This window comes from Paracoccus marinus (assembly GCF_007018965.1).
Classification (GTDB): domain Bacteria; phylum Pseudomonadota; class Alphaproteobacteria; order Rhodobacterales; family Rhodobacteraceae; genus Paracoccus; species Paracoccus marinus.
This window is the reverse complement of record NZ_VJYZ01000013.1, coordinates 7,501-117,802: the sequence shown is the minus strand read 5'-3', so window position 1 is coordinate 117,802 and position 110,302 is coordinate 7,501. Positions and strand designations below refer to the sequence as shown.

Here is a 110,302-nt window from a genome sequence, read left to right as displayed (position 1 = left end):
CGCGCGGCTGCGCAGCTTCGCCATCGCGGCCGAGGTGATGAGGTGACGAAACGCCTCGTCGCCATCGGTCACGGCTATTCCGCCGGGTTCCTGACCCGGCGGCTGGTGCCCGAGGGGTGGACCGTCACCGGAACGACCCGCGACGGCGCGGCCAAGGTCGCGGCGGCCGGGGCGGACCCGCTGGTCTGGCCCGGTGACGATGCCCGCCTGCGCGCCGAACTTGCGCGCGCGGGCGCGGTCCTTCTCAGCGTGCCGCCGGGGCCGGACGGCGATCCGGTGCTGCGTGCGCTGGCGGACGCCATCGCCGCAAGCCCGGCCGCGTGGATCGGTTACCTGTCCACCACCGGCGTCTATGGCGACCGCGCGGGTGGCTGGGTGGACGAAACCTCACCCCTTGTCCCCACCACCGAACGCGGTCGCCAGCGTGTCGCGGCCGAGGCCGGGTGGCAGGCGCTCGCGCAGGCGCGCGGCCTGCCGCTGCACATCTTCCGCCTTGCCGGTATCTACGGCCCCGGCAGCGGCCCGTTCCAGAAGATCCGCAACGGCACCGCCCGCCGCATCGTGAAGCCGGGCCAAGTCTTTTCCCGCATCCACGCCGAGGACATAGCGCAGGTTCTGGCCGCGTCCATCGCGCGGCCGCATCCCGGCGCGGTCTACAACGTCTGCGACGATGACCCCGCCCCGCCGCAGGACGTGATCGCGCATGCCGCCACGCTGATCGGCGCGCCGGTTCCGCCCGCGCAGGACTACGACGAGGCAGCGATGACGCCGATGGCGCGCAGCTTCTATGCCGAAAGCAAGCGGGTGCGGAACGACCGCATCAAGGACGAGCTTGGCGTGCGCCTGCTTTACCCCGACTACCGCGCCGGACTGGCTGCGATCCTGGCGGCCGAGGCGGCCTAGTCGCCGATCCGGCAGCAGCCCGTCAGCATCTGCGACTGCTGCCGCGTCCCGTCGAAGATAACCGTCGCGGTCAGCCCGTAGGCGCGGTCCGACATGCCGTCGCTGCAGGTCTGCGGCTGGATCACCGCCGTCATCCGACCCGCATCGTCGCCCGCGATCACGCCCCGCAGCGGGCTCCGCGGCACCCCGTCATCCATGACCGACCGCAGGGCCATCACCCGTTCGCCCTTGTCGGCCGAGGAAAACACGACCTCGCCACCCCGCGCCTCGATCCCCCAGAACGGCTCGGTCCCGGTGCAGCGCAGCGTCTGCGGCAACTCGCCGTCGGCCCACACATCGGTGCGGTATCGAAGAAAGCGCGAGTTGACCCAGCCCCGCCGCCCGGCCGTGTTGACCTGCGCCCAGCCCGACCGCTCGGCCACGACCTCGACGCCCGTCGCATCGGGGGCAAGGGTGCCGATCACCGCGGCCGAGGCATCTGGCCTTTCGCGGATCTTCAGCGTGTCGCCCGCCGCGACGCCGGTCACGTCTAACAGCGTGGGCAGCGTGTATACGGGCGTCGCGAGCGCGGGGCCGGCGATCAGGGCCAGCACGGCCGCGAAAAGACCTGCGCGCATGGGCGGAACTCCTCAGGCAGCGATCCCGAAAATATGCCCGATTCCCGACGTGATTGCCATCGCCGCGCTGCCCCAGACCAGCACCCGGACGATCCCGCGCCCGACCTTCGCGCCACCGGCGATGGCGCCGATCGCGCCAAGGGCGGCCAGCGCCACCAGCGTCACGACCCACACCACCCGCGCGGTGCTGCCCGGCGCGGCCAGCAGCGCCGCCGCCATCGGAACCGCGCCCGCCGCGCTGAACGTCAGCGCCGAGGCGAGCGCCGCCTGCATCGGCTTGGCCGCCATGACCTCGGTCAGGCCCAGCTCGTCGCGGACATGGGCGCCCAGCGCATCGTGTTCCGTCAGCTCGACCGCGACCAGCCGCGCGGTGTCGGGGGCCAGGCCCCGCGCCTCGTAGATGCGGACCAGTTCCTCCAGTTCAATGTCGGGCTGGCTGCGCAGCGCCCGTTTTTCGCGCCGGATGTCGGCCTTTTCAATGTCCATCTGCGAACTAACACTGACATATTCCCCCGCCGCCATCGACAGCGCCCCGGCCGCAAGCCCGGCGACCCCGGCCACGACGACCGCGCGCGGATCGCTGCTCGCGTTCGTCACCCCGACGATCAGCGAGGCGATCGACACGATCCCGTCATTCGCGCCCAGCACGGCCGCGCGAAGCCAGCCCGACCGGGTGATCCGGTGCGGGTCGTGCGGGTGGGCGAGCGGGTGGGTGTGGATGCTCAAGTCAGGCTCCATCGGCGGGACGCAGGCGGTGCAGGGCGCGACCCATGCACCGCAGGCGCCGGTTTTGCAATCCGCAGACGGCCCTTGCGCCCTGGTCAGGCCCGCCGCGCGACCGCCACGCCCAGCACTTCCAGCACCTTCGCCTCGATCTGCGGGGCGTCCATCGCGGCGGCGCGGTACATCGCCTCGGGCGAGGCGTGGTCGATGAAGGTGTCGGGCAGGACCATGCTGCGGAAGCGCAGGCCGTGGTCGAACACGCCCTCGTCCGCAAGCAGCTGCGCCACGTGGCTGCCGAAGCCGCCGACCGCGCCTTCCTCGATCGTGATGAGCGCCTCGTGGTGGCGGGCGAGTTGCAGGATCAGGTCGCGGTCCAGGGGCTTGGCGAAGCGCGCGTCCGCCACCGTAGGGGCGATGCCGCGGGCGGCCAGCGCCTCGTGCGCGCGCATGACCTCGGACAGGCGGGTGCCGAAGGACAGGATCGCGACCCGCCCGCCTTCGGCGATGATGCGGCCGCGGCCGATTTCCAGCGGCGTGCCGCGTTCCGGCATCTCGACCCCGGTGCCCTCTCCGCGCGGAAAGCGGAAGGCGGACGGGCGGTCGTCCAGCGCGGCGGCGGTCGCGACCATGTGGACCAGCTCCGCCTCATCGGCGGCGGCCATGACCACGAAGCCGGGCAGGTTGGCGAGGAATCCCACGTCATAGGCGCCCGCATGGGTCGCCCCGTCCGCGCCCACAAGCCCTGCGCGGTCGATCGCAAAGCGGACCGGCAGCCGCTGGATCGCCACGTCGTGGACGACCTGGTCGTAGCCGCGCTGCAGGAACGTGGAATAGAGCGCGCAGAACGGCTTCATCCCGCCCGCCGCAAGGCCCGCCGAGAACGTGACCGCGTGCTGTTCCGCGATCCCCACGTCGAAGCAGCGGCGCGGGAAGCGCTCGGCGAACAGGTTCAGGCCGGTCCCGTCCGGCATCGCGGCGGTGATGGCGACGATCTTGTCGTCGGCCTCCGCCAGCTTCACCAGCGACTTGGCGAACACGCCGGTATAGCTCGGCGCGTTGGATTTCGCCTTTGCCTGCTCGCCCGTGACCACGTCGAACTTGGCGCGCGCGTGGCCCCGGTCGGCCGCGTTCTCGGCCGGGGCGTAGCCCTTGCCCTTTTTCGTGACTGCGTGGATCAGCACCGGCCCGGTCGCCCGCGACTTGACCGTGCGAAGCAGCGGCAGCAGCTGGTCCATGTCGTGCCCGTCCACCGGGCCGATATAGGAAAATCCCAGCTCCTCGAACAGCGTGCCGCCGACGGTCATGCCCTTCAGCATTTCCTTGGCCCGCCGCGCGCCTTCCTGCACGGGGGGCGGCAGCAGCCCGACCGCGCCCTTGGCGGCGGCCTTGAGTTCCTGGAACGGCCCCTGCGTGTAAAGCCGGGTGAGATAGCTCGACAGCGCCCCGGTGGGCGGTGCGATCGACATTTCGTTGTCGTTCAGCACCACGATCATGCGCGTGCCCAGGTGGCCTGCGTTGTTCAACGCCTCGAACGCCATCCCCGCGCTCATCGCGCCGTCGCCGATCACCGCGACCGCGTCGCCCGGATCACCGCCAAGATCGCGCGCGACCGCGAACCCCAGCGCCGCGCTGATCGAGGTGCTGGAATGTCCTGCCCCGAACGGGTCATAGGCGGATTCGGCGCGCTTGGTGAAGCCCGACAGCCCGCCCTCGGTCCGCAGCGTGCGGATGCGGTCGCGGCGGCCGGTCAGGATCTTGTGCGGATAGCACTGGTGGCCAACGTCCCAGATGATCTTGTCGCGCGGCGCGGCAAAGACCGCATGCAGCGCCACGGTCAGTTCCACGACGCCCAGCCCCGCACCAAGATGCCCGCCGGTCACGCTGACGGCGCTGATCGTCTCGGCCCGCAGCTCGTCGGCCAGCTGCCGCAGCTCGCGGTCGGACAGCGACTTGAGGTCCGAGGGCAGCGACACGCGGTCGAGGACCGGGGTCGCCGGTCGGTCGGGCATGGGCTGGATGGTGTTGTCGGTCATGTGGCGTCCCCTTTTCGGGTGGCTTCATCCCGCGAGGGTCGCGCCGTCACGTCTGGCGGTGGATAACGAAACGGGCCAGCTGCCGCAAGTTTTCGGCGGCCTGCGGGGCACCCGGATGAACGTCGAGCACGGCTTCTGCCCGGTCCACCATCGCCTGCGCCTCGGCCCGCGCGCGGTCAAGGCCGAGCAGCGACAGGAACGTGGCCTTGCCGGCGGCCGCGTCCTTGCCCACCCGCTTGCCGGTGGTTTCCTGCGTCCCGGTCACGTCGAGGATGTCGTCGGCGATCTGGAAGGCGAGGCCAAGGTTGCGCGCATAGTCGCCCAAGGGTGCGGGATCGGCGCCCGCGATCACCGCGCCGGCGGTCGCGGCAAAGCCGATCAGCGCGCCCGTCTTGCCCTGCTGCAAGGCGACGATCTGGTCCAGGTTCAGCGGCGAGGTCGCGGTTTCGGCCGCGATGTCCTGCATCTGCCCCCACACCATCCCCTGCGCGCCGACCGCCTGCGCGAACCGGCGCACGAGGTCGATCCGCGCCTCGGCGCTGCCGATGGCGGGGTCGGCCAGCCGCTCGAAGGCGAGCGATTGCAGCGCGTCGCCGGCAAGGATCGCGGTCGCCTCGGAAAACCTGACGTGGCAGGTGGGCTGCCCGCGCCGCAGGTCGTCGTCGTCGATGGCGGGCAGGTCGTCGTGGATCAGGCTGTAGGCGTGAAGAAGCTCGGCTGCGACCGCCACCGGCAGCGCGGCGGCGTCGTCCACCCCGTGCAGGCGCGCGGATTCCATGACCAGAAAGGCCCGGATCCGCTTGCCGCCGCTGGCGGCATAACGCATCGCGTCGGTCAGCTCGCCCGCGGGCTGCGCGTCGAGCGCCGCGTCGATCGCGGCCGCCACGCGGTCGCGGACCTGCGTCATGCGGGCGGTCAGGGATGCGGGCAGGCCGGTGTCCATCGGCGGCTTCCTTGTGTCGAAGCTCAAAGCCCCTCGACCGGAACGGTTCCCTGCGGCTCGCCATCGGCGGCCATCGTGATCTTTTCCACCCGCTCCTCGGCCTGGCGAAGGCGGCTGTCGCAATGTGCCCGCAGCTTCGCGCCGCGTTCGTAAAGCGCGATCGACTCCTCCAGCGTGGCGTCGCCGTGTTCCAGCTTGCCGACCGTCGCCTCAAGCTCCTTCATGGCGTCCTCGAACGACATCGCCTCGATTTCGGGATCGGTCATGGTCGGGGATTCCTGTGGCTCTGGCCTGTCGGGCGTGGGTCAGGTTCCGATCATAGCCATCTTCGGCAAACGATGCCACTGCGGGCGGGCGGTGGTCGTCCGCTAGCCGTCGCGCCGGGCCGGACCTGCGTCCCCGGCCGCCAGCACGGCGTCGAGCAGTCCCGGAAAGCGGCGGTCGAGGTCGTCGCGGCGCAGTTCGTTCATGTGGGACGGGCCTTCGTGACGGGTCCGCACCAGCCCCGATTCGCGCAGGACGCGGAAATGGTGCGACATGCTCGATTTCGGGCGTCCGCCGTCCAGAACGGAACAGCTCGCCTCGCCGTCGCGCGCCAGCGTCCGCACGACATCCAGCCGCACCGGATCGCTCAGCGCGTACAGCACCTGCGACAGGGCCACGTCGTCGATGTCGGGAAGGATCATCTTGCGCATGGGGAAAACATAGCACGGGTTGCCGCAAGATCAATGTTCGATTATTATCGAACTATCAAACGACGCCTAAACGACGGGGCCTGTGCCGCGTCCGCGAAAGGAATACGACATGCCGAACCTGTTCACGCCCTATCAGCTGAAGGATGTCACGCTGCGCAACCGCATCGTGGTGTCGCCGATGTGCCAGTACGTGGCCGATGACGGGCTCATCAACGACTGGCACCGCAGCCATCTTGCCGGGCTTGCCCGTGGCGGCGCGGGGCTGGTGATCGCCGAGGCGACGGCCGTCTCGCCCGAGGGCCGGATCACGCCGGGCTGCACGGGGATCTGGTCGGACGCGCAGGCAGAGGCGTGGAAGGACGCGGTGCGGCTTATCAAGGACGGCGGCGCGGTGCCGGGCATCCAGATCGCCCATGCCGGCCGCAAGGCCAGCGCCAACCGCCCGTGGGAAGGCGACGACCACATGGCCGACGACGACCCGCGCGGCTGGGACACCATCGCGCCTTCGGCCGTGCCGCACGGGGCGAACCTGCCCAAGGTTCCCCTTGCCATGACCATCGCCGACATCAAGCGGGTGCAGGCCGACTTCGTGGCCGCCGCCCGCCGCGCCCGCGACGCGGGGTTCGAGTGGCTGGAACTGCACCTGGCCCACGGCTACCTCGGCCAAAGCTTCTTTTCGACCTGGTCCAACAAGCGCGACGACGAATACGGCGGCGACTTCGACGGGCGCGCGCGGTTCCTGCTGGAAACGATCGCCGCCGTCCGCGAGGTCTGGCCCGACAACCTGCCGCTGACCGCCCGCTTCGGCGTGACCGAGTTCGACGGATCGGACGACCTGGACGACGGCATCCGCATGGTCGGCCTGATGAAGGACTCGGGCCTTGACCTGATCGACGTCAGCATCGGCTTCACCACCCCCACGGCCGAGATCCCGTGGGGCCCCGCGCTGCTTGCCCCGGCGGCCGAGCGGGTGCGGCGCGAGGTGGACATTCCCACCACCACCAGCTGGTTCATCAGCGAGCCGCAGCAGGCGGACGCGCTGATCGCCGACGGCAAGGCGGACCTTGTGACGCTGGGCCGTCCGCTGCTGGCGAACCCGCACTGGCCCTATCGCGCGGCAAAGGAACTGGGCGTCGACAAGCCCGCCTTCGCGACCCTGCCCGCGCCCTACGCCCACTGGCTGGAGCGCTATCGCAGCTGACGCATTTGGGGGCGGCCGGATGTCTGTCCGGCCGCCCCGCTTCGTTCGCGCCCCCGCGCGCTCACATACCCTGCGCGTAGAACGCGTCGCGGTCCCGGTAGGGGCTGACGACTTCGCTGCCCGCGTCCTGCCCGGCCGAGGGTTGCAGGTTGAATGCGCGGTCATACGAGGACCCGTCCCGCTTCGGGCGGTAGATCGGGTCGTGTTCCCCGTGATCGTCGCGGCCACGGCTGTCGTGCCCGCCCTGTCCGCCCGCGTCGTTCCAGGCGATGCGCGGCATCGCCTCGCCGCCCGTCGGCCGGAAGATCGTGCGGCTTTGCCCGGCAGGCTTCGGCATCGCGCCGCTCCATTCGCTCAGCGCGCTCAGCGCCGCGTCCTGTCCCAGCGGCGCCTGCGCCATCGAGGCGCTGGCCAGAAGCGCCGCAAGAATGCCGGTGGCGAAGGTCGTCTTGAAGGTGGTGGTCATCTCTCTCTCCGTTGCTTGGCGGCTCGCCGGAGGGATGACGCGGTTGTCGCGCCCGACCGGCGGGTCGATGCGCGTGTTCTGACGGGTCCCCGTGGGCAGGGCCGTTGCAAGGATCGTGGAAAGGCCGGGTGACGAAGCGTGGTTTCAGGGGCGGCGCGCGCGAAAGATCGCGGAAGATCCGCCGCTCAGGCGGTCAGGCGCGTCCCGTCGTGGCCGGTGATCGTCACGTCCAGCAGCGATCCTTCGGGCATGTCGCGGTCGAACGCGACTTCGGTGAACTGCGCGGTGCGCCCCAGCCGCGGCCCTTCGGTCAGCACGGCATGGCGCGCGCCGACCTGCGCCTGCAGATGCGCGTGCAGCGCGTCCCGCCCCACCGCCCGCAGCCGCGCCGCGCGGTCCTTGATCGCGGGGCCCGGCACGCGCGGCATCCGGGCCGCGGGCGTCCCTTGCCGTGCGCTGTAGGGGAACACGTGCAGGAACGTCAGCCCGCAATCCCGGACGAGCCGTACCGAGTTCTCGAAATGCGCCTCGGTCTCGGTCGGGAAGCCCGCGATGATGTCGGCGCCGAAGACGATGTCGGGGCGCAGGCGTCGCGCATCCTCGCAGAACCGGATCGCGTCGTCCCGCAGGTGGCGGCGCTTCATCCGCTTCAGGATCAGGTCGTCGCCGTGCTGAAGGCTCAGGTGCAGATGCGGCATCAACCGGGGCTCGGTCGCGATCGCCTCCATCAGGTCGGGATCGGCCTCGATGCTGTCGATGGAACTGATCCGCAAGCGCGGCAGGTCCGGCACCATGCCGAGAATGCGGCGGACGAGGTTGCCCAGGCGCGGCGCGCCCGGCAGGTCGGCGCCCCAACTGGTCAGGTCCACCCCGGTCAGCACGACCTCGTTGAAGCCGCGATCGCGCAGGCGCTTGATCTGGTCCACCACCACCCCGGCCGGAACGCTGCGCGAGTTGCCGCGCCCGAACGGGATGATGCAGAAGGTGCAGCGGTGGTCGCAGCCGTTCTGCACCTGCACATAGGCGCGATGGCGGCCGAACCCGTCGATCAGGTGGCCGGCGGTTTCGCGCACCGACATGATGTCGTCCACCATCACCCGTTCGGTCCCGTAGTCGGGCGCGGCGAGCGAGGACCAGGTGGCGGGCTGCATCTTTTCGTGGTTGCCGACGACGCGGGCGACCTCGGGCATGGCGGCGAAGGTCTCGGGTTCCGTCTGCGCGGCGCAGCCGGTGACGATGATCGGCGCGCCGGGGTTTTCGCGGGCGAGGCGGCGGATTTCCTGCCGCGCCTTGCGAACCGCCTCGGCCGTCACGGCGCAGGTATTGACGATGACCGCGCCCGACAGCCCGGCGGCCTGCGCCATTTCCGCCATCGCCTCGGATTCGTAGGCGTTCAGGCGGCACCCGAGGGTGGCGAAAACCGGGGTCGCAAAGACGGGCGGTTGCGCGGTCACGGCCGGTCGTCCGCCGCCGCGATCCAGTCCGCGCGCAGCACGCCGTCCGCCACATGGGCCGTCGGCCCCTGCATCCAGACGCCGTCTTCGCGCCAGTCGATCAGCAATTCGCCGCCCGCCAGCAGCACGCGCACGCGCCGCCCCGTCAGCCCGCGCCGCGCCGCCGCCACCGCCGCCGCGCAGGAACACGACCCCGAGGCGAGCGTCCGCCCGACGCCCCGTTCCCAGATCCGCAGGTGCAGCGTATCGGCGGCCACGACCTGCGCCACCTCGACATTGGTGCGTTCGGGATAAAGCGGGTGAACCTCGTGCCGCGCGCCGAATGCGCGCACGTCCGCGACATCGGCTTGGTCGGCGACGAAGAACGTCATGTGGGGGTTGCCCATGCCGGTCGCCACGGGATCGCCCTCGATCGGCAGGTGCAGTGTGTCCACGTTCTGCGCCAGCGGGATTGAGCGCCAGTCCGTGACCGGCTGGCCCATGTTGACGCGGGTCAGCCCGCCGCCCGCATCCTCGGCCGTCAGCACCGCATGATCGGTCCGCAGCCGCAGCGACCCCTTGCCGGTCTCGTCCAGCAGAAACCGCGCGATGCAGCGGGTGGCGTTCCCGCACGCGGCCGAGATCGAGCCGTCCGCATTGAAGAACGTCAGCTTCGCATCGGCATCCGCATCCGGCTGGATCGTCGCCAGCTGGTCGAAGCCCACGCCGAAATTGCGATCCGCGATCCGCCGCACCAGCGCAGGCTCGGGCAGCGCCCCGCCGGACGGGCCGCCCGCGCGCAGGTCGATGACGACGAAATCGTTGCCCAGCCCATGCATCTTCATGAAGGGCAGGCCGGAAGCTGACCGGTTATCCATCGCGGCGATATACGCGCGCGGACGCGATTCCGCCAGCCCTGCTGCACTTTTCCGCTTGACCCCCCCGCGGCCCGCCACTAAGGAAGCCGCCTGTGATGGGCCCATAGCTCAGTTGGTAGAGCAACTGACTTTTAATCAGTGGGTCACAGGTTCGAATCCTGTTGGGCTCACCACTGAAATCCCGTTCGACCATTCGCCGCTGCAGCCACCTTCCCCCGAGGGTCGGTCCTGCTGCAAGGTTCCGGCGCACCCCCCCGCACGTGCCGGACCGCCGATGACCAGAACCGAGCGCCTGTTTGCCATATTGCAGATGCTGCGCGAACAGCGCCAGCCCGTAACCGCCGCGACGATCGGCGAGCGGTTCGGCATCAGCGAACGCACCGCCTACCGCGACATCGCAACGCTGACGAGCCGGGGGGCGACGATCGTAGGCGAGGCCGGGGTCGGTTTCGTGCTGCGCGACGACTTCTTCATCCCGCCGCTGTCGTTCGATGCCGACGAGGCGGCGGCGCTGATGCTGGGCCTGCGCTTCGTGCTGCGGCGGGGCGACGCGGACCTGTCCAACGCCGCGACCCGGGCGCGCGCGAAGCTTGCGGCGGTGCTGCCCGCGCGGTTCGACGACAGCGCGGCGGCGCGGTCCCCGCTCGTCGTCGCCCCGCCGGGGGACGGACGGTCCGCGACGCTGGGCACCGTGCGGGCGGCGCTCGACCGCCGGAAGAAGCTACAGCTACGCTATCGGGATCAGGCGGGCAGTTGCCGCGACCGTGTCGTTTGGCCGGTCATGCTCGGCTGGTTCGACGATGTCGAGATGCTTGCGGCATGGTGCGAGCTGCGTCAGGCGTTCCGCCATTTCCGCATCGACCGGGTAATGCAGGCCGAGGTTCTAGGCGACAGTCCCGGCCGGCCGCACGGCGTGCTGCTTGCGGAATATCGCGCGCTGGAACCGGACGTCGTTCTGTAGGGGTCAGCAAACGGCACCCTCGGCCAACGCTCCTGACACAACTTGTCAGACCGGGGTGCTAGGGTCGTCGTGCAAAGAGGAGATGCCGATGTTTGTAGTCATGGGGGCCGCCGGCCATGTGGGTTCGGCGGTCGTGAGGACCTTGGTGGAGCGTGGCAAGAAGGTGACGGTCGTGACGCACGACGACGCGCAGTCCGGGCCCGACCGCGCGCGCTGGCGCGACCAGGGGATCGAGGTCGCCGTCGCCGACGTGAACGATCCGGCGTCGCTGCGGCGCGCCTTTGATCGCGGGCGGCGCGCGTTCCTGCTGAACCCGCCCGCCGACACCACGACGGATACCGACAAGGTCGAGCAGGCCGGGGTCGCCGGGATCCTTGCCGCGCTGAAGGGGTCGGGCCTTGAAAAGGTCGTGGCCGAGTCCACGGCGGGCGCCGAACCGGGCGAGCGGATCGGCGACGCGTCGGTGCTGTGGGAGCTTGAACAGGGGCTGAACGCGCTGCCGATCCCGGCCGCGATCAACCGCGCGCCTTTCTACATGAGCAACTGGGACGAGCTTCTCGAACCGGCGGGCCGGACGGGCAAGCTGCCGACGATGCTGCCCGCCGACCTCAAGCTGCCGATGGCCGCGCCGGACGACTTGGGCCGGATCGCGGCCGACCGGCTGATGTCCGGCCTCGACGACGTGGGCGTCCGCTACGTCGAGGGCCCGGCGCGCTATTCGCCCGCCGACGTCGCGGCTGCGTTCGCCCGGGTGCTCGGGAAGCCGGTCGAGGTCGAGGTCACGCCGCGCGAGGGTTGGCGGGCCGCCTTTCGCGCCACGGGCTTTTCGGAACCGGCGGCGGACGCCTATGCCCGCATGACCGAGGCCGCGGTGGATCGTGGCTTCGATCACATGACCGACCCCATTCGCGGGAACATCACGCTGGACGCCTATCTCGCCTCGCGCGCGCAACGCGGGGCGTGACCAGATCAAACAGGGCCAGGCACGCGGGCCTCACGCCGCCTTCACGTAATCGCCCAGCGCCTCGGCCAGGTGGTCCAGCGTGGCGCGCACGCGCGGCACATGCCGCAGGTCGCGGTGGGTGACGAGCCAAAGCGGCAGGTGGCCTAGCACGAGGTCGGGAAGCACGGGTCCCCCTGCTCGGCGCCGTCGCTGAACTGCTTTCAGGCTGCATAGACTGGGGATTCTGCCGAAGGCCGTGGCGGCACCCACCTTGAACGGCGCTTGAACGCACGGAACCCGTCCGAACCTTGCGGCCGAGGATCAAGGGGTGGGGTCACGCCTTCTTGCCGACGCCAAAGGTCACGGAACGGCCCTCGCCCCCATCACGTCGCGTCGTGGAAGATGATCCCGACCGAGTGGCGCTTGCCGCTGCGAAGGCGGCTGACGCCGTGGCGCAGGTTCACGCGATAGCTGCCCCGCTTGCCCTGCACGGGCCGGTTGTGGACCGCGAAGACGACGGCGTCGCCCTGCGCCAGCGGCACGACCTCGGCCCGGCTCTGCATCCGCGGGCGCTGTTCGGTCAGCACGAACTCCCCGCCCGTGAAGTCGCGGCCCGGTTCCGACAACAGGAACGCCACCTGCAGCGGAAAGGCGAGATCGCCGTAGAGATCCTGGTGCAGGCAGTTGAAGTCGCCTTCGACATACTGAAGCAGCAGCGGCGTGGGGCGGGTCTGCCCGGCCGCGTGGCATTGGCGCAGGAACTCGGCGTGATCGGCCGGGTAGCGCAGGGCGATGCCCATGCGGTCGTTCCAGCCGTTGGCGATCCCCGCGAGGCGCGGCCACAGCGCCGTCCTCAGCCCGCCCACGAGGTCCGGCAGGGGATAGCTGAAGTAGCGGTATTCGCCGCGGCCGAACCCGTGCCGCGCCATGTGGACGTGGCTGCGGAAATGCCGCTCGTCGGGGTAAAGCGCCGCGAGGTCGCGGCATTCATCCGGCGTAAGGACGCCCTGCAGGGTGGCGCAGCCGAAGCTGTCAATGCCGGCCCCGACGCGGTCCCAGTCAAGCGCGGCCAGCCGCCGTTCGGCGGCGCCGACCGCCTCGACGCTGGAAACGAACCCGGCAACGGGCGCGGAAGCGGGCCGGGAAACGGGCTTGGCGGCGGCGCTCATGCCACAGCCTCCCTGTCCAGAAGCGCGCGCTTGCGCCCGATGCCCCAGCGATATCCCGACAGTGCCCCGTCGCTTCGAACCACGCGGTGGCAGGGGATCGCCACGGCGATGCTGTTCGACGCGCAGGCCTGCGCGACGGCGCGGACCGACTTCGGCGCGCCGATCCGGGCGGCGACATCCGCGTAGCTGGCGGTCTGGCCCGCCGGAATGCTGCGCAGCGCCTGCCACACCCTTTGCTGGAACGCGGTGCCGCGAATGTCGAGCGGCAGGTCCAGCCCGATCCGCGGCGCCTCGACAAAGGCGATCACGCGGGCCACCCGCGCCTCGAACGCGGCGTCGCCGCCGATCAGGTTGGCGCGCGGAAACCTGTCCTCTAGCTCGTGGACCAGCGTTTCGGGATCGTCGCCCATCTGGATCGCGCAGATGCCCTTGTCGCTTTCGGCCACCAGGATCGCGCCAAGGGCGCTCGCCGCCACCGCAAAGCGGATGTCGGTGTCCTTTCCGCCCGCGCGGAACGCGGTTGGCGTCATGCCCAGCACCTCGTTCGAGGTCTCGTAGAAGCGGCTGTTGGCGTTGAAGCCTGCATCGTAGATTGCTTCGGTCACGGTCGTCTCCTTGTCCTGCAGCTCGGCGCGGACCTTGCGCGCGCGGTACGCCACGCCCCATTCGCGGGGCGTCAGGCCGGTGATCGCCTTGAACTGGCGGTGAAAGTAATGGGCGCTGAACCCCACCCGGCGGGCGAGGTCGTCCAGCCGGGGCAGGTCGTCCGACGCCTCGATGATGCGGCAGGCTTCGGCGACGATCAGGGCGTTCGCCTGCGATGCCGTCATTCCCGTGGGATTGCAGCGCAGGCAAGGGCGATAACCCTGCGCCTCGGCCGCGGCGGGCGTGTCGAAGAACGCCACGTTGGCCGCCCGCGCCCTGCGCGAGGGGCAGGACGGCCGGCAATAAACGCCGGTCGTGCGGACGGCAAAGACGAAGCGTCCATCGGCATCCGCATCGCGGTCCACGACGCTTTGCCAGCGCGGATCGCGTTCCGTCAGGGTCTGGGTCTTGTCCATGGCGGTGCCTCGTCCTTGCCGGTAGAGCCGTCAATATAGCGCGCCCGCGCCCCGGCTCACCCCGCAGCTTGCTTTCGAATCCGGCTCAACACCCGCGGGCCCGCGCGCCAGGCCACGTTGACCCGCCCGCCAATTTGCTGGACAATTGGCCAAATACCTTAAGCATTTCGGCAGGCCGTCATCCCCACCCCCTCGACATACCGAGAGATCAAGGCCGATATCCTCGGCCGGATCCAGGCACAGGAATGGCCGCCCGGCGGTCGGCTGCCGGCCGAAACCGAGCTTGCCGTGCATTACGGGGCGGCCCGCGCGACCGTCAGCCGCGCCATGCGCGAGCTTGCCGACGACGGCATCGTCGAGCGGCGGCGCAAGACCGGCACGCGGGTCAGGCTGTCGCCGATCCGGCAGGCGCGCTTCGGCATTCCCGTCGTCAAGACCGAGATCGAGGAAGCGGGGGCCGCCTATCGCTACGCGCTCGTGCGGTCCGAGATCGTGCCGCCGCCCGATTTCCTGCGCGCGCGGATGAGCCTGCCCGCAGGCGCCGATGTCCGCCACCTCATCTGCATGCATTTTTCCGACGGCAGCCCGTACCAGTTCGAGGATCGCTGGATCAATCTCGACGCCGTCCCCGACGCGCGTGAAGCGGATTTCGCGGCCGAGGGGCCCAACGAATGGCTGGTGCGGCAGGTGCCCTTCACCCGCGCCGAGATCAGCTTTTCGGCGACCGACGCGACCTTGCAGCAGGCCCAGCATCTCGACTGCAACCCGGGCGACGCGCTTTTCAGCATCGAGCGGCAGACGGAATGGGAAGGCCGGGCCGTGACCTTCGTCAAGCTGGTCTATCGCCGCGGCCACCGCATGACGACGCGCTACTAGGCGCGCCGTTGCGGCCGCGCGGGTGTCAGGCCGACGCGCGCAGGTCCCTCACGGCCGCGCGGTAGCCGGCGGCGATCGCGTCGCGCGCGACGTGGCGGCCGCCCGTCACCACATGCCGCCCGCCCGTCCACACGTCCGCCACCATCTCGTTGCCGCCGGCAAAGACGAAGCTGTCCAGGATGGTGTCGCCGCCCAGCCCTTCCAGGTCGGGGTGGCTCATGTCCAGCGCCAGCAGGTCGGCGGGCTGGCCGGCCTCGATCGCGCCGGTGCCGCGCCCGGCCGCCTGCGCGCCGCCCCGCGCCACGCCGTCGAAAACGCGGCGGCCGGTCGACAGTTCGACGGTCGCGAGCGCCGCGCGGCTGTGGTCGCGCAGCCGCTGGCTGGTATCCAGCTGGCGCAGTTCCTCGGCCAGCGAGATGCGGATGTTGCTGTCGGACCCGACCGAGATCGCGCCGCCGCCTTCCATCCAGCGCACGCCGTCGAAGATGCCGTCGCCCAGCGACGCCTCGGTCAGCGGGCACAGCCCCGCGACCGCGCCGGTGCGGGCGAGCGCGTCAGTCTCGTGCGGCAGCATCTGGGTCAGGTGGATCAGGCACCAGCGCGCCGACAGGTCGATGTTCGCCAGCGCCCATTCGACCGGGCGGGCGCCGTATGCCGCCTGAACCTCGGCCACCTCGGGCAGCTGTTCGGCCAGGTGCAAGTGCATCGGCCCGTCCGTCAGCGCCGCCAGGGCTGCGAAGTCGCCCGGCGCGACCGCGCGCAGCGAATGGGGCGCGATGCCCAGCCGCCCGTCCGGCAGCGCCGCGACGGCCCTGCCCGCGCCTTCGACCAGCCGCGCGAACCGGTCCATGTCGTTGCCGAACCGCAGCTGGCCGCCGCCCAGCGGCCGCCCGTCGCAGCCGCCGAACTGGTACATCACCGGCAGCAGCGTCAGCCCGATCCCGCTTTGCGCGGCGGCGGCGGCGATCCGGTCCGACATCTCGGACAGGTTGGCATAGGACTGCCCGCCGGGCGCGTGGTGCAGATAGTGGAACTCGACATTGGTGCCGTACCCGGCCTCGAGCATCTCCATCTGCACAAAGGCGGCGATCGCCTGCGCCTGATCCGGCGTGATGGTGCCGACGAACCGGTACATCAGCTCGCGCCAGGTCCAGAAGCTGTCCGATCCCGCCCCGCGCCGCTCGGTCAGGCCGGCGATGGCGCGCTGGAACGCGTGGCTGTGGGTGTTGGCGGGCGCGGGCAGCAGGACGCCTACGCGGGTCGCGTCCGTCGCGGTGCCGGCGGGGGCATCACCCGGGGCGACCGAGGCGATGCGCCCGTCGCCGCCCACCGTGACCACCACGTCGCGCGCCCACCCGCCCGGAAGCAGCGCCTGTTCGGCCCGGATCGTCGCCAGGCCGCCCACCATGTCGCCCACCATGTCATCACCCGCTTGACAGCTATATGAGCAATCATAATGATGTGAATGCATCTGCTTTTGCAAGCCCACAGAAGGACGCCCCGATGATTCTGACCGACGCGGTCATCGCCACGGCTCACGATGGGGCGTTCAGCGTCACGCGCGACGCCGCCATCGTCATCGACGGCGATCGGATCGCCTGGGCGGGCAAACGGGCCGATCTGCCGGCGGCGCAGGCGGCGCACGACACCCGCAGCCTTGGCGGGCGGTTGGTCACGCCGGGGCTGATCGACTGCCACACCCACCTGGTCTTCGGCGGCGACCGCGCGCAGGAGTTCGACATGCGCCTGAACGGCGCGTCGTACGAGGAAATCGCCCGCGCCGGCGGCGGCATCCTGTCCACCGTCCACGCCACCCGGCAGGCCAGCGACGACCAGCTGCTCGCATCGGCCCTGGCCCGCGCCGACCACCTGATCGCCGAGGGGGTGACGACGATCGAGATCAAGTCCGGCTACGGGCTGGACGTGCAGACCGAGATGCGGATGCTGCGGGTCGCGCGCGCCGTGGGCCGCGAACGTCCGCTGCGGGTCGTGACGACATGGCTTGCCGCCCATGCCCTGCCGCCCGAGTTCGCAAGCGACCGCGCGGGCTATATCGACCGCGTGGTGCTGGGCGGGATGAAGGCCGCTCACGCCGAAGGGCTGGTCGATACCGTGGATGGGTTCTGCGAGGGAATCGCATTCAGCGCGGCCGAGATGGCGCGGATCTTCGATCATGCAAGGACGCTTGGTCTGCCGGTCAAGCTGCATGCCGAACAGTTGTCCGATCTTGGCGGCGCGGCGATGGCGGCGCGGCACGGGGCGATCTCGGCCGATCACCTGGAATGGCTGGGCGACGACGGCATCGCCGCGATGGCGCAGGCGGGCACGGTCGCCGTCATGCTGCCCGGCGCGTTCTACACCCTGCGCGAGACGAAGCTGCCGCCGATCGAGGGTCTGCGGGCGGCGGGCGTGCCGATGGCGCTGGCGACCGACTGCAATCCCGGCACCTCGCCGCTGACCTCGCTGCTCATGACGATGAACATGGGCGCGACGCTGTTTCGCATGACGCCGGCCGAGTGCCTGGCGGGCGTCACCCACAACGCCGCCCGCGCGCTGGGCCTGTCCGACCGGGGCGCGATCTCGCCCGGCATGCTTGCCGACCTGGCGGTCTGGGACGCGGCGCACCCGGCGGAACTGTCCTACCGCATCGGCTTCAACCCCCTTCATGCCCGCGTCTTCGGAGGTGAAATTGCCTGAACTCATCCTCACCCCCGGCGCCGTCACGCTGGACGACCTGGAACACGTCTGGCGGCAGGGGCTTGCCGTGCGGCTGGACGACAGCGCGCGCGCGGGCATCGCGGCAAGCGCCGAACGGGTGGCCGCCGCCGCTGCCGGCGACGCGCCGGTCTATGGCGTGAACACGGGCTTCGGAAAGCTTGCCTCGGTGCGGATCGCGCCGGCCGATACGGCGACGCTGCAGCGCAACCTGATCCTGTCGCATTGCTGCGGCGTGGGCGAGCCGATCGAAGAACCGACCGTCCGCCTTGTCATGGCGCTGAAGCTTCTGAGCCTCGGGCGCGGGGCGTCGGGCGTCCGCCCGGTGCTTGTCGAACTGATCGAGGCGATGCTGGCGCGCCGCGTGACCCCGGTGATCCCGGCGCAGGGGTCGGTCGGCGCGTCGGGCGACCTTGCGCCACTGGCGCACATGGCCGCTGTGATGCTGGGCGAGGGGCGCGCCACGCACGAGGGCCGCGAGATGTCGGGGGCCGAGGCGCTGGCGGCCGCCGGGCTCACGCCCCTGACGCTGGCAGCGAAAGAGGGGCTCGCGCTCATCAACGGGACGCAGGTGTCCACCGCCTTCGCGCTGGTCGGCCTGTTCGACGGCTTCCGCGCCGCCCGCGCGGCGCTGGTCGCGTCGGCCATGTCCACCGACGCGATCATGGGATCGACGGCCCCGTTCCTTGACGAGATCCACACGCTGCGCGGCCATCGCGGCCAGATCGTCGCCGCCCGCACCATCCGCGCGCTGATGGACGGGTCGGCGATCCGCGAAAGCCACCGCCAGGGCGACACGCGCGTGCAGGACCCCTATTGCATCCGCTGCCAGCCGCAGGTGACGGGCGCGTGCCTCGACCTTCTGTGGCAGGCCGCCGCGACCCTGCGGATCGAAGCGAACGCCGCCACCGACAACCCGCTGGTCCTGACCGAGGCCGACGTAATCGTGTCGGGCGGCAACTTCCACGCCGAACCGGTGGCCTTTGCCGCCGACCAGATCGCGCTGGCGCTGTCGGAAATCGGCGCGATCAGCCAGCGCCGGATCGCCATGATGGTGGACCCGGTGATGAGCTTCGGCCTGCCGCCGTTCCTGACCCCCGATCCCGGCCTGAACTCCGGCCTGATGATCGCCGAGGTCACGAGCGCCGCGCTGATGAGCGAGAACAAGCACCTCGCGAACCCCTGTTCGACCGATTCCACGCCCACCAGCGCCAACCAGGAGGACCACGTCAGCATGGCCGCCCACGGCGCGCGGCGGTTGAAGCGGATGAACGCGAACCTCGCCCATATCGTCGGGATCGAGGCGATCTGCGCCGCAACCGGGATCGAGGCGCGCGCGCCGCTGCCCACCTCGGCGCCCCTGCAGGCGGCGGTCGCGCGGCTGCGGCAGGAGGTGGCGCCGCTGGGGCAGGACCGCTATCTCGCGCCCGATCTGGTCGCGGCGGCCGGGCTGGTCGCGGCGGACGCGCTGGCGCAGGCGGCGGGCGGGCTGCTGGACGAGGTGCGGGCATGACCGGCGCGCCCCACCCCGTCGAGGTCGCGCAGGGCGACGGCCCGGTCATCCTTGGCCTGCCGCACACCGGGACGCATCTGCCCGACGATATCTTCGCCGCGCTGAACGATCGCGGCCGGGTGCTGGCCGACACCGACTGGCACATCCACGAACTTTACGCGGACCTTCTGCCCGGCGCGACGACCGTGCGCGCGACGTTCCACCGCTACGTCATCGACGCGAACCGGGGGCCGGAGGATGAGAGCCTGTATCCCGGCCAGAACACCACGGGCCTCGTTCCGGTGACGGATTTCGACGGCGAGCCGATCTGGCAGACCCTGCCCACCCCGGAAGCCGTCGCCGACCGCCTGTCGCGCTTTCACGCCCTCTATCACGCCGCCTTGGCGGCCGAGATCGAGCGGGTCAGGGCGCGGCACGGGGTCGCGATCCTTTACGACTGCCACTCGATCCGCTCGGTCATCCCGTTCCTGTTCGACGGCGTCCTGCCCGACTTCAACATCGGCACCGCGAACGGAACTTCCTGCGCCCCGGCCATCGAGGCCGCCGCGCAAGAGGTCGCAGCCGCGACCGGCCGCACCCACGTCGTCAACGGCCGCTTCAAGGGCGGCTGGACCACCCGCCACTACGGACGCCCGCAGGACGGCGTCCATGCGATCCAGATGGAGCTGGCGCAGTCCACCCACCTGGCGACCGAAACCCCGCCCTTCCACCTCGACCCCGCAAAGGCCGACCGGATGCGCCGCCCCTTGGGCGAGATCCTGCAGCGCCTCGCCGACCTCGCCCCCACTCTGAAGGCTTGATCCATGAACAACCCCGGCAACAACCCCCGTCACAACACCCGCGACGTCTTCCCCGCGACCGGCACCGAGATCACCGCGAAAAGCTGGATGACCGAAGCGCCCTTGCGGATGCTGATGAACAACCTGCATCCCGACGTGGCCGAGAACCCGCACGAGCTGGTCGTTTATGGCGGCATCGGCCGCGCCGCCCGCACGTGGGAGGATTTCGACCGCATCGTGGACAGCCTGCGCGCGCTGAACGACGACGAGACGCTGCTGGTCCAGTCCGGCAAGCCCGTGGGCGTGTTCCGCACCCACAAGGACGCGCCGCGGGTGCTGATCGCGAACTCGAACCTGGTGCCGCACTGGGCGACCTGGGACCATTTCAACGAACTCGATAAGCGCGGGCTCGCGATGTACGGGCAGATGACCGCGGGGTCCTGGATCTACATCGGCACGCAGGGGATCGTGCAGGGCACCTACGAGACGTTCGTGGAGGCCGGCCGCCAGCACTACGATGGCGACCTGAAGGGCAAGTGGATCCTGACCGCGGGCCTGGGCGGCATGGGCGGGGCGCAGCCGCTGGCCGCCGTCATGGCCGGGGCGTGCTGCCTTGCCGTGGAATGCGACGAGACGCGGGCCGATTTCCGCATCCGCACCCGCTATTGCGACGCCAAGGCGCATGACCTCGACGAGGCGCTGGCGATGATTGCCGACTGGACCGCCAGGGGCGAGGCGAAGTCCGTGGCCCTGATCGGCAACGCCGCCGAGGTGTTCCCGGAACTGGTGCGCCGCATGAAGGACGGCGGGCCGCGACCCGACATCGTCACCGACCAGACCAGCGCCCACGACCCGATCCACGGCTACCTGCCCTTGGGCTGGACCGTCGCCGAATGGCGCGCCAGGCAGGAATCCGACCCCAAGGCCGTCGAAACCGCTGCCCGCGCCAGCATGAAGTCGCACGTCGCCGCGATGGTCGATTTCTGGAACGCGGGCGTCCCCACGCTCGACTACGGCAACAACATCCGCCAGGTCGCGCTTGAGGAAGGGTTGGAGAACGCCTTCGCCTTCCCCGGCTTCGTTCCCGCCTATATCCGCCCGCTGTTCTGCCGCGGCGTGGGTCCGTTCCGCTGGGCCGCGCTGTCGGGCGACCCCGAGGACATCTACAAGACCGACGCGAAGATGAAGGAGCTGTTCCCCGAGAACGCGCATCTTCACCGCTGGCTCGACATGGCGCGCGAGCGGATCGCGTTCCAAGGCCTGCCGGCGCGGATCATGTGGATCGGCCTTGGCGACCGTCACCGCGCGGGGCTGGCGATCAACGAGATGGTGCGGAACGGCGAGCTGAAGGCGCCGGTGGTGATCGGCCGCGACCACCTGGACTCCGGTTCCGTGGCCTCGCCCAACCGCGAGACGGAAGCCATGAAGGACGGCTCGGACGCCGTGTCCGACTGGCCGCTGCTGAACGCGCTGCTGAACACCGCATCGGGCGCAACCTGGGTGTCGCTGCACCACGGCGGCGGCGTGGGTATGGGGTTCAGCCAGCACTCCGGCATGGTGATCTGCTGCGACGGGTCCGAGGATGCGGACCGGCGGATCGAGCGCGTGCTGTGGAATGACCCGGCCACCGGCGTCATGCGCCACGCCGACGCGGGCTACGACATCGCGCTGGACTGCGCGAAGGAACACGGGCTGAACCTGCCCGGCATCCTCGGATGAACCCCGGCTTCCAGGTCGTCCGCCGGGGAGAGGCGACCGCCACCCGCTGGAAGAACGGCGGCGGCGTCACGCATCAGCTTGCGACCTGGCCGCCCGGCGCGGGCATGGACGGCTTCGACGCCCGGCTGAGCATGGCCGAGGTCGCCGCGGACGGGCCGTTCTCGACCTTTCCGGGCATCGACCGGACGCTGGGGGTGATCGAGGGCGGGCCGATGGTCCTGTCCTTCGGCGCGGGCAGCCCGGATGTGACGCTGGCGGCGGATGGCCCGCCGCTGCCGTTCCCGGGCGAGGCGCCGGTCCATGCGCGGCTGACGGGCGGGGCGGTGCTGGATCTCAACATCATGACCCGGCGCGGGGTCATGGCGCACCGCATGGTCGCGATGTCGGCGGGCGAGGCGCTGCCCGCGGGCACCGTCGCCGCCGTCGCGCGCGGGCCAGCGACGGTTTGCGGGACGGCCCTGCGGACGGGCGACGCCATACTGGGGGGCGACGCGCTGGCGGGCACGGTCGAGGACGGCTTCGTTCTGGCTGTCGTGCTCGACTGGCTGCCGAAATGACAGGTGCGGCCCGCATGACAGTTTCGCGTCATCTCGCCTATGCTGTGACTTGCCGCGCGCAAGCCGGATCGGTCACGGTGGCGTGCCACGACATTCCGGGCGGCCAGGGCCGGACCGCCCGGCAAACAACGGCCCGACAACAGGAGAGAAAGATGACCCTTCGCACCACCCTGCGCGCCGCTCTGTTCGGGGCGACCGCGCTGGCGCTGACCGCGACCGGCGCGCTGGCCGACATGCTTGCCGACATCAAGTCCGCAGGCAAGATCGTGACCGCCACCGAAATGCACTACGCGCCCTTCGACATGCTGGAAAACGGCCAGTACGCGGGCTTCGGCAAGGAGCTGTTCGACGAGGTCGCCAAGGAATTGGGCGTGACCGCCGAATACCAGGACCTGCCCTGGGCCTCGATCCTGCCGGGGCTGGAGGTCAGCAAGTTCGACTTCGTGAACGCGCCCGTGACGATCACGCCCGAGCGGATGGAACGCTACGCCTTCACCCTGCCGATCAGCGACGCGACCGTGGCGCTGGTCCAGCCCAAGGGCGGGGACCTGACCAAGCCCGAGGACGTGAAGGGCAAGACGGTCGGCATCCAGAAAGGCACGGCGCAGGAAAAGCAGCTTGAAGCCTATGCCGAAAAGCTGGGCGGGTTCGACATCAAGGGCTACGGCTCGCCGGACGAAGCCTATGCCGACCTTGCCGCCGGGCGGCTGGACGCGGTCGCGGGATCGGCCCCGAACCTCGCCTATCTCGCCAAGACCCGCCCCGACGCGTTCGAGACGGTGCAGCCGCCCTTCGGCGAGCCCAAGTACTTCGCCTGGGTCACGCGCAAGGAAGGGTCGGAATCGCTGATCGCGGCGATCGACGCGGCGCTGGTGAAGATCCAGGACGACGGCCGGCTGGCCGCGATGCAGCAGAAATGGTTCGGCGTGACGACCGCGCTGCCCAAGGAAATGCCTGCGATGTGACGACCGGGCGGGCGGGCCGCATTTGGCCCGCCCGCGCAAGCTTGCAAGGGCGCGCGCATGTTTTCGTTCCAGACCATCATTGACAACCTGCCGGTGCTGATCGCCTCGGCCCGGTACACGCTGCTGATTTCCGGTTTGGGCTGCCTGCTGGGCCTGATCTTCGGCGCGGTCGTGTGCATGGGCGCGGTGTCGCGCAGCGTCGCCGCCCGGCGCGTCGCCGGCGTCTATGTCAGCTTCTTTCGCGGCGTCCCGCTGCTGATCCAGCTGCTGCTGGCGTTCTACCTGTTGCCGCTGGTGGGCGTGAACGTGCCCGCGCTGGTCGCCGCGATCCTGACCGTGGGCCTGTGCGCCGCCGCCTATATCAGCGAGATCCTTCGCGGCGCCCTGAACGCGATCCCCAAGGGGCAGGCCGAGGCGGCGATCGCCGTGGGCCTGCCGCCACGCGACATCTGGACCCGGATCCTGCTGCCGCAGGCGCTCAAGATTTCCATGCCGTCGCTGGTCAACGAATTGATCCTGCTGGTGAAAGCCTCGTCGCTGGTCACGGTCGTCGGCATCGTCGAGATCACGCGGATGAGCCAGTCGATCGCGTCCGCGACGTACCGCCCGCTGGAAATCTACCTTGCGGCGGCCTTCATCTACCTAGCCATCAACCTGGTGATCGCGGGCATCGGCCGGACCCTGGAACAAAGGTTCGCGCTGTGATCGACCTGTCGCTTTTCCAGCAATACGGCCCGGCGCTGCTGCGCGGGCTTGGCATGACGATCTTCTGCTGGCTCGTCGGCACGGTGTTCGCCATGGCGCTGGGCTTCGTGATGGCGCTGGTCCAGCGCAGCGTGAAGGCGTGGCCGGTCCAGTGGCTGCTGCGCGCCTATGTCGAGTTCATCCGCGGCACCCCGTTCCTCGTCCAGCTGTTCGTCCTTTACTATGGCGGCCCGATGCTGGGGCTGCGGCTGGACGCGCTGCCGGCCGGCCTGCTGGGCCTGACCATCTACGGCAGCCCCTATTTCGCGGAAATCTTCCGCGCCGGCCTGAACGCGGTCCCGGTGGGCCAGATCGAGGCGGCGCGGGCGATGGGCTTTCCGCCCGGCGCGATCATGCGGCGGGTGATGATCCCGGTGATGCTGGTGTCGGCGCTGCCGGCGCTGGTCAACTTTTCCATCATCCTGACCAAGGAAACCGTGATCCTGTCGATGATCACGGTGCCCGAGATCATGTTCGAGACCCAGACCATGATGGCCGAAACCTTCGCCTTCGCCGAGGCGACGCTGGTCCTCGCGCTGTTCTTCTGGATCTTCGTCGAGGCGATCAGCCGGATCGGCCGCAGGCTGGAACGCCGCGCCACCCACTATCTTCTGGAACGGAGCTGACGATGGCCCTTACCACGACCACCAACGCGGCCTCTGCCCGGCTGGAGAACGTGTCGAAGTTCTATGGCGAGTTCCAGGCGCTGAAGGACGTGTCGCTGGCAATCCCGCCCGGCAAGGTCACCTGCCTGATCGGCCCGTCCGGGTCGGGCAAATCGACGCTGCTGCGCTGCATCAACTTTCTCGAGGAATACGATCGAGGCGGGATCTGGATCGACGACCGGCTGATCGGCTACGACGCCGTGGGCGGCCGCAAGATGGCGCCCGGCCGCCTGCGCGAGATGCGGCGCGACATCGGAATGGTATTCCAGCAGTTCAACCTGTGGCCGCACATGACCGCGCTGCAGAACGTGGCCGAGGGGCTGGAACGGGTGAAGCGCCTGCCCCGCGCGCAGGCGCAGCGGATCGCGGCCGAGGCGCTGGCCAAGGTCGGCCTGGGCGACAAGACCGGCAACCACCCCAGCCGCCTGTCGGGCGGGCAGCAGCAGCGCGTGGCGATCGCCCGCGCCATCGCCATGCAGCCACGCATCATGCTGTTCGACGAACCGACCAGCGCGCTTGACCCCGAGCTGGTGGGCGAGGTGCTGGCGGTGATGAAGCAGCTGGCGGCCGAGGGAATGACGATGGTCGTCGTCACCCACGAGATGGGCTTTGCCGCCCATGTCGCGGACCGCGTGGCGTTCATGGAACGGGGCGAGCTGGTGGCGGCGGGAACGCCCGCGGAAATCTTCGGCAATCCGGCGGATGCCCGGGTCCGGGCGTTCCTGCAAAGCTACAACGACCGCAACGCCTTCGACGTGAAGGCGGGCTGAGGTCAGGCGCCGCGGTCGCGTTCCTCGTTGGCCCACAGGAACGCGACGAACGCGCCCTTGACCAGCCGCAGCAGCACCAGCGTGATGATGGTGGTGACCGCGCAGAGCGACAGCATCAGCATCAGCGGATCGTCGGGAAAGATCGTCCAGCCGATCCAGATCACCGGGATCAGAAGCAACAGCACGATGGTCATCGTGAAGAACGCGGGCCCGTCGGCGGCCCGGTACAGCCCCAGCTTTTCACCGCAGCTCGCGCATTCCGGCACGACCTGAAGATAGCCGCGGAACATCCGCCCCTCGCCGCAGTTCGGGCATTTGCCGAACGTGCCGCGCAGCACCGCCTGCTGCTGGTCGCGTTCGGGGTGGGTCATCGGGGTAACCATCAGCGCGGCGCGTTGTAGTTCGCCTTGGGTCCCGCGAAATACCACGCGATCAGCCCGGCGAAAGGCAGCGCCGCGACCACGATGATCCAAATCAGCTTCGCGCGGCCGGTCGCGTTCGAGTTGAAGATCGACGCGATCGCCCAGACGTCTAGGACGAACAGGATCAAGCCAAGCAGGCCCTTGAACATGTGGTGTGCCTTTCGCAGCGGGGTGTCAGCAAGCACAACCGGCGGCGGCGCAGGATGTTCCGCCGCCGGCCGCGTCGCGGTCCCTAAAGGACGTAGCGCGACAGATCGGCGGACCGCGACAGCTCGCCCAGTTCCCGCTCGACAAAGGCCGCGTCCACCCGCACCTCGTCGCCGCCCTTGTCGGGCGCGGCGAAGGACAGGTCCTCGAACACGCGCTCCATCACCGTGTACAGGCGACGGGCGCCGATGTTCTCGACCGTGCCGTTGACCTCGGCCGCGATGCGGGCGAGCGCGGCGATGCCGTCGTCGGTGAAGCTGACGGTCACGCCCTCGGTCCCCATCAGCGCGGTGTATTGCCGCGTGAGCGCGTTGTCGGGTTCCGACAGGATGCGGACGAAGTCGCCCTCGGTCAGCGCCTTGAGTTCGACCCGGATCGGCAGGCGGCCCTGAAGTTCCGGCAAGAGGTCGCTGGGCTTGGCGACGTGGAACGCACCCGAGGCGATGAACAGCACGTGGTCGGTGCGGACGGGGCCGTACTTGGTGCTGACGGTCGTGCCCTCGATCAGCGGCAGCAGGTCGCGCTGCACCCCCTCGCGGCTGATCTCGCCGCCGCGGCTGTCCGAGCGGGCGCAGACCTTGTCGATCTCGTCGATGAACACGATGCCCGATTGTTCGACGGCGGCGATGGCGGCGGTCTTGATCGCCTCGTCGTCCAGAAGCTTGTCGGCTTCCTCGGCCAGCAGCAGGTCGTGGCTTTCGGCGACCGTCATCTTGCGGCGCGTCTTGCGGCCGCCGAACGCCTTCATCAGCCCCGACAGGTCCATCATGTTGCCAAGCCCCGGCTGGCCCGGCACCTCCATCCCCAAGGGGTTCGAGGTGTCCGTCACCTCGATCTCGATCTGGGTGTCGTCAAGTTCGCCGCGCTTCAGCTTGGCGCGGAACATTTCGCGCGTCTGGTCGCGCGCCTGGTCGCCCGCAAGGGCCGCAATCACCCGGTCCTCGGCGGCGGCACGGGCGCGGGCGCGCACCTCGTCCCGCATCCGCTCGCGCGTGTCCACCAGCGCGGTGTCCACCAGGTCGCGGATGATCTGTTCCACGTCGCGGCCGACATAGCCGACCTCGGTGAACTTCGTCGCCTCGACCTTCACGAACGGCGCCTGGGCGAGCCTGGCGAGGCGGCGGCTGATCTCGGTCTTGCCGACGCCGGTGGGGCCGACCATCAGGATGTTCTTGGGATAGACCTCGTCGCGAATGTCGTCGGCCAGACGCTGCCGGCGCCAGCGGTTGCGCATGGCGACCGCGACGGCGCGCTTGGCGTCGTCCTGGCCGATGATGAAGCGGTCGAGTTCCGCCACGATTTCGCGGGGGGTGAGGTCGGTCATGTGCGTCTCCTTAGTTCCTAAGGAAATAAGCCGAGCAGCAGGGCCCTTGAAGGGGTGGAACTGCAGACTTACAGTTGGTATATACAACTTCATGAGTCGCGCAGGACGTGCGCTCGTTCTCCGGCAAAGATGGGAACAGCAATGTCCGAAGACGATGTCAGATACGAGTGGAACGAAGCCAAGCGGCTTGCCACGATCGAGAAGCACGGGATCGATTTCGTGCGTGCGCCGGGGTTCTTCGCTGGGCCACATGTCGTTGTGACTGCGCGCAGCGAGGCCGAGGCACGTGAGATTGCGATCGGACTTCTGGATGACGTGGCAGTCGTGTTCGTGTTTACCAGGCGCGGCTCGGCGATCCGCGTTATCACTGCTCGGAGGGCCCGGCGAAATGAGCGAGTCAAGCTACAAGACATATACGCTCGACGAAATCCAGCAGATGACGGACCAGACTGATCTGGACCGCCTTCGCCGTGAAGGCGAGTTTGAGGGAGAGGATGAAGATGATTTCGAGATTGATTGGGACAGCGCCGTTCTAGTGCTTCCCCAAGCGAAGAAGGCGATCTCGCTGCGGGTAGATCCCGATGTGTTGGATTTTTTCCGGGCCGAGGGTAAGGGCTATCAGACCCGAATGAACGCGGTCTTGCGGGCCTACATGCAAGCCCGCAAGGCCGGTTAGGCCCCGATCACCTCGACCGTGAGATTGCCGTTGGTGTAGACGCAGATGTCGGCCGCGATCGCCATCGCGCGGCGGGCGACCGTCTCACCGTCAAGGTCGGTTTCCATCAGGCCGCGCGCGGCGGCCAGCGCGAAGTTGCCGCCCGAGCCGATCGCGGCCACGTCGTGTTCGGGTTCCAGCACGTCGCCGGCTCCGGTCACGACGTAAAGCTGCGCGCCGTCGGTCACGATCAGCATCGCTTCCAGGTTCCGCAGGTACTTGTCGGTGCGCCAGTCCTTGGCCAGCTCGACGCAGGCGCGCTGCAACTGGCCCGGCGCGGCCTCGAGCTTCTTTTCCAGCCGCTCCAGCAGAGTAAAGGCGTCGGCGGTCGATCCGGCGAAGCCCACCACCACGTCGCGCCCGCCCGGCGACAGGCGGCGGACCTTGCGCGCCGTGCCCTTCATCACCGTCTGCCCGACGCTTACCTGCCCGTCGCCCGCGACCACCACCCGCCCGCCGCGCCGGACCGCGAGAATGGTGGTGCCATGCCAGCCGGGGAACCTGTCGTCAGCCATCGAAAACCTCCGTCGTTGGGCGTGCAGATAGGTGCGGGGGTGCCCTTCCGCAACCGCGTGGCCGGGGCTAGCCTTGGCGGCATGGCGGCGACGATCCTGCATATCTACCTTGAAGATCCGATGCTTGCGGATGCGCGGGCGGGTCGGTTCAACTTCCTGAACGTGCTGTCGCGGGCGGTCCGCGACGCGGGCTGGAGTGTCGAGTTCGCGCCGACCGGCCCCGCGGCCCGCGCCGCCGCGCCGTCCCGCGACGGCTACGCCTTGTTTCACATGGAGCAGCCGACCCACGACCGCGCGCTGACCTTCCGCCGGGCCTATCACTACCCCTTCTGGTCGATCGAACCGGTGGCCGAGCGCTGGCGCTTTTCGGTCGCGCGGTCGCGGTTCGACCCGGGCACGGTCGATCCCCAGCGCGCCGCGACCTTCGCCGCCCGCCTGCGCGATCGCGTCCTGCCGGGGCCTGCGCCGCGGCGGGGCGATACCGTGCTGGTGCCGCTGCAAGGCCACATCCGCCGCTGCCGGTCGTTCCAGACGATGAGCCCGGTCGAGATGCTGGACCGCGTCTGCGACACGGGACGCCCGGTGGCGGCGACCCTGCACCCGCGCGAGCCGCTGGACGACGCCGACCGCGCGGCGCTGGACGCGATTGCCGCGCGCCACCCGAACCTGACCGTCGGCGGCGACACCGCCGCGATCCTGCGCGACTGCGCCTTTGTCGCCACGCAAAACAGCGCCGTCGCGCTCGACGGCTACCTGCTGGGCAAGCCCGCGGTGCTGTTCGCGCAGATCGACTTTCACCACATCGCGCTGAACGTGGCCGACATGGGCGCGGAACGTGCGCTCGCCGCCGCGCCGACCCACGTGCCCGACTTCGACGCCTATCTGTTCTGGTTCCTGCACCGCCGTGCGATCAACGCGACCGCCCCCGACGCGGGCGCGCGCATCCTTGCGGCCATGAGAAAGGGCGGCTGGCCCATCCGGCCGCCGCCCCAGTTCCCGACCGCGTGAGGCAGGATCAGACGTTCTCGTCGATCCAGGCCTTGAGCGAGGCCTTCGGCGCCGCCCCGATCTTGTTCGACACAACCTGCCCGTCCTTGAACAGGAACAGCGCCGGGATGCCGCGAACGCCCAGCTGGGCGGGCGAGTCCGGGTTCTCGTCGACGTTGACCTTCACGATCTTGACCTTGCCGCCGTATTCCGCGGCGAGTTCCTCCAGCGCCGGGCCGATCTGGCGGCAGGGGCCGCACCATTCGGCCCAGAAATCGACGACGACGGGGGTGTCGGACTGGCGCACGACGCTGTCGAAATCGGCGTCGGTGGCGTGTTGGGTAGCCATGGAATGCTCCTCGGTGACCGGGATGGGGTTGGCTTACAGCTAGGAAGGCGGGGGCGTCCGGTCAAGGCCGGGGATGGGCGGTTGAACAACCGCGCTTCACGGCCGGACGAACGCTTCCCGCACGCTCAGTCTGTTGACAACCCACCCTCACGGAAAAACCTGTCCAGAGCCTCCACGTCACCTGCGTCGAGGACGCCCGGAAACTTCCGGTCAGTTACGAAGACGCCTTCAAAAGCAGAAACCCAATTTTTGCCCCGGAAGAACTGCTGATCCATAGACATGTCCGCGCCGGCTTCGTGAAGCTTGGCGATCTGAACCTCCAGCGAATGGATCATTTCTGATTTCGTCAGTCGTGGAGGAACATTTGCGTAAGCAGGCGCCGTTGCTGCATCGGACAAATTGTCCACATCGTGCCGCCTCGCGTCGACGCTGTCCTTGAACCCCGGCAAGTTGTTCTCAAGTCGAAAGCGCTCGACTTCCTCCAGCATCTTCTCTGGCGAGTCCTTACCCGGCTCGGGCCAGAAAAGGATCCTGTTCCTGCGCGGATCGGGATAGACCAGCTTGTCGAAGTGAGTAACCCAGCGGTCGTTTTCGGCTTCTGTCTTTCCGGGTGCGGTCCCGATGAACTTTATGAAGTCAAGAAACTCACCGCGCGTAAAGTCGGATATGGTGCGCTTCTCAAGGTAGTCATTCCGACGAAACCTCTTCATTTCTTCACTGCCTTCTTTCTCGTTATCAATACAGTTCCTTTGCACCTTGACGGAAATACTTGTTCAATGCCTCCACGTCCCCTGCGTCGAGGACGCCCGGAAACTGCCGTTCCGTCACGAAGACGAATTCGAAAGCAGAAACCCAATTTCCGACCCGGAAGCATCTCTGTTCCACGGACATATCGGCGCCGGCTTTGTGAAGCTTGGCGATTTGAACCTCTAGCAAATGGATCATTTCGGATTTAGTCAGTCGTGGAGGAACAGTGACGTAAGCAGACACTGTTGCTGCATCGGGCAGGTTGTTTCCATCATGCCGCCTCGCGTCGACGCTGTCCTTGAATCCCGGCAGATTGTTTTCACGACGAAAGCGTTCGACCTCTTCAAGCATTTTTTCCGGCGAATCGGTGCCGGGTTCGGGCCAGAAAATTATGTCACATCCCCGAGGATCAGGCTTTACCAGCTCACTGAAATGGAACTTGTACTTGTTGTTCTCTGCTTGTGTTTTGCCCGGGACGGATGCGATGAAACAAATGAAGTCCAGAAACTCCTGACGGGTGAACTCTACAACACTGCTTTTTGCGAGAAAAACGGTCATAGACAAAGGCCCTGTGTCACGCGTTGGACTTTAGTGTGCACAAGGCAACTCAATCCAGGTCCGACATATCCTCATCAAAATAGTCGTTCAGCGCCTGCATATCGCACGCGACAAGGATGCCCGGATGCTTCCGGTTCAGCACGTACACGCCTTCATACGCGAGGAGCCATTCGCCGACCCTCAAGAACTCTGCCGTTTGCCGTACATTGGCCCCGGCTAATGCGAGCTTTGTGATCTGCTTTTCCAGCAAATCGAGCATTTCGGGATCGGTCATTTCCCGACCAGCGGCAGGCGCGGTGCCGCACGGAACATCCTGCATGAAAATACCCTAACCCAATACGCCGCTTACGCTGGCATCGCTTCGCGTCAGTTCCGTGACACTACCAGCCGCGGGCGCTTTTCCGCCGCGCCCCGCATCCGCCTACCGCCGCGCCAGCGCCGCCTCCAGCACCTCGTCCGGCAGGTCCATCAGCGACCGCGCGGTGGTCCACAGCACCGCCGCATCGATCCGCCTGCCGGGGTAGATCAGCGTCAGCGCGGCGCGGTAGGCGGCCATCTGGCGCAGGATGCCGTCCGGCACGTCGCGGGGCGTGGCTGGCACCTCGGCGTTGGACTTGTAGTCGATGGCGACGACGCGGTCGGGCAGGACCAGAAGCCGGTCGATCGTGCCCGACAGGGGGCCCAGGCCGGGGATGTCGGCGGCCAGCGGCACCTCGCGCAGGACAGTCGCGCCGGCGGGGGTAAAGGCGGGGGCCAGCGCCTCGGCGCCGATCACCGCTGCCGCCTCGTCGATGAGCGCGGCGAGGGTCGGGTCGTCGGGCAGGCCGCCTTCGGCCCCGGACAGGGCCGCGCGGGCCAGCGCGGGCCACCGCGCGGGGTCGCGGCCGGGCAGTTCCTCCAGCAGCAGGTGCAGGCGGGTGCCGGCCAGCATCGCCTCGGCCCGCGCGGCCTCGGCGTCGATCCCGCGATCGCCCGACGCGATCGCCTTGGCCCCGCCGAGCGCCGTCGCGGCGATCCGCGGGGCCTTTCGCGCGGGTGCGGGCGGGATGGCAAGCGCCCACGCGGGCAGCACCGTGGGGTCCGCAGGTGCAACGTCGGCATCGGCCGCCGCCTGCGCGGGCCATGCGCCGAACGACAGGCGGCGGGCGGGGCCGACGCCTTCGATCTCGGTCTCGGCTTCGTCCAGCCCCGTGGCCCGGTCCATCCCGGCCGCGACCATGGCGTGCCAGCTGTCCTCGCCCGCGCCGGTCTTGCCCGCCGCGGCCACGATCAGCCAACTTTCCGCCCGCGTCATCGCGACGTAGAGAAGCCGGCGGTTTTCCTCTTCCCGCCGCTCCGCCTCGCGCGTGGCCCAGGCGGCGATGGTGGCGGGGCGTTCGGCCTTGCGGCCGCGCCAGACCGCAGGTGGCCCCTCGGGCGGGGTGATCGTGGGGGCGTCGTGGCTGGCGCCGCGCACGGCGGTGTCGGGCAGGATCACGATCGGGCTTTCCAGCCCCTTGGCGCCGTGGACCGTCATCACCCGGATCAGCCCCTCGCCTTCGCCCGCGGCGCCCGGCTGGCGGCGGATCTCGGCGTCGTCCTCGGCCAGCCAGACGAGGAACCCGGTCAGCGACGGAGGTTCCGCCGCCTCGTAGGTCAGCGCCTGCGACAGCAGCGCGTCGATCCCGTCCTCGGCCTCGTGGCCCAGCCGGCCGACCAGCCGTTCGCGCCCGCCGTGGCGCACCAGCAGGCGGGCGATCAGGTCGTGGGGGCGGATGAAGTCGGCCTGTTCCTGCAGGTCGGCCAGCAGGTCCACCACCCCGCGATGGGCGGCATCGTTCCTCAGCGCGGGCCACAGCCGGCCCTTGCGCGGCGCGGCAAGGCGGTAAAGCTGGTCCTCGCTCAGCCCGAACAGCGGCGAGCGGAGCGCGGTGGCAAGCGCCAGGTCGTCCTCGGGCGTGGCCAGGAACGACAGCACGGCGCGGATGTCGCGCACCGCCATTTCGGCGGCGAGCTTCAGGCGGTCGGCGCCCGCCACCGGCAGGCCCCTCGCCTTGAGCGCGCGGATGAGTTCGGGAAACAGCGCGCTGCGCCGCTGGACGAGGATCAGGATGTCGCCCGCCCGGACCGGGCGCACGGCCCCGCCACGCGCGGGCAGGATCGGCTGGCCGCGCATGGCGGCGATCTGGCGGGCGATCGCGTCGGCCAGCACGGTTTCGGCGGAATCGGGCGTGGGCGCGTCCACCGGGGCGGCCCAGTCGGCGGGCTCGGCGCGGTCGGGCTTCGGCACGGCGGGCCACAGATCGACGCGGCCGGGCATCGCGGTGCGGAACGGAATGTGGTGGGGCGGCACGCCCAGGCCGCGCGCGGCGTCGCCTGCAAAGACCGCGTCCACCACCGACAGGATCGCGGGCGAGGACCGGAACGAATGTTCCAGCGCCGCGTGCTGCATCGGCGGATCGAGGACCGAGAAGGCGGCCGTGAAGCCGGTGCGCCGCTGCTCGAACACGGCGATGTCGGCCCCCTGGAAGGAATAGATCGACTGCTTCGGGTCACCCACCACGAACAGCGTCCGCTGGCCCGACCCAGGGCCGCCGCCGCCATCCCCCCGCGCGCCCGCGCCGGCGGTGAATTCGTCGGTCAGCCGTTCGATCACCTGCCACTGGCCGGGCGAGGTGTCCTGCGCCTCGTCCACCAGGATGTGGTCGATCCCGCCGTCCAGCCGGAACAGCACCCACTGCGCCATCGCGCCGTCCGACAACAGCCGCGCCGTGCGGCTGATGAGGTCGTCGAAATCCAGCCAGCCCTGCGCCTGCTTCGCCGCCGTGTAGCGCGCGCAGAAATCGTGCCCAAAGGCCTGCAGCGCCAGCGTCCGCTCGGCATGGGCGAGCGCCAGCCTGCGTCCCCGTGCGCCCTCGACCCGCCCCATGAGGTGGATCAGGTCGTCCATCAGCGCCGCGCACGGTCCCTTGGCCAGCCCTTGGGTCGGGAACTTGCCGATCTTGGCGCCGAAGGGGCTTGCCGCCTTGTCGCCGTACAGCAGCACGTCCTCCAGCAGCGCCAGCTCGGCCATGGTCGGCGCGTCCCAGCGGCCCACGGCCAGCGTCCGCCCGGCCTTGCCGTCGTTCGTTCCGCTGGCCAGCAGATGCGGGATCATCGCCGCGATCACCAGGCAATCGCCGCCCGGAAACACCTCGGCCAGCAGGCTGCCTTGCGAATAGCCGGGCGAAAGCTCCGCCTGCGACCAGATGCGGTCGGCGCAGGGCGGCAGGTCGTGATCGCGAAGCCCGGCCAGGAATGCGTCCAGCCGGTCCTCGCTCAGCAGCATCGCGATGCCGTTCAGGCTTGCCACCCCGTCCAGCGCCATGGATTCGAGGATCTCGGCCCGCAGGTTCGCGGCCGAGCGGTCGTCGAGTTCTGAAAACCCGTGCGGCACCCCGGCTTCCAGCGGAAAGCGGCGCAGGACGGCGGCGCAGAAGCTGTGGATCGTCTGGACCTTCAACCCGCCCGGCGTCTCGATCGCCTGCGCGAACAGGCGCCGCGCGGCCCGCAGGTCGGGGGCGCCCGCGATCCCCAGATGGGCAAGCTCGGCCCGCAGCGCCTCGTCGGGCAGCATCGCCCAGCCGCCCAGCCGCGCCAGCAGGCGGTTCTGCATCTCGGACGCGGCGGCCTTGGTGTAGGTCAGGCACAGGATGCGTTCGGGCCGGGTCCCGCCCAGCAGAAGCCGCGCCACGCGGTCGGTCAGGACGCGGGTCTTGCCCGAGCCCGCGTTGGCGGTAAGCCAGGTGGACCGCCCCGGATCGGCCGCCGTCCGCTGCGCGCGGGTGGCGTCGTCCAGCGGCGCATCACCACCATCTACCGTCCCGGTCGCGGGCATCCGTTCATCCATGATGGCCCACCTTTCCCGGCACGGCCATGTCGGCCAGCGTCCATTCCCCGAACCGCGAGATCCCGTCGAAGTCGCCGCGTTCGTTCACCGTCATCGGCGCGGCGCGCGCGGTAAAGCCCGCGGCCCCCGTGACATAGGCGGTGACCAGCGCCACGAACTTGTCCCACGTCTCGTCGATGAAGTCGGGCGGGCAGTCGCGGTCCATCGTCTCGCCGTCGCCGCCCAGCCGGATGTAGCTGGTGCCCGACACGCAGCGCCGCTCGCCCAGCCAGCCGCGCTGGATCATCGCGGCCTCCAGCGGCAACTGCTTTTCAAAGGCGCGGATCTGCGGGTCGGTGGGCGGGCTGCCCGACTTGTAGTCATAGACGTGGGCGGTCCCGTCGTGCAGGTGGTCGATCCGGTCGGGCCGCGCGGTCAGCGTGAAGTCCGCGCCGCCGATCGGGTGGGTCACGGCGTGGCGTTCCTCGATCACGGCGGGGCGGCCCAGTTGCAGCCGCGCGTGTTCGTCGGCGGCCAGCCGGTCGGCGATTCGGGCGATCCGCGCGCGCCAGAACAGCCGCATCGCGGGCCACGGCACGTCGCGGGCAAGGACCCGGTCGGTCGCCGCCATCAGCCGGTCGCGCAGGACTGCGGGGCCGTCGGTCGGCGCGGGCGGCGGGGTCAGGAAGTCGCGGACGATGTCGTGCAGCACGTTGCCGCGTTCGGCCGCGTCGGGCCGGGGCCGCATCGGATCCAGCGGGTTCAGCCGCAGCACCTTGCGCGCATAGATCGCGTAAGGATCGCGGATCAGGGTCGAGACGCCGGTCACCGACAGGTCGCGCAACGAGCCGGGCGGCGGGATCGGCGAGGGCCGGGGTTCCGGCGGCGTGGCTTGCGCGGGCGTCCGCAGCGTCGCGGCCATGTCGAGCCACGCCTGCCCGCGCGCCCGCATCGCCCGCAGCGCCTGCGGGCCGTTCTGGTCGCCCCCCAGCCCCTGCACGAGGTTCGCAAGCCGGTTCAGCCAGCGCGAGGGCACCGTTTCGGCCTCGGCGTTGCGCCGGGCGCGGGTCAGGATCACCCGCCTTGCCGACAGGCCGATCTGGAAGTCGTGGGCGGACAGCCCGATCCGCCGCTCGGGCGAGGTCAGCCCCGCCTGCCGCCGCATCTGGCGGCTGAGCCAGGGGTCGGGCGCGGGGGGCTGCGGCCACGCGCCCTCGTTCAGACCGGCGAGGATCACGAGGCCCCGCGCCTCGGTCCGGGCCTCGCGCGGGCCGCGGAACCGGACCAGCGGATGCGCGGCCACGTCCTGCCGCACGGCCTGCGCCTGCAGTTGCGAGGTCAGCAGGTCGGTCATGTCGCCGGGCGTGGCGGCCGGGCCGTCGCCCGCGTGCAGGGCCATGTGGTCCATCACCGCGCGGGCGAGTTCCCCGGGACGCGCGTCCCACAGCCGCGATGCCAGCGCGTCGCCGTCCGGGCCCGCCGCCCACGCCTCGGCCAGCGCGCGCAGGTCGGACAGGCGCGCGGCCAGCGGGCGCGGCCCCCGGTCCAGCGCCAGCGGCTGCATCCGGTCCAGCATCGCCCCGACCCAGCCCGCCCAGGCCAGCCGGTCCGGGTCGGGCGTGTCGCTGCCGGGGCGCTTGCGCGCGCCCCATGCGTCCAGCGCCGCGCGGTCGGGAAAGGCGGGGCCGTGGCGGCGCAGATGCAGTTCCAGGTCGCGGGTGTGCAGCAGGTGCAGGTTGCGCGGCACGGCGTCGCTGCCGGTCGCCGTCAGCGGGTGCTTCAGGATCACCAGCAGCCGGTCGATGGTCAGCGGCTGGCCGAACAGCCGCGCGACGTGGCGCAGGAACAGCCCGGCGGCGGTCAGGGGCAGCGGCTGCCCGGCGCTGTCGTCCGCGATCAGCCGCCAGCGGTCCAGCGCCGCCTGCACCCGCCGCGTGGCGGTGCGGTCCGCGGCGATCAGCGTGACGGCCTCGCCGCGCTCCATTGCCTCGCGGATCGCCAGTGCGATCGCGTCGGCCTCGGCCGCGGGATGTTCGGCCTCGATCAGGGTCAGGTTCCGGGTCGCGTGGACCAGATCGCCAAGGGCGGGCCCCTCGGCGATCCACTGATCCGTCACCGGCGCGGGCCTGAGCGCCAGCGAGATCAGCCGGCCCCGCGCGGGATCGGGGGCGGGCGCGCCGGTCCACGGCCGCGGCGCGCCGAAGCGGCGGACAAGGGGCGCGAACCGCGCCTGCGGATGGTCGTCGGGCGCGTCGCCGTCCTGGTCGAGATGGTCCCAGACGGATTGCGGCGTGTCGAAGTCGAAGCCCGGCAGCACCACCGCGCCGTCGGGCAGCGCCGCGACGGCCTGCATGAACAGGCGCGTGCCGCCATGCGACCCCGTCGATCCGGCGACGATCACCGGCGCGTCGGGCAGGTTGCGGCCCGCCGCCCAGTCCGCCGCCAGCCGCTCGGCGGCGCGGCGCTGGCGCGCCTCGCGGTCCACGGGCGGGCCGGACAGGTGGAACCCGGCCGCGATCCGCAGGAAGGCCAGCGCGCGCTGCCAGTGGGCCGCGTGTTCGGCGGCCTCGATCCGGTCCAGCGCGTCCGCGCCAAGCCCTTCGGACTGCATCTCGGCCATCAGCTCGGACAGGGTCGCGGCCAGTTCCGGCACGCTTTGGCCCGGGCGGGCGTCGGGCGGGATCGCCTCGATCAGCCGCGCCAGCTGCATCCGGCGGGCAAGGGGCGCGGCCAGCGGCGTATCCGCCCCCTCGGCGCCCAGGTCCGCGAGCAGCCGCAGGCGCGGCAGCAGCAGCGGCCCCCGCGTCTCGAAGGCGGCGCGAAGTGCGGTCAGGGTCCGGCCCGAGTTCGCGTGGATCGTGACCTGCGCCAGCGCCTCGGGCGGGCGGGCGGCCATGCGGGCGATCAGCCCGTCCGCAAAGGCCGCGGCGAAATCGACGCCCGCAGGCAGCGCGTAAAGGCCGGACAGGTCAGCCATCGGTCAGCATCGCCTCGGCCAGCATTGCCTCGGCCAGCGGGATGCAGTCGGGCCGGCCCACGTCGCACCAGCGCCCGCGGTGGACGACGCCAAAGGCGCGCCCGTCGGCGATCAGCATGTCCCACAGCCGGTTGAGCGAGAACACCTGCTCGCCGATCTCGGCCAGCCGGTCGGTGCGGATGATCTGCGCGCCGCCATAGACCAGATCGCCCTGCCGCGCGATCCGCCCGTCGGCGGCGATGGCGAAGTCGCCGCCGCCCTGCCGCCCCTCGGCCCGGCCCACGGGCACCAGCATCAACAGCGCGTCCATCCGGCCCGCGTCCCACGCCGCGCGCAGCGCCGCCACCGGGTTCGGCCCGGTCCAGACCACGTCCGGGTTCATCGTGATGACGGGATCGGTGCCCAGCAGGTGCAGCGCGCGGCGCAGGCCCCCGCCGGTTTCCAGCAGCAGGTCGGATTCGTCCGACACCGCGACCTCGCTGCCGTCCAGGTGCTTCACGATCTGGTCGCCAAGGTGGTGGGTGTTGACCACGATCCGCCGCGCGCCGCCGTCGCGCGCCACGTCCAGCGCGCGGTCCAGCAGCGTGCGGCCCGCGACCGGGATCAGCGGCTTCGGCGTGGTGTCGGTCAGCGGCGCCATGCGGGTGCCGCGGCCGGCGGCGAACAGCATCAGGGTGTCGGGCTGGCGCATCGGGCGCGGATCCTTTCGATGACGCTTGCATCCGGGGCGGCGATCCCGTCCAGCGCGGCGGCCAGCGGGGCAAGGTCCGGGTGCGCCACGTCGCGCCGGATCGCGGTCCAGACGCGGGGCATGAACGCAAGGTATCGCGGCTTGCCGTCGCGGATGCAAAGGCGGGTGAAGATCCCCATGATCCTCAGGCTGCGTTGCGCGCCCAGCAGCGCGTAGGCCGCGCCGAACCGCGCGGGGTCCGCGCCGGTCGCGGCGACGTAGCGGGCGACGCAGGCGGCCTCGACCCCAGGGTCCACGTCGCGGCGGGCGTCCTGCAGCGCCGACACGAGATCATAGGCTGGATGCACCGCCACCGCGTCCTGAAAGTCGAGAAGACCCAGCGTGCCATCATCAAGCAGCACGATGTTCTCGGCATGGAAATCGCGCAGCCCCGTCACCGGGGCTATGTCGGCGCACAGCCGGTCCCAAAGCGCCGCGATCGCCTGCGGCACGCCCGCGCCCGCGCCGGGTTCGCCCGCGACCGGCGCGTACCAGTCGGTGAACAGGCCGACCTGGGCGGCAAGCTCCGCCCCGTCCAGCGCCGGGGCGAAGCCGGGCGGGGCGTGGCGGGCCAGGTCCGCGAGCAGGTCGGTGACGGCGGCGTAAAGTTCGGGCGCGCGGGCGGGATCGTCGCCCAGCACCCGCGCCAGCAGGTCGTTGCCCAGATCCTCCATCAGCAGGAGGCCCTGCGCCTCATCGCGCGCCAGCACGGCGGGCGCGTGGAACCCGCGCGCCCTCAGCCAGCCGGTCATGGCGAGATAGCGCGACAGGCTGCCCGGCGGCGGGTCGTCCATCAGCACGGCGCGGCCCACGGGCCCGTGCAGCCGGAAATACCGCCGCGCCGAGGCGTCGCCCGCAAGCGGGTCCAGCCGCGCCTCCGCCCAGCCCGCGCCGTGCAGGAACCCGGCGATCGCGGCGGCGCGGGGGATGGCGGGCCAGCGGGCGGGATCGCCGCAAAGTTCGATCTGACGGCGGTCGGGCGCGGTCTCGCGCAGCATCACCGTCAGCGCGCCGGGCGGCGGCGCGCCCATGCGGTCGGGCCACTCGATCAGGGTGACGGCGGTGGGCAGCGCCTCGTCAAGGCCAAGCTCGACCAGCTCGGACGGGTCGGTCAGGCGGTAGAGGTCGGCGTGCCAGATCTCGGTCCCCGCCGCGTCCTCGTAGGTCTGGACGATGGTGAAGGTGGGGCTGGGCACGTCCTCGGCCGCGTCGCCCTGCCGGGCGCGGATCAGGGCGCGGGCGAAGTGGGTCTTGCCCGCGCCCACCGGGCCGTCCAGCAGCACACTGTCGCCCGGCCCCAGTAGCGCCGCAAGGACGCGGGCGAGACAGGCGGTCAGCGCCTCGTCGGCGTCGGGGATACGGGCGAGCGTGGTCATCGCCCCGAACCTAGCCTTTGCGACCGGCCCGGAAAAGGGCCGCGTCAGCCGCCGAGCGCCTGCCCAAGCGCCCGCGCGGCGTTTGCGAGCGAGGCGGCAAGCTGGTCCATCCGCGCCCCCGTCAGCCGCGCCGAAGGCCCGGCCAGCGCCAGCGCCGCCACCGGCTTGCCCAAGCCCCCAAAGACCGGCGCGGCGATGCTGGACAACCCCGCCTGCCATTCGCCCGCGTCGCGGGTCACGCCGGTGTGTCGGATGGTGGCAAGATCGGCGGTCAGCATCCCCTGGTCGGTCAGGGTGGCGTCGGTGTGAAACGGGAACGCGCCGCGCCCCAGCAGCGCCTGCACCCGCTGCAAGGGCAGGTGCGCGATCAGCGCCTTGCCCGCGGCGGTCGCGTGCAGGGGCAGGCGCGCGCCGTCGGGCAGGTCGGCGCGGACCGGGTGCGCGGGGCTGACCTGCCCCACCACCATCGCCGCGTCGCCGTCGGCCACGACCAGCAGCGCGGTTTCGCCGCTGTCCGCGGCCAGCCCGCGCAGGACCGGCGCCGCACGCTCGCCCAGGCCGCCCCGGCGCAGGAACGCGGCGCCAAGGCGAAAGGCGGCCGGGCCGACCGTCCAGCGCTGGGTGGCGGGGTCGATCTCGGCCATGCGGACGGCGGCGAGCGTCGTCAGCAGCCGCAGCACCGTCGTCGCGGGCAGCCGCAAGCGCTGGGCGAGTTCCGCCCGCGTCAGCCCGTCGGCCGCCGCCAGCGCCAGCGCCACGTCGAGCGCGCGGGCGACCACGCGCGAGGTGTCGGGCCCTGCCCTTGCCGTCTCGGCGGGCGGGGCGGTTCGAGCGATGGACGGGGTGTCGGGGTGCCGGGGTTCGGCGTCGTTGCGTGGCACGTCGATCCTGGGGGCTGATTCCGGTGCCCCTTGGTCGCATGGCGGGGGACAGCCGCGCAACGGGTCCGGGCGGGCGCGCCGCAAGCCCGCCGCAAGCCCGTCGCGAGCCCGCTCACATTTCGTTGCACATGAAACATTATGGTTGCCGTTGCAACCACACCTGCCCTACGCACCTTTCAGGCGGCGGCCGCGGACGGATCGCCGGCCGTCCAAGGGGGGGACAGAATGACCTACGTTCAGCCAGGCCCGCATGCGGCGCGCCCGGTCGCCACCGCAGCGCGCGTGCGCCTGCTCATCGCCAGCAGCATGGGCACCATCGTCGAATGGTACGACTTCGCCATCTTCGCCGTCTGCGCGGTGCTGGTGTTCAACACCGCGTTCTTCCCGTCGTCGGACCCGGTCGCGGGCCTGATCGCGGCGCTGATGACGCAGGCGGTGGGCTTTGTCGCGCGGCCGCTGGGCGGCTGGTTCTTCGGCAACCTGGGCGACCGGATCGGGCGCAAGAAGGCGCTGATGTACAGCATCGCCCTGATGGGCGTGTCCACGGTCGCGATGGGGCTTTTGCCCACCTACGCGCAGGTCGGCGTCCTCGCGCCCGTGCTGCTGCTGGTCCTGCGGGTGCTGCAGGGCTTCGCGGTGGGGGGCGAATCGACCGGCGCGCTGGTGATGATCGCGGAAAGCCTGCCCGCGCGGCAGCGCGGCCTGTGGACCGGGTTTCCGATGATCGGCGGGCCGGCCGGGAACGTGCTGGCGACCGCGGCCATCGGCCTTGTCATCGGATGGGTCGGGCAGGACGCGTTCGTCGCCTGGGGCTGGCGGATCCCGTTCCTCGCCTCAATCGTGCTGATCGGCCTTGGCTACTGGATCCGCGCGCGGGTCGAGGAATCGCCCGCCTTCGTCGAGGTGCAGGAAAACCGGCACGAGGTCGTGCAGGCGCCGCTGCGGACCGCGCTGGCCGAGTATCCCGGCGACATGCTGCGGGTGCTGCTGGTGAAGATGGGCGAAAGCACCATGTTCTACCTGTTCTCCAGCTTCTTCATCGTGCTGGCGACGGTCTGGCTGAAGGCGCCGCGCCCCGCCGCGCTGGACGCGGTGTTCTGGGGCTCGCTGGTCGAGGTCGGCTCGATCCTCGCCGCAGGCGCGCTGGCCGACCGGATCGGCCGCCGCCCCGTCACCATCGCGGGCCTCGTCCTGGGGCTCATGGCCGGGTTCCACCTGTTCACCCTGCCCGTCGGTGCCACGCCCGAACAGCTGCGCTGGGCCACGATCCTGACGCTGACCTGCCACGGGATCATCGTCGGCGGCATGTCGGCCTATTTCACCGAACTGTTCCCGGCCCGCGTCCGCTATACCGCCATGTCCACCGCCTATTCGGTGGCGGCGGTCCTGGGCGGGGCGCTGGCGCCCATCGTGGGCACCTGGCTCATGCAGCGTTTCGGCGCGCCCATGGCGGTCGGCTGGTATGCTACGATCATGGCGCTGCCCGCGATCCTCGTCATGCTGACGACGCGCGAGACGCGGGGCGCCGACTTGCTGAAATGACGCCGGCGGGCCGTGCGCCCGCCGCGCCACACCCAAGGCGAAAGGACGACGAAGATGCAGGATGGACGCGTGATGTCCCGGCCCCCGCAGGCGCTGCCCGAGGGGATGACCCAGGACCGGAACGGCAAGGGCACGACCCCGGGCTACATGCCGGGCTTCGGCAACGACTTCGAGACCGAGGCGCTGCCCGGCGCGCTGCCGCAGGGCCAGAACAGCCCGCAGAAGGTGAACTACGGCCTTTACGCCGAGCAGCTGTCGGGCACCGCCTTCACCGCCCACATGCCGGAACGGACCTGGTGCTACCGCATCCGCCCCTCGGTCAAGCACGTGGGCCGCTTCGCCCCGATCGAGGTGCCGCACTGGAAGACCGCGCCGAACGTCCTGCCCGGCGTCACGAGCCTGGGCCAGTACCGCTGGGACCCGGTGCCCCATTCCAGCGAACCGCTGACCTGGATCACCGGGATGCGGACCGTCACCACGGCGGGCGACGTCCACACGCAGGTCGGCATGGCGAGCCACGTCTATCTGGTGTCGCAGTCGATGCAGGACGAATACTTCTATTCCGCCGACAGCGAACTGCTGGTCGTCCCGCAGGAAGGGCGGCTGCGGTTTTGCACCGAGCTGGGCGTGATCGACCTTGAGCCGCAGGAAATCGCGATCATCCCGCGCGGCCTCGTGTATCGCGTGGAGCTGGTCGAGGGCCCCGCCCGCGGCTTTGTCTGCGAAAATTACGGCCAGATGTTCGAGCTGCCGGGCCGCGGCCCGATCGGCGCCAACTGCCTGGCCAACCCGCGCGACTTCAAGTGCCCGGTCGCCGCGTTCGAGGACCGCGAGGCGCGGTCCCGCGTCGTCATCAAGTGGTGCGGCGAGTTCCACGAGACTTTCATCGACCACAGCCCGCTGGACGTGGTGGCGTGGCACGGCAACTACGCCGCCTACAAGTACGACCTGCGCGCCTATTCGCCGGTCGGCGCGATCCTGTTCGACCACCCGGACCCGTCGATCTTCACCGTGCTGACCGCGCCCTCGGGCCTGCCCGGCACCGCGAACATCGACTTCGTGCTGTTCCGCGACCGCTGGCTGGTGGCAGAACATTCGTTCCGCCCGCCCTGGTACCACAAGAACGTCATGTCAGAACTGATGGGCAACATCCACGGCATCTACGACGCCAAGCCCAAGGGGTTCGTTCCGGGCGGCGTCAGCCTGCACAACATGATGCTGCCGCACGGCCCCGACCGGAACGCGTTCGAGCACGGCTCGACCGAGCCGATGGTGCCCGCCAAGCAGGTCGAGACGATGCAGTTCATGTTCGAGACCCGTTTTCCCCAGATGCTCACGAAATGGGCCGCGACCGAGATGCCGCTGCAGGACGACTATGTCGATTGCTGGCAGAGCCTGGAAAAGAAGTTCGACGGCACGCCCGGCACGAAATAAGGGGTGGCCGCCGCGCCGCCCGACCCGACCACGAAGGACCGACCGATGCCCGATACCCGGATGCCCGATAGCCGGACGACCGAAACCCCGACGACCGACGCCCCGACCAGCTGGATCGACAGCGCGAACGACCCCGGCACCGACTTTCCGCTGCAGAACCTGCCCTACGGCGTGTTCTCCATCGGCGGGGGCGCGCCCCGCTGCGGGGTCGCGATCGGCGACCGGATCGTGGATCTGGCGGCGGCGGAACAGGCGGGCAAGCTGGACGCGGGCGGCACGTTTTCCGCCCCCGTCCTCAACGACTTCATCGCGCTGGGCCGCCCCGCATGGGACCGGGTCCGCGCGCGGCTGACGGAACTGCTGGCCGAAGGCGGCGACCGCGACCTGCCCACCGTGGCGATGGCCGACGCGACGCTGCACCTGCCGATCCGGGTGGCGGAGTTCACGGACTTCTACGCCTCGAAGAACCACGCCTACAACGTGGGCGTCCTGTTTCGCGGCCCGGAAAACGCGCTGCCGCCGCAATGGACCCACATGCCCATCGGCTATAACGGGCGCGCATCGTCGGTCGTCGTGTCGGGCACCGACATCGTCCGCCCGATGGGGCAGGTGAAGGGCGAGAACGGCCCCGAATGGACCGCCTGCCGCCGTCTCGACCTGGAACTGGAACTGGGCGCCATCGTCGGCGCCGACACCCCGATGGGCGAGCGGCTGAGCGTCGAGTCGGCCGAGCGCGCGATCTTCGGCTACGTCCTTCTGAACGACTGGTCGGCGCGCGACATCCAGGCGTGGGAATACCAGCCGCTCGGGCCGTTCCAGGCCAAGGCGCTGGGGACCACGATCAGCCCGTGGATCGTCACCGTCGCCGCGCTGGAACCGTTCCGCTGCAACGGCGCCACCCGCGACAACCCGCTGCTGCCCTATCTCCACGAGGAACGGCCCGGCTTCTTCGACCTGACGGTCGGCTGGACCATGAACGGGCAGGACATGGCCCGCACGAACTACAACGTGATGTATTATTCGTCGGCGCAGCAGCTGGCGCACCACACCGAAAGCGGCTGCCCGATGCGGGTGGGCGACCTGCTGGGGACCGGCACCATCTCGGGGCCAGCGCGGGACCAGACCGGGGCGCTGCTGGAGATGACGGCGGGCGGCAAGGAACCCGTCACCGTCAACGGCGAGGCCCGGACCTTCATCCAGGACGGCGACACGGTCGCGCTTTACGGCTTTGCCGAAGGGCCGGGCTACCGGATCGGCTTTGGCCCCTGCTCGGGCAGGATCCTGCCCGCGAGGGCGTGACCGTGATCCGGCCGGTCCTGCACGACTACTACCGCTCGTCCGCCGCTTACCGCGTCAGGCTGGCGCTGGCGCTGAAAGGGATCGACTACGACACGGTCGCGGTGGACCTGACCCAGGGCGCGCAGCGCGGCGACGGCCACCTGCGGCTGAACCCGCAGGGGCTGGTCCCGGTGCTTGAGATCGACGGGCTGGCGCTGACCCAGTCGCTGGCCATCATCGCCTATCTGGACGAGACGCGGCCCACGCCGCCGCTGCTTCCCGACGATGCGGCCGCGCGCGCCACGGCCCGCGCGATCGTGATGGCCATCGCCTGCGACATCCATCCGCTGTCGAACCTGCGGGTGCTGAACCGGGTCGAGGCGCTGGCGGGCGCCGATGCGCGGGCGCGGTGGAATACCGACAACATCGCCAGCGGCCTTGCCGCGGTCGAACGGCTGCTGGACCGGGCGCCGGGCGGACGCTTTGCGATGGGCGACGATCCCGGACTTGCGGATTGCGCCGTGGTGCCGCAGCTTTACAACGCCGCCCGCTGGGGGGTGCCGATCGACGGCTGGCCGAACCTGTTGCGGATCGCCGAAAGCGCGGCGGTGGACGAGCGGATGGTTGCGGCCCACCCCGACCGGGCTAAGGCGGCGGCCGAGGCGGCAGGGGGTGGCAAAAGGACTTCCTGACGGGGGCGTGGATGCAGATCGAGGACTTCTTTCCCTATCGCCTCGCGGTCACGGCCGATGCGTTCTCGCGCCAGCTTGCCGCCGTCTATGGCGGCGATCACGGGCTCAGCCGCGAGGAATGGCGCTTCCTGTTCCTTCTGGAGGGGTCGGGCGGGGTCAGTTCGCTGTCGCTGTCCAAGCGCACCTCGCTCGACAAGGTGCAGGTCAGCCGCGCCGCCGGGCGGCTCGAGGACAAGGGGCTGATTACCCGCACCGTGCTGGGATCGGACCGCCGGCAACGCAACTACCGCATTACGGACGCGGGCGAGGCGCTGTTCCGCGCGGCGCTTGCGTCGGTCGAGGCGCGGTCCGAGGCGATCCTGGGCGCGATGACCCCGGACGAACGCGCGGCACTGGTCCGCGCCATCGACGCGCTCGACCGCGCGGTGGCGCAGGTGGCCGAACCGGCTGAGCCGCCGCCCGACGCGCAGGTCGCCGCCCGGTCCTGAGGGGTGGGGGTTCGTTCGCGCCGCGACGCGAACGGACCCTTCGCCGCAACCCTCAGCCAGCCGCGGAACCCGCCCACCACGGACCCTTGTCGCGCAACCGGTCCCAGCCCTTCTGCGCGGCCTTGGCCGCCGCCGATTCCCGCGCGTCCAGATCGTCGGGCAGATGCGGGGCGGCGTCATCGGTCGTTTCGGCGTCCGCGTCGTCGCCCGCCTGCGCCTCGGCATGGGCGCGGAAACCCGCAATGTCGTTCATGATGCCAAGCGCATCCTGCAGCTTGGTCATGCGCGACAGGAACCCCTTGGCCGGGTCGCCCGGCCAGAGCGGGCGGAACGCCTCGGACAGGTAGCGCATCGACTTGGCGTCCTTGCGGAACTCGTGCCGGTCCTCGATCGACAGCGCCGACAGGTCGTCGCCGAATGCGAGCATCGCGGTCCACGCCTCGTGCATGGCGCGCTGCCCCGCGACCTGCGCCGGCGCGTCGCCCAGCCGCCGCCCCGCGCCGCCCTTGCGCCAGAACCGGGGATCGGCAAGCCGCGTGTCCAACTGCGCGGTCAGGGTCTGCGCCGCCGGGTCAGAAAGCCGGGCGCGCAGTTCGTCGCGCAGCGCGGCGGCCGCCGCGCGGTGGGCGTCGGCGGCGGGCGTGTCCGCAAACTCCTCGGCCCGAACGTCGGCGTCGCGCAGCGGGCCAAAGGCGCGGAACGCCTGCCGCAGGTCGCGCTGCAGCGATTTCAGCCCGTCCTGCGACAGGATCGGGGCGAACCCGCCCAGGATCGCGCGCATCCGCCGCAGCGCGACCCGCGCCTTGTGGGTCGGTTCGGGGTCGGCGGTTTCCAGAACCAGCGCGCGCTGCCGGTCGTATTCGGCCGCACCCGCGCGCAGGAACGACGCCAGCGCCTCGGCCCCGGTCATGCCGGCCTGCACGGATCGCGCGGGCTTGGACGCCTGATCCGCCGTCGCGCCGGCCACCACGGGTTCCAGCCCCGCCGTCTCGGCCGCCGCGCGGCGGCGCTTGCGGGTCTTTCCGCCGTCGCGCCCGGTCGCGGCCCCGGCCGCTGCCCTGGGTTCTGCCTTGCGGTCCTTGCGGTCTGACTTCTTCATCTCGCGTCCTTTTCTTGTTGGCGCGCCGCCGCCGCCGCCGCCGCCGTCGCCGTCACGGCGCGCGTCGCGCGGTCGAGCGCGCGGGCCAGCGTCCCTTCGGGATCGTTCAGGCTCAGCGCGATGTCGAAATGGTGGTAACCGGGCATGTCGAGCGGATCGGCCCGGTTGCCGGCGGCGGTCCAGGCGGCCACATAGTCGGCGGTCTGGCGCCTGAACTCGAAGGTCTCGTCCCCGCCCGCGGCGGCCAGCAGGATCGCGGGTCCGCCCGTGGGCAGGTGGCGGATCGGGCTGTTGCGCGCGACCATCCCGTCGTCGAACTGCATGAAGTCGTCGACATAGCTGTGCCGCAGCGGCTCAAGATCGTGCAGCCCCGACAGCGCCAGCCCGACCCCGATCGTGTCGGCGGGGATGCCGAAGCCCCCCGTCCAGCCGTCCGCCAGCAGCATGCCCACCAACTGCCCGCCCGCCGACGACCCGCCGACGGCGAAGGGCTGCGGCCCGATCCCGAAGCGGTCGCGGCGAAGGGCGAGGAACGCCACCGCCGCGCGCACCTGCCGCACGATCTCGTCCAGCGTCGCGCGGGGCACCAGCGTGTAGTCGATGACCGCCACGTGAAAGCCGCGCCCGTGCGGCCCCCGCACCGCAAACGCGTTGTCTCCCCTGGACAGCGCCCGCCAGTAGCCGCCGTGGATCCACACGAACAACGGCGCGCCCGGGTCCGCCGGATAGAAGTCCAGCCGCTCGCCGCTTGCCTCGTCATAGACGATGTCGGGCAGGCAGGCCAGGTCGGCGCGCACCCGGTCGCTTTCGGTGCGATAGCGCGCCAGCTCGGCTTCGTAGTCCGCGACGGTCTCGCGGGCATTGTACTGCCGGTCCATCTCGGCCCGGTCGTAGCGTGGGGGTTGGGTCATCGATCCTCGGCCGCGCCGGACGAAGGGCACCGGCGCCGGACACTACGCCCGCCGAGGGAAAAAGTTCACCAGGGTCATGGGCGCGCCTTGCCAGGCACGCCCCTATTTACGCCGCGCGCGTTCACCCCTGCGGGAAGAACACGAACCGCACCACGAACAGCGCGGCCACCAGCCACGTCGCCGGATGCACCTCGCGCGCGCGCCCGGTCAGCAGCTTGAGAACCGCGTAGCTGACGAAGCCGAAGGCAAGGCCGTTCGCGATGGAATAGGTGAAGGGCATCGCGATGGCGGTCAGGACGGCCGGCGCCGCCTCGGTCGCGTCGTCCCAGACCACCTCGGAAAACTCGCGCAGCATCAGCGTGGCGACGTAGAGCAGCGCGGGCGCGGTGGCGTGGGCGGGGACCGACCCGGCCAAGGGCGACAGGAACATCGCCAGCAGGAACAGCACCGCGACCGTCAGCGCGGTCAGGCCCGTGCGCCCGCCCGCCTGCACGCCCGACGCGCTTTCGATATAGGCGGTGGTGGACGACGTCCCCAGCATCGAGCCCGCGACGATCGCGGTCGAATCCGCCATCAGCGCCCGGCTGAGGCCGCGGTTCGTGTGCTGCGGCCCCTCGGTCAGCAGGCCCGCGCGCTTGGCGACCCCGATCAGGGTGCCGGTGGCGTCGAACACCTCGACCAGCACCATGACCAGGATCACGTGCAGGATGCCCGTCTGCAGCGCGCCGGGGATGTCCAGCTGCAGCAGCGTCGGCGTGATGGGCGGCGGGGGCGAGACGATGCCGCCGAAGGCGCTGGCGCCGATGGCGATGGAAACCACGGTGATGACCAGGATCCCGATCAGGATCGCGCCCGGCACCCGCAGGTGATCGAGCGCGGCGATGACGAAGAAGCCCGCGATCGTCAGAAGCGGCGCGGTTTGCGTGAGGTTGCCCAAGCCCACCAGCGTGGCGGGGTTCGCGACGACGATGCCCGCCGTCTTCAGCGCGATGATGGCAAGGAACATCCCGATGCCGGCCGCGATGGCGCTGCGCATGGACCGGGGGATCCCCTCGATCAGCCAGCGCCGCACGCCGGTCAGCGTCAGCAAAAGGAAGATCACGCCCGAGATGAACACCGCGCCCAGCGCCTGCTGCCAGCTGTAGCCCAGCGCGCCGACGACGGTGAAGGCGAAGAACGCGTTCAGCCCCATGCCGGGCGCCATGCCGATCGGCCAGTTCGCCCACAGCGCCATCACCAGCGACCCCAGCGCGGCGGCAAGGCAGGTCGCCACGAACACCGCGTCCCGGTCCATCCCGGTCGTGGACAGGATGTCAGGGTTGACGAAGATGATGTAGGCCATCGTCAGGAACGTGGTCAGCCCCGCGAGCAGCTCGACCCGCACGCTGGTGCCCTTGGCCCGCAGGCCGAAGAACTGTTCGAGCATGTTTGAAACTATCCTCCTGCGGACAAGCTCCGCCTGCGTTCTTTATGACGGTTTTGTGTTGAGGAATCATCCCAGAAGCGGAGCGCGGATGCGGCGCGCGCGGGATATTTCCGCATTGTCGCAAAGCTGCATCAGCGACGGGCACCCTTGGCGCTGTCCGCGGTTGCGCTAGTCTGGCGGCGCCACGCAAGAAGGGGGTCCCATGCGTTACAGCCGCGACATGCGCGGGCACGGCGAGGTCGCGCCCGACCCGGCCTGGCCGGGGGGCGCCCGCATCGCCGTCCAGATCGTGGTGAACTACGAGGAGGGCGGCGAGAACTCGGTCGAGCACGGCGACGCCGCGTCCGAGGCGTTCCTGTCCGAGATCGTGGGCGCGCAGCCCTGGCCCGGGCAGCGGCACTGGAACATGGAATCGATCTACGACTACGGCGCGCGGGCCGGGTTCTGGCGGCTCTACCGCCTGCTCGAAGGGATCCCTGTCACCTGCTACGGCGTCGCGACCGCGCTGGCCCGCAGCCCCGAACAGACCCGCGCGATGATCGACGCGGGCTGGGAAATGGCGACCCACGGGCTGAAGTGGATCGACTACAAGGATGTCCCGCGCGAGGTCGAGGCGGACCACATCGCCCGCGCCGTGGAATTGCACACCCAGGTCACCGGGTCGCGGCCGCAGGGGTTCTACCAGGGCCGCGCGTCGATGAACACGGTCGCGCTGGGTTGCGAGGAGGGGGGCTTTGCCTATCTTGCCGACAGCTATGCCGACGAGCTGCCCTATTGGCACATCCATGACGGGCGGCCGCAGCTGATCGTGCCCTACACGCTCGACGCCAACGACATGCGCTTCGCCAATGGCGGCTTCACCAACGGCGAGGAGTTCTTCATCTACCTGCGCGACGCCTTCGACTGCCTTTACCGCGAGGGCGCGCAGGGCCGCCCTCGGATGCTGTCGATCGGCCTTCACTGCCGCCTCGCCGGGCGGCCGGGCCGGGCCGAGGGTGTGCGGCGGTTCCTCGACCATGTGCGCGCGCATGACGGCGTGTGGTTCGCGACCCGGCTCGACATCGCCCGGCACTGGATGGTGACGCACCCCTTCGCCGCCGCCGAGCGCCCGTCGCAGATGGACCGCGACGCATTTGTCGCTCGCTTCGGGTCGATCTACGAACACTCGCCCTGGGTCGCGGAACGCACCTGGGACGCCGAAATGGGCGCCGCCCACGACAGCGCCGCGGGTCTCGCCGCCGCGATGGCGCGCCAGTTCCGCGCCGCCGGCGACGACGACCGCCTGGGCGTCCTGCGGGCCCACCCCGACCTCGCCGGCAAGCTCGCGGCCGCGAAGCGCCTGACCGCCGACAGCAGCGCCGAACAGGCAAGCGCCGGGCTCGACGCCCTGACCGACGCTGAACGGTCCGGCTTCACCCGCCTGAACGAGGCGTATGTCGCCCGCCACGGCTTTCCCTTCATCATCGCGGTCCGCGACCACGACAAGGCGGGGATCATGGCGGCGATGACCCGCCGCCTCGACAACGACACCGCCACCGAACGGACCGAGGCGGAACGCCAGGTCGCACGGATCGGCGAGTTGCGGCTAAAGGCGATGCTGGACTGAAACAGGACGGGGGCGCTGCCCCCGCCGCGCGATGCGCGCCTCCCCCGGGATATTTCGTCAAAGAAGAACGTGCGAGGTTCTTCTTTGCCCAAGTATCCTCCGGGGGTCCGGGGGTGGAAACCCCCGGTGCGGGCGCCGCCAACTTACAGGAGCTTGGACATGATCGACGACACCGTTCCCACCGGCAACCCCGCGACGATCCCGGGCGAGCGCCCGTCCCCGGTGCGAAGCGGCAACTACGCGGGTCCGGTCGCGGGCCTGCCGCCGCAGACCGGCCTGACCACGGACACCGCCGTCTTCACCGACGCCTATGCCGTGATCCCGCGCAGCGTCATGCGCGACATCGTCACCAGCTTCCTTCCCGGCTGGACGGGGATGCGGATGTGGATGCTCGCCCGGCCGCTCAGCGGATTTGCGGAAACCTTCAGCCAGTACGTGGTCGAACTGGCCGAGGGCGGCGGCTGCGACGCGCCCGAGACGGACCCCGAGGTGCAGTCCGCCCTGTTCGTCACCGCGGGCGAGATCGACGTCACCATCGCCGGCGCGCGCCACCGGCTTGGACCGGGCGGCTTCGCCTATGTTCCGCCGGGCACCGACTGGTCGGTCGTGAACGCGACGCCCGGCAATGCGGGCTTCCACTGGTTCCGCAAGCGCTGGCAGCCCGTCCCCGGCATCACCCCGCCCGACCCGATCGTCGCGCATGAACAGGACATCGCGCCGTCCGCCATGCCCGACACCGAAGGCGCCTGGGCCACCACCCGCTTCATGGACCCCGCCGACCTGCGCCACGACATGCACGTCACCGTCGTGACCTTCGGCCCCGGCGGGTCGATCCCGTTCGCGGAAACCCACGTGATGGAACACGGGCTGTTCGTGCTGGAAGGCAAGGCCGTCTATCGCCTGAACCGCGACTGGGTCGAGGTGGGGCCGGGCGACTTCATGTGGCTGCGCGCGTTCTGCCCGCAGGCCTGCTACGCCGGCGGGCCGGGGCGGTTCCGCTATCTGCTCTACAAGGACGTGAACCGCCACGCGGCGCTGTGGCCGGTGCGGGGATAGGCGGCTAGGGCTCGAAATCCGCCCCGGCCGAGCCGATGACGATCACCGGCGCGTCCCTGTTCTCGATGAAGTGACCTTCGAGATAGGGCAGCGCCGACAGCCGGAACGAGACGCCGACGCCGAACCCCCACGGCCTCGGTTCACGCAGTTCGCAAGTCCGGTAGCCGTCGATCCGCGCGGCGGGCGCATTGACGAAGTCGCGGTTCGACAGCATCGCGATCCGCTGCCCGGCATCCCACAGATGCACGTCCTGGATCGTGCCCGCGTTGCGGAAGCCCGCGATCTGCCGGAACCCGAGGAACACCCGGATCAGCTTCATCCGCGCGCCGTTCAGGATCACGGGCGAGGGGATCGCAATGTGGAACCAGCGCGCGAATCCCGGACGCATCGTGATCTGCGTACCCCAGCCGTAGTGATTGAAGTTGAGAAGACCGCCGTCCTCTGCCGGGGGACTTTCGGCGACCACCGCATTCCCATGCACCCAACTGGCCGTGAAACCGACCATTTCCTCGCTCCTTCCAGAACGAACGTGGTGCGATTCTTATATCATAAGCGGCGGCTGCGATCACCCCTTCATCGCCCGCCCCTGCACATAGGTCTGCGCCACCGCCCGGTCGTCGCCCATGATCTGCAGGATGAACAGCTCCTCCGCCAGCGATCCCGCCGCGTCGGCGCGAAGCGCCATCGCGGGCGTCGCGCGCGGGTCCAGCACCACGAGGTCGGCGTGGCGGCCGGGGGCGATCCGGCCGATCTCGTCCTCCATCCCCAGCGCGATGGCGTTGCCGCGCGTGGCCCAGTGAAACGCCTGCAGCGGGTGCATCGGCCGGCCCTGCAACTGCGCGATCTTGTAGGCCTCGTTCAGCGTCGCCAGCATCGAATAGCTGGTGCCCGCGCCGATGTCGGTGGCGACGCCGGTGACCACGCCCGCCGCGCGCGCCGAATGATCGTCGAAAAGGCCCGAGCCGAGGAACAGGTTCGAGGTTGGGCAGTGGATCGCCCGCGTCCCGGTGTCCGCCATGCGCGCAAGCTCGCGCGCACCCAGGTGGATCGCGTGGCCCATCAGCGTGCGCGGACCCAGCAGCCCCTCGCGGTCATAGACGTCGAGGTAGTCGCGCGCCTGCGGATACAGCGACAGGGTGAAGTCGATTTCCGCGCGGTTCTCGCTGAGATGCGTTTGCACGTGCAGGCCGGGATGCTCGGCCGCCAGCGTCCCCGCCGCGCGCAACTGTTCCGGCGTCGAGGTGATCGCGAAGCGGGGCGAGATCGCGTAGCGCAGCCGGTCGCGCCCGTGCCAGCGGGCGATCAGCGCCGTGGTCTCGTCATAGCCCCGCTGCGGGGTGTCCAGAAGGCCGTCCGGCGCGTTCCGGTCCATCATCACCTTGCCCGCGACCATCGCCATGCCGCGCGCCTGCGCGCCCGCGAACAGCGCCTCGGCGCTTTCCGGGTGGACCGAACAGAAGGCGCAGGCCGTCGTCGTTCCATGTGCCAGCAGCAGGTCCAGGAACGCGCCCGCCATCGCGCCCGCGTGGGCCGCGTCCGCGAACTTCAGCTCGGCCGGGAAGGTGTAGGTGTTGAGCCAGTCAAGCAACTGCTCGCCCCAGCTCGCGATCACCTGCACTTGCGGAAAGTGGATGTGCGGGTCGATGAAGCCGGGCATGACGATGTGGGGCCGGTGGTCGATCAGGGCCGCGCCGGCCGCGTCGGCGCGGGCCGCCACGTCGGCGTGGTCGCCCACCGCGACGATCCGGCCCGCGTCGATCAGGATCGCGCCGTTCTCGTGGTAGTCGTGATTGTCGGCGCTGTCGGCCGGATCGGCATGGAAGGTCAGGACGCGGCCGCGCACGAGGGTTTTCATCGGTGTCTCCGGGCGGGTCAGGGCGCGTGCAGGGCGGGCGCGGGGGCGTGGGTCAGCAGGCGCGCGGCGATCTCGGCCGCGGTGAAGGCGGCGATGACCTCGGGGCGCTTGTCGCGGGGGAAGCCCGCCGCGATCGGGCAGACGAGGCGGGCGGGGTCGGCGCCGTGGCTGCGGGCGAAGCGGTCGAACGTCGCGCGCTTGGTACGGCTGCCGACCATGCCGATATAGGGGGCGTCGGGCCGCGCCAGCGCCTCGACCCCCAGCAGGAAGTCGAGCGCGTGGTCGTGGGTGACGATGACGACGGCAGCGCCGGGCGGGGCGGCGCGCAGTTCGGCCTCGGGCAGCGGGGTAAGCGTGGTGGGCACGCCGGGCGCGGCGAGCGACAGTTCCGCCGCGCGCTGGTCGATCAGCCGGGGCGAGAACGGCAGCGGCAGCAGCGCGCGGGCCAGCGCACGGCCGACATGGCCCGCGCCGAAGATGAGGATCGCGGGGCCGGGAACGGGGACCGTCGCCCGGGCCCGGTCCAGCGCCAGTTCCACCCGGCCGCCGCAGCACTGGCCGATGTCCGGTCCCAGCGGCACGTCCATCCGCGCCTGCGTCTCGCCCTTGGCCAGCATCATCCGGGCGCGGTCGATGGCGAGGTATTCCAGCTGCCCGCCGCCGATGGTGCCGGTGACAGTGTCGCGGCCGACCATCATCTCGGCCCCTTCCTCGCGCGGGGTGGACCCGCGGGCGCGGATGATGCGGACCCGGATCATGCGGCGGTCCCCGCCCGCAGCCGCTCGACCGCCATCAGCACCCGTTCCGGCGTCGCGGGCGCACCGAGGCGCGGACATTCGCGGTAGCCCGCGACGGATGCGACCGCGTGGCCGATCGCCTCGAACACCGAGATCCCCAGCATGAACGGCGGCTCGCCCACGGCCTTGGACCGCTTGATCGTCCGCTCGGCGTTCACCGACCAATCGGCCAGCGCGACGTTGAAGACCTTGGGCCGGTCCGAGGCGAGCGGGATCTTGTAGGTGGACGGCGCGTGCGTCCGCAGCCGCCCCTTGTCGTCCCACCACAGTTCCTCGGACGTGAGCCAGCCGGTGCCCTGCACGAATGCGCCCTCGACCTGGCCCTTGTCGATCGCCGGGTTGATCGACCGGCCGACGTCGTGCAGCACGTCCGCGCGTTCGATCACGTATTCGCCGGTCAGCGTGTCCACCGATACCTCGGCGCAAGCCGCGCCATAGGCGAAATAGTAGAACGGCCGACCCCGGCCCGCCGCGCGGTTCCAGTGGATCTTGGGCGTGGCGTAGAACCCGGCTGCCGACAGCTGCACCCGCGCCAGATAGGCGGTCTGCACGACCTTGGAAAACGCGATCACCTCATCCCGGACCCGGACGTGGTCGCGGAGAAACTCGATCTCGCCGGGCTCGGCGTCCTTGGTTTCGCACAGGAACGCGACCAGCCGCGCCTTGATCTGGTTGCAGGCATCCAGAGCGGCCATGCCGTTGAGGTCGGTCCCCGACGACGCCGCGGTGGCCGAGGTGTTCGGTACCTTCTCCGTCGTCGTCTTGGTGATGCGGACCTGTTCCACGCCCACGTTGAACGCCTCGGCCACGACCTGCACGATCTTGGTGTGCAGGCCCTGTCCCATCTCGGTCCCGCCGTGGTTCAGCATGATCGAGCCGTCGGAGTAGATGTGGACCAGCGCGCCCGCCTGGTTGAAGTGGGTCGCGGTGAAGCTGATCCCGAACTTGACCGGCGTCAGCGCGATTCCGCGGCGGATCACCCCGCCCGACGCATCGGCCCGCGCGTTCCAGTCCAGCACCGCGCGGCGGCGGGCGGCATAGTCGCACGACCCTTCCAGCTCGCCGATCAGCTGCGGCAGGATCATGTCCTCGACCGGCTGGTGATAGGGGGTGAGCTGGCCGTGGGTGTAGAAGTTGGCCTTGCGGACGGCAAGCGTGTCCTGCCCCGTCGCGTAGGCGATTTCCTCGATGATGCGCTCGGCGACGATCACGCCCTGCGGGCCGCCGAAGCCGCGAAAGGCGGTGTTCGACACGGTGTTCGTCCGCAGCGGATGGCTGCGGACCTGCACGTCGGGGTAGAAATAGGCGTTGTCGGCATGAAACAGCGCCCGGTCCGTCACCGCCATGCTGAGGTCGGCCGAAAAGCCGCAGCGGGCGTACCAGTCGCCGGTCACGGCGAGGATCTTGCCCTGATGGTCGAAGCCCACGGCATAGTCGGTGACGAAGTCGTGGCGCTTGCCGGTGGCGATCATGTCGTCGTCGCGGTCGGGGCGCAGCTTGACGGCGCGATGCCATTTCTTCGCGGCGATGGCGGCAACGCAGCAGAAAAGATTCATCTGCGTTTCCTTGCCGCCGAACCCGCCGCCCATCCGGCGCACGTTCACGACGACCGCGTGGGCGGGCACGCCCAGCGCATGGGCGACCATGTGCTGCACCTCGGTCGGGTGCTGGGTCGAGGTGAAGATCGTGACCTCGTCATCCTCGCCCGGGATGGCGAGCGCGATCTGCCCTTCGAGATAGAAGTGGTCCTGCCCGCCGATCACCATGCGCCCGTCGATCCGGCGGGGGGCGGCGGCCAGCGCGGCCTCGGGCTCGCCCCGGCGCAGCGTCATGCCGGGCTGGACGAACGATCCCGCGTCCCTTGCCGACAGGGGGTCGAGGACGAGCGGCAGGTCCTCGTAATCCACCTTTGCCAAAACGGCGGCGCGGCGGGCCTGGTCGCGGGTCTCGGCCACGACGGCGAAGATCGGCTGGCCGTGGAACATGACCTCGGATTCCGCGAAGATCGGGTCGTCTTCCTTCTGGACCGGGCTCACGTCGTTGTGGCCGGGGATGTCGGCGGCGGTCAGCACGTCGATGACGCCCGGCGCGACGCGGACCGCGTCGAGGTCCATCGACCGGATCCGGCCATGCGCGACGGTCGACAGGCCGAGATAGGCGTGCAGCGCCCCTTCGGGCAGGACGAGGTCGTCGGTGTAGTCGGCCCGGCCGGTGACGTGCTTTGTGGCCGATTCATGCGGCGTCTCGGCCAGCGTCTCGGCCAGCGTAGGGGTGGCGGCGGTGATGTCGTGGTCGTGCTTCATCTCATGTCCCCCCGGTCATTCCCCGACGGCGCGGTTCAGGCGCACGGGCATGTCGCCGCCCGACTGTTCCAGCCAGAAGCGGCGGAAGAAATTGCCCGCGACCGCCCGGCGATAATCGGCAGAGGCGCGCCAGTCGCTGAGCGGGGTGAAGTCGCCCGCCACGGCGCGCGCGGCCCCCTCGAACGTGTCGGCGGCGAAGGGCTGGCCGATGAGCGCGGCCTCGGCCGACGGGGCGCGCCTGGGCGTGCCCGCCATGCCGCCGAAGGCCACGCGGGCGTCGGTGATGACGCCCCCTTCGACCACCACCCGGAACCCGGCGGCGACGGCCGAGATGTCGGCGTTCGCGCGCTTCGATACCTTGTAGGCGGCGACCCGCGCGGTCCCCTTGCGCGGGATCACGATGGTTTCGACGAACTCACCCTGCGCGCGGTCCTGCTTGCCGTAATCGATGAAGAAGTCCTCAAGCGCGATCTCGCGCCGCGCGTCGCCCCGGCGCAGAACGATCCGCGCGCCGAGCGCGATCAGCAGGGGCGGCATCTCGCCGATGGGCGAGCCGTTGGCGATGTTGCCGCCCAGGGTGCCCGCGTTCCTGATCTGCCAGCCGCCGATGCGAAGGACGTAGTCCTCGACCTCGGGGAAGTGGTCGGCCAGCACGGGCGCGATCTCGGAATAGGTGACGCCCGCGCCGATGCGGATGTCGTCATCTTCGACTGTCAGGTCTTTCATCAGGTGGCCCGCGAACACCGCCGGGCTGATGGGGCGCAGAAGCTTCGTCACCCACAGCCCCACGTCCGTCGCGCCCGCGACGATGGTCGCCTGCGGATGGTCGGTCAGGACGCGGGCAAGGTCGTCCACGTCGGCCGGCACGATCGCCCGCTCGTCGCCGCGCGACACGTCCGCCCGGCTGCCCGCGATCGCCCGAAGCTTCGCCGTGACCTCGGCCCGTTCCTGCATCAGCGCGTCGCGCGCCTGTCCGCCCGCGCGCCCCGCGGCAAGTGCGGCCTTGACGATCGGCTCATACCCCGTGCAGCGGCACAGGTTGCCCTGCAGCGCGGTTTCCACCTGCACCACGGTTGGATGCGGGTGCGTCATCCACAGCGCGTAAAGCGCCATCACGAAGCCCGGCGTGCAGAATCCGCACTGGCTGGCGTGATGGTCCACCATCGCCTGCTGGACAGGGTGCAGCCCGCCGTCGGCGCCGCGCAGATGCTCGATGGAAACGACGTGGCAGCCGTGGCACGAGGCGAGAAAGCGGATGCAGGCGTTGATCGGTTCATAGACCAGCCCGCCGTCGTGCAGCCTTCCGACGAGGACGGTGCAGGCGCCGCAATCACCCTCGGCGCAGCCTTCCTTGGTGCCGGTCAGGCCGCGTCCCAGCCGCAGGAAGTCCAGCACCGTGTCGCCCGGCCCGGCCTCGGTCAGCACGACCTCGGTCTGGTTCAGCAGGAAGCGGATGGGCTGGCTCTGCTGCTGGTTCACGCTGTCGCTCATGCTCGGTCCTTCGCTGGCCGTTCCGATCTTCGGGCCGTCGGCGCGCCTGCCTATGCCGGTCGGTCAGGCCGACTCTACACCTTTCTTCGGGAAAGCGTGGTGAATGTGTCCTGCCAGTCTGGCGCCGGATCGGACATCCGGGCAAGGGTCAGACCCGCCCCAGCGCCGCCGCCGCCCACAGGGCCGCCTGCGACAGCCCGCCCTGCCGGTAGAACCCGCCCCGCCGCATCGCCGACAGGCGGGCGGCCGGGCCACCCTGAACCAGACGCCGGAACTCGGCCAGCACGCGCCGCTTGTCGGGCGCGAGCAGCGGCGCGCAACGTTCGAGCGCCGCGAGGTTCTGGCGGCTCCACCCCCGATGCTCGCCCCGCAGCATCCGGCCAAGGCTCGCGAGCCGCGCGCCCGCGCCGTCGTTCGCGCCGACCACGTTGCCGCCGTGCTGGCGGTACATGACCCAAGGCTCGGGGTCATAGACGACGCGCCCGCCCGCGCCGCTGACGATCTGGTAGATCCACCAGTCGTGCATCACCACCGGCCCGGCCATCAGGTCGGCCGCCTGCACCAGCCGCAGCGCGGCCGGGTTCAGGACCAGCGTGTTCCCCTGCACCAGGTTCTGGACCAGCGCGTGCCGGAACGACGGCGGCCGCGGCGGCAGCCGCGACAGGCCCACCGGCACAAGATCGCGGTCGCAGACGGTCACCCGGCTGCAATAGATCGCAGGCCGGTCGGCGGGAAGCCCCGCCAGAACCTCGGCTGCGCGCGCCAGCTTGCCGGGCAGCCAGACGTCGTCCTGATCGGCCAGCGCCGTCAGCCCGCCTGCCGTCAGCCCGCCCGCCGGCGCCGCCCGCAGCAAGGCGCGGAAATTGGCGGGCGCGCCCTGCCGTGGGCCATCGCGCAGCGCGACCCGGCCGGGATGGGCGTCCGCGAACCCGCGCAGGATCGCCGGGCCCGCGTCGGTCGATCCGTCGTCGCCCGCGATCAGCCGCCAATCCACGCCCGTCTGCGCGGCGATGCTGTCAAGCTGCGCCGCCAGAAACGGCCCGCCTCCGTACAGCGCGAGCAGCACTGTCACGCGGGGCCGGGGTGTTGCTGGTAAGGTCATGCGCGCGGTCCCTTGGCCCGGCGTCCGGGCCGGGTTTGGCCGGGCGGCTCTGGCAGAACGGGGGCCGCGCGTCTAGGCTTGATCGGAAGGGAACGGGGGACTTCATGAAGATCATCGGCGCCGACATCGAACCGAAGCTGGACTGGATCGCGTTGACCGATGCGATCGCCGCGGGGCACGAACTGCCGCGCGCGCAGGTCGCCGACAGCTTCCTGTATCGCGGCGGCGACACGCTTCTGACCCGCAGCGCATGGATTGACGGGCTGGGGATCGCGGTCAAGGCGGCCACCGTGATGCCTGACAATCCGCAGGCCGGCCGGCCGATGGTCAACGGCACGGTCAACCTGCTCGACGACCGCGCGGGCGAATTGCAGGCGCTGGTCGATTTCCATCTGGTCACGAAATGGAAGACGGCGGGCGACAGCCTGCTGTCGGCCCGGCGACTTGCCCGCCGCGACGCCCGGCGGGTGCTGGTCGTGGGCGCGGGCGCGGTCGCGGCCAGCATGGTCCAGGCCTACCGCGCCCTCATCCCCGACGCCGCCGTCACGGTGTGGAGCCGCACGGCCGCCTCGGCCCAGGCTCTGGCCCAGCGGCTGGGCGCGCGGGCCGCGCCCGATCTCGAATCCGCGGTGCGCGACGCCGAGATCATCGCCACGACCACCATGGCCACGGCCCCGCTGCTGTCGGGCGAATGGCTGTCGCCGGGCACCCATCTGGACCTGATCGGCGCCTACCGCCCCGACATGCGCGAGGTCGACGACGAGACCCTGCGCCGCGCCCGCCTGTTCGTGGACAGCCGCGCGACGACGCTGGGCCATATCGGCGAGGTGCAGATCCCCATCGACGCCGGCGTGATCTCGGAAACCGACATCCTGGGTGATTTCTACGACCTTCCGGCGGGCGCCTATGCCCGGCTGACGGACGACGAGATCACGGTCGCCAAGAACGGCGGCGGCGCGCATCTGGACCTGATGACGGCCCGGTACATCCAGTCCGTCGCCGAAGCCGCCTGACCGCTCAGGCCGGGTTCGCGGGCGCGGTCGGGCGCAGCACCGCCGGCAGTTCGCGCACCGGCAGGTGGATCAGCGCCGAGAACGCGCCGACCCCGACCCCCACCCACCAGACGATGGTGTAGTCGCCGTAGCTGTCGTAAAGCCGCCCGCCCAGCCACACGCCCAGGAACGACCCCAGCTGGTGGCTGAGGAACACGAACCCGTACAGCGTCCCCATGTAGCGCAGCCCGTAGATATAGGCGACGAGCCCCGAGGTCAGCGGCACCGTCGCCAGCCACAGCGACCCCATCGACAGCGAGAAGATGACGACCGTCAGCGGCGTGATCGGGGTCAGGATGAACCACGCCGAAATCAGCGTCCGCAGGGTGTAGATGCCCGCCAGCAGGTATTTCCGGCTGTAGCGTTTGCCCAGCCACCCGGCGAGGATCGAGCCCACGATGTTGGCCGTCCCGATCAGCGAGATCGCGACCGCCCCGAGGATCGAGGTCGAGGTGATCCCCAGCCCCGCCAGCATGCTGTCGGGCGCGATCGGGCCGCACATCTCGGTCACCATCGCGGGGAAGTGGGCGGTGATGAACCCCAGCTGGTAGCCGCAGGAAAAGAAGCCCGCGAAGATCATCAGGTAACTCGGGTCGGTAAAGGCGCGGCGCAGCACGCGGCCCATGCTTTCCTCAAGCTCGGCCCGCGACGCGGGCGCACGCGATTTCAGCAGCGGCAGGAACAGAAGCGTGGTCAGGGCAAGGCCCGCGAACACCGTGAACACCTGCTGCCACGGCATGATCGCCAGCAACCCCTCGGCCAGGGGCGCGCCCACGACCTGCCCGGCCGATCCGGCGGCGGTCGCGATGCCAAGGGCCAGGCTGCGGTTCTCGTCGCTCGACGCGCGGCCGACGACGGCCAGGATCACGCCGAAGCCGGTGCCCGCGATGCCGAAGCCCACAGCGACTTCCCACATCTGCATCGCCTCGGGCGTGGTCGCCAGCGAGGTCATGACCAGCCCGAAGGAATACAGGATCGCGCCCAGGATGATCGCCCAGCGGTCGCCCCAGCGTTCCGCCAGCGCCCCGAACAGCGGCTGCCCGATCCCCCAGGCGAGGTTCTGGATCGCGATCGCCAGGCTGAAGTCGGCGCGCGGCCAGCCGAAGGTTTCGGCCACCGGGATCTGGAACACGCCAAAGCTCGCGCGCAGCGCGAAGTTGATGAGCAGGATGATCGACCCGCCGATCAGGACGGGCGTGATCAGGCGCGAGGTGGCGGTGGCCGAGCCGGCCTGTGTCGCGGGGTGGGACATGGGAACGCTCCGCGGCCGCACCCTGCGGCCCAGGCGGAAAGCTTCGCGTCCCGTTGGGGCTGCGTCAACGGGTCGCGGGGGCGCGGCGACTGCATAGCCGGTCTGCGTTTTCTCACGCCGCCGGACCCGCCGCGCGATGCGCCGCGTGCTGGCCCGCATGTCGGCCCGTCGCCAGGCAGGCGGTCAGAAGATAACCGCCGGTCGGCGCTTCCCAGTCGATCATCTCGCCCGCGACGAACACGCCCGGTCGCGCGCGCAGCTGCAGGTCGGGCGCAAGGCTTGCCGCCGTCACCCCGCCCGCCGACGAGATCGCCCGATCCAGCCCCATCGGACCCGCGTGCCCGAGCGGCAGTTGCTTGACAAGGCGCGCCATCGCCGCCGGATCGGACGGCAGCGGCCGTCCCCATTCCAGCGCCAACGCCACCCGGACGGGGTCGTTCAAAACCCGGCGCAGCCAGTTGCCGACCGACAGCTTGCCGCGCGCCCGCGCCAGCCTGTCTGCCAGCGCCGCCTCGTCCAGGTCGGGCGCAAGGTCGATCCAGCCGGGCGCGCCGTCGCGCAGCGGGGCGGAAATCTCGTAGATGCCGCCGCCCTCGACCCCGGCGGCCGTCACGATCCACTCACCCCGGCTCGCAAGCCCGCCCGCGCTCAATGCTGTGCCCTTGACCGCGCTGCCCGCATGGCGCGCCATCTGCCCCGACCAGTCCACGCGAAAGCCCATGTTCGCGGGCCGGAAGGGCGCGATCTCGACGCCCGCGCCGCGCAGCCACGGCACCCAGGCCGCGTCCGACCCCAAGCGGGGCCAGCTCGCCCCGCCAAGCGCAAGCACCGTTACCCGGGGCGCCAACACGCGCGGGCCGCCGGGCGTATCGAATTGCAGCCCCTCCGCGTCGAACCCGGTCCAGCGCCAGCGGGTCCGCAGCGCGACCCCGGCGTCCCCGAGCCGCCCAAGCCAAGCCCGCAGCAGGGGCGACGCCTTCATGCCCACCGGAAACACCCGCCCGGTGGAGCCCGCAAACAGCTCGATCCCAAGCCCCCGCGCCCAGGCGGCGACCTCGTCCGGGCCGAAGCTTTCGACCACGCGGCGCAGATCTTCTGTCCCGAAATATCCCGGGGGTTCGGGGGCGGTGCCCCCGTCCAGCCGCGCGGCGAACACCCGGGGCGGTTCCGCTTTGGTCAGGTTCAGCCCCGACTTGCCCGCCATCAGGAACTTGCGCGCGGGCGTGGGCATCGCCTCGGCCACCACCACCCGCAGCCCGTGGGCGGCCAGCGTCTCGGCCGCCATCAGCCCGGCGGGACCGGCGCCCACCACCAGCGCCTCGACCGGCTCGGCAGGTGCCTCCGACGCGGCCCCCATCGCCGCCCCCGTCGTTGCCCCTGACGCGGGCGCCGTCACGCCGTCACCGCCGTCCGCGCGGCATCATCGCCAGCCGGATCAGCGCCCGTTCCATGACCGCCATCGCCGGCGCGCGCGAGGATGAGCGCAGCGTCAGGTCGGTATCCAGCAGCAGCCGCACCGCATCCTCAAGCGGGCGCATCCCCCAGCCCTGGGCCTGCCGCGCCATGCGGTCGCGGCGCGGGCCGAACACCGGCGGGCGCAGCCGCGACAGCCCCGCCGCCGCCCCGCCGGGGTCCGAGGCGGCGGTGTGAAGCGCGCGGAAATGGCGCAGCGCGGCGATGCAGATCGTCACCGGAAGGATGCCCTGCGTCCCGATCCGCACCATCAGCGGCGCCAGATCCGCCGAGCGGCCGTCGGCGGCGGCGTGGATCAGGTCGTCCACGTCCGCCTCGATCGTGGCGGGGGCGAGGGCCGCGATTTCCTCGCCGCTCAGCGGCTCGTCGTCGCCGTGCTTGAACAGGCCGATCTTTTCGACGGTCTGGCGGAAATCGCCGGGGTCGAGCGCGCGCGACAGCGCCATCAGGTCGCGCATGGCGGCGGGCGGCACCGCGCGCAGGCCCGCGTCGGCAAGCCAGGCCGCCACCTCGTCCTCGGTCGGCGGGTCGTCGTAGATCGGGGCGGCGACGGCGGCCTTGTGCCCCTCAAACAGCTTGCGAAGCGCGGAGGCCTTGGTCAGCACGCCCGCCGTCACCACCACCACCGCGTCGCCGCGCGCCCAGGCGTCCAGCGCCGCCTTGATCGCGGGCGCGGCGGCGTCGCCCGCGTCCTCGACCAGCGCCACGCGGGGGCCGGGAAAGAAGCCCACCGCCTTGACCTCGTCGATCAGCCGCGCGGCGTCCTTGCGCAGGTCGCCGCCGGGGATGCGGGTCAGGCGCATCTCGGTATCCGCGTCGGGTCCGGTCAGAGCGGCCACCGCCTCGGCCCGCTTCAGGGCCACGCGCATCGCGTCCTGGCCGTGGATCAGCAACCCCGGCCGGGTCGGGTCGGGCCGCGCGAGGTAGCGCGCGATCTCTGCCCCCTTCAGGTTCATCGCGCCCCGCCCCCGCCCCCGGCCCTTCCCCCGTTCACAGCCCCGCCCGCGCCGCTCAGCGCGCGGGCGGCGCCGCGGCCAGAAGCCGCGTCACCACCTGGTCGGCCAGCATCGTCGTCAGCCGCTCGCGCGCGTCGCGTTCGCCCGCCGTGGTGGCGATGGTCGTGCCCACCGTCGAATAGCTGGTGAAGTTGCTCACCTGCCCCTCGGTCACGCGGGCGCCGCTGGTCGCGTCGATCAGGCTGTAGCTGGCGGTGCCGTTGAGCGAATAGCGCGTCGTCACCTCGTCGGGCGTGATCGCCTGCGGCACCACCGCGACGTTCAGGCGATAGTCGAGCGCGTAGCGCGACCCTTCGGGACCAAGCCGGTCCTGGATCTGGCGCATGAAGGTGAAATCGTCCTGCGACCGCGGGTCGGCGGCGCGGACCTGCCCCCACAGCGCGGTGCCGCCGCCCTGCGGGCCGTAAACCGGCGTGAAGCCGCAGGCGGCCACGCCCAGAACGACGGCCACGCCCGACAGCGCCGCCAGCACCGCGCGGCGGCGGGTCAGGTCACGCGACGACATTGACGATCCGCCCCGGCACCACGATCAGCTTGCGGGGCGGCTGGCCGTTCAGGAACCGCTGCACCGCCTCGTCGGCCAGCACCGCCTGCTCGACATCCGCCGGGGACATGGCAGCGGGCACCGTGATCTCGCCCCGGCGCTTGCCGTTGATCTGGATCGGCAGGGTCACGCTGTCCTGCACCAGCGCGGCGGCGTCGGCCGTGGGCCAGGGCGCATCGACCGCCATCCCTTGGCCGCCGCTCAGCGCCCACACGTCCTCGGCCAGATGCGGGACCATCGGCGCCATCAGCTGCGCCACGATCCGCATCACGGCGCGGCGCGGCTCGCCCGAGGCCTGCGACCGGCCCACGGCGTTGGCGAGTTCGTAGAGCTTGGCGATCGCCTTGTTGAACGCGAATCCGTCCAGCGCGCGCGTCACCTCGTCGATGGCGCGGTGGGCGGCGCGGGTCAGGTCGGGATCGTCGCGGTCGGGGGCGTTCCGATCTGGAGCGTCGGGCGCGGCCCCCGTTTCCTCGGCCAGCCGATAGACGCGGGCGAGGAACTTTGACGCGGCCTCGGCCCCCGAGGCGGTCCATTCCACGTCGCGTTCGGGCGGGCTGTCGGACAGCATGAACCAGCGCGCGGTATCGGCGCCGAAGCGGGTCACGATGTCCACGGGATCGACGACGTTCTTCTTGGACTTCGACATCTTGGCCGAGGGGATGACCTCGACCGCCGTGCCGTCGGCCAGCTTTCCGCCGCTTACCTCCTCGGGCAGGTGATAGACCGGGCGGCCGCGGTCGTCGCGGGTCTGGTAGATCTCGTGCGTGACCATGCCCTGCGTGAACAGCGCGGCGATCGGCTCGGACGCCTTGGCGGGCAGGTGGCCGGTCCTGACCATCGCGCGGGCGAAGAAGCGGGAATACAGCAGGTGCAGGATCGCGTGCTCCACCCCGCCGATATACTGGTCCACGTTCATCCAGTAATCGGCGTCGGCCGCGTCGGTGGGCGTCGTCGCGTGGGGCGAGGTGAAGCGGGCGAAATACCACGAGGAATCGACAAAGGTGTCCATCGTGTCCGTCTCGCGCCGGGCGGCGCCGCCGCAGCCCGGGCAGGTCGCGTCGCGCCAGGTCGGGTGGCGGTCCAGCGGGTTGCCCGGCACGTCGAACGACACGTCGAGCGGCAGCAGGACCGGAAGGTTCGCCTTGGCCTCGGGCACGACACCGCATGTGTCGCAGTGCAGCACCGGGATCGGGCAACCCCAGTAGCGCTGGCGCGAGATGCCCCAGTCGCGCAGGCGGAAGCGGGTGACGCCCTCGCCGTAGCCCTGCGCCTCGGCGTGCGCGATGGCCGCGTCCACGGCGGCCTCGCCAGTCTGGTCGCCAGTCTGGTCGCCCTCGCCCGCGAAGCCGCGCACATAGGTCACGGGCTCGGATTTCGGCGGGGTGAACGGCTGGGCCGCCACCGCCGCGTCGGCCTGCGCCCGCGTCGCGCCGCGCTCGCCGAAGGCCGCCAGGATCGGCAGCCCGTATTTCACCGCGAAGTCGTGGTCGCGCTGGTCGTGGGCGGGCGATCCCATGACCGCGCCGGTGCCGTAGTCCATCAGGACGAAGTTCGCGATCCAGACCGGCAGCTCGCGCGACGGGTCCAGCGGGTGGCGGACCCGGATGCCGGTGTCGATGCCGATCTTCTCGGCCTTCTCCAGCGCCTCCTCGGACGTGCCGGTGCGGCGCGCCTCGGCCGCGACGGCGGCGATGGCCGGGTCGGATTCAAGCGATTTCGCCAGCGGATGGTCGGCGCTGATCGACAGGAAGCTTGCCCCCATCAGGGTGTCGGGACGGGTCGTATAGACCTCGATCCCCGGGAAATCGGGCGCGTTCACGGTGTCGAAGCGCAGCTGCACCCCGCGCGAGCGGCCGATCCAGTTGGCCTGCATCAGCCGCACCTTTTCGGGCCAGCCGTCCAGCCCGTCGAGCGCGTCCAGAAGCTCGTCGGCATAGTCCGTGATGCGGAAGAACCATTGCGTCAGCTCGCGCCGCTCGACCGGCTCGCCCGAGCGCCAGCCCTTGCCGTCGATCACCTGCTCGTTGGCCAGCACCGTCATGTCCACCGGGTCCCAGTTGACCACGGCGGCCTTGCGATAGATCAGCCCGGCGTCGAGCATGTCGAGAAACAGCGCCTGCTGCTGGGCGACGTAATCGTCGTCGCAGGTGGCGAACTCGCGGGTCCAGTCGATCGCCAGGCCCAGCGGCTTCATCTGCTGCTTCATGGTGGCGATGTTGGCATAGGTCCAGTCGCGCGGGTGACCGCCGTTTTCCATCGCCGCGTTCTCGGCGGGCATGCCGAAGGCGTCCCAGCCCATCGGATGCAGGATGCTGAACCCCTGCGCACGCTTGTAGCGCGCGACCACGTCGCCCATCGTGTAGTTGCGGACGTGGCCCATGTGGATCCGCCCCGACGGATAGGGGAACATCTCGAGCACGTAGTATTTCGGCCGCTCGTCCCGCCGGGCGACGAAGGTGCCGGCCTGGTCCCACGCCTGCTGCCAGCGCGATTCGCTGTTGGCTGGATCATAGGGCATGGACGGACCTCCGCTGGCGGGTTGCCGTCCGGGTTTAGCGACGCTCCGGGCCAAGGTCTAGCGCCCGGCCCCGGTCGCGGGGTGGGGCGGGTCGCGGGGCGGGGCCGGGTCGCGGAGTTGGGCCGGCCGTGGAAACCGGCCGCCGTCCGACGCGGTCAGTAGCGCGAGTCGCGGACCCGCAGCTGGCGGGCGCGGGTCAGGATCGCATCCTCGATCGCGCGCACGGTATCGGGGGCAACGGCGCTGCCGCCGGCGCCCTGCAGGGACAGCCGCAGGCTGCGCGCATCCAGCGCCGGGTCACTGATGTTCACGGTGGCGCGATAGGCGCGGCCGCCGCCCGGCGGGGTGCCGTAGCCGGTCACGATCACGCCGGTGAAGGGGTCGATCGACTGGATCGGCAGGAAGTTCAGGACCTCGAGGCTGGCGTTCCACAGGTAGCGGTTCACGGCGACCGCCTGGTCGGGATTGCCGTTGTTGCCGAACACGTCCCAGATCGTCGTGCCTTCCTGCGCCTCGCGCCGCTCGCGGTTGGTCGCGACCGGGCTTTCGGCGCCGGGGCCGCAGCTCGCGACGAAAGCGGCCAGAATCACCAGCGCCGGGATGCGGCGGATCTGTCGTTTCATGCGGCCCTCGGTCCTGCGTTCCTGTCGCCGTTTCTTAGCGTGAACCGCGCCAAACCGACAAGCCGGTAGTCACAGGTGCATCCGCAACACGGAAGTGTGACCTTAAGGCCGCACAGCGGCCACGATGTCGGCGCAGCCTTACCGATTAGTTTGCCTTGAAGGGCCAAAAACGGGACATCTCGTTGCATACCCATGGCGAGGCATTGCCGGGGGGTACTGAGAGAGAAGAGGGAAAGACATGAAAAAGGTTCTGATCGCGACCACCGCGCTGGTCTGCTCGGCCGGGATCGCCGCCGCCGACGTCAAGATCTCGGGCTACGGCCGCACCGGTATCGACTACCAGGAAGATCGTGAGATCGCTGGCGAAGAAGCCAACTCGACCCAGATCATCAGCCGCCTGCGGATGAACATCGACGCCTCGAAGACCACCGACAGCAACGTCGACTTCGGCGGCCGGATCCGTATGCAGTGGGACCAGAACAACTCCAGCCGTGGTGAGGCAGCTGTCCTCAACGCCGGCCAGCTCTGGGTTCGCTCGCAGGGCCTGACCGTGACCGTCGGCAACGTCGGCTCGGCCTACGATGACGCGGAACTGCTGGCTGACTCGGAAGTCGGTATCTACGACCGTTCGTTCGGCAACGCTTCGGGCGCGTTCTTCGCGTACGAAACCAGCCCCTACAGCGAAGACGGCACGCTGGGCGGCACCTACCGTCTCGGCATCTCGGCCGAATACGACTTCGGTCCGTTCGCGACCAAGTTCTCGTACATCGACCCGGACCAGTCGGGCACCGACTCGTCGGAAGAAACCTTCGGCTTCGAGGAAGAGTACGCTCTTTCGGTGTTCTACGAAGCTGACCGTTTCTCGATCTCGGCCGCGGGTGTCATGAACGGCGCCGGCATCGAGGACAACGACCAGTTCGGCATCGGCGGCGCGTACAAGCTGCGTGACACCGTTCAGGTCGGCCTGAACTACATCGACAACGGCGACGACCGCTTCATCGACGTCAACGACATCGACGGCGACGGCGACTTCTTCGAGATCCTGGAAGAAAGCGCCGGCGACACGATCGTCCTGTACGGTTCGTTCGAAGTCGCTCCGCTGACCACGATCGAAGCCTATGTCGCCAACAACGACTCGGACGGCAAAGAAACCGACACCGCGTTCGGCCTGGGCGGCAACTACGACCTCGGCGGCGCGCGTCTGTCGGGCGCCATCGAGCGCGGCTACGACGAGAAGATCCGCGCCGACGCCGGCGTGCGCTTCGACTTCTGATCTGACCGATCACGTCGCATGAATGTGGAAGAGCGGGCCTTGCGCCCGCTCTTTCCGTTTGAAACCCTGACGCGCGTGACCTGCCACCCGATCCGGGACGTGCCCGCGAATGAGCCTTGACGACATCACCCGCCGCATCCGCGCGGCCGAGACGGCAGCCGGCCGCGAACCCGGCAGCGTGACGTTGATCGCGGTCAGCAAGGTGCAGCCCCCCGGGCGCGTGCGCGCCGTGCTGGACCGGGGCCAGCGGGTGTTCGGCGAAAACTACGTGCAGGAAGCGCAGGGCAAGTGGCCCGGCTGGCGGGCGGCGTATCCGGGGGTCGAGCTGCACATGATCGGGCCGCTGCAAGGCAACAAGGCCAAGGCCGCGGCGGCGCTGTTCGACGCCATCCATACGCTGGACCGGCCGTCGCTGGCGACCCGCCTGGCGCGGCTTGCCGATGCCGACGGGCGGCAGCCGGCGCTGTTCGTGCAGGTCAACACCGGGGCCGAGCCGCAGAAGGCGGGGGTGCTGCCCGCGGACGCCGACGCCTTCGTCGCCGCCTGCCGCGCGGACGGGCTGCGGCTGGACGGCGCGATGTGCATCCCGCCCGAGGGCGAGGACGCCACCCCGCATTTCCGCCTGCTGCGGTCCATCGCGCAGGCGAACGGCCTGCCGGGCCTGTCGATGGGGATGAGCGCGGATTTCGAGACCGCGATCGCCCATGGCGCGACCCATGTGCGGGTCGGCAGCGCGATCTTCGGCGCCCGGACCAACGCGGCCGCCTAAGTGCTATTCGGCGGCCATGTCGGTCCGCCGCCCGCCTTCGGCCAGGGCGCAGATGCGAGCGATCAGCGCCTCGATCCGGGTCGCGGTTGCGTCGAACCCGTCATGCGGCCGGACCGCCGCCTCATCCATGTAGAGCGAGCGGTCGATCTCGATCTGGATCGCGTGCCGCTGCTCGGCCGGGCGGCCATGGGCGCCAAGCACATAGGCCCCCGCGAAGGGGGAGTTCTGGCGGATGCGGAACCCGGCCGCCGCCGCTTCGGCCGCGACCCGCCTGCTGAAGGCGCGGCCGGCGGAATGGCCGTTGCGGTCGCCCAGCACCAGTTCCGGCGCGGTGCCGGGCAGGTGGCTCAGCGCCGCGTGGGGCATCGAATGGACGTCGATCAGGATCGCCTGCCCGAAGCGGCCGCGCGCCTCGTCCATCAAGGCCTCGAGCGCGCGGTGATAGGGGCGCCAGGCGTCGTCGATCCGGCGCATCGCCTCGGCCCGGGGCAGAGGGCGGTGGCGGATCTCGCGCCCGTGCCCGACGACGCGGGGGATGACCCCCAGCCCCGACAGGACCCGCGCGCTGGCGCGGCCGCTGGCCCCGCCCTCGATCGCGCGGGGGTCCAGTTCGTCGGCGCCGCGGTTCAGGTCCACCAGCGCGCGCGGAATCCGCGCGGTCAGCACGACCGCCCCGTGCCGGATCGCGGGCGCGATCAGCCGGTCCACGAACGCATCCTCGGACGAGCGCAGCTCGAACGGGGTCAGGCGCGATTCGGCCAGGAACCAGTCGGGGTAATCCCGCCCCGAATGGGGCGAGGCGAAGATGACGCCGCCCGTCCAGCGGTCCGGCCGGGCAAGGTCGAAGAGGGTCGGAAAATCGCGCTGCATGAGGGCCGTTCCGTCGCTCGCAGGCAACAGTTACAGGCAAGTCGAGCGGATCGCAAAGCCCACTTGCAAGGGGTGGAAACCGCCGATATAGACACGCGGACCAGAAGGTTCGGGGACGCAGGTCCCGGAATCACATGGCACGGGCGGTTAGCTCAGCGGTAGAGCACTACGTTGACATCGTAGTGGCCACTGGTTCGATCCCAGTACCGCCCACCATAGTTTCGCCGCCCCCGGCACGTCACCGGGGGCATTTATGTTTCAAGGCGCACTCGCGAGCGCCGCGAAGAGGAGAGAGACCGATGAAGGTTCGCAACTCGCTGCGTTCGCTGAAAGAGCGTCACCGGGACTGCCAGGTCGTGCGCCGCAAAGGCCGCGTCTATGTCATCAACAAGACCCAGCGCCGGTTCAAGGCGCGCCAGGGCTGATCGCCCCGGCCTGGACTTCAGGTCCGGGATCTTGTGACGGAAAGGCCCGCAGCGGATCGCTGCGGGCCTTTGTCGTTTGTGCGTCTGGTCAGGATGGACCCGCCCGTACGGTAGGCGGCCCGCCCCTCGCAGGGGCGAGCCTCGGCGGCGCTTACAGCGAGCCCAGCATCCGCATCAGCGTCTGCTGCGTGCCGTAGCCGGTGACGGTCAGGCCGTTGCGGCGCTGATATTCGCGCAGCGCGGTGCGGGTGGACGACGTCATCTTGCCGTCCACGGTCCCGGGGTTGTAGCCCAGTTCCTGCAGCCGCGCCTCAACCAGCTTGCGGACACCCGCGTCGGGCAGCAGCCCCGCCTCTTCGTCGGCGTATTCGGCGATCGATCGGTCCACGAGGCGCTTGGCCTCGGCCGCATGCGCGCCGTCCGGGTAGTCGTCCAGATAGTCCTGATAGCCCGCGAGCGTCTTGGCCGCGGTCGCCCGCGCCCAGGCCGATTCGTCGGCCCGGCTGCCGGACGAGCCGGACCCTTCGTTCCCGCTGACGGTCCCGCCCTGCTTGCGCAGCGCGCGGATCTGGTCGGCGTTCAGGTAGCCGGTCGCGGGCCAGCCGTTGGCTCCCTGCCAGCGGGCGATCGCGTTCCGGGTGCCGCTGCCGAAGGTGCCGTCGGTGCCGCGGGTGTTGTAGCCGAGCCGGCTGAGCAGCACCTGCACCTCGACCCGCTCGCTGCGGTTCAGCGTCAGCAGCTCTTCCTCGACGTCGTCGTTGCCGGGGCGCGGGGTGGTCCGCGATCCCGCCTGGTCGCGCAGCGTCGAAACCTGGGTGGAGTTCAGGTAGCCGGTGCGCGGGAAGCGGTTGGCTTCCTGCCACTGGCCGATGGCGCGGCGGGTGCCCGATCCGAACAGGCCGTCGGTGCCGTTGGTGTCGTAGCCGAGGTTCGTCAGCTGCTGCTGGATGCGGACCCGGTCATTGCGCGACAGGCCCAGCGACAGCTCGCTGCGCGACGAACTGCTGCCGCGCACCGCGTCGCCCGCATCGTCGTCGTCACGATCCGCCGTGGTGCCGCGTTCGGCCGCCTGGCGGCGCAGCAGGCTGATCTGGTCGGCGTTCAGATAGGTGGTCTGCGCCAGCCGGTTGGCGCGCTGCCACGCCGTGATCGCGGCGCGGGTGCCGCGCCCGAACGAGCCGTCGGTGCCGTTGGTGTTGTAGCCGAGCGCGGTCAGGTCGCGCTGGATCTGCCGGCGGGCCGAGGACGACAGGCCCAGATCCGCTTCCAGCCGCTGGGCCGCGACCGGGCCGGTGCGGCCCTTGGTGGGCTCGTCGGTCGTGCGGCCGGCGTCGTCCTGGCCGGTGGCCGCCGCGATGCGGGCGCGCGCGGTCTGCGCGTGCGGCCCCGACGGATAGTCGTCGAGATACGAGCGGTAGGCTGCGATCGTGTTGCGCTTCTGGACCGCGTCCCAAAGCGCGCGTTCCTGTTCGGCCGCCTGCTGGGCGCTGAGGCCCTGCACGACCGTCCCCAGGATGTCTTCAAGGTTCTGGGCCTGCGCGGCCGGGGTGGAAAGAAGAACCGCCGACGCCAGCGCCGCGGAAATGCCGAGTTTCAGTCCGACCATGCGGAAAACCTCATCTGAATGAGGGGTCGGACCTATCCGTAGCTGCGCCGGTCCTCGATCACCTTGCCATCGTTGGGCAAGGAACCGGGCGCCACGATTTCGACCCGCCCCCTGAGCTTAAGTGCCTCCAGCACCGTACTTTCGTATAATGCGGCGTCTGCGGCGGTGGTTTCCAATTGCACCGTCATCACGTCCATTTCACCCGCGCGGTCCGCGATCACACGCGCCCGTGCAACGCCGGGCAGGCGCGACACCAGCGCCGCCACCTGTTCGGGGCGCACGAACATGCCCTTGATCTTGGCGGTCTGGTCGGCGCGGCCCATCCAGCCCTTGATGCGGGTGTTGGTGCGGCCGCAAGGGCTGGTGCCGGGAAGCACCGCTGACAAATCGCCCGTGGCAAAGCGGATCAGCGGGTAGTCGGGGTTGAGCGTGGTCACGAGGACTTCGCCGACCTCGCCTTCGGGGACGGGGTCGCCGGTGCCGGGGCGGACGATTTCGACGATCACGCCTTCGTCCACGATCATCCCGTCCATCGCTTCCGATTCGTAGGCGATGCTGCCCAGATCGGCGGTGGCATAGCATTGCAGCGTGGCGATGCCGCGGTCGGCGTAAAGCTGGCGCAGCGACGGGAATAGCGCGCCCCCGCCCACGACCGCGCGGGTGAAGCCAAGCTGCACCCCCAGCTCGTCGGCCTTGTCGAGGATGATCTTGAGGTAGTCGGGCGTGCCCGCATAGGCGGTGGTGCCGATGTCGGCCGCGGCCTGCACCTGCAGTTCGGTCTGCCCGGTGCCGGCGGGCAGGACGGCCGCGCCGACCGCGCGCGCGGCGCTTTCGAACATCATGCCCGCAGGCGTCAGGTGATAGGCAAAGCAGTTCTGGACGATGTCCCCGTGGCCCACGCCCGCCGCGTGCAGGAACCGGCCCAGTCGCCACCAGTCGCCGTCAACCCGGCCGGGTTCGTAGATCGGGCCGGGAGACTGGAACACGTGGTCGAACTCGGCCGTGCGCCGGGTGGCGAAGCCGCCGAAGGGGCGGCGCTTGCCCTGCGCCTCGGACAGTTCGGACTTTCGCAGGACCGGCAGCCGGGCCAAGTCGGCGGGCGAGGCGATATCCTCGGGCTCGACATCGCGCAGGGCGCGGGCGAAGCCGGGGGCCAGCTTGGCGTTCGCGATCGCGCGGCCCAGCATCGCGGGCAGGTCGGCCGCGCGTTCGTCGGCGCTGCGGATTTCAAGATCGTCGTAGTGGGTCATGGTGCGGTCTTTCATGCAGCAGCCTTCAAGTGACGGCGTTCACGCCAGCCACCGCTTGCGGCGGCGATAGCTGCGCACGTCGCGGAACGACTTGCGGCCCTCGTCCGACATGCCAAGGTAGAACTCCTTCACGTCCGGGTTCTCGCGCAGGGCGGCGGCGTTTCCGTCCATCACCACGCGGCCGTTTTCCAGAATGTAGCCGTAATGCGCGTAGCGCAGGGCAACGTTGGTGTTCTGCTCGGCCAGAAGGAACGTCACCCCCTCGCCTTCGTTCACGGCCTTCACGATCTGGAAGATCTGCTCGACCAGCTGGGGGGCAAGGCCCATCGACGGCTCGTCCAGCAGGATCGTTTCCGGCCGGCTCATCAGCGCGCGGCCCATCGCCGTCATCTGCTGCTCGCCGCCCGAGGTATAGCCGGACTGGCTTTTCCGGCGCTCCTTCAGGCGGGGGAAATAGGTGTAGACCATGTCGAGGTCGCGCTTGATCGCGGCCGCGCCGTCGCGGCGGGTATAGGCGCCGGTCAGCAGGTTTTCCTCGACCGTCAGGTGCTCGAAGCAGTGGCGTCCTTCCATGACCTGGATGACGCCGCGCCGGACCAGCTCGGAAGGGTTCAGCGTGGTGATGTTCTGGCCGCGATAGGTGATCGCGCCCTTCGTCACCTCGCCGCGTTCCGACGCCAGAAGGTTCGAGATCGCCTTGAGCGTGGTCGTCTTGCCCGCGCCGTTGCCGCCCAGAAGCGCGGTGATGCCGCCTTTCGGGACGTGCAGGCTGACGCCCTTCAGAACGAGGATGACGTGGTTGTAGATCACCTCGATGTTGTTGACCTCGAGCAGGGCTTCGCCTGCGGCGGCGGCGGGCCGGGCGGTCGTTTGGGCGGTGGTGTCCAGCATGGCGTCCTCGGAGGGCAGGATTCTTGAGGCGTCGGGAACCCCGGCGGCGGACCGCCGGGGCAGTCGTCATCGGATCAGTTGCAGGTCGCGGGGGTGATGCTGTTCTCCGCCGCGAAGGCCTGCGCGTCGGCCTGGATCAGCGGCTCCAGCACCTCGGCGTCGGGGGTGGCGAACTCGCTGACCAGCGACCAGGTCTTGGTTTCCGCGTTCCATTGCTGGACCCGGCCCTGTCCCTCGCCGCCGTGGTTGGCGCAGGACAGCACGATCGGCTGGCCGAAGTTCGGCAGGCCAAGTTCGGCCATGCGTTCCTCGGTGATGTTCAGCGCCTCGAACCCGTCGCGCAGCTGCGCGGGCGTGATCTCGGACGTGCCGGCCAGTTCCTGCGCCTTGCGGATCGCCTCGGCGATCACGAGTGCCGCGTACATGCCGCGCGAATAGACCGCCGACCCGATCGACGGGCCGCCCTGCGACGCCTTGCCCGGGTCGATCACGTACTGCTTGAGCTGCTCGTAATAGGGATAGTCCTGCCCCACGCCGTTGAAGGTCAGCGACTTGTAGCCGTTCGCGCCGGCGCCCGCGGGCAGCACGTCGACTTCGCCGCCCGACCACCACACGCCGATGAAGTTCTCCATCGGGAAGCGGATATTGGCGGCTTCCTGGATCGCGGCCTGGTTCATCACGCCCCAGCCCCACATCAGCACGTAGTCGGGCTTGTCGCGGCGGATCTGCAGCCACTGCGACTTCTGTTCCTGCCCCGGAGGTTCGACCGGCAGTTCAGTCAGGGTGAAGCCGTGCTTCTTGCCCAGTTCCTGCAGGGTGCGGATGGGTTCCTTGCCGAAGGCGCTGTTGTGGTAGATCAGCGCGATCTTCTTGCCTTCCAGCGAGCCGTTGTTCTGGTCGAGCAGGTACTTCACCGAGACCGAGGCGCCGTCCCAGTAGTTGGCGGGCGCGTTGAACACCCACGGGAACACCGCGCCGTCCTTGGCCGAGGTGCGGCCGTAGCCCGGCGTGTACATCGGGATGCCGTCCGCGGTGACCTTGGGGATCAGCTGATAGGTGATCCCGGTGGACAGCGGGTTATAGACCAGCGCGCCGTTGCCCTTGGTCGATTCGTAGCATTCGACCCCCTTTTCGGTGTTGTAGGCGGTCTCGCATTCCGGGACCTGGATCTTCTGCCCGCCGATCCCGCCGTCGCGTTCGTTCAGCAGCGTGAAGTAGTCGTTGAAGCCGTCGGCGTACTGGTTGCCGTTGGCGGCGTAGGGGCCGGTGCGGTAGCTCAGGTTCGGCACGACGAGGTCGGCCATCGCGGGTCCCGCGGCCATGACGGCGGCGGTGGCCAGCGCAGCGAAGCGAAGTTTCATCCAGTTTCCTCCCAAGGATGCGGTTTGTCTGCCGGGTTGGCCCCGGTCTGGTTGCGAAGTCGGTGCCGGTCTCAGTGCGGGAACGGCCACAGGCGCAGCTTTTCCTTCGTCAGCCGCCACAGGCGGGCGAGCCCGTGCGGTTCCACGATCAGGAAGAACACGATCAGCGCGCCCACGATCATCAGCTCGATATGCGCGGCAAGGTCCGTGGGCCAGCCCAGGCTGCCGCTGAGGACGTTCTTGAGAAACACCGGCAGCAGCACCATGAAGGCCGCGCCCGCGAAGCTGCCGAAGATCGACCCCAGCCCGCCTATGATGACCATGAAGAGGACGAGGAAGGACTTGTTGATCCCGAACGCCTCGGACGCCTCGGCCGCGCCGAGGTAGATCGAAAAGAACAGCGCCCCCGCGATCCCGATCAGAAAGGACGACACGCCGAAGGCGGTCAGCTTGGCGGTCAGCGGGTTCACCCCGATGATCTCGGCCGCGATGTCCATGTCGCGGATCGCCATCCACTTGCGGCCGATGGTGCCGCGGGTGAGGTTGCGGGCCAGCCATGCCAGCGCCACCGCGAAGGTCAGGCAGACGAGGTACTTGGCCCAAGCGGGCGTGGCCGGCCCGGTGACGATCTGGCCCAGCACGGTGCGTTCCGGCATCGTGATCTGCCCCGACGCCGAGTAGTTGTAGAACCACGGCACCTTGTTGAAGAGCCAGATCAGGAAGAACTGCGCGGCGAGCGTGGCGACCGCCAGGTAGAAGCCTTTGATGCGCAGGCTCGGCAGCCCAAACAGCATCCCCACCAGCGCCGTGACCAGCCCCGAGACGATGACGTGGATCAGGATCGACACGTCCGGGAACATCGTCGTCAGCTTGTAGGTGGCATAGGCGCCCACCGCCATGAAGCCGCCCGTGCCCAGCGACACCTGCCCCGCGTAGCCCACGAGGATGTTCAGCCCCAGCGCCGCGATCGCGTAGATCAGGAACGGCACCATCACCGACGTGGCCCAGTAGTCCGAGATCACGAACGGGATCACCAGGAACGCCACCGCGAGGATCGCGTAGTAGCCCATCCGGTCCAGCCGCAGCGGGAAGGTCTGGTTGTCGGCCTGGTAGGTGGTCTTGAAGTCGCCTGCCTCGCGATAGATCATCGCAGGTCCTTTCCTGTTGCCTTCGCAGCCACGTCCGTCACACCCGCTCGATGATGCGTTCGCCGAACAGGCCCTGCGGCCGGAACACGAGGAAGCCGAGCGCGAGGACATAGGCGAACCACGTTTCCGTCGCGCCGCCGATCATGGGTCCGACGAAGTATTCAAACAGCTTCTCGCCCACCCCGATGATGAGCCCGCCGACGATCGCGCCGGGGATCGAGGTGAAGCCGCCCAGCATCAGCACCGGCAGCGCCTTGAGCGCGATCAGGCTGAGCGAGAACTGCACGCCCGACTTGGTGCCCCACATGATGCCCGCGACCAGCGCGACGAAGCCCGCGATCGACCACACCATGATCCACACGAACTTGAGCGAGATCCCCACCGACAGCGCAGCCTGGTGATCGTCGGCCACCGCCCGCATGGCGCGGCCCTGCTTGGTGTACTGGCTGAACGCGACCAGTGCCGCGACGAGGGCGGTCGCGATGATCGCGGCCCAGATGTCCAGCCGGTCGATGAAGAAGCCGTAGCCGGTCAGCCGGGCCGTCAGCGCCTCGGCCGCGTCGGAAATCCCCTGCGGCAACCCCACGTCCAGCGTCTTGACGTCGGCGCCCCACATCACGTCGCCCAGCCCCTCAAGGAAATAGGCCAGCCCCAGCGTCGCCATGAACAGGATGATCGGCTCTTGCCCGACGAGATGCTGCAGCACGAGCTTCTGGATCGCGATCGCCAGCAGCACCATCACGCCCGCCGTCAGCGCGATGGCGAGGACCGCGGGCACGTTCCAGCCGAAGTTGCTGACATGCATCCCCGTCAGAGCGTTGATGAGATGCGCGAACGGCACCTGCCCCTGCTGGATGCCGACCAACGTCATGGCCGCGAACAGCGCCATCACACCTTGCGCGTAGTTGAACACGCCCGAGGCCTTGTAGATCAGCACGAAGCCCAGCGCGACGAGCGCGTACATGACCCCGGTCATCAGCCCGTTCACGACGATTTCCGAGACGTAGAGAAGCTGTTCCATGGTCTATTCCTGTCCGCAGGTCACCGGGCCGGCCTGCTGGTCGAAGCAGCTGGCCGGGACGCCCTCGGGGTTCATTTCGAACGCCCAGATCGCGGACGCGGGTTCCAGATCGCCCCTGGCGGGAAAGCGGTAGAAGGCCATCGGCCCGGCCTTTGTCAGGATCACGGACCGGCGGGCGTCGGTGATCATCATCCGCCCCGGCGCGTAGGTTTCCGACATCCGCGACACGAAGGCGTCGAACGGCTGGCCGGCCGCCTCGTCCGACAGCCCCTGCGCGATCGCGACGCAGAAATCGTCCACGCGGGGACCGGCGAAGAAGACATGGGGGTTCTTCGACCGGAATATCGGCTGGTCGCCGCCAAGCTGCGCCGCGTCGGCCAGGCGGGCGCGCAGCGTCTCGTCCGCAAGGTCGTCCGGGCCGGGGCTTTCGGGCAGCAGCGGCGGCTTGCCTGCGGCCATGGGCGCCACGCAGGTTTCGTCAACGACCTGCAACGCGGCATCGGCGCTGTCACCGCCGGCGGTCAGGCGGTCAAGCCAGTTCGCCTGCGCGGGCCCCGCGGCCAGCGCCAGCGCGGCGGCCGACAGGATGGCGAGGAACCGCTCAGTCATGCGCCACCCCCAGATAGGCGTCGATCACGGCCTGGTTGTTGCGGACCTCGGAGGGCGTGCCGTCGCCGATCTTGCGGCCGTAATCCATCACCACGACCCGGTCGGACAGGTCCATGACCACGCCCATGTCGTGTTCGATCAGCGCAATGGTGGTGCCGAACTCGTCGTTCACGTCGAGGATGAAGCGGCTCATGTCCTCTTTCTCCTCGACGTTCATCCCGGCCATCGGCTCGTCGAGCAGCAGAAGCGACGGCTCGGCCGCCAGCGCGCGGGCAAGTTCCACCCGCTTCTTCAGCCCATAGGGCAGGCGGCCGACGGGCGTCTTGCGGAGGTTCTGGATTTCCAGGAAGTCGATGATCCGCTCCACCCGCTCGCGGTGCAGGATCTCCTCGCGCTCTGCCGACCCCCACCACAGCGCCTGGGCGACAAGGCCGCTTTTCATCATCGTCAGGCGGCCGGTCATGATGTTGTCCAGCACGGTCATCCCGTCGAACAGCGCGATGTTCTGGAACGTCCGCGCGATGCCCTGCCGCGCGACCTGATAGGGCCGCAGCGCCGGGCGGCGCTTGCCGCGGAACCAGACCTCGCCTTCCTGCGGGACGTAAAAGCCCGAGATGACGTTCAGCATCGACGACTTGCCGGCGCCGTTCGGGCCGATGATGGCGCGGATCTCGCCCTCGCGGATGTCGAAGCTGATGTCCTTGATCGCGGTGACGCCGCCGAAGCGCAGCGTGATGTTGCGAAGGTCCATCATCACGCCGCCGATCCTGCGGCCGTCGGCGGTGGTGTAGGGTTCGAGGTCTGCGGTCATCGAGTGCTCGTTCATTTGCAGGCCTCGTGCCGGGTCAGGGGAACGTCGCTTTCGGCCACCACCAGATGCTGAGATTCGGGAGCGCCCGGGATCCGGATCACGAAGCTGATGACGCCGATCAGATTGCCTTTCGGCGTGTGACCCGCGGACTCGAAGATCCTGTTTGAGTGGAGTCCTTCGGTATCGCACGGCGCGGCAAGCTGCTTGAACTGCATGTCGCCCATCCGTGTCCCAAGCAGGTGGTTGACCGCATCCGCCTGCGACTGCATGTCGATCTCGTGGCTCAACCCGCACGAACTGACCCCGGATTCCAGGGTTTGCAGCCGCAGGTCGACGCCGGGGATCACGTCCGAAACGTCGTGCTGGCTGCCCGGAGTGCCTACCGCCGGTGCGCCGGACGCGATTTTCACGCCGGTCGCATCGGCGGGCTGGCCCGCCATCAACGGCGTCAGGCAACGCTCGTCCAGCAGGTCGATCAGCGTAGCCGCGTCGGTCGCAGCCGCGGCCGGCCCGGCCGCGAGCAGGCCGGCAAGAAACGCAGCCCGCATCATTCCGCCGCCACCTTCTGTGCCGCGGCCTGCATGGCGGCGTCGCGGGCAGCCGGGTGCACCCGGGCATCCTCGATCCGCACGGTGGCGCGCAGCTTGCCCTTGCGGCCGTCCTCGTAGGTGACTTCGGTTTCCGTCCGTACGCTGTCGCGGCCATCATACAACGCGTCGATCAGGTCGGCGTAGCGTTCCGAGATGACGCCGCGCTTGATCTTGCGGGTGCGGGTCATCTCGCCGTCGTCGGCGTCGAGTTCCTTGTGCAGGACAAGGAAGCGCGCGATCTGGCAGCCCGACAGCATCGGGTCCTGCGCGACCGAGGCGTTCACCTCTTCCACATGCTGGCGGATGGTCGCGTAGACCTGCGGGTGGCCCGCCAGTTCCTGGTAGGAGGCGTAGGCGATGTTGTTGCGTTCCGCCCAGTTGCCGACCGCGGTCAGGTCGATGTTGATGAGCGCGGTGCAGTAATCGCGGCCGTTCCCGACCACCACCGCTTCCAGGATGTTGGGATAGAATTTCAGCTTGTTTTCGACATACTTGGGGGCGAACAGCGACCCGTCGGCCATCTTGCCCACGTCCTTGGCGCGGTCGATGATCCGCAGGTGCCCGGTCGCTTCCTCGAAGAAGCCCGCGTCGCCGGTGGCGACCCAGCCCTCGGCGTCCTTGGTGGACGCGGTGCTTTCGGCGTTCCGGTAGTATTCGACGAAGGTGCCGGGGCTGCGGTACAGCACCTCGCCCGAGTCCGAGATGCGGACCTCGACGCCGGGCGAGGGCACCCCCACCGTGTCGGACCGGACCTGCCCGTCGGGCTGCTGGGTGATGAACACCGTGGCCTCGGTCTGGCCGTAGAGCTGCTTCAGGTTGATCCCGAGGCTGCGGTAGAAGTCGAAGATTTCCGGGCCGATCGCCTCACCGGCCGTATAGCCGACGCGGATGCGGGAAAAGCCCAGCGTGTTCTTCAGCGGGCCGATCACGAACAGCCGCGCGGCGGCGTAGCCCAGCCGGTCCAGCGGGCCGACGGAGCGGCCGTCAAGCAGAGCGGGACCGACGCGGCGGGCAAGCGCCATCGAGCGGTCGAACAGCCACTTCTTGACGCGGCCCGCGTCCTCCATCCGGATCATGACGCTGGTCAGCTGCCCCTCGAACACGCGCGGCGGGGCGAAGAAATAGGTCGGGCCGATCTCGCGCAGGTCGGTCATCATGGTGTGCGACCCCTCGGGGCAGTTCACGCAGAACCCGCACCACGACGCCTGTCCGACCGAAAAGATGAAGTCGCCGACCCATGCCATCGGCAGGTAGGCCAGGATGTCCTCGCTGGCCTTGAGCCTGTCGAAGGCGGACGAGTTGCGCGCCGTCTCGATGACGTTGCCGTTCGACAGGACGACGCCCTTGGGTTTCCCCGTGGTCCCCGAGGTGTACAGCATCACGCAGGTGCTGTCGTAGTCGAGTTCCGCGATCCGCGCGTCCAGCTCGGCCTCCAGCCTTGCGCGGGCGGCGCGACCCTGCGCCTGCACGTCGGCCAGCGCGGTCATGCGCGAATGGTCGTATTTCCGCATGCCGCGCTTGTCGGTGTAGATGATGCGGTCGACGGTATGCTGGCTTTCCTCGGCCTCGATCACCTTGTCGACCTGTTCCTGGTCGCCGCAGACGACGAAGCGGGCGCCGGAATGGCCAAGGACATACGCCATCTCGGACGCGACCGCGTCCTGATACAGCGGCACCGGGACCGCGCCGCACATCTGCGCGGCGACCATGGACCAGTAATGCGCGGGGCGGTTGCGGCCGATGATGGCAACGTGGTCGCCCCGGTTCAGGCCAAGGTCCAGCAGCCCCAGCGCCAGCGCCCGGATCTCGTCCAGCGACTGGGACCAGGTCCAGCTTTGCCAGATCCCCAGGTCCTTCTCGCGGTAGGCGGGCCGGTCACGGTGGGTCGCGGCGTTCCGGGCGATCAGCGCCGGAATGGACCGCGGGCCCGCGTCGGGCTGCGTCATCTTCATTCTTCCTCCCCCTCCGGCGCGTCGTTCCGCGCCGGGAGCCGCGGGGCTCCTCTTCCCCGTGGCTCGACTGAACCATCACGCCGGAACCTTGCGGTAGTTTTGCGCGAATCCTACAAATTGTTACGACAGGGACATGGCAGGATGGAATGGCGCAGGACGACGGCCACGCTGAGCTGACCCGGTCGGGGCTGAACCTGATCGCGCAGGCGATCTCGATCTTCGACGCCGACCTGCGGCTTGCGGTGGCCAACAGCGGCTACCAGCAGATGTTCGACCTGCCGGAACGGCTGATCCAGCCCGGCGCGAGCTTCGAGGACACGATCGCCTATTTGGTCGCGCGGGGCGAATACGGGCCGCAGGCCGACCCCGAGGCGGCGATCCGTCAGCGCGTCGACCAAGCGAGGCGGTTCGAGCCGCACTACCTTGAGCGCCAGCGGCCGAACGGGCGCACCTTCTCGGTCGAGGGCGCGCCGCTCGCACAAGGCGGCTGGGTCGCTGTCTATACCGACATCACCGACATCAAGCGGACCGAGGCGCTCTTGCGGGCGCGGTCGGCGGAACTGTCGGAGCAACTGCTGGCCTATGCCGAGAACCTGTCGGCCGCGAACCGGGCGCTGGCCGCGTCGAACGCCGCCTTGCAGGAAGCGCAGCGCATCCTGACCCAGGCCGAGGCGCGCACCCGCCACGTGACCGAGATGGTGCCCGCGCACATCGCCCATGTGGACCGCGCCTATCGCTACACGTTTTCCAACAAGCAGATCGGCTCGGTGTTCCTTGGTGCCGACGCCGCCGGGATCGAGGGCCGCACCCCGGTCGAGGTGCTGGGCGAGGAAACCTTTGCCCGCATCCGCCCGCACCTGGAACGGGCGCTGGACGGGCAGCCCCAGACCTTCGAGCTGACGCATCCGCCGTCGGGGCGTCGCATCCGGGTCGCGTTCGCGCCCGACGCGGCGGGGGCCGGGGTCTATGTGCTGTCCGCCGACGTCACGGCCGAGGTCGAAGCGCGCGAGGCGCTGACCCACGCCGCCCGCCGGGCGCTTGCGGCGCAGATGACTTCCGGTCTTGCCCACGACTTCGGCAACCTGATGACGATCATCCTGGGGCTTCAGGGGCGGCTGGAGAAATCGGGCCTGCCGCCCGCCGCCGCCGCCGATGTCAAGGCGACCCGCGCCGCCGCCGAACGCGGGGCCGCGCTTCTCAACCGCATCGCCGCGATCACCGGGCCGCGTTCGCTCACCCCGCAGGCGGTGGACGTGCCCGCGCTGCTCGACGGGCTGGTCACGATGGCGCAGCCGTCGCTGGGGCCGGGGGTCACGCTTCGGCTGTCCTGCGACCTGACCCGAGGGCCGTTGCTGCTGGACCCCGGATCGTTGCAGGATTCGCTTCTGAACCTGCTTCTGAACGCGCGCGACGCGATGGCGGGGCAGGGGCGGATCGACCTTGACGCGCGGGCGGTCAGCAACTGGATCCAGCTGACCGTGACCGACACCGGCCCCGGCTTTTCCGACGCGACGCTCAGCCGCGGGACCGAGCCGTTCTACACCACCAAGGGCGGGCAGGGGGCGGGCCTCGGGCTGTCGATGGTCTATGACCAGACCAAGCTGGCTGGCGGCACGCTGCGGCTGGACAACGTGGCGTCGGGCGGCGCGCGGGTGCAGATCCGCCTGCCGCGGCGGCAGGTCACGCCGCGTATGGCGCTGCTGGTCGATGATGACGACTATGTCCGCGAAAGCGTGCGCGAGATGCTGACCGCGCTGGGCCACAGCGTGATCGAGGCCGGATCGCTTGCCGAGGCACGCGGCCTTGTGGACCTGCCCGGCCTGTCTGTGATCCTGTCGGACCTGCAGCTCGGCGACGGACGCGGGGTCGAGCTTGCCGGATCGAACCTGCCCGTGGTCCTGATGACGGCGCTGCCGTCGGGCCATGCCGAGCGCGCGGGTCTCGACATGCCGGTGCTGACCAAGCCATTCCTGGCGGCCGAGCTAGCGGCACAGATCGAAAGGTTGCCTGTTGACCCGTGACGCCCCCCTGATCGCCATTCTCGACGACGAGCCGGAAATCCGGCGCCTGCTCGCCTCGGCGCTCGAGGATGCGGGCTTTCGCACCGCGTCCTTCGCCCGCGCGACCGAGTTCGAGGCGGGGCTGCGCCGGATGACGCCCGACGCCTGCCTGATCGACCTTGGCCTGCCCGACCGCGACGGGCTGGCGCTGGTCCACCGGCTGGCCACGCAGTCGGGGACGACGGTCATCATCATCTCGGGCCGGGCGCAGGTGCAGGACCGGGTCACGGGGCTGGAGCTGGGGGCCGACGACTATGTCATCAAGCCGTTCGACCCGGCCGAGGTCGTGGCCCGCATCCGCGCCCGCCTGCGCAAACCCGCGCGAGAGGCGGCGCGGGGCGGCCAGAGCGCCCGCTTTGCCGGCTGGACCGCCGATTTCGACCGCTACGCCCTGACCGCGCCGGACGGCACCGACACGCCCATGAGCCACGCGGAATCGGAACTGCTGCGGATCTTCCTCGACAGTCCGCGCCGGCTCATCACCCGCGCGCAGATGCTGGAACAGGTCGGCGGCACCGCGGGCGACAGCTTCGACCGGGCGATGGACGTGCGCGTGTCGCGGCTGCGCACCAAGCTGGGCGAGGACCCCAAGAACCCGCGCCTCATCAAGACGATCTACGGCGCGGGCTACATCTTCCTGTCCGAAGTCGCCTGGAGCTGACCGGCTCCGCGCGCGCCCCGTCGCCCGGTGTGACGCGACGGGGCGGATTGCGTGCGCGGTCCCGGCCCTGCAAACATGGCCGCCATTGAACCGGGGAAGGGGAGGGCCCGTCATGCAGTCCGGCGGAATGATGTATCAACAGCTGTCGATCGCGTCGCTGATCGACCACGCCGCGCGTTATCACGGCGATACCGAAATCGTGTCGGCGGTGACCGAGGGCGGGTTCGAGCGGCTGGACTGGGCGACCGTGGGCGCGAACGCCAGACGCATCGCCTCGGCGCTGGTGCGGCGCGGGATGAAGCCCGGCGACCGGATCGCCACGCTCGCCTGGAACAACCGCCGCCACCTGGAACTGTATTTCGGCGTGCCGGGCGCGGGCATGGTCTGTCACACGATCAACCCGCGCCTGTCGCCCGAGCAGCTGGCCTTCATCGTCGCCGACGCGGGCGACCGGATGCTGTTCGTCGAACGCACCTTCCTGCCGCTGGTCGCGGCGCTGCGCGAGCGACTGCCCTCGATCGAGGCGTTCGTCCTGATGGGCGCGCGCGACGACGAGGCGGCGGCGACGCTGCCGGGCCTTCTGTTCCACGACGACCTTCTGGCCGAGGGCGATCCCGACTTCGCCTGGCCCGAAGTGGACGAAACCGCGCCCTCGTCGCTGTGCTACACCTCGGGGACGACCGGCAATCCCAAGGGCGTGCTTTACACCCACCGCTCGACGATGCTGCACACGATGACCGCCAACCAGCCCGACGGGATGAGCGTCGGCGCGGCCGACACGGTGCTGCCGGTCGTGCCGATGTTCCACGTCAACGCCTGGGGCACGCCTTATGTCGCCGCGATGGCGGGGTCGCGGCTGGTGCTGCCCGGCCCGCGGCTGGACGGGGACAGCCTAGTGCGGCTGATCCAGGACGAGCGCGTGACCTTCGCCGCGGGCGTGCCGACGATCTGGCTGGGCCTGCTGAACGCGCTCGAGGCGCAGGGGGTCGGGCACACCACGCTCAAGCGCACGGTCGTCGGCGGATCGGCCCTGCCGCCGTCGATGCGGCGCGCGTTCCGCGAACGCCACGGGGTTGAACTGGTCCACGCCTGGGGAATGACGGAAACCGGGCCGCTGGGCACCATGAACGCGCCGCTCGCCAAGCACCTGGCGCTGCCGGCCGAGGATCAGGACCGGATCGGCAACGGCCAGGGTAAGCCGATCTACGGGGTCGAGCTGCGGGTGGTGGACGAGAATGGCACGATCCTGCCCAACGACGGCGAGACGCAGGGCCAGTTGCAGATTCGCGGCCACTGGGTGGTGGACCAGTATTTCGCTCAAGGACGGTCGGCGCTTACCGACGACGGCTGGTTCGACACCGGCGACATCGCGACGCTGGACGAGAACGGATACACGATCATCCGCGACCGGTCCAAGGACATCATCAAGTCGGGCGGCGAGTGGATTTCGACCGTGGACCTGGAAAACATCGCGGTCGGCCACCCCAAGGTCGCGAACGCCGCCGCCATCGCCGCGCGGCATCCGAAATGGGACGAGCGCCCGGTCATCTGCGCGATCCCGCGCCCCGGATCGGACCTGACCGAGGCCGAGCTTCTGGCCTTCTACGACGGCAAGCTGCCGCGCTGGCAGGTGCCGGACCGGGTGATCTTCGTCGAAAGCCTGCCGATCGGGGCGACCGGCAAGGTGGTCAAGGCGACGCTGCGCCAACTGCACGGCGACGTGCTGTGGGACGATGCGGTGGCAGGGGAAAACGCGGGCGGGTGACGCCGGCCGATCCTGCGGAACGCAAAAGGGGCGCCGCGTGGCGCCCCTTTCTCGTTTCTGCGTGGCCCCCCGCGTGCGATCACTCGGCGTCCGCGTCCCAGCCGGAAATCTGCTTGGAGTCCATGAACTCCTCGATCCCCCAGACCCCGCCCTCGCGCGCGCGGCCCGACGCCTTGACGCCGCCGAAGGCCGCGCCGCGGCCGCGGCCGACTCCGTTGGTTTCGACCATCCCCGACTTCAGCGCCCGGGCCAGCCGGTTGCGGCGCTTGCCGTCCTGCGTCTGGACGTAGTTCGTGAGGCCATAGATCGTGTCGTTCGCGATCTCGAGCGCCTCTTCCTCGGTGTCGAAGGGGATGATCGACAGCACCGGGCCGAAGATTTCCTGCGTGGCGATTGTCATGTCGGGCGTCACGTCGGCGAACACCGTGGGGCGCACGAAATAGCCGCGGTTGACGCCCTCGGGCAGACCGGGGCCGCCCGCGACCAGCCGCGCGCCCTCGTCGATGCCGGCCTGGATCAACCCCTGGATCTTGTCCCACTGCTGCTTGCTGACGACCGGGCCGATATGCGCCCCCTCGTCATGGGCGCTGGCCACGGCGGTCTTTTCGGCGACCTCGCGCGCAGTCTCGATCGCGGCCTCGTAGGCCGAACGCTCGACCAGCATCCGCGTCGGCGCGTTGCAGGACTGGCCCGAGTTGTAGAAACAGTGCCGCGCGCCTCGCTTCACCGCCTTGTCGTCGGCGTCGGCGAACACGATGTTCGCGCCCTTGCCGCCAAGCTCGAGCGCGACCTTCTTGACGCTGTCGGCGGCGGCCTTGGTGATCGCGATCCCGGCGCGGGTCGAGCCGGTGAAGCTGATCATGTCCACGTCCGGGTGGGTCGAAAGCTGGGTGCCCACGCCTGCGCCGTCGCCGTTCACCAGGTTGAAGACGCCCTTGGGCAGCCCCGCCTCGTCGATCACCTCGGCGAACACCATCGACGAGATGGGCGCGATCTCGGACGGTTTCAGGACGACCGTGTTCCCGGCCAGCAGCGCCGGAATGACCTTGAGCGTGACCTGGTTCATCGGCCAGTTCCACGGCGTGATCAGGCCGACGACGCCGATCGGTTCCCACGCGACCATGCTGGTGGGGGCGTGGTCGCCGAGCGGGCGGATGAACTCGAACTTGCGGAACTCGTCCACGAAGGTCTCGATGTGGAACGACCCCGACCCGGCCTGATCCTCGCGCGACATCGAGGTGGGGGCGCCCATCTCGGACGTGATCGCGTCGCCGATGTCGTTGCTGCGCTTCTGATAGATCTTCAGGATCCGCTCGACATGCGCCAGCCGCTCGGCGGGCGGGGTCGCGGCCCATGCCGGGAACGCGGCCTTGGCGGCGGCGACGGCCCTGTCGGTGTCGGCCTGCGCGCCCAGCGAGATGACGGCGAAGGGTTCCTCGTTCGAGGGGTCGATCACCTCGAGGTCGCTTGCCTGCGCGGGCTCGACCCAGGCGCCGTCGATGTAGAATTTGCGGTAGTCGGCCAGCTCTGTCATGGCGTCTCTCCTCATCGGTTGGGGGGAACGTGTCACCGGCCCCGTGCGACTTCAAGGCGCAGGCGGCGGGTTTTCTGGCGCGGCGGACCGGCAGATCGACCGCGCCTGCCCGGCCTTCCAATCGGCCATGCCGTGGTTATGTTGCACCTGCCCAACCCAGAGGAGGCGCCCATGAGCGTCCGCATCAACGACACGGCCCCCGATTTCACCGCCGAGACGACCGAAGGTCCGATCAGCTTTCACGACTGGATCGGCGACAGCTACGCCATCCTGTTCAGCCACCCGCGCGACTTCACCCCGGTCTGCACGACCGAGTTCAGCGCCGTCGCCCGCCTCGTCCCCGAGTTCGAGAAGCGCAACACCAAGGTCCTTGGCGTGTCCGTGGACAGCACCGACGACCACCGCAAGTGGAAGGCCGACATCGCGCAGGTCGCGGGCGTTCCCGCCAACTTCGCGATCGTGGACGACACCTCGCTGAAAGTCGCCAAGGCCTATGACATGTTCCCGGCCGACGCCTCGCTGCCCGACGAACGGACGCCCGCGCATTCGGCGACGGTGCGGACGGTGTTCCTGATCGGGCCGGACAAGAAGGTGCGGCTGACGATTTCCTATCCGATGTCGGTCGGCCGCAACTTCGCGGAAATCCTGCGCGCGCTCGACGCGGTGCAGGCGACCGACGGCGTCCCGATCGCGACGCCTGCCGACTGGCAGCCGGGCCAGGACGTGATCGCCGCCCTGTCCCTGACCGACGAGCAGGCCGAGGCGAAGTTCGGCCGCGTGGACAAGAAGCTGCCCTATCTGCGCTTCGTGGCCCAGCCCGCACGCGGCTGACGCAACCGCAGTCTCCGGGGCGCATCTGCGCCCCGGACCCCCAAGCCGGAGGTGCGGATGACGACCCCTTCCCAGCCGCGCCACCCCCGCAATCGCCGGGCGCTCGTCACCGGGCACTTCTCGACCGTCGGCGACATAGAGGTGCTGCGGCACGTCGAGACGCGGCTGCGGGCGCTGGGCGTGCCGTTCGAGGTGTCGCCCTATACGCCCGACCTGCTGGGGCTGGAACCAGGCTGGGTCGATGCCGCGACGCTGGACCCCGCGGACTTCACCCATCTGGTCGTCGTCTGCGGCCCTTATGCGCCGAACTATCCGGTCAAGTATCCCCACATCCTCGGCCGGTTCCGCGACTGCGTGCAGGTCGGCGTGAACCTGACCATGGTCGCGCCGCTGGCGGACTGCGATCCGTTCGACGCGCTTCTGGAACGCGACAGCGACCGCACCGTGCGGCCCGACCTCAGCTTCCTGCACGACGCGGGGCGGGTGCCGGTCGTGGGGCTGTGCCTTGTCCGCTCGCAGGGGGAATACGGCGGCCGGCAGCTGCACGATCAGGCCGAGACGCGGCTGCGCGCGCTTCTGGCCCGCGCGGGCGTCGCCGTGGTCGAGCTGGACACGACGCTGCCGCGCGCCAGGAACCACGCGGGCATCGGCAGCGGGGCGGAGTTCGAATCAATCCTGGCCCGGATGGACGCGCTGGTGACCACCCGGCTGCACGGGACCGTGCTGGCGCTGAAGAACGGCGTGCCGGTGCTGGCGGTCGATGCGATCCAGGGCCGCGACAAGGTCACGCGGCAGGCGGAACTGCTGGGCTGGCCGGAAATCCATGCGCTCGACAGCGCCAGCGACGACGCGCTGGATCAGGCTCTCGCCCGCTGCATTGAACCTGCGGCGAAGGACCGGGCCGCCGCAGCCGCCGCGCGGGCGCGGGAGTTGCTTGCCGAATACGACGACGCCTTCGCAGCGGCGATGGACGCCGACGCGCAACCCGATCGCCGGCCCGTGGCGCGGGACCGGCGCGACCGGCTGAGCGCGCTTGCCGCCCGGTATCGCCACTGGAAGCGGCGGCGGTTTCCCAAGCGGTCCTGAACGCCCGCGAGGCAACGAGAAAGGCCCCCGTTTCCGGGGGCCTTTGTTTTCGCGCCGGACCTCGGCCCGGCCAGGATGGACCGCTTACTCGGCGGTCTCTTCTTTGCGCTCGGCGATTTCGGCGCCGGTTTCCTGATCGACCATCTTCATGCCGAGCCGGACCTTGCCGCGATCGTCGAAGCCCAGAAGCTTGACCTTCACTTCCTGGCCTTCCTTCAGGATCTCGTTGGGGTGCTGCAGCCGCTTGCTGGCGATCTGCGACACGTGAACTAGACCGTCACGCTTGCCGAAGAAGTTCACGAACGCGCCGAAGTCGACCAGCTTGACGACCTTGCCGGTGTAAACCTTGCCCTCTTCAGGCTCGGCCACGATCGAATAGATCATGTCATAGGCCTTCTGGATCGAATCGGCGTTGGCCGAGGCGATCTTGATGGTGCCGTCGTCGTTGATGTCGACCTTGGCGCCCGAGGTTTCCACGATCTCGCGGATGACCTTGCCGCCCGAGCCGATCACTTCGCGGATCTTGTCGGTCGGGATCGTCATCGTCTCGATGCGCGGGGCGTGGGCCGAGAACTCGCGGCGGCCTTCCTTAAGCGCCTTCGCCATCTCGCCCAGGATGTGCATCCGGCCTTCCTTGGCTTGCGCCAGGGCCTGCTCCATGATCTCGGGCGTGATGCCCTGGACCTTGATGTCCATCTGCAGCGAGGTGATCCCCGCCTCGGTCCCGGCCACCTTGAAGTCCATGTCGCCCAGGTGATCCTCGTCGCCCAGGATGTCGGTTAGGACCGCCCAGTTGTCGGCGTCTTCCAGGATCAGGCCCATGGCCACGCCCGCGACCGGCGCCTTCAGCGGCACGCCCGCGTCCATCATCGACAGCGACCCGCCGCAGACCGACGCCATCGACGACGAACCGTTGGATTCGGTGATCTCGCTGACGACGCGGATGGTGTAGGGGAAGTCGGTCGGCGCCGGCAGCACCGCCTGCAGCGCGCGCCAGGCAAGCTTCCCGTGGCCGATCTCGCGGCGGCCGGGCGAACCCACGCGGCCCACTTCGCCGACCGAGTAGGGCGGGAAGTTGTAGTGCAGCATGAAGTTCGAGCGGAAGTTGCCGTGCAGCGCGTCGATGATCTGTTCGTCGTCGCCGGTGCCCAGCGTCACGATCGCCAGCGCCTGCGTCTCGCCGCGGGTGAACAGGGCCGAGCCGTGGGTGCGGGGCAGGAAGCCCACTTCGCTGTCGATGGCGCGGACGGTGCGGTTGTCGCGGCCGTCGATCCGGGCGCCGCCGCGGATGATGTCGCCGCGCAGGATGCCCGATTCGAGCTTCTTGAGCGAAGCGCCGAAGTTCGGGTCGTTCAGCTCATCCTCGCTCAGCGCCTCGACGATCCGGGCTTTCACCGCGTCGATGGCGTCGCGCCGCTCGGACTTGTCCTTGATCGCATAGGCGGCGCGCATCCCGTCCTCGCCCAGCGTCTTCACGCGGGCCGACAGGGCCGAGTAGTCGGGCGACTGGAAGTCGAACGGCTCGCTCGCGGCGTCCTCGGCCAGTTCGACGATCAGGTCGATCACCGGCTGCATCTGCTCGTGGCCGAACTTGACCGCGCCCAGCATCTCTTCCTCGGTCAGCTCGTACGCTTCCGATTCGACCATCATCACGGCGTCCCGGGTGCCGGCGATGACGAGGTCCAGCCGCTGCTCGGGGTTCGAGCGCAGGTTGTCCATGTCCTGAACCTCGGGGTTCAGCACGTATTCGCCATTGGCAAAGCCCACGCGCGCGGCGGCGATCGGGCCCATGAACGGCACGCCCGAGATCGTCAGCGCGGCCGACGCGGCGATCATCGCCACGATGTCGGGGTCGTTGACCAGGTCGTGCGACAGCACGGTGCACATCACCAGCACTTCGTTCTTGAAGCCCGGGGCGAACAGCGGGCGGATCGGCCGGTCGATGAGGCGCGAGGTCAGCGTCTCTTTCTCGGTCGGGCGGCCTTCACGCTTGAAGAACCCGCCGGGGATCTTGCCGGCGGCGTAGAATTTTTCCTGGTAGTGGACGGTCAGGGGAAAGAAGTCCTGACCCGGCTTGGGCGCGCGCGCGAACGTCACGTTGGCCATGACGCTGGTCTCGCCCAGCGTGGCGATCACCGATCCGTCCGCCTGGCGGGCAACCTTGCCCGTTTCCAGGGTAAGGGTTTCCGGCCCCCACTGGATCGACTTCTTCACTTCATCAAACATCTGGTTTCCTCTGGGAACGCCCCGGCCCTCCGGTCTTCCCGTGTTGCACGGCGGCCCCATTGCCGCCCGCCCCTATCCTTCGCATGTGCCCCGGGGCCTGGGCGTCACGTCGCAGATTGACGCGCCTTACAGCAAAACCGCCCATTTGGAAAGAAAAGAGAATCGCGTGGATGGCGGGGTGTCGGGGCGGTCACGGCGGGGCTGGCGCGCCCGCGATACGCAGCTAGTCTGCGCCCGGACGACGACCACCTGGACGAGGATTCGAACGATGACCGACCGGACCGAGATCGCGCGGCGCTGGACCGCGATGTGGAACCTTGAACTGCCCGCCGCCGAGATCGTGCGGGCCGACGCCCGGATCCGGTTTGGCCGCCTGCCGGTGGTTCCGCGCGACGAGCCGCTGATCGGCCCGGCGGGATTGCAGGCCGTGGTGGATGCCACCGCCGCGCGGCTGGACGGGCCGGTCTTCGGCATCCACCAGGTCGTGCCGGGTGAAGACGCCGAACTGATGACCGTGCTGTGGTACGTCGAGGCGGCGGCGCTTGACCGCCGTTCGGGGCTGGACCTGTTGCGGGTGGCGGACGGGCTGGTGGCCGAGGCGTGGTCGATCACGGGCGACCTGCCGCTGGACTGACGCGAACGCCCGCGGCTTTCACCACGGGCGTCCGGGTCCGTTCTGCGCCTGTGCGTCTGGGTCACGCGATGGCGATGGTCCGCGGGGTGTTCGCGGCGGTCGCTTGTGCCGCCTGCGGCGCGTTCTGTTCCGCCGCGCGTTCGGCGGCCGTGGGCGCGGTCGTCACCGGCTTTCGTGCCTGGCCGACCGAGGCCACGAGGTCCAGCAGCCGTTCCTGCGCCAGCGCCTTGACGGCCATGGCACGGGCGCGGGCTTCCTCGGCCGGTTCGGCGGGCGGGGGCTCGACTTCGACAACCGGCTGCGCGGCGACGGGCGGGGTGGTCCGCGCCGGGCGGGATACCGGGGCCGGACCGGGTGCCGTGGCGGTGCTGGCGGCCGGTTTGGCGGTCGTTTCGGCAGGCGGGGCGGCGGGCGACGGCGAAGCCGGGGCTTCGGCCGCAACCGGGATGACGGCTGCCGGGGCGGGTTCTTCGGCGACGGCCGCCGGCGCCGTGACGAGCGGCTGCGCGACGGGCGCGGCGGCAGGTTCGACGATTGCGGCAAGGACCGGGACGACGGCCGGGGGTGCGACCGGCGCGGGTTCTTGGACGGCCTGTTGGACTGCCTGCGCGGCGTCGGACAGATCGAACCGCACGGCCGAGTCGCGCGGCGGCGTGACGGGCGCGGGCGGCGTCGCGGCCGGCGCGGACGCCTGCGCCCTGGGCTTGTCGGCCGGGGGCTGGACGGGGATCGGCGGTACGATGGGTGAAAGCAGCTTGCTGACGAGGGAACCGAGTAACATGTCAAAAACTCCGATGGGTGACATGCATCGGATTAGCGCTTCGCCGTTAACAGTCCAGAAATCAGTTTCTTGCATTTTACTTGACGCCCGCCCGATCGCTGCCCGCGAACCAGGGTCGGCGCAAAGAAAAACGCCCGCGGCTTTCGCCACGGGCGCGTCATGCCGCGTTCCGATGGATCAGCGGCGCAGGCCCAGACGGCCGATCAGCGCGCTGTAGCGCGATTCGTCCTTCTTCTTGAGATAGTCCAGCAGCTTGCGGCGCTGCGCGACCATCATCAGAAGCCCGCGACGGGAATGGTTGTCTTTCTTGTGCGCCTTGAAGTGCTCGGTCAGCGTCGCGATGCGCGAGCTGAGGATCGCCACCTGGACCTCGGGCGAGCCGGTGTCGCCTTCCTTGGTGGCGTATTCGCCCATGACGCGGGCTTTTTCTTCGACGGTGATCGACATCGGGATCTCCTGTTGGCGAAAGGGTGATGGCACAGCCCGGGATGTCGTCCAGCGCTGGCCCGTGGAGGGGTCGTCCCCGGGCGCGCCCGAAGGATCGACGGCCTATAGGGGAAGGCGGCGCGGATGGAAAGCGGATTCTGCCGCCCGCAGCCATCGCCCGCAGCACACGGGTTGCCTGGGCTGGCCCCCGGGGCACGCGCACGGCCCCGCGCAGCTCAGGCCGCGCGCACGGTGGTAAAGGCGATGTCGCGCACGTCGGCGATGTCGGATTGCAGCACCCGGGCGATGGCGGTCCCGTCAAGCCGCAGGACGACGGACCCGTCCTCGTCGGTTTCGGCCGACAGGTTGCCGGGCTGGTCGTAGCCGCGGGGCAGCGTCACCTCGATTCGGTCGTCCGCGGTTGCGAACTCGCCGAAGGTGGGCAGCTCGCTATCATCGTCGTGGCCGGTCCCCAGGCGATACAGGTCGCGCCCGGCGCCGCCCTCGGCAAAGTCCCCCCGGCCCGCGACCAGCGTGTCGTCCCCGTCGCCGCCGTGAAGGAAGTCCGCCCGATCGTCGTCCGCCGCCAGCAGAAGGTCGTTCCCCTGACCCCCGTCCAGGTCGTCCGAGCCTGCGCCGCCGGTCAGCGTATCGGCCCCCGCGTTGCCGCCCACCCAGTCGTTGCCGGTGCCGCCATGCACGACATCGTCGCCGTCGCCGCCGAACATGGTGTCGTCGCCGCCCGCGCCGAACAGATGGTCGTCGTTGTTCTGGCCGCCGATGAAGTCGCCGTCCGCACCGCCGTCGATGGTGTCGCGCCCGCCGGGACCGTAGTCGTCGTCGCCCAGCAGCGTGTCGGACCCCGCGTCCCCCAGAATGCGGTCGTCGCCCTGCGCGCCGCGGATGTCGTCGTGACCGCCATGCCCCGACAGCACGTCGTCATCGAGCGATCCGTACATCCAGTCGGCATCGCCGGTCCCGTCCTGGGTCGCGGGGGGCGGTTCGGGCCGGGGTTCGGGCCAGGGTTGGGGTTCGTGATCGGCGGGGTTCGGCCCGACCGGGTCCGGGTCCTCACCCTCGTCGGGCTGGTCGGGGTCGTCGGGCAGGAACCCGTCGTCCTCGTCCGCCATCGAGGCATCGTCCGACGGGACAAAGGCCATCCCCATCAGCATCATCGCAACCATTCCACTGAGCAACAACATCACACCGCTCCGACTGACAGGGTCCGTCGTAGCAGCGAATCACTCGCCCATGAATTGAAACGTTATGAAAGGGTTAACCGGCGCGGCGCAGATAGACGTAATAGGCGCCGCCGCCGCCGTGGCGCAGATGGGCCGGGACCACCTGCAGGACGACATGGGACAGGGGCGGCAGGTCCAGCCAGTGCGGCACCTCGTGGCGCAGCGCGCCCGAGCGCGTCGGCAACGGGCCGTGATCGCCCTTGCCCTTGCCCGTGATGACCAGCACCAGCCGCCGCCCCGAACCGCTGCACCTGAGGATAAAGCCCGTCAGCGCCGTCTTGGCCACCGCGAGCGTCATGCCGTGCAGGTCGATCCGCGCCTCGGGGGCGAGTTTGCCGCGCGACATCTTGCGGTGCGTCTTGTGATCCATCCGCAGCGGCTGCGCGTGCAGACGCTCGGCCGGCGAGGGCGAAAGGTGCCGGGTCACGGCCGTCGCGGTGCGCGGCTTGGCCCGGGCGGCCTGCCCCACGCGAAAGTCCACGGGGACCTGAACGGACGCCTGGATCGGCAGGGGTTCGGGGGCGCGGCTCGTCGGGGGAAACGCCGGTTCCGGTTGGGCGGCGAGGGGCGCGCGCGGCGCGTCGGGTCCGCGCATCGGCCGGGCCGAACGGGCGACCTGTGTCCAGACCGCGAGGTCGTCGTCGTTCAGGCCGCGCCGGCCGCGCCGCGCCATCTCACGCCGTGGCGACGAGTTGCCAGTTCGGGTCGGGATCGCCCATCCGGCGGGCAAAGGTCCAGACGTCGCGCTGCTTGCGGGCGGCGCGGGCATCGCCTTCGACCACCGCGCCCGACGCGTCCTTGTGCGCCACGATCAACTCGCCGACGAAACGCACCGAAACCTCACCCATCCGGGTGTCGGGATCGAAGCTCGCCGCGTCAAGCGCCGTCTCGCGGGTGCCAAGATACTGCACCTCGGCGGTCAGGCCACGGTCGTTGCGGGCGGCGATCGCGCCGTCGAACGCCTGCGCGACTGCAGGCGACAGGAACGCGCGCACGTCGGTCAGGTCGCCCCGCTCGAACGCGGTCAGGATCATCTCGTAGGCCTGCCGCGCACCGCTGAGGAACGGGCCGACCGAAAAGCTCGGATCGGCCTGCCGCATCGCGCTCAGCGCCCTGGCGGCGGGGCTGCCAGCCTCGACGTGGTCGGTCACGTCATCCTCGTCCCCCATGCCCCCGTCCGGCTCGGCCGGCGCGCGGCGGGCGGGCTGCGCGTCGGGGACGCGCGGCGGCTCGAACCCGTCGCGGCTGCCCAGGACGCCACGCAGACGCAGCACGAGGAACACGGCGATGGCGGCCAGGACGATCAGCTGCAGCATCGGGTTGGTCATGCGGTGCGGCCTTTCGCTGGGCTGTTGGTGTAGGGCATCATCCTGCCTATGTAGGGAGCGGCCGGGTCCAAGTCCAGTTGGGGCCCCGCAGGCGCCCGGCGTCCGCGCCGCCCAAGAACGAGTGTCGGAGAAAGAGTGTCCATGCGCCTTTGGCTGTTCATCCTGTTCGTCGTCGTCCCGGTGATCGAGCTTGCCGTTATCATCCAGGTCGGCGGTCTTATCGGCGTCTGGCCGACCGTCGGTCTGATGCTCGCGTCGGGGATCGCCGGATCGTGGCTGATGCGCCGGCAGGGCGCGGCGGCGCTGGCGGACCTGCAGCGGTCGTTCCGCGAATTGCGCGACCCCAGCGGTCCGATCGCGCACGGGGCGCTGATCCTGCTTGCGGGCGCGCTGATGCTGGCGCCCGGCTTCATCTCGGACCTGACCGGGATCGCGCTGCTGATCGCGCCAGTCCGGCGTTTCGTGATCCGTGCCGTGGGGTCGCGGATGGCGGTGACGCGGCAGGGCTTCGGCTTTTCGGGCGACGTGCGGGCGGACGGCTTTGGCGAGGGCGTGCGGGGGCGCCGCGATCCGACCCGCCCGCCGGTAATGGACGGCGAGTTCATCGACCTTGACGCGCCGGCCGTCACCCCGGACCGGCGTCCGTCCGACGCCCGCCCCCCGAACGGCCGCCCGTCCGGCTGGACCCGGCCCTAGCCGCTTTCCCGGCGGCGATACGCCGATGACTGCGCGTCATTGAGACGCATCGACCGCGATGCTAGAACACGCCCCGAACCAAGTTTCGGAGCATCCAGATGACCGACGAAAACGCCAACGGCGCCGCTGACCCGCAGAACGACGCCCCGGCCGAGACCCTGAAAGACGCGGCCGGCGATGCCCAGGGGGCCGCGACGCCGCAGCCCCAAGGCGTCCGGCTGAACGTCCTCGCCCAGTACATCCGCGACCTGTCGTTCGAGAACGCGGTGGCGCAAAAGGGCCTTGCCGGTGCCGAAGTGCAGCCGGAGATCACGGTGCAGGTCGGGCTGGATGCGCGCAAGCGGACGGCCGAGAACCAGTACGAGGTCATCACCAAGTTCAAGGTCACCTCGACCAACGCCGCCACCAAGACGACCCTGTTCCTGTGCGAGCTGGACTATGCCGGCGTGTTCCACATCGAGGGCGTGCCCGAGGACCAGATGCATCCGTTTCTGATGATCGAGTGCCCGCGGATGCTGTTCCCGTTCGTGCGCCGGATCATGTCGGACGTGACCCGCGACGGCGGCTTCCCGCCCTTCAACATGGACCCGGTGGATTTCGTGGCCCTGTACCGCCAGGAAATCGCGCGCCGCGTGCAGGCGTCGCGCCCGCAGGACCAGCAGCTGTCCTGACCGGATGGCGGCGCGGCGGGCGTGGCAGCGGATGCTGTCGGGCCGCAGGCTTGACCTGCTGGACCCGACGCCGCTCGACATCGAGATCGGCGACATCGCCCACGGGTTGGCGTTCGTCGCGCGCTGGAACGGCCAGACGCGCGGCGATTTCGCCTATTCCGTGGCCGAGCATTCGTTGCTGGTCGAACAGATCTTCGCCCGCCTGAACCCCGGCTGCGATCCGCGGTGGAGCCTTGCCGCCCTGCTGCACGACGCGCCCGAATACGTCATCGGCGACATGATTTCGCCGGTGAAGGCGGCCCTTGGCGCCGAATACGGTGAAATGGACGCCAGGCTGATGGCGGCGGTCCACCGCCGCTTCGGCCTGCCCGCGACGCTGCCCCTGCCGATCAAGCGGCAGATCAAGCTGGCCGACCGGGTGTCGGCGCGGCTTGAGGCGGTGCAGATCGCCGGGTTCTCGGCCGCCGAGGCGACGCGGCTGTTCCCGCTGCCCGACACGCGCATGATAGAGGGGTTGCAGATCAGGCTGCGCCCGCCGGCCGAGACGCGGGCCGATTACCTGGCCCGGCATCACGAGCTGATCGACATGATCGACCGCCGTGCCCCGGCTGGCGGCGGGCCGGCGCGACCCGCTGCCTGACGGCCATTCTCAGCCGGCCGTTCTCAGACGGCGAGCCTCAGACGGCCATTCTCAGACGGCGAGCCTCAGACGGCGGCGTCTTGCAGGTTTCCGCCGTTTTCCAGCATCTCGGACACCCAGCGCGGGCGGCGGCCACGCCCCGACCACGTCTGCGAGGCGTCCTGCGGATTGGCGTATTTCGCCTCGGCCCCGCTGGACTTGCGGGCGCCGCGCGTCGCGCGTTCGGCGGTCAGGTCGGACAGGCTGAAGCCGTGCTGGCGCGCCGCCTCCTCGGCCGCGGCGCGGGCGTCGCGTTTGCGCCGGTCTTCGTAATTGGCGATCGCCCGATCAACCTGGCCGCGCAATTCGCGCAGCTGCTTCAGGTCCATCGTTTCCAGATCCGCGTCCATGGCATTCCCCCCGTCGGTTTTGCAGGATTGTTCTTGCTTGGAGGGAATTAGACCACGTAATGCCGCATCTGGAAAGCGGTAATCTTGCGATTGCCGCTTTCAGGCGATCAGCGCGGGCTACGTTTCGCCAGAATCCGCTGCAATGTCCGGCGATGCATGTGCAGCCGCCGCGCCGTTTCGCTGACATTGCGGTCGCATTGCTCGTAAACGCGCTGGATATGTTCCCACCGGACGCGGTCGGCCGACATCGGGTTTTCGGGCGGGGGCGGCAATGCGCCGTCGCTGCTCAGAAGCGCGTTCGTCACCTCGTCGGCATCGGCGGGCTTGGCGAGGTAATCGGTCGCGCCCATCTTCACCGCAGCCACGGCGGTCGCGATCGCGCCGTAGCCGGTCAGGACGACGATCCGCGCCTCGGGCCGGGCGTCGCGCAGCGCGTCCACGACATCAAGGCCGCTGCCATCCTCGAGCCGCAGGTCCACGACCGCGTAGGCGGTGGGCCGCGTCCGCACGATCTGCAGCGCCGCCTGCACGGTTTCGGCCACCACGGCCTGAAATCCGCGCCGTTCCATGGCGCGGGCAAGGCGGTTCACGAAGACGGCGTCGTCATCGACCAGAAGCAGGCTGGCGTCGGGGCCGATCGAAGCTGCCCCGTCGGGTTCGGTCATTCACGTTTCTCCCGGGACGAATTATCCGCGCGGCCTATCTAATCAGCGGACCGCGTCGATTCCAATCCGGCGAGGGCGGAATTATTTCCTTTGCATCACGCCGCATCGACATAACAGGCGACCGTTTCGGCCATCTGCTCGGGCGTGGTGTCGCGATTGAAGAACTCCACGGTGCCATGCCCCGGCAGAACGAGGTAGGTCGTGGTCGAGTGATCGACCAGGTAATCCTGCTGATCCTGTTCGTCATTCACGCGGTAATAGAAACTCCAGCCCTTCGCCACCGCGTCGATTTCCTCGCGCGAGCCGGTCAGGCCCAGCATCTTGGGGTGCAGCCCGTCGGTCCAGTCGCGCAGCTGTCCGGGCGTGTCGCGGCGCGGATCGACCGAAAGGAACACCGGCGTCACGTCGATGCCGCGTTCGTCCAGAAGCGACACCGCTTCGGCATTGCGCGCATTGTCGAGCGGGCAGACATCGGGACAATAGGTATAGCCCGCGTAAAACAGGGACGGTTTGGCGAATACCTGAGCGTCGGTCACGCGGGCGTCGTTCTCGTCTGTCAGCGTGAACGGCGTGCCCAGCCGCGCCGACCCGCCCGCCACGACCGTCTGCCGGCAGGGCGCGAAGGGATCGGCGTTCGCGGTCCGTTGCAGGGCCAGCGCGCCACCGACGAGCAACAGGGCCGTGGCCGCGATGCCGCCATAGATCAGGCGGCGCGGCGCAGGGGACGGCTTCGTCCCGGTCTTCGGATATTTAACTGGCCCGGGCTCTAGCATGGCAGGATTCCCTTGTAAGTTCAGTTTCCCTTCACTCATCCTTCCCGCGTGATCAACCACGAACGGCTGCGACAAGATGACCGGCCCTGCCAGGCACGATAACCCATGAGGCCCCCCCCCGCCTCGATCCTGTCGCCCTTCGCGATCGCCGGCCCGCGGGCCGAGCCGATCCGGCTGCGGACGCTGGTCGGGCTGCGCTGGGTGGCGGTCGCGGGCCAGCTGGCGGCGGTGGCGGCCGCCTGGGTGATCGGGGCGCGGTTTCCGCTGCTGCCGGTGCTGGGGCTGATCTCGCTTTACGCGGCCGTGAACACGGTTCTTGCCGCGCGGGGCGTGCCGGTCACGGCGCTGCGGGCGCGCCACCACCTGGCGATGGATGCGGTGCAGCTGGGCATCCTGCTGCTTCTCACCGGCGGCACGACGAACCCGTTCGCGCCGCTGATGCTGGTTCCGGTCACCATCGGCGCGGCGGCGCTGCGGCTGCGCGACACGGTTCCGCTGGCGGCGCTGACGGTGGCGCTGGTCACGCTGATGGCGCTGGCGGGGGTGCCGCTTGATTTCGCAGCGGATGCCGCCGTGCCGGCGCGCACCGCCCTGCGATTCGGCGACTGGCTGGCGCTGCTGATCGGGGGCGGGTTCTTCGTGGCCTATGTAGGCCGCGTCTCGTCCGAGCTTGCGGCCACGTCCGAGGCGCTGTTCGCCACCCAGTTGGCGCTTTCGCGCGAACAGCGGCTGCAGCACCTCGGCGGGATCGTGGCCGCCGCCGCGCATGAGATGGGGACCCCGCTCGGCACGATAAAGCTGGTCGGGTCCGAGCTTCAGGACGAGCTGCAGGACATCCTGCCGGACCGGCCCGACCTCGCGCACGACCTGCGCCTGCTGCGGATATCGGCCGACCGCTGCCGCGACATCCTGCGCACCATGGGCGACGCGGGCAAGGACGACCTGCACCTGCGAACCGCGCCTCTGGCCGAGCTTCTGTCCGAGGCGGCGGGCCCACATCGCGGGCGCGGCAAGGCCATCGCGATCGACGCGGGCGAGGTCGCGGCGCTGGACGTGCGCCGCGATCCGGGGATCGTCCACGGGCTGCGGAACCTGATCCAGAACGGCGCGGACTTCGCCCGCTCGTCGGTGACGATCACGGCCCGGCCGCAGGGCGGCGGGGGCGCGGCCGCGATCGTGGTCACGATCCGCGACGATGGGCCGGGCTTTCCTCCGGCGCTGCTGCCGCGCCTGGGCGACCCGTTCCTGACCGCCCGGCGCGCGCCCGAAAGGACCGGCGGGGCCGAGGGGATGGGGCTGGGGCTTTTCATCGCCCGCACGCTGCTGGAACGGTCGGGCGCGTCGGTCGCCTTTGGCAACGATCACGGCGAGGCGGCGTCCGAGCCGCGCGGCGCCCGGGTCGAGGTGGCGTGGCCGGTCGGCAAGCTTGCGGCGGACGGACGCGCGGCGCTTGGCGAAAACCCGGTGATTTCGGGGTGAGGGGCGATCGCGTTAACCATGCCTTAACACGCGGTGCGGTATTGCTGGGCCGTGTCCCGGGATGGAACGTCCATGTCGCCTGAACTTCTGACCCTTTTCACCGCCGTGGCCGCAGGCACCCTGTCGGTGCTGGCGGCGCTTGGCATCTGGCGCTGGATCGAGCCTGCGGGGGCACAGGCCGCCGCGCTGGTGGACCAGACGGTCGAGCCGATGGTGCTTCTGTTCCGCGACCGCCAGCTGGTCGACGCGACCCCGCCGGCCCGCACGCTTCTGTCCAAGCTGCACGGCGACGGCGACTGGCCGCGGCTGATGGCGTGGCTGTCGATGCGGTTCGACGCGCTGGGGCCCGCCTTCGACGCGCTCGCGGCCGAGGGGCGGGCGGAATGCTTGGGCGGGCAGGGGCTTGGATCGGCGCGGCTGCGGCTGACGCTCGAGGATCTGGGATCGCGGCTGACGCGGCTGACGATCGCCGACCCGGGCGCGGAAAACGCGGGCGTCACGATCGATTCGCAGTCGCTGGCGCATATGGAGGACGAGCTTGCGATCCTGCGCCGTTCGGTTGACGAGGCGCCGGTGCTGGTCTGGCACGAGGATGCCGAGGGCCGCATCACCTGGGCCAACGCGGGCTACCTGGCCGAGACCGAGGCGCGCAGCGAGGGCGACACGATCTGGCCGATCCCGCGGCTGATCGACGTGCCCGCGCCCGCCGGCCCCGACGCGCCCGCGCGCGCCGCTCTGAAGGACGCCGACGACCGGACGCTGTGGTTCGATTGCTACGTGCGGCCCGACGAGGGCGGGCGGATGATCTTTGCCGTGACCGCCGACGCGACCGTCAAGGCGGAACGCAGCCTGCGCGAATTCGTGCAGACGCTGACCAAGACCTTCGCCGACCTGCCGATCGGCCTTGCGATCTTCGACCGCAAGCGGAACCTGCAGCTGTTCAACCCGGCCCTGATCGACCTCACCGGCGTCGAGACCGGGTTCCTGACCGCGCGGCCGACGCTTTACGCCTTTCTCGACCGCCTGCGCGAGGCGCGGATGGTGCCCGAGCCCAAGGATTACCGCAGCTGGCGCAACAAGATGACCTCGCTGGAGGCGGCGGCGTCGTCGGGCCACCACGTCGAGACGTGGATCCTGCCCGGCGGGCAGACCTACCGCGTGACGGGCCGCCCTCACCCCGACGGCGCGGTGGCATTCCTGTTCGAGGACATCACCTCGGAAATGTCGCTGACGCGCCGGTTCCGGGCCGAGCTGTCGCTGGGCGCCGAGGTGCTGGACGCGGTGGACGAGGCGATCGCAGTCTTTGACGGCAGCGGCCGGGTGGTGACGACGAACCGGCGCTACGCCGCGCAATGGGGCGACGACGCGGGCGCCACGCTGGCCGATCACATGGCCCGCTGGCGCCGCGCGGCGCCCGACGGCGCGGGCCTTGACGCGCTGCGCCACGCGCTGACCGAGGGGCGCGGGCGCGACCTTGCGCGGGGCGCGGCCTCATCCCCCAACGGCGGGCTGATGGCGTGGACGGTGCGGCCGCTGTCGGGTGCGCGCACGATGGTCAGCTTCGATCCGGAAACGCAGGGCCGCCCGGTCATCGAGACGACGGATGCGGCACCGGTCGCCGGGACGTCGGGGGCCTCGGCGCCCGGGCGAGCGCCGGAAACTGCGCCTGCCTCGCGCACCGGCGGGGCGGCGGCTTCGGCCTGAGCTGCGGGCGGGCTGAAGGCCAGGCCGCGGTCGATCCGGGACGACCGGACCGCAGCCCGAAGATCAGCGCAGCTGGGCCAGGATCGCCTCGGCGGCCTTGCGCGGATCGGGCGATTGCCAGATCGGGCGGCCGACGACGATGTGGTCGGCGCCTGCGGCGATTGCGGCGGCAGGCGTCTCGATGCGCTTCTGGTCGCCCGCGTCCGCGCCCGCTGGCCGCACGCCGGGGGTCACGATCAGCCGCGATCCCGGCAGGGCGCGGATCGCCGCCGCCTCGCGCGGGGAACAGATGACGCCGTCGGCGCCCGCCTCGAACGCGCGCGCGGCGCGTTCCACCGTCAGGTCGTGCAGGTCGCCCTCGCGCATGAGCCCGGCGTCCAGGTCGGCGCGGTCGAGCGAGGTCAGGATCGTGACCGCGAGGATCTTCATGTCCGCGCCCGCGCCTTCCTTCGCCGCGCGCACGACATGGGGATCGCCGTGGACGGTCAGAAAATCGATGTCGAACTGCGCGAGGCCGCGCACCGCCGCCTCGACCGTCGCGCCGATGTCGAAAAGCTTCATGTCAAGGAAGATGCGCTTGCCGTGGTCCTGCTTCAGCTCGTTGGCGAGCGCGAGCCCGCCGCCCGTCAGCATCCCCAGCCCGATCTTGTAGAACGACACCGCGTCGCCCAGCCGCCCCGCCAGGTCCAGCCCTGCCAGCGCGTTCGGCACGTCCAGCGCCACGATCAACCGGTCGTCCATCGCGATCCCTCCCGTTCAAACCGGCCGCTTCTTGCATGAAAACCGCCGCGCTTGAAAGCCCGTCCTACCGCACACATCTGGTCATCAAAGACCCGCAGCGGGCCGCGCCATGACGGGCGGTCCAGGGCGGGGGCTGCAAAGGAGAAGATGCCGATGAACATGGACAAGTTCACGGAGCGGTCGCGCGGGTTCCTGCAGGCCGCGCAGACGATCGCGATCCGCGAGGGCAACCAGCGCGTGGTGCCCGAACACCTGCTGAAAGCATTGATGGATGACGACCAGGGGCTTGCCGCCAACCTGATCGGCCGCGCGGGCGGCGACGCCGCCGCGGTGCGCCGGGCGGTGGACGAGTTGGTGGGAAAGCTGCCCCGCGTCTCGGGCGGCGAGGGGCAGGTCTATGTCGACACGAGCCTTGTCCGGGTGATGGACGAGGCCGAGAAGATCGCGAAGAAGGCGGGCGACAGCTTCGTCCCGGTCGAGCGGATCCTGATGGCGCTGGCGGTGGTCAACACCCGCGCCAAGGACGCGCTCAACGCAGGCCGCGTCACCGTTCAGGCGCTGAACGGTGCCGTCGACGACATCCGCCGTGGCCGCACCGCCGACAGCGCCTCGGCCGAGGACACGTTCGAGGCGCTCAGCAAATACGCCCGCGACCTGACCGAAGCCGCCGAGCAGGGAAAGATTGATCCCATCATCGGCCGCGACGAGGAAATCCGCCGCGCGATGCAGGTGCTGTCGCGCCGCACCAAGAACAACCCCGTCCTGATCGGCGAACCCGGCGTCGGCAAGACCGCCATCGCCGAGGGCCTTGCGCTGCGGATCGTCAACGGCGACGTGCCGGAGAGCCTGCGCAACAAGAAGCTGATGGCGCTGGACATGGGCGCGCTGATCGCCGGCGCGAAGTATCGCGGCGAGTTCGAGGAGCGGCTGAAGGCGATCCTGAAGGAAATCGAGACTGCCGCGGGCGAGATCATCCTGTTCATCGACGAGCTGCACGTCCTTGTCGGCGCGGGCAAGAGCGAGGGCGCGATGGACGCGGCCAACCTCATCAAGCCGGCGCTGGCGCGGGGCGAGCTGCATTGTGTCGGCGCCACCACGCTGGACGAGTACCGCAAGTACATCGAAAAGGACGCGGCCCTTGCCCGCCGCTTCCAGCCGGTGCTGGTCGAGGAACCGACGGTCGAGGACACGATCTCGATCCTGCGCGGGATCAAGGAGAAGTACGAGCTTCACCACGGCGTCCGCATCGCCGACAGCACGCTGGTCGCCGCCGCGACGCTGAGCCACCGCTACATCACCGACCGCTTCCTGCCCGACAAGGCCATCGACCTGATGGACGAGGCCGCCTCGCGCCTGCGGATGGAGGTGGACAGCAAGCCCGAGGAACTGGACGCGCTGGATCGTCAGATCCTGCAGATGCAGATCGAGGCCGAGGCGCTGAAAAAGGAAGACGACACCGCCAGCCGCGACCGGCTGGAGCGGCTGGAACGCGACCTCGCCAACCTTCAGGACCGCAGCGCCGAGATGACCGCGCGCTGGCAGGCCGAGCGCGACAAGCTGGAAGGCGGCCGCCAGATCAAGGAGCAGCTGGACCGCGCCCGCGCCGAGCTTGAGCAGGCCAAGCGCGAGGGGAACCTCGCCCGAGCGGGCGAGCTGTCCTACGGCGTCATTCCCGGCCTTGAACGGCAACTGGCCGAGACCGAGGGCGAGGGTGACGGCCCGATGGTCGAGGAGGCCGTGCGCCCCGAGCAGATCGCCGAGGTGGTCGAACGCTGGACGGGGATCCCGACCTCGAAGCTGATGGAGGGCGAGCGCGACAAGCTGTTGCAGATGGAAGCGCAGCTTGGCCGCCGCGTGATCGGCCAGTCCGAGGCGGTGACGGCGGTCGCGAACGCGGTGCGCCGCGCGCGCGCCGGCCTGAACGACCCGCGCCGCCCGCTGGGCAGCTTCCTGTTCCTCGGCCCCACGGGCGTCGGCAAGACGGAGCTGACCAAGGCGATTGCCGAATACATGTTCGACGACGACAACGCGATGGTGCGCGTGGACATGTCGGAGTTCATGGAAAAGCACTCGGTCAGCCGCCTGATCGGCGCGCCGCCCGGCTATGTCGGCTATGACGAAGGCGGGGTCCTGACCGAGGCGGTGCGGCGCCGCCCGTACCAGGTGATCCTGTTCGACGAGGTCGAAAAGGCGCATCCCGACGTCTTCAACGTGCTGTTGCAGGTGCTGGACGACGGCCAGTTGACGGACGGGCAGGGGCGCAAGGTCGATTTCAAGAACACGCTCATCATCCTGACCTCGAACCTCGGCGCGCACGCGCTGTCGGAGTTGCCCGAAGGCGCGGACAGTTCGGCCGCCCGCGAGCAGGTGATGGCCGCCGTGCGCGGGCATTTCCGGCCCGAGTTCCTGAACCGGCTCGATGAGATCATCATCTTCCACCGGCTCGACCGCGAGGACATGGACGGGATCGTGCGGATCCAGCTGGCGGGGCTTGAGCGGCGGCTGGCGGATCGCAAGATCGCGCTCGACCTCGACGACGCGGCGCGGACCTGGCTTGCGGACGAGGGCTACGACCCGGTGTTCGGGGCCCGGCCCTTGAAGCGGGTGATCCAGCGCAGCCTGCAGAACGCGCTGGCCGAGATGCTGCTGTCGGGCGAGGTCGTGGACGGGCAGACCGTGCCGGTGACGGCGGGACCCGACGGGCTGATCGTGGGCAACCACCTCAGCCCCGGCGCGCGGCCCGGCGCGTCCGAACGCCCGGCGGACGCCCCGCTGCAGTAAGCCGTAAACGACGACAAGGGGCCTCGGCAGATCGCCGGGGCCCTTTCCTTCACGGCAGGCTCCTTCAGGGCAGAGGCGCGAACAGGTATCGCTGGATCGTCTCGCCCACCGCCTCGGAGACGGTTTCCGGCGGCAGGTCGGTGTCGGGCAGCGCCAGCACGTAGCGCACGTAGGCCAGCCCCAGGATCTGGGTCGCGATCAGGCACGCACGTTCCCGCGCGCGGTCGGACCCGGTCGCGCGCGCGACCATCGGTTCGATCTGGCCCGACAGGATGTCGCGGATGCGCGCCGCGCCTTCGTCGTTCGTTGCGGCCGTGCCGATCAGGACGCGCAGCACGTCATCGCCGTCGCCCCCGTCCCAGCGCGCGAAGAAGTGGCGGATCAGCGCGCGGCCGATGTCGCCGCGCGGGGTGCGGGACAGGTCGGGAAAGTCGATCTCGATAGCGACGGCTTCGGCGAACAGCCGTTCCTTGCCGCCGAAATAACGATTGATGAGCGCCGGGTTGACCCCCGCCGCCGCCGCGATTTCCCGCACCGTCGTCCGCTCGAACCCCTGCCGGGAAAACTCGGCGCGCGCGGCCGCGACCAGCCTGTCTCGCGTCGCCTGTGCGTCCTTGGCCAAGGCCATCCGTCCCTCATGTAAACAGTTGTTGACCTGCGGCGCAGGCGGGAGTAGTAAACGCTTGTTTACACCACGGCGCGGGGCCGCTCAATGGACAGGATTTCCACCCGAGTGCTGATCGTGGGCGCGGGCCCGGCGGGTCTTGCGACCGCCATCGGTCTTGCCCAGCAAGGCGTCGATTTCGTCATCGTCGATGCGCTCGGCGCGGCGCAGAACACCTCGCGCGCGGCGGTCGTCCACTCGGCGACGCTGGACAGCCTGCGCGCGCTCGGGGTGGCCGACCGGATGATCGCGCAGGGGATCAAGGTCCCGTTCTTTCGCGTGCGCGAACGTGACGCGGTGCTGTTTCAGACCGACTTCTCGGTTCTCGAGGTGCCGATGCCGTTCGCGCTGATGATCCCGCAGGACGAAACCGAGGCGATCATGACCGCGCGCCTGGCCGAGCTTGGCCACGAGGTGCGCCGCCCCGTGCGGCTGACGGGGTACGCACGCACGGCGCAGGGTGTCCTGGCGACCTGCGAAGGCGAGGGCGGCCCCTTCGTGGTCGAGGCGCGCTACATCGTGGGCGCGGACGGCGAGAAAAGCGCCGTGCGCGCCGGCGCGGGGATCGGTTTCCCAGGCGATACCTACGGCTCGTTCGTGCTGGCCGACGTGCGGATGGACTGGCCGATCGAGCGGACCGAGGTGTCGCTGTTCTTCGCGGGCGCCGGCACGCTGGTCGTGGCGCCGATGTCGAACGACCGTTACCGCGTCGTCGCGCAGGAAGCGAACGCGCCGCCCGAACCCTCGCTGGGCGACGTGCAGCGCATCCTTGACGAACGCGGTCCGCGCGGCGGCGCGCGGGTGCGCGAGGTGCTTTGGGGGTCGCGGTTCCAGGTCCACCACAAGATCGCCGACCGGCTGCACGACGGCCCGGTCGTGCTGGTGGGCGACGCGGCCCATGTCCACAGCCCGGCGGGCGGGCAGGGTATGAACCTTGGCCTGCGCGACGCCGCGGCTCTGGCCCGCGCGCTTGGCGACGCGCTGGGGCAGGGGACCGACGCGCCGCTTGCGGCCTATGCGCGCGAGCGTCGGGCGGCGGCGGCCCGGGTGCTGAGGATGACCGACCGGCTGACGCGGGTGGCGACCCGGACCGGCGGGCCGGTCCGCTGGATTCGCAACCGCCTGATCTCGGTGGCGTCGCACGTGCCGGCGCTGCGCCGGGCGGCGGCCCGCACCCTCGCGGGCTTCGGCTGAGGCGCCCGCCGACACGGCAAAATCGCAAACAAGTCATTAGGCGGGAACGCGTTTCGCGGAATACGATCGCGCTTGAAAAAGCATCGGTCGAAAGGGCGTGTCATGAAGCTTTCCTGGTCGGACGTCACCCCCGAGGCGCTGGTCCTGAACCGCCGCGCCGTGATCGCGGGCCTGGGGGCGGGGATCGGCCTTGCCGCCGCCGGCCCCGTCATGGCCGCGACCGATCCGGGC

General features: G+C 69.9%; 107 protein-coding genes and 2 tRNA genes (2 of these 109 running past the window's edge). 45 read left to right on the top strand and 64 right to left on the bottom strand.

What is annotated here, in order from left to right; all coding sequences use genetic code 11:
• A protein-coding gene (locus tag FNF32_RS08325) for an LLM class flavin-dependent oxidoreductase (RefSeq protein ID WP_131673629.1) crosses the window boundary here: on the top strand, positions 1-46 show its 3' end. The gene continues 932 nt to the left of window position 1, outside the view; 46 of the gene's 978 nt are visible here — the last part of the coding sequence; its start codon lies off the left edge, out of view; its stop codon occupies positions 44-46.
• Positions 43-903 (top strand): SDR family oxidoreductase, encoded by an 861-nt coding sequence (locus FNF32_RS08320; RefSeq protein ID WP_131673630.1) that lies wholly within the window; start codon positions 43-45, stop codon positions 901-903. The genes FNF32_RS08325 and FNF32_RS08320 overlap by 4 nt, the downstream gene beginning before the upstream one ends.
• Here the strand turns inward: FNF32_RS08320 and FNF32_RS08315 are convergent.
• The 6 genes from FNF32_RS08315 to FNF32_RS08290 form a co-directional block, all read right to left on the bottom strand.
• Positions 900-1,520, bottom strand: coding sequence for a COG3650 family protein (locus tag FNF32_RS08315; protein WP_143796560.1), 621 nt, complete (start codon positions 1,518-1,520; stop codon positions 900-902). The genes FNF32_RS08320 and FNF32_RS08315 overlap by 4 nt on opposite strands.
• 12 nt (positions 1,521-1,532) lie before the next feature.
• The gene (locus FNF32_RS08310; protein ID WP_246087747.1) at positions 1,533-2,240 is read right to left on the bottom strand and encodes a VIT1/CCC1 transporter family protein; all 708 of its coding nucleotides are present in this window, start codon (positions 2,238-2,240) and stop codon (positions 1,533-1,535) included.
• A 101-nt stretch (positions 2,241-2,341) separates the two neighbouring features.
• A complete protein-coding gene (gene dxs, locus FNF32_RS08305; RefSeq protein WP_131673666.1) occupies positions 2,342-4,252 on the bottom strand; it encodes a 1-deoxy-D-xylulose-5-phosphate synthase in 1,911 nt (636 codons plus the stop codon).
• Between the two features lie 70 nt (positions 4,253-4,322).
• A complete protein-coding gene (locus tag FNF32_RS08300) occupies positions 4,323-5,219 on the bottom strand; it encodes a polyprenyl synthetase family protein (RefSeq protein WP_246087745.1) in 897 nt (298 codons plus the stop codon).
• A gap of 23 nt (positions 5,220-5,242) precedes the next feature.
• Complete coding sequence (locus FNF32_RS08295) at positions 5,243-5,485, bottom strand: exodeoxyribonuclease VII small subunit (protein ID WP_131673633.1); 243 nt, start codon at positions 5,483-5,485, stop codon at positions 5,243-5,245.
• 102 nt (positions 5,486-5,587) lie between these two features.
• Positions 5,588-5,914: an ArsR/SmtB family transcription factor gene (locus FNF32_RS08290; RefSeq protein ID WP_131673634.1), complete on the bottom strand. Its 327-nt coding sequence runs from the start codon at positions 5,912-5,914 to the stop codon at positions 5,588-5,590.
• Positions 5,915-6,023: 109 nt separating this feature from the next.
• Here FNF32_RS08290 and FNF32_RS08285 point away from each other — a divergent pair, with 109 nt between their 5' ends.
• Complete coding sequence (locus FNF32_RS08285) at positions 6,024-7,115, top strand: NADH:flavin oxidoreductase/NADH oxidase (protein ID WP_131673635.1); 1,092 nt, start codon at positions 6,024-6,026, stop codon at positions 7,113-7,115.
• A gap of 61 nt (positions 7,116-7,176) precedes the next feature.
• Here FNF32_RS08285 and FNF32_RS08280 read toward each other — a convergent pair whose 3' ends face one another.
• The 3 genes from FNF32_RS08280 to dapF form a co-directional block, all read right to left on the bottom strand.
• Positions 7,177-7,581: a hypothetical protein gene (locus tag FNF32_RS08280; protein ID WP_131673636.1), complete on the bottom strand. Its 405-nt coding sequence runs from the start codon at positions 7,579-7,581 to the stop codon at positions 7,177-7,179.
• Positions 7,582-7,766: 185 nt separating this feature from the next.
• Entirely contained in the window at positions 7,767-9,035 is a 1,269-nt protein-coding gene (gene mtaB, locus FNF32_RS08275) for a tRNA (N(6)-L-threonylcarbamoyladenosine(37)-C(2))-methylthiotransferase MtaB (protein WP_131673637.1), read from the bottom strand.
• Positions 9,032-9,859 (bottom strand): diaminopimelate epimerase, encoded by an 828-nt coding sequence (gene dapF, locus FNF32_RS08270; protein WP_425467897.1) that lies wholly within the window; start codon positions 9,857-9,859, stop codon positions 9,032-9,034. The genes mtaB and dapF overlap by 4 nt, the downstream gene beginning before the upstream one ends.
• Before the next feature lie 130 nt (positions 9,860-9,989).
• On the opposite strand from dapF, the gene FNF32_RS08265 reads away from it, so the two are divergent.
• The 3 genes from FNF32_RS08265 to FNF32_RS08255 all read left to right on the top strand — a co-directional run bounded on the left by FNF32_RS08265 (position 9,990) and on the right by FNF32_RS08255 (position 11,817).
• Positions 9,990-10,065, top strand: a tRNA-Lys gene (locus FNF32_RS08265).
• Between the two features lie 101 nt (positions 10,066-10,166).
• Positions 10,167-10,853 carry a helix-turn-helix transcriptional regulator gene (locus FNF32_RS08260; protein ID WP_131673639.1) on the top strand — a complete coding sequence of 229 codons (687 nt, stop codon included), beginning with the start codon at positions 10,167-10,169 and terminating at the stop codon, positions 10,851-10,853.
• A gap of 88 nt (positions 10,854-10,941) precedes the next feature.
• Positions 10,942-11,817, top strand: a complete 876-nt coding sequence (locus FNF32_RS08255) for an NmrA family NAD(P)-binding protein (RefSeq protein ID WP_131673640.1) — start codon at positions 10,942-10,944, stop codon at positions 11,815-11,817.
• A gap of 30 nt (positions 11,818-11,847) precedes the next feature.
• Here FNF32_RS08255 and FNF32_RS15755 read toward each other — a convergent pair whose 3' ends face one another.
• From FNF32_RS15755 to ada, 3 genes are all read right to left on the bottom strand, one after another.
• Positions 11,848-11,982, bottom strand: a complete 135-nt coding sequence (locus FNF32_RS15755) for a hypothetical protein (protein WP_281285661.1) — start codon at positions 11,980-11,982, stop codon at positions 11,848-11,850.
• 197 nt (positions 11,983-12,179) lie between these two features.
• Positions 12,180-12,965, bottom strand: coding sequence for a 2OG-Fe(II) oxygenase (locus FNF32_RS08250; protein ID WP_143796559.1), 786 nt, complete (start codon positions 12,963-12,965; stop codon positions 12,180-12,182).
• Complete coding sequence (gene ada / locus FNF32_RS08245; protein ID WP_131673642.1) at positions 12,962-14,026, bottom strand: bifunctional DNA-binding transcriptional regulator/O6-methylguanine-DNA methyltransferase Ada; 1,065 nt, start codon at positions 14,024-14,026, stop codon at positions 12,962-12,964. The genes FNF32_RS08250 and ada overlap by 4 nt, the downstream gene beginning before the upstream one ends.
• A 180-nt stretch (positions 14,027-14,206) precedes the next feature.
• Between ada and FNF32_RS08240 the strand changes: the two genes are divergently transcribed.
• Positions 14,207-14,902, top strand: a complete 696-nt coding sequence (locus FNF32_RS08240; protein WP_131673643.1) for a histidine utilization transcriptional repressor HutC — start codon at positions 14,207-14,209, stop codon at positions 14,900-14,902.
• A 25-nt stretch (positions 14,903-14,927) separates the two neighbouring features.
• Here FNF32_RS08240 and FNF32_RS08235 read toward each other — a convergent pair whose 3' ends face one another.
• Entirely contained in the window at positions 14,928-16,322 is a 1,395-nt protein-coding gene (locus FNF32_RS08235) for a formimidoylglutamate deiminase (RefSeq protein WP_425467896.1), read from the bottom strand.
• A gap of 83 nt (positions 16,323-16,405) precedes the next feature.
• On the opposite strand from FNF32_RS08235, the gene hutI reads away from it, so the two are divergent.
• The 9 genes from hutI (at position 16,406) to FNF32_RS08190 (ending at position 25,329) form a co-directional block, all read left to right on the top strand.
• Positions 16,406-17,599 (top strand): imidazolonepropionase, encoded by a 1,194-nt coding sequence (gene hutI, locus FNF32_RS08230; protein ID WP_131673644.1) that lies wholly within the window; start codon positions 16,406-16,408, stop codon positions 17,597-17,599.
• Positions 17,592-19,130 carry a histidine ammonia-lyase gene (gene hutH / locus FNF32_RS08225; protein ID WP_131673645.1) on the top strand — a complete coding sequence of 513 codons (1,539 nt, stop codon included), beginning with the start codon at positions 17,592-17,594 and terminating at the stop codon, positions 19,128-19,130. Before hutI ends, hutH begins: the two co-directional genes overlap by 8 nt.
• Positions 19,127-19,930: an N-formylglutamate deformylase gene (hutG, locus tag FNF32_RS08220; RefSeq protein WP_131673646.1), complete on the top strand. Its 804-nt coding sequence runs from the start codon at positions 19,127-19,129 to the stop codon at positions 19,928-19,930. The genes hutH and hutG overlap by 4 nt, the downstream gene beginning before the upstream one ends.
• Positions 19,931-19,933: 3 nt before the next feature.
• Positions 19,934-21,628, top strand: coding sequence for a urocanate hydratase (gene hutU / locus FNF32_RS08215; protein ID WP_131673647.1), 1,695 nt, complete (start codon positions 19,934-19,936; stop codon positions 21,626-21,628).
• On the top strand, positions 21,625-22,185 hold the full coding sequence (locus FNF32_RS08210) for a HutD/Ves family protein (protein WP_131673648.1): 561 nt from the start codon (positions 21,625-21,627) through the stop codon (positions 22,183-22,185). The genes hutU and FNF32_RS08210 overlap by 4 nt, the downstream gene beginning before the upstream one ends.
• 152 nt (positions 22,186-22,337) lie before the next feature.
• Complete coding sequence (locus tag FNF32_RS08205; protein ID WP_131673649.1) at positions 22,338-23,150, top strand: transporter substrate-binding domain-containing protein; 813 nt, start codon at positions 22,338-22,340, stop codon at positions 23,148-23,150.
• Between the two features lie 57 nt (positions 23,151-23,207).
• A complete protein-coding gene (locus FNF32_RS08200; protein ID WP_131673650.1) occupies positions 23,208-23,855 on the top strand; it encodes an amino acid ABC transporter permease in 648 nt (215 codons plus the stop codon).
• On the top strand, positions 23,852-24,520 hold the full coding sequence (locus FNF32_RS08195; RefSeq protein WP_246087744.1) for an amino acid ABC transporter permease: 669 nt from the start codon (positions 23,852-23,854) through the stop codon (positions 24,518-24,520). Before FNF32_RS08200 ends, FNF32_RS08195 begins: the two co-directional genes overlap by 4 nt.
• Positions 24,521-24,522: 2 nt before the next feature.
• The gene (locus FNF32_RS08190; protein ID WP_131673651.1) at positions 24,523-25,329 is read left to right on the top strand and encodes an amino acid ABC transporter ATP-binding protein; all 807 of its coding nucleotides are present in this window, start codon (positions 24,523-24,525) and stop codon (positions 25,327-25,329) included.
• A gap of 2 nt (positions 25,330-25,331) precedes the next feature.
• On the opposite strand, the gene FNF32_RS08185 is transcribed toward FNF32_RS08190, so the two are convergent.
• From FNF32_RS08185 to hslU, 3 genes are all read right to left on the bottom strand, one after another.
• Complete coding sequence (locus FNF32_RS08185) at positions 25,332-25,700, bottom strand: DUF983 domain-containing protein (protein WP_131673652.1); 369 nt, start codon at positions 25,698-25,700, stop codon at positions 25,332-25,334.
• Positions 25,701-25,711: 11 nt separating this feature from the next.
• Positions 25,712-25,900: a PLD nuclease N-terminal domain-containing protein gene (locus FNF32_RS08180; protein WP_131673653.1), complete on the bottom strand. Its 189-nt coding sequence runs from the start codon at positions 25,898-25,900 to the stop codon at positions 25,712-25,714.
• Between the two features lie 83 nt (positions 25,901-25,983).
• Complete coding sequence (gene hslU, locus FNF32_RS08175) at positions 25,984-27,282, bottom strand: ATP-dependent protease ATPase subunit HslU (RefSeq protein ID WP_131673654.1); 1,299 nt, start codon at positions 27,280-27,282, stop codon at positions 25,984-25,986.
• 129 nt (positions 27,283-27,411) lie between these two features.
• On the opposite strand from hslU, the gene FNF32_RS15845 reads away from it, so the two are divergent.
• A complete protein-coding gene (locus tag FNF32_RS15845) occupies positions 27,412-27,735 on the top strand; it encodes a BrnT family toxin (RefSeq protein WP_425467899.1) in 324 nt (107 codons plus the stop codon).
• Positions 27,671-27,958, top strand: coding sequence for a BrnA antitoxin family protein (locus FNF32_RS08165; RefSeq protein ID WP_131673656.1), 288 nt, complete (start codon positions 27,671-27,673; stop codon positions 27,956-27,958). The genes FNF32_RS15845 and FNF32_RS08165 overlap by 65 nt, the downstream gene beginning before the upstream one ends.
• On the opposite strand, the gene hslV is transcribed toward FNF32_RS08165, so the two are convergent.
• Positions 27,955-28,512, bottom strand: a complete 558-nt coding sequence (gene hslV / locus FNF32_RS08160) for an ATP-dependent protease subunit HslV (RefSeq protein WP_131673657.1) — start codon at positions 28,510-28,512, stop codon at positions 27,955-27,957. The two genes, FNF32_RS08165 and hslV, sit on opposite strands and share 4 nt — an antisense overlap.
• Before the next feature lie 21 nt (positions 28,513-28,533).
• Between hslV and FNF32_RS08155 the strand changes: the two genes are divergently transcribed.
• A complete protein-coding gene (locus tag FNF32_RS08155) occupies positions 28,534-29,520 on the top strand; it encodes a hypothetical protein (RefSeq protein ID WP_246087743.1) in 987 nt (328 codons plus the stop codon).
• A 7-nt stretch (positions 29,521-29,527) separates the two neighbouring features.
• On the opposite strand, the gene trxA is transcribed toward FNF32_RS08155, so the two are convergent.
• From trxA to FNF32_RS08110, 9 genes are all read right to left on the bottom strand, one after another.
• The gene (gene trxA, locus FNF32_RS08150; protein ID WP_131673658.1) at positions 29,528-29,848 is read right to left on the bottom strand and encodes a thioredoxin; all 321 of its coding nucleotides are present in this window, start codon (positions 29,846-29,848) and stop codon (positions 29,528-29,530) included.
• A 125-nt stretch (positions 29,849-29,973) separates the two neighbouring features.
• Positions 29,974-30,558, bottom strand: a complete 585-nt coding sequence (locus FNF32_RS08145; RefSeq protein WP_131673659.1) for a bacteriocin immunity protein — start codon at positions 30,556-30,558, stop codon at positions 29,974-29,976.
• 25 nt (positions 30,559-30,583) lie between these two features.
• On the bottom strand, positions 30,584-31,153 hold the full coding sequence (locus tag FNF32_RS08140) for a bacteriocin immunity protein (RefSeq protein ID WP_131673660.1): 570 nt from the start codon (positions 31,151-31,153) through the stop codon (positions 30,584-30,586).
• Positions 31,154-31,202: 49 nt separating this feature from the next.
• Positions 31,203-31,472, bottom strand: a complete 270-nt coding sequence (locus FNF32_RS08135; RefSeq protein WP_131673661.1) for a hypothetical protein — start codon at positions 31,470-31,472, stop codon at positions 31,203-31,205.
• Positions 31,473-31,574: 102 nt separating this feature from the next.
• Positions 31,575-35,021: a double-strand break repair helicase AddA gene (gene addA / locus FNF32_RS08130; RefSeq protein WP_246087742.1), complete on the bottom strand. Its 3,447-nt coding sequence runs from the start codon at positions 35,019-35,021 to the stop codon at positions 31,575-31,577.
• Positions 35,014-37,977, bottom strand: a complete 2,964-nt coding sequence (gene addB / locus FNF32_RS08125) for a double-strand break repair protein AddB (protein WP_143796558.1) — start codon at positions 37,975-37,977, stop codon at positions 35,014-35,016. The genes addA and addB overlap by 8 nt, the downstream gene beginning before the upstream one ends.
• A complete protein-coding gene (locus FNF32_RS08120) occupies positions 37,970-38,668 on the bottom strand; it encodes a nucleotidyltransferase family protein (RefSeq protein WP_185961897.1) in 699 nt (232 codons plus the stop codon). The genes addB and FNF32_RS08120 overlap by 8 nt, the downstream gene beginning before the upstream one ends.
• On the bottom strand, positions 38,647-40,083 hold the full coding sequence (tsaE, locus tag FNF32_RS08115; protein ID WP_131673472.1) for a tRNA (adenosine(37)-N6)-threonylcarbamoyltransferase complex ATPase subunit type 1 TsaE: 1,437 nt from the start codon (positions 40,081-40,083) through the stop codon (positions 38,647-38,649). The genes FNF32_RS08120 and tsaE overlap by 22 nt, the downstream gene beginning before the upstream one ends.
• A gap of 44 nt (positions 40,084-40,127) precedes the next feature.
• Positions 40,128-40,964, bottom strand: a complete 837-nt coding sequence (locus FNF32_RS08110) for an IclR family transcriptional regulator (RefSeq protein ID WP_185961896.1) — start codon at positions 40,962-40,964, stop codon at positions 40,128-40,130.
• A gap of 225 nt (positions 40,965-41,189) precedes the next feature.
• On the opposite strand from FNF32_RS08110, the gene FNF32_RS08105 reads away from it, so the two are divergent.
• The 5 genes from FNF32_RS08105 (at position 41,190) to FNF32_RS08085 (ending at position 46,398) form a co-directional block, all read left to right on the top strand.
• Positions 41,190-42,506 (top strand): MFS transporter, encoded by a 1,317-nt coding sequence (locus FNF32_RS08105; RefSeq protein ID WP_131673470.1) that lies wholly within the window; start codon positions 41,190-41,192, stop codon positions 42,504-42,506.
• A 72-nt stretch (positions 42,507-42,578) separates the two neighbouring features.
• Complete coding sequence (gene hmgA / locus FNF32_RS08100) at positions 42,579-43,940, top strand: homogentisate 1,2-dioxygenase (RefSeq protein WP_185961902.1); 1,362 nt, start codon at positions 42,579-42,581, stop codon at positions 43,938-43,940.
• Positions 43,941-44,000: 60 nt separating this feature from the next.
• Positions 44,001-45,239: a fumarylacetoacetase gene (fahA, locus tag FNF32_RS08095; protein WP_131673477.1), complete on the top strand. Its 1,239-nt coding sequence runs from the start codon at positions 44,001-44,003 to the stop codon at positions 45,237-45,239.
• Positions 45,236-45,910 (top strand): maleylacetoacetate isomerase, encoded by a 675-nt coding sequence (maiA, locus tag FNF32_RS08090; protein ID WP_246087741.1) that lies wholly within the window; start codon positions 45,236-45,238, stop codon positions 45,908-45,910. The genes fahA and maiA overlap by 4 nt, the downstream gene beginning before the upstream one ends.
• 11 nt (positions 45,911-45,921) lie before the next feature.
• A complete protein-coding gene (locus FNF32_RS08085; RefSeq protein WP_131673468.1) occupies positions 45,922-46,398 on the top strand; it encodes a MarR family winged helix-turn-helix transcriptional regulator in 477 nt (158 codons plus the stop codon).
• A 52-nt stretch (positions 46,399-46,450) separates the two neighbouring features.
• Here the strand turns inward: FNF32_RS08085 and FNF32_RS08080 are convergent, their stop codons facing one another.
• The 3 genes from FNF32_RS08080 to FNF32_RS08070 form a co-directional block, all read right to left on the bottom strand.
• On the bottom strand, positions 46,451-47,497 hold the full coding sequence (locus tag FNF32_RS08080) for a CHAD domain-containing protein (RefSeq protein ID WP_131673467.1): 1,047 nt from the start codon (positions 47,495-47,497) through the stop codon (positions 46,451-46,453).
• Positions 47,494-48,408, bottom strand: a complete 915-nt coding sequence (locus tag FNF32_RS08075) for an alpha/beta hydrolase (RefSeq protein WP_131673466.1) — start codon at positions 48,406-48,408, stop codon at positions 47,494-47,496. The genes FNF32_RS08080 and FNF32_RS08075 overlap by 4 nt, the downstream gene beginning before the upstream one ends.
• 121 nt (positions 48,409-48,529) lie before the next feature.
• Positions 48,530-49,834 carry an NCS2 family permease gene (locus tag FNF32_RS08070; RefSeq protein WP_131673465.1) on the bottom strand — a complete coding sequence of 435 codons (1,305 nt, stop codon included), beginning with the start codon at positions 49,832-49,834 and terminating at the stop codon, positions 48,530-48,532.
• 202 nt (positions 49,835-50,036) lie between these two features.
• Between FNF32_RS08070 and puuE the strand changes: the two genes are divergently transcribed.
• Positions 50,037-51,440, top strand: coding sequence for an allantoinase PuuE (gene puuE / locus FNF32_RS08065; protein ID WP_131673464.1), 1,404 nt, complete (start codon positions 50,037-50,039; stop codon positions 51,438-51,440).
• Between the two features lie 222 nt (positions 51,441-51,662).
• The gene (locus FNF32_RS08060) at positions 51,663-52,496 is read left to right on the top strand and encodes a bifunctional allantoicase/(S)-ureidoglycine aminohydrolase (RefSeq protein ID WP_425467898.1); all 834 of its coding nucleotides are present in this window, start codon (positions 51,663-51,665) and stop codon (positions 52,494-52,496) included.
• A gap of 4 nt (positions 52,497-52,500) precedes the next feature.
• Here FNF32_RS08060 and FNF32_RS08055 read toward each other — a convergent pair whose 3' ends face one another.
• The 6 genes from FNF32_RS08055 to FNF32_RS08030 form a co-directional block, all read right to left on the bottom strand.
• Positions 52,501-53,001 carry a hypothetical protein gene (locus FNF32_RS08055; RefSeq protein ID WP_131673462.1) on the bottom strand — a complete coding sequence of 167 codons (501 nt, stop codon included), beginning with the start codon at positions 52,999-53,001 and terminating at the stop codon, positions 52,501-52,503.
• Positions 53,002-53,061: 60 nt separating this feature from the next.
• On the bottom strand, positions 53,062-54,351 hold the full coding sequence (gene guaD, locus FNF32_RS08050) for a guanine deaminase (protein WP_131673461.1): 1,290 nt from the start codon (positions 54,349-54,351) through the stop codon (positions 53,062-53,064).
• Between the two features lie 17 nt (positions 54,352-54,368).
• Entirely contained in the window at positions 54,369-55,109 is a 741-nt protein-coding gene (xdhC, locus tag FNF32_RS08045) for a xanthine dehydrogenase accessory protein XdhC (RefSeq protein ID WP_131673460.1), read from the bottom strand.
• Entirely contained in the window at positions 55,106-57,451 is a 2,346-nt protein-coding gene (gene xdhB / locus FNF32_RS08040; protein ID WP_131673459.1) for a xanthine dehydrogenase molybdopterin binding subunit, read from the bottom strand. Before xdhB ends, xdhC begins: the two co-directional genes overlap by 4 nt.
• Before the next feature lie 15 nt (positions 57,452-57,466).
• The gene (gene xdhA, locus FNF32_RS08035; protein ID WP_131673458.1) at positions 57,467-58,942 is read right to left on the bottom strand and encodes a xanthine dehydrogenase small subunit; all 1,476 of its coding nucleotides are present in this window, start codon (positions 58,940-58,942) and stop codon (positions 57,467-57,469) included.
• Between the two features lie 148 nt (positions 58,943-59,090).
• Positions 59,091-60,044 (bottom strand): glycosyltransferase family 2 protein, encoded by a 954-nt coding sequence (locus tag FNF32_RS08030; protein ID WP_131673457.1) that lies wholly within the window; start codon positions 60,042-60,044, stop codon positions 59,091-59,093.
• A gap of 104 nt (positions 60,045-60,148) precedes the next feature.
• On the opposite strand from FNF32_RS08030, the gene FNF32_RS08025 reads away from it, so the two are divergent.
• Positions 60,149-61,057, top strand: coding sequence for an ornithine cyclodeaminase family protein (locus FNF32_RS08025; protein ID WP_131673456.1), 909 nt, complete (start codon positions 60,149-60,151; stop codon positions 61,055-61,057).
• Between the two features lie 4 nt (positions 61,058-61,061).
• On the opposite strand, the gene FNF32_RS08020 is transcribed toward FNF32_RS08025, so the two are convergent.
• From FNF32_RS08020 to FNF32_RS07995, 6 genes are all read right to left on the bottom strand, one after another.
• Positions 61,062-62,348: an MFS transporter gene (locus FNF32_RS08020; protein ID WP_131673455.1), complete on the bottom strand. Its 1,287-nt coding sequence runs from the start codon at positions 62,346-62,348 to the stop codon at positions 61,062-61,064.
• Between the two features lie 112 nt (positions 62,349-62,460).
• Positions 62,461-63,705: a BaiN/RdsA family NAD(P)/FAD-dependent oxidoreductase gene (locus FNF32_RS08015; protein ID WP_131673454.1), complete on the bottom strand. Its 1,245-nt coding sequence runs from the start codon at positions 63,703-63,705 to the stop codon at positions 62,461-62,463.
• Positions 63,706-63,748: 43 nt separating this feature from the next.
• Entirely contained in the window at positions 63,749-64,777 is a 1,029-nt protein-coding gene (gene holA, locus FNF32_RS08010; RefSeq protein ID WP_131673453.1) for a DNA polymerase III subunit delta, read from the bottom strand.
• Between the two features lie 55 nt (positions 64,778-64,832).
• On the bottom strand, positions 64,833-65,342 hold the full coding sequence (gene lptE, locus FNF32_RS08005; protein ID WP_131673452.1) for an LPS assembly lipoprotein LptE: 510 nt from the start codon (positions 65,340-65,342) through the stop codon (positions 64,833-64,835).
• Entirely contained in the window at positions 65,329-67,902 is a 2,574-nt protein-coding gene (gene leuS / locus FNF32_RS08000; protein WP_131673451.1) for a leucine--tRNA ligase, read from the bottom strand. Before leuS ends, lptE begins: the two co-directional genes overlap by 14 nt.
• 155 nt (positions 67,903-68,057) lie before the next feature.
• A complete protein-coding gene (locus tag FNF32_RS07995; protein ID WP_131673450.1) occupies positions 68,058-68,525 on the bottom strand; it encodes a DUF3576 domain-containing protein in 468 nt (155 codons plus the stop codon).
• 238 nt (positions 68,526-68,763) lie between these two features.
• Here FNF32_RS07995 and FNF32_RS07990 point away from each other — a divergent pair, with 238 nt between their 5' ends.
• Positions 68,764-69,798 (top strand): porin, encoded by a 1,035-nt coding sequence (locus tag FNF32_RS07990; protein ID WP_131673449.1) that lies wholly within the window; start codon positions 68,764-68,766, stop codon positions 69,796-69,798.
• Between the two features lie 109 nt (positions 69,799-69,907).
• The gene (locus tag FNF32_RS07985; protein ID WP_131673448.1) at positions 69,908-70,567 is read left to right on the top strand and encodes a YggS family pyridoxal phosphate-dependent enzyme; all 660 of its coding nucleotides are present in this window, start codon (positions 69,908-69,910) and stop codon (positions 70,565-70,567) included.
• A 3-nt stretch (positions 70,568-70,570) separates the two neighbouring features.
• Here FNF32_RS07985 and FNF32_RS07980 read toward each other — a convergent pair whose 3' ends face one another.
• Complete coding sequence (locus tag FNF32_RS07980; RefSeq protein WP_131673447.1) at positions 70,571-71,437, bottom strand: N-formylglutamate amidohydrolase; 867 nt, start codon at positions 71,435-71,437, stop codon at positions 70,571-70,573.
• 141 nt (positions 71,438-71,578) lie between these two features.
• Here FNF32_RS07980 and FNF32_RS07975 point away from each other — a divergent pair.
• Both FNF32_RS07975 and ykgO read left to right on the top strand, forming a co-directional pair.
• Positions 71,579-71,653, top strand: a tRNA-Val gene (locus FNF32_RS07975).
• An 83-nt stretch (positions 71,654-71,736) separates the two neighbouring features.
• Entirely contained in the window at positions 71,737-71,862 is a 126-nt protein-coding gene (ykgO, locus tag FNF32_RS07970) for a type B 50S ribosomal protein L36 (protein ID WP_131673446.1), read from the top strand.
• A 151-nt stretch (positions 71,863-72,013) separates the two neighbouring features.
• Here ykgO and FNF32_RS07965 read toward each other — a convergent pair whose 3' ends face one another.
• From FNF32_RS07965 to FNF32_RS07920, 10 genes are all read right to left on the bottom strand, one after another.
• The gene (locus FNF32_RS07965; protein ID WP_131673445.1) at positions 72,014-73,468 is read right to left on the bottom strand and encodes a peptidoglycan-binding domain-containing protein; all 1,455 of its coding nucleotides are present in this window, start codon (positions 73,466-73,468) and stop codon (positions 72,014-72,016) included.
• Positions 73,469-73,500: 32 nt separating this feature from the next.
• Positions 73,501-74,718, bottom strand: coding sequence for a phenylacetate--CoA ligase family protein (locus FNF32_RS07960; RefSeq protein ID WP_131673475.1), 1,218 nt, complete (start codon positions 74,716-74,718; stop codon positions 73,501-73,503).
• Between the two features lie 39 nt (positions 74,719-74,757).
• Positions 74,758-75,609 (bottom strand): ABC transporter ATP-binding protein, encoded by an 852-nt coding sequence (locus tag FNF32_RS07955; protein WP_131673444.1) that lies wholly within the window; start codon positions 75,607-75,609, stop codon positions 74,758-74,760.
• A 74-nt stretch (positions 75,610-75,683) separates the two neighbouring features.
• Entirely contained in the window at positions 75,684-76,970 is a 1,287-nt protein-coding gene (locus FNF32_RS07950; protein WP_131673443.1) for an ABC transporter substrate-binding protein, read from the bottom strand.
• Between the two features lie 71 nt (positions 76,971-77,041).
• Positions 77,042-78,118, bottom strand: a complete 1,077-nt coding sequence (locus FNF32_RS07945; RefSeq protein WP_131673442.1) for a branched-chain amino acid ABC transporter permease — start codon at positions 78,116-78,118, stop codon at positions 77,042-77,044.
• Positions 78,119-78,155: 37 nt separating this feature from the next.
• Positions 78,156-79,139, bottom strand: a complete 984-nt coding sequence (locus FNF32_RS07940) for a branched-chain amino acid ABC transporter permease (RefSeq protein WP_131673441.1) — start codon at positions 79,137-79,139, stop codon at positions 78,156-78,158.
• A 3-nt stretch (positions 79,140-79,142) separates the two neighbouring features.
• The gene (locus FNF32_RS07935; RefSeq protein ID WP_131673440.1) at positions 79,143-79,748 is read right to left on the bottom strand and encodes a hypothetical protein; all 606 of its coding nucleotides are present in this window, start codon (positions 79,746-79,748) and stop codon (positions 79,143-79,145) included.
• Positions 79,741-80,559, bottom strand: a complete 819-nt coding sequence (locus tag FNF32_RS07930; RefSeq protein ID WP_185961895.1) for an ABC transporter ATP-binding protein — start codon at positions 80,557-80,559, stop codon at positions 79,741-79,743. The genes FNF32_RS07935 and FNF32_RS07930 overlap by 8 nt, the downstream gene beginning before the upstream one ends.
• Positions 80,560-80,570: 11 nt before the next feature.
• Positions 80,571-81,110 carry a hypothetical protein gene (locus FNF32_RS07925; RefSeq protein ID WP_131673438.1) on the bottom strand — a complete coding sequence of 180 codons (540 nt, stop codon included), beginning with the start codon at positions 81,108-81,110 and terminating at the stop codon, positions 80,571-80,573.
• The gene (locus FNF32_RS07920; RefSeq protein ID WP_131673437.1) at positions 81,107-83,101 is read right to left on the bottom strand and encodes an AMP-binding protein; all 1,995 of its coding nucleotides are present in this window, start codon (positions 83,099-83,101) and stop codon (positions 81,107-81,109) included. The genes FNF32_RS07925 and FNF32_RS07920 overlap by 4 nt, the downstream gene beginning before the upstream one ends.
• Positions 83,102-83,247: 146 nt before the next feature.
• Between FNF32_RS07920 and FNF32_RS07915 the strand changes: the two genes are divergently transcribed.
• The 3 genes from FNF32_RS07915 to FNF32_RS07905 all read left to right on the top strand — a co-directional run bounded on the left by FNF32_RS07915 (position 83,248) and on the right by FNF32_RS07905 (position 87,587).
• On the top strand, positions 83,248-85,122 hold the full coding sequence (locus FNF32_RS07915) for a PAS-domain containing protein (protein WP_131673436.1): 1,875 nt from the start codon (positions 83,248-83,250) through the stop codon (positions 85,120-85,122).
• On the top strand, positions 85,112-85,822 hold the full coding sequence (locus tag FNF32_RS07910; RefSeq protein WP_131673435.1) for a response regulator transcription factor: 711 nt from the start codon (positions 85,112-85,114) through the stop codon (positions 85,820-85,822). The genes FNF32_RS07915 and FNF32_RS07910 overlap by 11 nt, the downstream gene beginning before the upstream one ends.
• Before the next feature lie 112 nt (positions 85,823-85,934).
• On the top strand, positions 85,935-87,587 hold the full coding sequence (locus FNF32_RS07905) for a long-chain fatty acid--CoA ligase (protein WP_246087740.1): 1,653 nt from the start codon (positions 85,935-85,937) through the stop codon (positions 87,585-87,587).
• Positions 87,588-87,666: 79 nt separating this feature from the next.
• Here FNF32_RS07905 and FNF32_RS07900 read toward each other — a convergent pair whose 3' ends face one another.
• Positions 87,667-89,121: an aldehyde dehydrogenase family protein gene (locus FNF32_RS07900; RefSeq protein ID WP_131673434.1), complete on the bottom strand. Its 1,455-nt coding sequence runs from the start codon at positions 89,119-89,121 to the stop codon at positions 87,667-87,669.
• Between the two features lie 171 nt (positions 89,122-89,292).
• Between FNF32_RS07900 and FNF32_RS07895 the strand changes: the two genes are divergently transcribed.
• A complete protein-coding gene (locus FNF32_RS07895) occupies positions 89,293-89,952 on the top strand; it encodes a peroxiredoxin (RefSeq protein ID WP_131673433.1) in 660 nt (219 codons plus the stop codon).
• A gap of 57 nt (positions 89,953-90,009) precedes the next feature.
• On the top strand, positions 90,010-91,038 hold the full coding sequence (locus FNF32_RS07890) for a polysaccharide pyruvyl transferase family protein (protein ID WP_131673432.1): 1,029 nt from the start codon (positions 90,010-90,012) through the stop codon (positions 91,036-91,038).
• A gap of 84 nt (positions 91,039-91,122) precedes the next feature.
• On the opposite strand, the gene pnp is transcribed toward FNF32_RS07890, so the two are convergent.
• Positions 91,123-93,264 (bottom strand): polyribonucleotide nucleotidyltransferase, encoded by a 2,142-nt coding sequence (pnp, locus tag FNF32_RS07885; protein WP_131673431.1) that lies wholly within the window; start codon positions 93,262-93,264, stop codon positions 91,123-91,125.
• A 268-nt stretch (positions 93,265-93,532) separates the two neighbouring features.
• On the opposite strand from pnp, the gene FNF32_RS07880 reads away from it, so the two are divergent.
• A complete protein-coding gene (locus tag FNF32_RS07880) occupies positions 93,533-93,898 on the top strand; it encodes a hypothetical protein (RefSeq protein WP_131673430.1) in 366 nt (121 codons plus the stop codon).
• A 61-nt stretch (positions 93,899-93,959) separates the two neighbouring features.
• On the opposite strand, the gene FNF32_RS07875 is transcribed toward FNF32_RS07880, so the two are convergent.
• From FNF32_RS07875 to FNF32_RS07855, 5 genes are all read right to left on the bottom strand, one after another.
• The gene (locus FNF32_RS07875; protein WP_131673429.1) at positions 93,960-94,679 is read right to left on the bottom strand and encodes a hypothetical protein; all 720 of its coding nucleotides are present in this window, start codon (positions 94,677-94,679) and stop codon (positions 93,960-93,962) included.
• A gap of 177 nt (positions 94,680-94,856) precedes the next feature.
• Positions 94,857-95,126 (bottom strand): 30S ribosomal protein S15, encoded by a 270-nt coding sequence (gene rpsO / locus FNF32_RS07870; RefSeq protein ID WP_131673428.1) that lies wholly within the window; start codon positions 95,124-95,126, stop codon positions 94,857-94,859.
• Positions 95,127-95,341: 215 nt separating this feature from the next.
• On the bottom strand, positions 95,342-96,280 hold the full coding sequence (locus FNF32_RS07865; protein ID WP_185961894.1) for a calcium-binding protein: 939 nt from the start codon (positions 96,278-96,280) through the stop codon (positions 95,342-95,344).
• A gap of 100 nt (positions 96,281-96,380) precedes the next feature.
• Positions 96,381-97,019 (bottom strand): Smr/MutS family protein, encoded by a 639-nt coding sequence (locus tag FNF32_RS07860; protein ID WP_131673426.1) that lies wholly within the window; start codon positions 97,017-97,019, stop codon positions 96,381-96,383.
• 1 nt (position 97,020) lies between these two features.
• Positions 97,021-97,674: a Tim44/TimA family putative adaptor protein gene (locus tag FNF32_RS07855; RefSeq protein ID WP_131673425.1), complete on the bottom strand. Its 654-nt coding sequence runs from the start codon at positions 97,672-97,674 to the stop codon at positions 97,021-97,023.
• A gap of 141 nt (positions 97,675-97,815) precedes the next feature.
• On the opposite strand from FNF32_RS07855, the gene FNF32_RS07850 reads away from it, so the two are divergent.
• From FNF32_RS07850 to FNF32_RS07840, 3 genes are all read left to right on the top strand, one after another.
• The gene (locus FNF32_RS07850; protein ID WP_131673424.1) at positions 97,816-98,370 is read left to right on the top strand and encodes an FxsA family protein; all 555 of its coding nucleotides are present in this window, start codon (positions 97,816-97,818) and stop codon (positions 98,368-98,370) included.
• Positions 98,371-98,468: 98 nt separating this feature from the next.
• On the top strand, positions 98,469-99,041 hold the full coding sequence (gene secB, locus FNF32_RS07845; RefSeq protein WP_131673423.1) for a protein-export chaperone SecB: 573 nt from the start codon (positions 98,469-98,471) through the stop codon (positions 99,039-99,041).
• A 4-nt stretch (positions 99,042-99,045) separates the two neighbouring features.
• Positions 99,046-99,681 (top strand): HD domain-containing protein, encoded by a 636-nt coding sequence (locus FNF32_RS07840; protein WP_131673422.1) that lies wholly within the window; start codon positions 99,046-99,048, stop codon positions 99,679-99,681.
• Between the two features lie 65 nt (positions 99,682-99,746).
• Here the strand turns inward: FNF32_RS07840 and FNF32_RS07835 are convergent, their stop codons facing one another.
• The 3 genes from FNF32_RS07835 to FNF32_RS07825 form a co-directional block, all read right to left on the bottom strand.
• Positions 99,747-100,070 (bottom strand): H-NS histone family protein, encoded by a 324-nt coding sequence (locus tag FNF32_RS07835; RefSeq protein ID WP_131673421.1) that lies wholly within the window; start codon positions 100,068-100,070, stop codon positions 99,747-99,749.
• 107 nt (positions 100,071-100,177) lie between these two features.
• Positions 100,178-100,735 (bottom strand): ActR/PrrA/RegA family redox response regulator transcription factor, encoded by a 558-nt coding sequence (locus tag FNF32_RS07830; protein WP_131673420.1) that lies wholly within the window; start codon positions 100,733-100,735, stop codon positions 100,178-100,180.
• A gap of 95 nt (positions 100,736-100,830) precedes the next feature.
• On the bottom strand, positions 100,831-101,508 hold the full coding sequence (locus tag FNF32_RS07825) for an SCO family protein (RefSeq protein WP_131673419.1): 678 nt from the start codon (positions 101,506-101,508) through the stop codon (positions 100,831-100,833).
• A gap of 105 nt (positions 101,509-101,613) precedes the next feature.
• Between FNF32_RS07825 and FNF32_RS07820 the strand changes: the two genes are divergently transcribed.
• Both FNF32_RS07820 and FNF32_RS07815 read left to right on the top strand, forming a co-directional pair.
• Positions 101,614-102,987, top strand: coding sequence for an ActS/PrrB/RegB family redox-sensitive histidine kinase (locus FNF32_RS07820; protein ID WP_131673418.1), 1,374 nt, complete (start codon positions 101,614-101,616; stop codon positions 102,985-102,987).
• A gap of 72 nt (positions 102,988-103,059) precedes the next feature.
• The gene (locus FNF32_RS07815) at positions 103,060-104,691 is read left to right on the top strand and encodes a PAS-domain containing protein (RefSeq protein ID WP_131673417.1); all 1,632 of its coding nucleotides are present in this window, start codon (positions 103,060-103,062) and stop codon (positions 104,689-104,691) included.
• 63 nt (positions 104,692-104,754) lie between these two features.
• On the opposite strand, the gene pyrF is transcribed toward FNF32_RS07815, so the two are convergent.
• Positions 104,755-105,432, bottom strand: a complete 678-nt coding sequence (gene pyrF, locus FNF32_RS07810) for an orotidine-5'-phosphate decarboxylase (RefSeq protein ID WP_131673416.1) — start codon at positions 105,430-105,432, stop codon at positions 104,755-104,757.
• A 153-nt stretch (positions 105,433-105,585) separates the two neighbouring features.
• On the opposite strand from pyrF, the gene clpB reads away from it, so the two are divergent.
• Positions 105,586-108,213 (top strand): ATP-dependent chaperone ClpB, encoded by a 2,628-nt coding sequence (gene clpB / locus FNF32_RS07805; RefSeq protein ID WP_131673473.1) that lies wholly within the window; start codon positions 105,586-105,588, stop codon positions 108,211-108,213.
• A gap of 64 nt (positions 108,214-108,277) precedes the next feature.
• Here the strand turns inward: clpB and FNF32_RS07800 are convergent, their stop codons facing one another.
• Positions 108,278-108,835 carry a TetR/AcrR family transcriptional regulator gene (locus FNF32_RS07800; RefSeq protein ID WP_185961893.1) on the bottom strand — a complete coding sequence of 186 codons (558 nt, stop codon included), beginning with the start codon at positions 108,833-108,835 and terminating at the stop codon, positions 108,278-108,280.
• 90 nt (positions 108,836-108,925) lie between these two features.
• Here FNF32_RS07800 and FNF32_RS07795 point away from each other — a divergent pair, with 90 nt between their 5' ends.
• Positions 108,926-110,071 carry an FAD-dependent monooxygenase gene (locus tag FNF32_RS07795; RefSeq protein WP_131673414.1) on the top strand — a complete coding sequence of 382 codons (1,146 nt, stop codon included), beginning with the start codon at positions 108,926-108,928 and terminating at the stop codon, positions 110,069-110,071.
• A 102-nt stretch (positions 110,072-110,173) separates the two neighbouring features.
• Positions 110,174-110,302: the beginning of a protein-methionine-sulfoxide reductase catalytic subunit MsrP gene (gene msrP / locus FNF32_RS07790; protein WP_131673413.1), read on the top strand. The gene runs 759 nt beyond the window's last position; 129 of the gene's 888 nt are visible here — the first part of the coding sequence; it begins with the start codon at positions 110,174-110,176; its stop codon lies off the right edge, out of view.

What these genes read in the sequence shown, in the direction of transcription:
- FNF32_RS08315 (WP_143796560.1), bottom strand. Translation starts at nt 1,520, where the DNA reads ATGCGCGCAGGTCTTTTCGCGGCCGTGCTGGCCCTGATCGCCGGCCCC.
- dxs (WP_131673666.1), bottom strand. Translation starts at nt 4,252, where the DNA reads ATGCCCGACCGACCGGCGACCCCGGTCCTCGACCGCGTGTCGCTGCCC.
- FNF32_RS08300 (WP_246087745.1), bottom strand. Translation starts at nt 5,219, where the DNA reads ATGGACACCGGCCTGCCCGCATCCCTGACCGCCCGCATGACGCAGGTC.
- FNF32_RS08295 (WP_131673633.1), bottom strand. Translation starts at nt 5,485, where the DNA reads ATGACCGATCCCGAAATCGAGGCGATGTCGTTCGAGGACGCCATGAAG.
- FNF32_RS08290 (WP_131673634.1), bottom strand. Translation starts at nt 5,914, where the DNA reads ATGCGCAAGATGATCCTTCCCGACATCGACGACGTGGCCCTGTCGCAG.
- FNF32_RS08285 (WP_131673635.1), top strand. Translation starts at nt 6,024, where the DNA reads ATGCCGAACCTGTTCACGCCCTATCAGCTGAAGGATGTCACGCTGCGC.
- FNF32_RS08280 (WP_131673636.1), bottom strand. Translation starts at nt 7,581, where the DNA reads ATGACCACCACCTTCAAGACGACCTTCGCCACCGGCATTCTTGCGGCG.
- dapF (WP_425467897.1), bottom strand. Translation starts at nt 9,859, where the DNA reads ATGAAGATGCATGGGCTGGGCAACGATTTCGTCGTCATCGACCTGCGC.
- FNF32_RS08260 (WP_131673639.1), top strand. Translation starts at nt 10,167, where the DNA reads ATGACCAGAACCGAGCGCCTGTTTGCCATATTGCAGATGCTGCGCGAA.
- FNF32_RS08255 (WP_131673640.1), top strand. Translation starts at nt 10,942, where the DNA reads ATGTTTGTAGTCATGGGGGCCGCCGGCCATGTGGGTTCGGCGGTCGTG.
- FNF32_RS08250 (WP_143796559.1), bottom strand. Translation starts at nt 12,965, where the DNA reads ATGAGCGCCGCCGCCAAGCCCGTTTCCCGGCCCGCTTCCGCGCCCGTT.
- ada (WP_131673642.1), bottom strand. Translation starts at nt 14,026, where the DNA reads ATGGACAAGACCCAGACCCTGACGGAACGCGATCCGCGCTGGCAAAGC.
- FNF32_RS08235 (WP_425467896.1), bottom strand. Translation starts at nt 16,322, where the DNA reads ATGGTGGGCGACATGGTGGGCGGCCTGGCGACGATCCGGGCCGAACAG.
- hutI (WP_131673644.1), top strand. Translation starts at nt 16,406, where the DNA reads ATGATTCTGACCGACGCGGTCATCGCCACGGCTCACGATGGGGCGTTC.
- hutG (WP_131673646.1), top strand. Translation starts at nt 19,127, where the DNA reads ATGACCGGCGCGCCCCACCCCGTCGAGGTCGCGCAGGGCGACGGCCCG.
- hutU (WP_131673647.1), top strand. Translation starts at nt 19,934, where the DNA reads ATGAACAACCCCGGCAACAACCCCCGTCACAACACCCGCGACGTCTTC.
- FNF32_RS08210 (WP_131673648.1), top strand. Translation starts at nt 21,625, where the DNA reads ATGAACCCCGGCTTCCAGGTCGTCCGCCGGGGAGAGGCGACCGCCACC.
- FNF32_RS08205 (WP_131673649.1), top strand. Translation starts at nt 22,338, where the DNA reads ATGACCCTTCGCACCACCCTGCGCGCCGCTCTGTTCGGGGCGACCGCG.
- FNF32_RS08200 (WP_131673650.1), top strand. Translation starts at nt 23,208, where the DNA reads ATGTTTTCGTTCCAGACCATCATTGACAACCTGCCGGTGCTGATCGCC.
- FNF32_RS08190 (WP_131673651.1), top strand. Translation starts at nt 24,523, where the DNA reads ATGGCCCTTACCACGACCACCAACGCGGCCTCTGCCCGGCTGGAGAAC.
- FNF32_RS08185 (WP_131673652.1), bottom strand. Translation starts at nt 25,700, where the DNA reads ATGACCCACCCCGAACGCGACCAGCAGCAGGCGGTGCTGCGCGGCACG.
- FNF32_RS08180 (WP_131673653.1), bottom strand. Translation starts at nt 25,900, where the DNA reads ATGTTCAAGGGCCTGCTTGGCTTGATCCTGTTCGTCCTAGACGTCTGG.
- hslU (WP_131673654.1), bottom strand. Translation starts at nt 27,282, where the DNA reads ATGACCGACCTCACCCCCCGCGAAATCGTGGCGGAACTCGACCGCTTC.
- FNF32_RS15845 (WP_425467899.1), top strand. Translation starts at nt 27,412, where the DNA reads ATGGGAACAGCAATGTCCGAAGACGATGTCAGATACGAGTGGAACGAA.
- FNF32_RS08165 (WP_131673656.1), top strand. Translation starts at nt 27,671, where the DNA reads ATGAGCGAGTCAAGCTACAAGACATATACGCTCGACGAAATCCAGCAG.
- hslV (WP_131673657.1), bottom strand. Translation starts at nt 28,512, where the DNA reads ATGGCTGACGACAGGTTCCCCGGCTGGCATGGCACCACCATTCTCGCG.
- trxA (WP_131673658.1), bottom strand. Translation starts at nt 29,848, where the DNA reads ATGGCTACCCAACACGCCACCGACGCCGATTTCGACAGCGTCGTGCGC.
- FNF32_RS08145 (WP_131673659.1), bottom strand. Translation starts at nt 30,558, where the DNA reads ATGAAGAGGTTTCGTCGGAATGACTACCTTGAGAAGCGCACCATATCC.
- FNF32_RS08140 (WP_131673660.1), bottom strand. Translation starts at nt 31,153, where the DNA reads ATGACCGTTTTTCTCGCAAAAAGCAGTGTTGTAGAGTTCACCCGTCAG.
- FNF32_RS08135 (WP_131673661.1), bottom strand. Translation starts at nt 31,472, where the DNA reads ATGCAGGATGTTCCGTGCGGCACCGCGCCTGCCGCTGGTCGGGAAATG.
- addA (WP_246087742.1), bottom strand. Translation starts at nt 35,021, where the DNA reads ATGGATGAACGGATGCCCGCGACCGGGACGGTAGATGGTGGTGATGCG.
- addB (WP_143796558.1), bottom strand. Translation starts at nt 37,977, where the DNA reads ATGGCTGACCTGTCCGGCCTTTACGCGCTGCCTGCGGGCGTCGATTTC.
- FNF32_RS08120 (WP_185961897.1), bottom strand. Translation starts at nt 38,668, where the DNA reads ATGCGCCAGCCCGACACCCTGATGCTGTTCGCCGCCGGCCGCGGCACC.
- tsaE (WP_131673472.1), bottom strand. Translation starts at nt 40,083, where the DNA reads ATGACCACGCTCGCCCGTATCCCCGACGCCGACGAGGCGCTGACCGCC.
- FNF32_RS08105 (WP_131673470.1), top strand. Translation starts at nt 41,190, where the DNA reads ATGACCTACGTTCAGCCAGGCCCGCATGCGGCGCGCCCGGTCGCCACC.
- hmgA (WP_185961902.1), top strand. Translation starts at nt 42,579, where the DNA reads ATGTCCCGGCCCCCGCAGGCGCTGCCCGAGGGGATGACCCAGGACCGG.
- fahA (WP_131673477.1), top strand. Translation starts at nt 44,001, where the DNA reads ATGCCCGATAGCCGGACGACCGAAACCCCGACGACCGACGCCCCGACC.
- FNF32_RS08085 (WP_131673468.1), top strand. Translation starts at nt 45,922, where the DNA reads ATGCAGATCGAGGACTTCTTTCCCTATCGCCTCGCGGTCACGGCCGAT.
- FNF32_RS08080 (WP_131673467.1), bottom strand. Translation starts at nt 47,497, where the DNA reads ATGAAGAAGTCAGACCGCAAGGACCGCAAGGCAGAACCCAGGGCAGCG.
- FNF32_RS08075 (WP_131673466.1), bottom strand. Translation starts at nt 48,408, where the DNA reads ATGACCCAACCCCCACGCTACGACCGGGCCGAGATGGACCGGCAGTAC.
- FNF32_RS08070 (WP_131673465.1), bottom strand. Translation starts at nt 49,834, where the DNA reads ATGCTCGAACAGTTCTTCGGCCTGCGGGCCAAGGGCACCAGCGTGCGG.
- puuE (WP_131673464.1), top strand. Translation starts at nt 50,037, where the DNA reads ATGCGTTACAGCCGCGACATGCGCGGGCACGGCGAGGTCGCGCCCGAC.
- FNF32_RS08055 (WP_131673462.1), bottom strand. Translation starts at nt 53,001, where the DNA reads ATGGTCGGTTTCACGGCCAGTTGGGTGCATGGGAATGCGGTGGTCGCC.
- guaD (WP_131673461.1), bottom strand. Translation starts at nt 54,351, where the DNA reads ATGAAAACCCTCGTGCGCGGCCGCGTCCTGACCTTCCATGCCGATCCG.
- xdhC (WP_131673460.1), bottom strand. Translation starts at nt 55,109, where the DNA reads ATGATCCGGGTCCGCATCATCCGCGCCCGCGGGTCCACCCCGCGCGAG.
- xdhB (WP_131673459.1), bottom strand. Translation starts at nt 57,451, where the DNA reads ATGAAGCACGACCACGACATCACCGCCGCCACCCCTACGCTGGCCGAG.
- xdhA (WP_131673458.1), bottom strand. Translation starts at nt 58,942, where the DNA reads ATGAGCGACAGCGTGAACCAGCAGCAGAGCCAGCCCATCCGCTTCCTG.
- FNF32_RS08030 (WP_131673457.1), bottom strand. Translation starts at nt 60,044, where the DNA reads ATGACCTTACCAGCAACACCCCGGCCCCGCGTGACAGTGCTGCTCGCG.
- FNF32_RS08025 (WP_131673456.1), top strand. Translation starts at nt 60,149, where the DNA reads ATGAAGATCATCGGCGCCGACATCGAACCGAAGCTGGACTGGATCGCG.
- FNF32_RS08020 (WP_131673455.1), bottom strand. Translation starts at nt 62,348, where the DNA reads ATGTCCCACCCCGCGACACAGGCCGGCTCGGCCACCGCCACCTCGCGC.
- FNF32_RS08015 (WP_131673454.1), bottom strand. Translation starts at nt 63,705, where the DNA reads ATGGGGGCCGCGTCGGAGGCACCTGCCGAGCCGGTCGAGGCGCTGGTG.
- holA (WP_131673453.1), bottom strand. Translation starts at nt 64,777, where the DNA reads ATGAACCTGAAGGGGGCAGAGATCGCGCGCTACCTCGCGCGGCCCGAC.
- lptE (WP_131673452.1), bottom strand. Translation starts at nt 65,342, where the DNA reads ATGTCGTCGCGTGACCTGACCCGCCGCCGCGCGGTGCTGGCGGCGCTG.
- leuS (WP_131673451.1), bottom strand. Translation starts at nt 67,902, where the DNA reads ATGCCCTATGATCCAGCCAACAGCGAATCGCGCTGGCAGCAGGCGTGG.
- FNF32_RS07995 (WP_131673450.1), bottom strand. Translation starts at nt 68,525, where the DNA reads ATGAAACGACAGATCCGCCGCATCCCGGCGCTGGTGATTCTGGCCGCT.
- FNF32_RS07990 (WP_131673449.1), top strand. Translation starts at nt 68,764, where the DNA reads ATGAAAAAGGTTCTGATCGCGACCACCGCGCTGGTCTGCTCGGCCGGG.
- FNF32_RS07985 (WP_131673448.1), top strand. Translation starts at nt 69,908, where the DNA reads ATGAGCCTTGACGACATCACCCGCCGCATCCGCGCGGCCGAGACGGCA.
- FNF32_RS07980 (WP_131673447.1), bottom strand. Translation starts at nt 71,437, where the DNA reads ATGCAGCGCGATTTTCCGACCCTCTTCGACCTTGCCCGGCCGGACCGC.
- ykgO (WP_131673446.1), top strand. Translation starts at nt 71,737, where the DNA reads ATGAAGGTTCGCAACTCGCTGCGTTCGCTGAAAGAGCGTCACCGGGAC.
- FNF32_RS07965 (WP_131673445.1), bottom strand. Translation starts at nt 73,468, where the DNA reads ATGGTCGGACTGAAACTCGGCATTTCCGCGGCGCTGGCGTCGGCGGTT.
- FNF32_RS07960 (WP_131673475.1), bottom strand. Translation starts at nt 74,718, where the DNA reads ATGACCCACTACGACGATCTTGAAATCCGCAGCGCCGACGAACGCGCG.
- FNF32_RS07955 (WP_131673444.1), bottom strand. Translation starts at nt 75,609, where the DNA reads ATGCTGGACACCACCGCCCAAACGACCGCCCGGCCCGCCGCCGCCGCA.
- FNF32_RS07950 (WP_131673443.1), bottom strand. Translation starts at nt 76,970, where the DNA reads ATGAAACTTCGCTTCGCTGCGCTGGCCACCGCCGCCGTCATGGCCGCG.
- FNF32_RS07945 (WP_131673442.1), bottom strand. Translation starts at nt 78,118, where the DNA reads ATGATCTATCGCGAGGCAGGCGACTTCAAGACCACCTACCAGGCCGAC.
- FNF32_RS07940 (WP_131673441.1), bottom strand. Translation starts at nt 79,139, where the DNA reads ATGGAACAGCTTCTCTACGTCTCGGAAATCGTCGTGAACGGGCTGATG.
- FNF32_RS07935 (WP_131673440.1), bottom strand. Translation starts at nt 79,748, where the DNA reads ATGACTGAGCGGTTCCTCGCCATCCTGTCGGCCGCCGCGCTGGCGCTG.
- FNF32_RS07930 (WP_185961895.1), bottom strand. Translation starts at nt 80,559, where the DNA reads ATGACCGCAGACCTCGAACCCTACACCACCGCCGACGGCCGCAGGATC.
- FNF32_RS07925 (WP_131673438.1), bottom strand. Translation starts at nt 81,110, where the DNA reads ATGATGCGGGCTGCGTTTCTTGCCGGCCTGCTCGCGGCCGGGCCGGCC.
- FNF32_RS07920 (WP_131673437.1), bottom strand. Translation starts at nt 83,101, where the DNA reads ATGAAGATGACGCAGCCCGACGCGGGCCCGCGGTCCATTCCGGCGCTG.
- FNF32_RS07915 (WP_131673436.1), top strand. Translation starts at nt 83,248, where the DNA reads ATGGCGCAGGACGACGGCCACGCTGAGCTGACCCGGTCGGGGCTGAAC.
- FNF32_RS07905 (WP_246087740.1), top strand. Translation starts at nt 85,935, where the DNA reads ATGCAGTCCGGCGGAATGATGTATCAACAGCTGTCGATCGCGTCGCTG.
- FNF32_RS07900 (WP_131673434.1), bottom strand. Translation starts at nt 89,121, where the DNA reads ATGACAGAGCTGGCCGACTACCGCAAATTCTACATCGACGGCGCCTGG.
- FNF32_RS07895 (WP_131673433.1), top strand. Translation starts at nt 89,293, where the DNA reads ATGAGCGTCCGCATCAACGACACGGCCCCCGATTTCACCGCCGAGACG.
- FNF32_RS07890 (WP_131673432.1), top strand. Translation starts at nt 90,010, where the DNA reads ATGACGACCCCTTCCCAGCCGCGCCACCCCCGCAATCGCCGGGCGCTC.
- pnp (WP_131673431.1), bottom strand. Translation starts at nt 93,264, where the DNA reads ATGTTTGATGAAGTGAAGAAGTCGATCCAGTGGGGGCCGGAAACCCTT.
- FNF32_RS07880 (WP_131673430.1), top strand. Translation starts at nt 93,533, where the DNA reads ATGACCGACCGGACCGAGATCGCGCGGCGCTGGACCGCGATGTGGAAC.
- FNF32_RS07875 (WP_131673429.1), bottom strand. Translation starts at nt 94,679, where the DNA reads ATGTTACTCGGTTCCCTCGTCAGCAAGCTGCTTTCACCCATCGTACCG.
- rpsO (WP_131673428.1), bottom strand. Translation starts at nt 95,126, where the DNA reads ATGTCGATCACCGTCGAAGAAAAAGCCCGCGTCATGGGCGAATACGCC.
- FNF32_RS07865 (WP_185961894.1), bottom strand. Translation starts at nt 96,280, where the DNA reads ATGATGCTGATGGGGATGGCCTTTGTCCCGTCGGACGATGCCTCGATG.
- FNF32_RS07860 (WP_131673426.1), bottom strand. Translation starts at nt 97,019, where the DNA reads ATGGCGCGGCGCGGCCGGCGCGGCCTGAACGACGACGACCTCGCGGTC.
- FNF32_RS07855 (WP_131673425.1), bottom strand. Translation starts at nt 97,674, where the DNA reads ATGACCAACCCGATGCTGCAGCTGATCGTCCTGGCCGCCATCGCCGTG.
- FNF32_RS07850 (WP_131673424.1), top strand. Translation starts at nt 97,816, where the DNA reads ATGCGCCTTTGGCTGTTCATCCTGTTCGTCGTCGTCCCGGTGATCGAG.
- secB (WP_131673423.1), top strand. Translation starts at nt 98,469, where the DNA reads ATGACCGACGAAAACGCCAACGGCGCCGCTGACCCGCAGAACGACGCC.
- FNF32_RS07840 (WP_131673422.1), top strand. Translation starts at nt 99,046, where the DNA reads ATGGCGGCGCGGCGGGCGTGGCAGCGGATGCTGTCGGGCCGCAGGCTT.
- FNF32_RS07835 (WP_131673421.1), bottom strand. Translation starts at nt 100,070, where the DNA reads ATGGACGCGGATCTGGAAACGATGGACCTGAAGCAGCTGCGCGAATTG.
- FNF32_RS07830 (WP_131673420.1), bottom strand. Translation starts at nt 100,735, where the DNA reads ATGACCGAACCCGACGGGGCAGCTTCGATCGGCCCCGACGCCAGCCTG.
- FNF32_RS07825 (WP_131673419.1), bottom strand. Translation starts at nt 101,508, where the DNA reads ATGCTAGAGCCCGGGCCAGTTAAATATCCGAAGACCGGGACGAAGCCG.
- FNF32_RS07820 (WP_131673418.1), top strand. Translation starts at nt 101,614, where the DNA reads ATGAGGCCCCCCCCCGCCTCGATCCTGTCGCCCTTCGCGATCGCCGGC.
- FNF32_RS07815 (WP_131673417.1), top strand. Translation starts at nt 103,060, where the DNA reads ATGTCGCCTGAACTTCTGACCCTTTTCACCGCCGTGGCCGCAGGCACC.
- pyrF (WP_131673416.1), bottom strand. Translation starts at nt 105,432, where the DNA reads ATGGACGACCGGTTGATCGTGGCGCTGGACGTGCCGAACGCGCTGGCA.
- clpB (WP_131673473.1), top strand. Translation starts at nt 105,586, where the DNA reads ATGAACATGGACAAGTTCACGGAGCGGTCGCGCGGGTTCCTGCAGGCC.
- FNF32_RS07795 (WP_131673414.1), top strand. Translation starts at nt 108,926, where the DNA reads ATGGACAGGATTTCCACCCGAGTGCTGATCGTGGGCGCGGGCCCGGCG.